Annotated in this window: 66 protein-coding genes, 1 tRNA gene and 3 pseudogenes; 33 read left to right on the top strand and 37 right to left on the bottom strand. The window is 61.8% G+C overall.

What is annotated here, in order from left to right; translation table 11 throughout:
• The 6 genes from EKL94_RS06490 to EKL94_RS06465 form a co-directional block, all read left to right on the top strand.
• Positions 1-758: AMP-binding enzyme (locus EKL94_RS06490; RefSeq protein WP_148105798.1), on the top strand; the 758-nt coding region annotated here is incomplete at its 5' end.
• On the top strand, positions 755-7480 hold the full coding sequence (locus EKL94_RS06485; protein WP_126928452.1) for a non-ribosomal peptide synthetase: 6726 nt from the start codon (positions 755-757) through the stop codon (positions 7478-7480). The genes EKL94_RS06490 and EKL94_RS06485, both read left to right, overlap by 4 nt.
• On the top strand, positions 7470-15242 hold the full coding sequence (locus tag EKL94_RS06480; protein ID WP_126928451.1) for a non-ribosomal peptide synthetase: 7773 nt from the start codon (positions 7470-7472) through the stop codon (positions 15240-15242). Before EKL94_RS06485 ends, EKL94_RS06480 begins: the two co-directional genes overlap by 11 nt.
• Positions 15239-16882 carry a cyclic peptide export ABC transporter gene (locus EKL94_RS06475; protein WP_126928450.1) on the top strand — a complete coding sequence of 548 codons (1644 nt, stop codon included), beginning with the start codon at positions 15239-15241 and terminating at the stop codon, positions 16880-16882. Before EKL94_RS06480 ends, EKL94_RS06475 begins: the two co-directional genes overlap by 4 nt.
• A 65-nt stretch (positions 16883-16947) precedes the next feature.
• Positions 16948-17658 carry a thioesterase II family protein gene (locus EKL94_RS06470; RefSeq protein ID WP_185829999.1) on the top strand — a complete coding sequence of 237 codons (711 nt, stop codon included), beginning with the start codon at positions 16948-16950 and terminating at the stop codon, positions 17656-17658.
• On the top strand, positions 17655-18371 hold the full coding sequence (locus tag EKL94_RS06465) for a 4'-phosphopantetheinyl transferase family protein (RefSeq protein ID WP_126928448.1): 717 nt from the start codon (positions 17655-17657) through the stop codon (positions 18369-18371). Before EKL94_RS06470 ends, EKL94_RS06465 begins: the two co-directional genes overlap by 4 nt.
• A gap of 923 nt (positions 18372-19294) precedes the next feature.
• Here the strand turns inward: EKL94_RS06465 and EKL94_RS06455 are convergent.
• Complete coding sequence (locus EKL94_RS06455; RefSeq protein ID WP_260473395.1) at positions 19295-19861, bottom strand: hypothetical protein; 567 nt, start codon at positions 19859-19861, stop codon at positions 19295-19297.
• A gap of 221 nt (positions 19862-20082) precedes the next feature.
• On the opposite strand from EKL94_RS06455, the gene EKL94_RS06450 reads away from it, so the two are divergent.
• Positions 20083-20634, top strand: a complete 552-nt coding sequence (locus EKL94_RS06450) for a 3'-5' exoribonuclease (RefSeq protein ID WP_126928446.1) — start codon at positions 20083-20085, stop codon at positions 20632-20634.
• A 92-nt stretch (positions 20635-20726) separates the two neighbouring features.
• Positions 20727-20829 (top strand) — tRNA-Ile (locus EKL94_RS06445).
• A 3-nt stretch (positions 20830-20832) separates the two neighbouring features.
• Here the strand turns inward: EKL94_RS06445 and EKL94_RS06440 are convergent.
• Together EKL94_RS06440 and EKL94_RS06435 are read right to left on the bottom strand one after the other, a co-directional pair.
• Entirely contained in the window at positions 20833-21459 is a 627-nt protein-coding gene (locus EKL94_RS06440) for an SEC-C domain-containing protein (RefSeq protein WP_081029745.1), read from the bottom strand.
• A gap of 45 nt (positions 21460-21504) precedes the next feature.
• On the bottom strand, positions 21505-22557 hold the full coding sequence (locus EKL94_RS06435) for a DNA-binding protein (protein ID WP_057681750.1): 1053 nt from the start codon (positions 22555-22557) through the stop codon (positions 21505-21507).
• A gap of 272 nt (positions 22558-22829) precedes the next feature.
• Here EKL94_RS06435 and EKL94_RS06430 point away from each other — a divergent pair, with 272 nt between their 5' ends.
• Both EKL94_RS06430 and EKL94_RS06425 read left to right on the top strand, forming a co-directional pair.
• Positions 22830-24410, top strand: coding sequence for an ATP-dependent nuclease (locus EKL94_RS06430; protein ID WP_126928445.1), 1581 nt, complete (start codon positions 22830-22832; stop codon positions 24408-24410).
• Positions 24388-25485: a UvrD-helicase domain-containing protein gene (locus EKL94_RS06425; protein WP_126928444.1), complete on the top strand. Its 1098-nt coding sequence runs from the start codon at positions 24388-24390 to the stop codon at positions 25483-25485. Before EKL94_RS06430 ends, EKL94_RS06425 begins: the two co-directional genes overlap by 23 nt.
• 15 nt (positions 25486-25500) lie before the next feature.
• On the opposite strand, the gene EKL94_RS06420 is transcribed toward EKL94_RS06425, so the two are convergent.
• From EKL94_RS06420 to EKL94_RS06395, 6 genes are read right to left on the bottom strand one after another with little or no spacing between them, the layout of a single operon-like run.
• Entirely contained in the window at positions 25501-25779 is a 279-nt protein-coding gene (locus tag EKL94_RS06420) for a hypothetical protein (RefSeq protein WP_126928443.1), read from the bottom strand.
• Complete coding sequence (locus EKL94_RS06415; protein ID WP_126928442.1) at positions 25776-28973, bottom strand: efflux RND transporter permease subunit; 3198 nt, start codon at positions 28971-28973, stop codon at positions 25776-25778. Before EKL94_RS06415 ends, EKL94_RS06420 begins: the two co-directional genes overlap by 4 nt.
• A gap of 8 nt (positions 28974-28981) precedes the next feature.
• Positions 28982-29929, bottom strand: coding sequence for an efflux RND transporter periplasmic adaptor subunit (locus tag EKL94_RS06410; RefSeq protein WP_081029748.1), 948 nt, complete (start codon positions 29927-29929; stop codon positions 28982-28984).
• Positions 29926-31206: a TolC family protein gene (locus EKL94_RS06405; protein ID WP_101364858.1), complete on the bottom strand. Its 1281-nt coding sequence runs from the start codon at positions 31204-31206 to the stop codon at positions 29926-29928. Before EKL94_RS06405 ends, EKL94_RS06410 begins: the two co-directional genes overlap by 4 nt.
• A gap of 56 nt (positions 31207-31262) precedes the next feature.
• Positions 31263-31619 (bottom strand): hypothetical protein, encoded by a 357-nt coding sequence (locus EKL94_RS06400; RefSeq protein WP_057681760.1) that lies wholly within the window; start codon positions 31617-31619, stop codon positions 31263-31265.
• On the bottom strand, positions 31616-32233 hold the full coding sequence (locus EKL94_RS06395) for a cation efflux transmembrane domain-containing protein (RefSeq protein WP_057681761.1): 618 nt from the start codon (positions 32231-32233) through the stop codon (positions 31616-31618). The genes EKL94_RS06400 and EKL94_RS06395 overlap by 4 nt, the downstream gene beginning before the upstream one ends.
• 105 nt (positions 32234-32338) lie before the next feature.
• On the opposite strand from EKL94_RS06395, the gene EKL94_RS06390 reads away from it, so the two are divergent.
• From EKL94_RS06390 to EKL94_RS06380, 3 genes are read left to right on the top strand one after another with little or no spacing between them, the layout of a single operon-like run.
• Positions 32339-32752, top strand: coding sequence for a MerR family transcriptional regulator (locus EKL94_RS06390; protein ID WP_014159616.1), 414 nt, complete (start codon positions 32339-32341; stop codon positions 32750-32752).
• The gene (locus EKL94_RS06385; protein ID WP_081029750.1) at positions 32749-34020 is read left to right on the top strand and encodes a site-specific integrase; all 1272 of its coding nucleotides are present in this window, start codon (positions 32749-32751) and stop codon (positions 34018-34020) included. The genes EKL94_RS06390 and EKL94_RS06385 overlap by 4 nt, the downstream gene beginning before the upstream one ends.
• A gap of 23 nt (positions 34021-34043) precedes the next feature.
• Entirely contained in the window at positions 34044-37037 is a 2994-nt protein-coding gene (locus EKL94_RS06380) for a Tn3 family transposase (RefSeq protein ID WP_057681762.1), read from the top strand.
• 51 nt (positions 37038-37088) lie between these two features.
• Here EKL94_RS06380 and EKL94_RS06375 read toward each other — a convergent pair whose 3' ends face one another.
• Positions 37089-37385 carry a DNA-binding protein gene (locus tag EKL94_RS06375; RefSeq protein WP_440086012.1) on the bottom strand — a complete coding sequence of 99 codons (297 nt, stop codon included), beginning with the start codon at positions 37383-37385 and terminating at the stop codon, positions 37089-37091.
• A gap of 103 nt (positions 37386-37488) precedes the next feature.
• Here EKL94_RS06375 and EKL94_RS06370 point away from each other — a divergent pair, with 103 nt between their 5' ends.
• Together EKL94_RS06370 and EKL94_RS06365 are read left to right on the top strand one after the other, a co-directional pair.
• Positions 37489-38577 carry a site-specific integrase gene (locus EKL94_RS06370; protein WP_126928441.1) on the top strand — a complete coding sequence of 363 codons (1089 nt, stop codon included), beginning with the start codon at positions 37489-37491 and terminating at the stop codon, positions 38575-38577.
• A 112-nt stretch (positions 38578-38689) separates the two neighbouring features.
• Complete coding sequence (locus tag EKL94_RS06365) at positions 38690-39472, top strand: hypothetical protein (RefSeq protein ID WP_126928440.1); 783 nt, start codon at positions 38690-38692, stop codon at positions 39470-39472.
• Between the two features lie 157 nt (positions 39473-39629).
• Here EKL94_RS06365 and EKL94_RS06360 read toward each other — a convergent pair whose 3' ends face one another.
• The 6 genes from EKL94_RS06360 to arsH form a co-directional block, all read right to left on the bottom strand.
• Positions 39630-40481, bottom strand: coding sequence for a hypothetical protein (locus EKL94_RS06360; RefSeq protein WP_126928439.1), 852 nt, complete (start codon positions 40479-40481; stop codon positions 39630-39632).
• 61 nt (positions 40482-40542) lie between these two features.
• Entirely contained in the window at positions 40543-41538 is a 996-nt protein-coding gene (locus EKL94_RS06355) for a TIGR02391 family protein (protein WP_126928438.1), read from the bottom strand.
• 497 nt (positions 41539-42035) lie between these two features.
• Complete coding sequence (locus EKL94_RS22835) at positions 42036-42365, bottom strand: hypothetical protein (RefSeq protein WP_369333399.1); 330 nt, start codon at positions 42363-42365, stop codon at positions 42036-42038.
• Between the two features lie 270 nt (positions 42366-42635).
• Positions 42636-42851, bottom strand: a complete 216-nt coding sequence (locus EKL94_RS22830; RefSeq protein ID WP_369333398.1) for a chromate transporter — start codon at positions 42849-42851, stop codon at positions 42636-42638.
• A gap of 207 nt (positions 42852-43058) precedes the next feature.
• A complete protein-coding gene (arsC, locus tag EKL94_RS06345; RefSeq protein ID WP_126928437.1) occupies positions 43059-43478 on the bottom strand; it encodes an arsenate reductase (glutaredoxin) in 420 nt (139 codons plus the stop codon).
• Positions 43475-44215, bottom strand: coding sequence for an arsenical resistance protein ArsH (arsH, locus tag EKL94_RS06340; protein ID WP_126928436.1), 741 nt, complete (start codon positions 44213-44215; stop codon positions 43475-43477). Before arsH ends, arsC begins: the two co-directional genes overlap by 4 nt.
• 41 nt (positions 44216-44256) lie before the next feature.
• On the opposite strand from arsH, the gene EKL94_RS06335 reads away from it, so the two are divergent.
• The 3 genes and pseudogenes from EKL94_RS06335 to arsB all read left to right on the top strand — a co-directional run bounded on the left by EKL94_RS06335 (position 44257) and on the right by arsB (position 46162).
• Positions 44257-44571: an ArsR/SmtB family transcription factor gene (locus EKL94_RS06335; RefSeq protein ID WP_111150507.1), complete on the top strand. Its 315-nt coding sequence runs from the start codon at positions 44257-44259 to the stop codon at positions 44569-44571.
• 24 nt (positions 44572-44595) lie between these two features.
• A pseudogene (locus tag EKL94_RS06330) lies at positions 44596-45083 on the top strand (arsenate reductase ArsC).
• 20 nt (positions 45084-45103) lie between these two features.
• On the top strand, positions 45104-46162 hold the full coding sequence (gene arsB / locus EKL94_RS06325; protein WP_126928435.1) for an ACR3 family arsenite efflux transporter: 1059 nt from the start codon (positions 45104-45106) through the stop codon (positions 46160-46162).
• A gap of 351 nt (positions 46163-46513) precedes the next feature.
• Here arsB and EKL94_RS06320 read toward each other — a convergent pair whose 3' ends face one another.
• Entirely contained in the window at positions 46514-46807 is a 294-nt protein-coding gene (locus EKL94_RS06320; RefSeq protein ID WP_126928434.1) for an ArsR/SmtB family transcription factor, read from the bottom strand.
• Between the two features lie 137 nt (positions 46808-46944).
• Here EKL94_RS06320 and EKL94_RS06315 point away from each other — a divergent pair, with 137 nt between their 5' ends.
• The 5 genes from EKL94_RS06315 to EKL94_RS06295 are packed head-to-tail and all read left to right on the top strand — an operon-like array spanning position 46945 to position 50004.
• Positions 46945-47925 (top strand): MBL fold metallo-hydrolase, encoded by a 981-nt coding sequence (locus EKL94_RS06315; RefSeq protein WP_260473393.1) that lies wholly within the window; start codon positions 46945-46947, stop codon positions 47923-47925.
• A complete protein-coding gene (locus tag EKL94_RS06310; protein ID WP_126928433.1) occupies positions 47922-48362 on the top strand; it encodes a YeeE/YedE family protein in 441 nt (146 codons plus the stop codon). The genes EKL94_RS06315 and EKL94_RS06310 overlap by 4 nt, the downstream gene beginning before the upstream one ends.
• On the top strand, positions 48359-48790 hold the full coding sequence (locus EKL94_RS06305; protein WP_126928432.1) for a DUF6691 family protein: 432 nt from the start codon (positions 48359-48361) through the stop codon (positions 48788-48790). The genes EKL94_RS06310 and EKL94_RS06305 overlap by 4 nt, the downstream gene beginning before the upstream one ends.
• Positions 48787-49224 (top strand): protein tyrosine phosphatase family protein, encoded by a 438-nt coding sequence (locus EKL94_RS06300; RefSeq protein WP_126928431.1) that lies wholly within the window; start codon positions 48787-48789, stop codon positions 49222-49224. Before EKL94_RS06305 ends, EKL94_RS06300 begins: the two co-directional genes overlap by 4 nt.
• Positions 49225-49227: 3 nt before the next feature.
• Complete coding sequence (locus tag EKL94_RS06295) at positions 49228-50004, top strand: sulfite exporter TauE/SafE family protein (protein WP_126928430.1); 777 nt, start codon at positions 49228-49230, stop codon at positions 50002-50004.
• 73 nt (positions 50005-50077) lie between these two features.
• On the opposite strand, the gene EKL94_RS06290 is transcribed toward EKL94_RS06295, so the two are convergent.
• From EKL94_RS06290 to EKL94_RS06280, 3 genes and pseudogenes are all read right to left on the bottom strand, one after another.
• The gene (locus tag EKL94_RS06290) at positions 50078-51349 is read right to left on the bottom strand and encodes a DUF2254 domain-containing protein (RefSeq protein ID WP_126928429.1); all 1272 of its coding nucleotides are present in this window, start codon (positions 51347-51349) and stop codon (positions 50078-50080) included.
• Positions 51350-51471: 122 nt separating this feature from the next.
• Positions 51472-53450: pseudogene (locus EKL94_RS06285) on the bottom strand (BCCT family transporter).
• A 51-nt stretch (positions 53451-53501) separates the two neighbouring features.
• Complete coding sequence (locus EKL94_RS06280) at positions 53502-54599, bottom strand: hypothetical protein (protein WP_126928428.1); 1098 nt, start codon at positions 54597-54599, stop codon at positions 53502-53504.
• 295 nt (positions 54600-54894) lie between these two features.
• Between EKL94_RS06280 and EKL94_RS06275 the strand changes: the two genes are divergently transcribed.
• A complete protein-coding gene (locus EKL94_RS06275) occupies positions 54895-55263 on the top strand; it encodes an H-NS histone family protein (RefSeq protein ID WP_126928427.1) in 369 nt (122 codons plus the stop codon).
• Positions 55264-55512: 249 nt separating this feature from the next.
• Here the strand turns inward: EKL94_RS06275 and dsbG are convergent, their stop codons facing one another.
• The 3 genes from dsbG to dsbD are packed head-to-tail and all read right to left on the bottom strand — an operon-like array spanning position 55513 to position 59060.
• On the bottom strand, positions 55513-56286 hold the full coding sequence (gene dsbG / locus EKL94_RS06270) for a thiol:disulfide interchange protein DsbG (protein ID WP_126928426.1): 774 nt from the start codon (positions 56284-56286) through the stop codon (positions 55513-55515).
• 27 nt (positions 56287-56313) lie between these two features.
• The gene (locus EKL94_RS06265; RefSeq protein ID WP_126928425.1) at positions 56314-57132 is read right to left on the bottom strand and encodes a TlpA disulfide reductase family protein; all 819 of its coding nucleotides are present in this window, start codon (positions 57130-57132) and stop codon (positions 56314-56316) included.
• Positions 57129-59060 (bottom strand): protein-disulfide reductase DsbD, encoded by a 1932-nt coding sequence (gene dsbD, locus EKL94_RS06260; protein WP_126928424.1) that lies wholly within the window; start codon positions 59058-59060, stop codon positions 57129-57131. Before dsbD ends, EKL94_RS06265 begins: the two co-directional genes overlap by 4 nt.
• A gap of 147 nt (positions 59061-59207) precedes the next feature.
• Between dsbD and EKL94_RS06255 the strand changes: the two genes are divergently transcribed.
• The gene (locus EKL94_RS06255) at positions 59208-59876 is read left to right on the top strand and encodes a response regulator (protein WP_126928423.1); all 669 of its coding nucleotides are present in this window, start codon (positions 59208-59210) and stop codon (positions 59874-59876) included.
• Entirely contained in the window at positions 59873-61201 is a 1329-nt protein-coding gene (locus EKL94_RS06250; protein ID WP_126928422.1) for an ATP-binding protein, read from the top strand. Before EKL94_RS06255 ends, EKL94_RS06250 begins: the two co-directional genes overlap by 4 nt.
• A gap of 121 nt (positions 61202-61322) precedes the next feature.
• Here the strand turns inward: EKL94_RS06250 and EKL94_RS06245 are convergent, their stop codons facing one another.
• From EKL94_RS06245 to EKL94_RS06220, 6 genes are all read right to left on the bottom strand, one after another.
• Positions 61323-61640 (bottom strand): DMT family transporter, encoded by a 318-nt coding sequence (locus EKL94_RS06245; protein WP_221767977.1) that lies wholly within the window; start codon positions 61638-61640, stop codon positions 61323-61325.
• Complete coding sequence (locus tag EKL94_RS06240; RefSeq protein WP_126928421.1) at positions 61637-61951, bottom strand: DMT family transporter; 315 nt, start codon at positions 61949-61951, stop codon at positions 61637-61639. Before EKL94_RS06240 ends, EKL94_RS06245 begins: the two co-directional genes overlap by 4 nt.
• The gene (locus EKL94_RS06235) at positions 61951-62535 is read right to left on the bottom strand and encodes a TetR/AcrR family transcriptional regulator (RefSeq protein ID WP_126928420.1); all 585 of its coding nucleotides are present in this window, start codon (positions 62533-62535) and stop codon (positions 61951-61953) included. The genes EKL94_RS06240 and EKL94_RS06235 overlap by 1 nt, the downstream gene beginning before the upstream one ends.
• Before the next feature lie 1925 nt (positions 62536-64460).
• Positions 64461-65471, bottom strand: coding sequence for an ATP-binding protein (locus tag EKL94_RS06230; protein WP_185829998.1), 1011 nt, complete (start codon positions 65469-65471; stop codon positions 64461-64463).
• An 11-nt stretch (positions 65472-65482) separates the two neighbouring features.
• The gene (locus EKL94_RS06225) at positions 65483-67420 is read right to left on the bottom strand and encodes a hypothetical protein (protein ID WP_126928418.1); all 1938 of its coding nucleotides are present in this window, start codon (positions 67418-67420) and stop codon (positions 65483-65485) included.
• The gene (locus tag EKL94_RS06220) at positions 67404-67934 is read right to left on the bottom strand and encodes a hypothetical protein (RefSeq protein WP_126928417.1); all 531 of its coding nucleotides are present in this window, start codon (positions 67932-67934) and stop codon (positions 67404-67406) included. Before EKL94_RS06220 ends, EKL94_RS06225 begins: the two co-directional genes overlap by 17 nt.
• A 531-nt stretch (positions 67935-68465) precedes the next feature.
• Here EKL94_RS06220 and EKL94_RS06215 point away from each other — a divergent pair.
• The gene (locus EKL94_RS06215) at positions 68466-68846 is read left to right on the top strand and encodes a DUF3653 domain-containing protein (protein WP_126928416.1); all 381 of its coding nucleotides are present in this window, start codon (positions 68466-68468) and stop codon (positions 68844-68846) included.
• Positions 68847-69332: 486 nt separating this feature from the next.
• On the opposite strand, the gene EKL94_RS06205 is transcribed toward EKL94_RS06215, so the two are convergent.
• Positions 69333-70700, bottom strand: coding sequence for a zonular occludens toxin domain-containing protein (locus tag EKL94_RS06205; protein WP_260473391.1), 1368 nt, complete (start codon positions 70698-70700; stop codon positions 69333-69335).
• Here EKL94_RS06205 and EKL94_RS06200 point away from each other — a divergent pair.
• The 3 genes and pseudogenes from EKL94_RS06200 to EKL94_RS06190 form a co-directional block, all read left to right on the top strand.
• A pseudogene (locus EKL94_RS06200) lies at positions 70603-70887 on the top strand (integrase core domain-containing protein); the annotation flags it as partial. The gene EKL94_RS06205 and the pseudogene EKL94_RS06200 sit on opposite strands and share 98 nt — an antisense overlap.
• Positions 70888-70972: 85 nt before the next feature.
• Positions 70973-71833 carry a hypothetical protein gene (locus EKL94_RS06195; protein ID WP_126928415.1) on the top strand — a complete coding sequence of 287 codons (861 nt, stop codon included), beginning with the start codon at positions 70973-70975 and terminating at the stop codon, positions 71831-71833.
• A gap of 397 nt (positions 71834-72230) precedes the next feature.
• Positions 72231-73259 carry a hypothetical protein gene (locus EKL94_RS06190; protein ID WP_126928414.1) on the top strand — a complete coding sequence of 343 codons (1029 nt, stop codon included), beginning with the start codon at positions 72231-72233 and terminating at the stop codon, positions 73257-73259.
• Positions 73260-73341: 82 nt separating this feature from the next.
• Here the strand turns inward: EKL94_RS06190 and EKL94_RS06185 are convergent, their stop codons facing one another.
• The 3 genes from EKL94_RS06185 to EKL94_RS06180 are packed head-to-tail and all read right to left on the bottom strand — an operon-like array spanning position 73342 to position 74637.
• The gene (locus tag EKL94_RS06185) at positions 73342-73599 is read right to left on the bottom strand and encodes a hypothetical protein (protein ID WP_126928413.1); all 258 of its coding nucleotides are present in this window, start codon (positions 73597-73599) and stop codon (positions 73342-73344) included.
• The gene (locus EKL94_RS22650; RefSeq protein ID WP_260473390.1) at positions 73596-73730 is read right to left on the bottom strand and encodes a hypothetical protein; all 135 of its coding nucleotides are present in this window, start codon (positions 73728-73730) and stop codon (positions 73596-73598) included. The genes EKL94_RS06185 and EKL94_RS22650 overlap by 4 nt, the downstream gene beginning before the upstream one ends.
• Positions 73731-73740: 10 nt before the next feature.
• A complete protein-coding gene (locus EKL94_RS06180) occupies positions 73741-74637 on the bottom strand; it encodes a LysR family transcriptional regulator (RefSeq protein WP_126928412.1) in 897 nt (298 codons plus the stop codon).
• Positions 74638-74803: 166 nt separating this feature from the next.
• On the opposite strand from EKL94_RS06180, the gene EKL94_RS06175 reads away from it, so the two are divergent.
• The gene (locus EKL94_RS06175; RefSeq protein ID WP_126928411.1) at positions 74804-75253 is read left to right on the top strand and encodes a multidrug/biocide efflux PACE transporter; all 450 of its coding nucleotides are present in this window, start codon (positions 74804-74806) and stop codon (positions 75251-75253) included.
• Between the two features lie 506 nt (positions 75254-75759).
• Here EKL94_RS06175 and EKL94_RS06170 read toward each other — a convergent pair.
• Together EKL94_RS06170 and EKL94_RS06160 are read right to left on the bottom strand one after the other, a co-directional pair.
• The gene (locus EKL94_RS06170; protein WP_126928410.1) at positions 75760-76353 is read right to left on the bottom strand and encodes a hypothetical protein; all 594 of its coding nucleotides are present in this window, start codon (positions 76351-76353) and stop codon (positions 75760-75762) included.
• A 582-nt stretch (positions 76354-76935) separates the two neighbouring features.
• The gene (locus EKL94_RS06160) at positions 76936-77709 is read right to left on the bottom strand and encodes a hypothetical protein (RefSeq protein ID WP_260473389.1); all 774 of its coding nucleotides are present in this window, start codon (positions 77707-77709) and stop codon (positions 76936-76938) included.
• Between the two features lie 188 nt (positions 77710-77897).
• Here EKL94_RS06160 and EKL94_RS06155 point away from each other — a divergent pair, with 188 nt between their 5' ends.
• Entirely contained in the window at positions 77898-78158 is a 261-nt protein-coding gene (locus tag EKL94_RS06155; protein WP_126928409.1) for a hypothetical protein, read from the top strand.
• Between the two features lie 59 nt (positions 78159-78217).
• On the opposite strand, the gene EKL94_RS06150 is transcribed toward EKL94_RS06155, so the two are convergent.
• Positions 78218-79453, bottom strand: coding sequence for an FAD-dependent monooxygenase (locus EKL94_RS06150; protein ID WP_126928408.1), 1236 nt, complete (start codon positions 79451-79453; stop codon positions 78218-78220).
• 136 nt (positions 79454-79589) lie between these two features.
• On the opposite strand from EKL94_RS06150, the gene EKL94_RS06145 reads away from it, so the two are divergent.
• Positions 79590-80507 carry a LysR family transcriptional regulator gene (locus tag EKL94_RS06145; RefSeq protein WP_126928407.1) on the top strand — a complete coding sequence of 306 codons (918 nt, stop codon included), beginning with the start codon at positions 79590-79592 and terminating at the stop codon, positions 80505-80507.
• Positions 80508-80511: 4 nt separating this feature from the next.
• Here the strand turns inward: EKL94_RS06145 and EKL94_RS06140 are convergent, their stop codons facing one another.
• Positions 80512-83163 carry an excinuclease ABC subunit UvrA gene (locus EKL94_RS06140; RefSeq protein ID WP_126928406.1) on the bottom strand — a complete coding sequence of 884 codons (2652 nt, stop codon included), beginning with the start codon at positions 83161-83163 and terminating at the stop codon, positions 80512-80514.
• Positions 83164-83416 lie beyond the last annotated feature (253 nt).

The following is an 83416-nucleotide window of genomic DNA, read 5'->3' as shown; positions in this document are numbered from 1 at the left end:
AGCTGACTGCCGAGCGCTTCCTGCCCGACCCCTACAGCTCCGACCCGTCGGCGCGACTGTATCGCACCGGTGACCTGGGCCGCTGGTTGCCCGGTGGCGAACTGCAGTACGTGGGCCGCAACGACTTCCAGGTGAAGATTCGTGGCTTCCGGATCGAACTGGCCGAAATCGAGGCCCGCCTGCAGGCGTGTGATGGGGTACGCGAAGCGGTGGTGCTTGCACGCGAGGACAGCCCCGGCGACAAACGCCTGGTCGGCTATGTGATCACAGAGCCGGACTCGGATCCCAGTGCTGCAGAGCTCCGCGACCACCTGCTGTTGCACCTGGCCGACTACATGGTTCCTGCCGCGTTTGTGCGCGTCCACCACTGGCCCTTGACCAGCAACGGCAAGCTCGACCGGGCTGCATTGCCGGCGCCCGACGCCAGCGCCGTGGCCGCTCGCGGCTACGAGGCGCCGGTGGGGGAGACAGAACTGGCCATCGCTGCGGTCTGGCAGGAGGTGCTGGGACTGGAGCAGGTGGGACGCCACGACAACTTCTTCGAACTGGGCGGGCACTCGTTGCTGGTGATCACAGTCATCGAGCAACTGCGTCACCGCGGCCTGTACGCTGATGTCAAGAGTGTCTTCACCTCGCCAACACCTTCGACCCTGGCTCATCTTCTCGGTGACAGGGCGAACGGTGCATTCGTGGTGCCGGAAAACCGCATTCCAGATGCAGCCCTGGCGGATGACAACATGGAGGAATTCCTGATATGAGCGCGATGGACCTGCTGGCAGAGCTCGCCGACCTGGGCATCAAGATCGAGGCAGTTGATGGCCGCTTGGCCCTTCGTGCCCCGCCAGGCACATTGACAGAGGCACTGAAACAGTCACTGAGGTTGAACCGGGACGCGCTGATCGCACACTTGACCCAGCATGGCAGCTCCACACGCTTGCGCGATGCATCGCGTATCACGCCCGACATGCTGCCGCTCGTGAGCCTGAGCCAAGAGGAAATCGACGCGGTAGTCGCCGAAGCAGGCGATGGCCATCATTCCGTCCAGGACATCTACGCATTGGGCCCCTTGCAGCAGGGCATGCTATTCCATCATTTGCTGGACCAGGCGGGCGATGCCTACCTGATGCGCTCGGTCATCGCATTCGACAGTCGCGAGCGGCTGGACAGCTTTGTCGCGGCACTTCAGCGCGTGATCGATCGCCATGACATCCTGCGTACGTCCGTGCACTGGACGGGACTGTCGACACCAGTCCAGGTCGTTCACCGCACCGCCACACTAGGGGTCGAGACGCTGACGGTGGCACCGGACGAGGATGTCTTGCCACAGCTGCTGCGCCGGATCGATCCGCGTAGTACTCGCTTGGACCTGCGTGTGGCACCGCTCTTGCGGGCCTACATCGCCCCGGAAGCAGACGGCACTGGCTGGCTCCTGCTGCTGCTGGATCATCACATCATCAGCGATAACTATTCGCTGCAGTTGCTGATCGATGAGGTGGGCGCCTTGATGCGTGATGAAGGAAGCGCGCTGGACGCAAGCCTGCCGTATCGGAACTTCATCGCACACACCTCAGCCCCTCTTGATGCAGGGCATGAGAGGTTCTTCACTGACATGCTGGGCGACGTGGACGAACCGACCGCTCCGTTTGGTGTTCTTGATGTGCACGCACAGAATGAGAACTTCCACGAGGCACGGCGTACCTTGGACCCGGCTCTGGCCCAGCGCACTCGCGCTTGTGCCCGACGCTTGGGTGTGTCCCCAGCTGTCTTGTTTCATGTCGCCTGGGCGCACGTTGTGGCCCGTTGCAGCGGCCGCGACGATGTCGTCTTCGGTACCGTCCTGGCCGGACGCTGGGGAGCATCGGAGGGCTCCAGCCGTGTAATGGGCATGTTTATCAATACGTTGCCCGTGCGTTTCAGGCTGGGTAACCGCAGCACCGGCGCCGTTGTCCAGCAAGCTGCCAGCACACTGGCCGGGTTACTGGAGCACGAACAGGCTCCCCTTCCGATGGCACAGCGCTGCAGCGCTGTCGAGGCACCGCTGCCTCTGTTCACCACGTTGCTCAACTACCGACACACAGCCATCGCCACCGCGGCACGCGGCAGCCCGGAGGAGGCAGATAGCTGGATGGGTGTGGAGCTTGTACACATAGAGGAGCGCAGCAACTATCCGCTCAGTATGTCGGTGGACGACAACGGCGTGGGCTTCTCTTTAAACGCGCAATGTACTGGCAGCATCGTCGCGGACCGCATCGTGGGCTATCTTGACCGGGCCGTGCAGGGGCTGGTCGATACCCTGGAACTGCAGCCTCAGACACCGGTATGCCAGCTGCCAATGCTCCCGCCATCCGAGCAGCGCGGGATGCTGGTGGCATTCAATCCGGAAGCTCCCGAGGTCGACTCGGACACCCTATTGCATTCCCTGTTCGAACAGGCGGCGGATACAGCCCCTGACCGGGTGGCCGTTATCTGCGGCGACGCATCTCTGAGCTACGCCCAGCTGGAGCAGCGCGCCAACCAGGTCGCGCACTACCTGATCGCTGCCGGTATCGCTGCCGATGGGCGTGTTGCCCTGTGCATGGAGCGCAGCGTGGACATGGTGGTCGGCATGCTCGGCATTTTGAAGGCCGGTGCCGGCTATGTCCCTCTGGATCCGGCGTATCCACCGGAACGGCTGGCCTATTTGATCGGTGATTGCGCGCCGCAGGTGGTGCTTACCCAGCGCGCCTTGGTTGGCATGCTGACCGCATTGGGCACGGACACACATCGTGTGGTCACGCTGGACGATGAATGCCCGATCACTGCTGGACAGCCCACGCAGCGCCCGGAAAAGACCGGGCTATCGGCAGATCATCTGGCGTATGTCATCTACACGTCCGGCTCCACCGGTCAGCCCAAGGGCGTGATGGTCCACCATGCAGGTATCGTCGCCTCCACCCGCGCGCGGATCGCCTACTACCCGGCGGATTCTCGGATGCTGCTGGTTCCGTCTTTTGCGTTTGACAGTTCGGTGGCGATGATCTTCTGGGCGCTCTGCTCCGGCGCAACCCTGGTGGTAGCCCGCCATGACGAGGCGCGTGATCCTGCCGCACTTTCCCGACTGGTGAGCGAGCATCGCATCGAGGCCTGGCTGAGCGTTCCCTCGCTCTACGACGCCGTGTTGACCTACTGCAACGGCGAGGGGCTGGAATCACTTCGATCGGTGATCGTGGCTGGCGAGGCCCTGAGTCACCGCGTGGCCACCCGCCATGCCGAGTGCATGCCGGCTTCCGCCCGAATGTACAACGAGTATGGACCCACTGAAGCGTGTGTCTGGTGCACGGTCGACCTGGTCGACAGCCGGCATCCGGGAAAGAGCATCGGCAAGCCGATCGCTGGCGCCCCCATTTACCTGCTTGACCAATGGGGCGCACCAGTGCCATTGGGGGTCCCCGGCGAGATCCACATAGGGGGCGTACAAGTGGCGCGTGGCTACCTCGAACGCCCTGGATTGACTGCTGAGCGCTTCATCCAGGATCCGTTCTCACCTGGACCCGCCGCGAGGATGTACCGTACGGGCGATCTGGGGGCGTGGCAGGCCGACGGTACGATCGATTATCTCGGCCGCAACGATCACCAGGTGAAGGTCCGCGGCTTCCGCATCGAGCTCGGTGAGATTGAAGTTGCACTGCAGGGTTGCCCTGATGTCCGCGAGGCGGTGGTTCTGCTGCGTGAAGATGAGCCCGGCGACAGGCGGCTGGTTGCTTATTTCATCTCCAGCTCCGGCGATCCGGTCAAGGCCGGCGAGCTTCGCGCTGCGCTGGCACGTTCGCTTGCCGAACACATGCTGCCCAGCGCCTTCGTGCAGCTGCCAGCCTGGCCGCTGACCCCCAACGGGAAGCTTGATCGGCAGGCACTGCCGGCGCCTGAGCGTGCGGTGGCCAGTGTGGAGTTTTTTGATGTGCCGCGTGGGGAGATCGAGGTGACGCTGGCACAGCTGTGGCAGCAGTTGTTGCATGTTGCACAAGTTGGGCGCAATGACCACTTCTTCGACCTTGGCGGTCATTCGCTGCTGGCTATCCAGCTGATCTCGCAGCTGCGCCGATTGCTGGACGTTGAGGTCGCGCTGCGTGAGGTGTTCAACCATCCTACGCTGGCCGATCTTGCTCGTTGCATCGCGCAGGCAGGTCGCTCGGTACAACCGCCACTGCTACAGGTTCCGCGAGACCAGGCGTTGCCGTTGTCCTGGTCCCAGCAGCGGCTATGGTTCCTGGATCGGCTCGACCCTGCGGCCGGAGCCGCCTATCACATTCCCACTGCCATCCGCCTGCGCGGCAGCCTGGACCAGCCGGCGCTGCAGGCCGCGCTGGATCGCATCGTGGCCCGTCACGAAGGCCTTCGCACACGCTTCCGCAACGTGGACGGACGCCCGGAGCAGGTCATCGATACGCCAGACTGCGGCTTCAGCCTGGACGTCCACGACCTTTCCACACTGGACGCAGCCGAGCAGGAAGCGGCCGTGCGGGAGCTGACGGCCGCCGAGGCACAGAAGCGCTTTGCGCTATCCGAGGGCGACCTGATCCGTGGGCGCCTGCTACGCCTGTCCGCGCAGGAGCACGTGCTACTGGTGACCCAGCACCATATCGTCTCCGATGGCTGGTCGCTCGGCGTGCTGGTCCACGAGATATCCACCCTATACAGCGCCTACAGCTCAGGAGGGGAAGATCCGCTACCACCGCTACCGCTGCAGTACGCGGACTACGCTACGTGGCAGCGCAGCTGGTTGCAGGGCGAGGTACTGGAACAGCAGCTCGACTTCTGGCGGACCCACCTCTCCGGCGCACCGGCCCTTCTCACGCTGCCGCTGGACCGCCCGCGGCCGGCGACTCAGAGCTATCGAGGTGGCAATCTGCCCCTGCAGATCACCGCCGAGCGTGTGACCGCGCTGCGGCGCCTCTCCCAGCGGCATGGCACAACCTTGTACATGACCTTGCTGGCGGCGTGGTCCATCGTAGTGTCACGGATCAGTGGCCAATCCGATGTGGTGATCGGCAGCTTGGTCGCCAACCGTCAACGTCCGGAGATCGAGCCGCTGATTGGATTCTTCGTCAACACCTTGGCGTTGCGGGCCCGGTTGGATCCGGATCCCACCGTGGCCGAGCTCCTGGCCCAGCTAAAGGCCACCACGCTTGCGGCCTACGCGAATCAGGACGTGCCGTTTGAACAGGTGGTTGAGGCGCTGAAGCCCGCACGGAGTCTGGCGCACAGCCCGGTTTTCCAGGTGATGCTGTCCCTGGACAACACCCCCAGCGGAGGGGAGCTCAGCCTGTCTGGGCTGACCCTGTCTTCTGTCCCCACCCCGCATGTGACGACGCATTTCGATCTGTCACTCTCATTCGTCGAAAGCGGAGGTCAGCTGCTGGGCGGACTGGAGTATGCCAGCGATCTGTTCGACCCCACTACAGTGCAACGATTGATCGACTATCTGCACACTGTGCTGGACAGCATGGTGCGTGATGACCGCCAGCAGGTGAGCGCGCTTGAACTGCTCCCCGGAAACGAGCGGAATAGTCTGCTGTCGTCGTTCTCCCCGATGCCGTACGACCATGGGGCCCAGGAGTTCCTGCATGCACGTTTCCAGGCGCACGCCGAGCAGCATCCGGAAAGGGTAGCCATCGTCTTCGAAGACACGACACTCAGCTACGGCGAGCTCAATGCTCGCGCCAACCAGTTGGCCCACGCGTTACGGGCCCGCGGCATCGGCCCCGAACAGCGGGTGGCACTGTGCATGGACCGTGGGCCCGAGTTGGTGATCGGAATTGTGGGTATCCTTAAATCCGGCGCGGCATATGTCCCGCTGGAGCCGACCACACCGCCCAAGCGCCTTGCGTTCATGCTGGCGGACAGTGCACCGATGGCTGTCGTGACCCAGTCGCATCTGGTGTCGCGATTCCAGGATGCGCCAGCGCTTCCGCTGGTGGTTGTCGATACCCCAGACATGGTGGGCAGTCAATCCCGCCACAACCCGGTCACGGCAGCATTGGAGCCACAGCATCTTGCATATGTGATCTACACCTCTGGATCCACCGGCCAGCCCAAGGGAGTGATGGTCGAACACAGGCACCTGAGCCGTCTGTTCGCTGCCACGCAGGAGAAATTCACCTTTGGTGCCGATGACGTCTGGACACTGTTCCACTCTTTCGCGTTCGATTTCTCGGTATGGGAGGTCTGGGGTGCATTGCTGCACGGCGGTCGTTTGATCGTAGTACCCACGGAGGTCAGTCGCAGCCCCGCAGAGTTCTATGCACTGCTGGTGGATCAGGGCGTCACCGTTCTCAATCAGACACCCAGCGCTTTCCGGCAGTTGATCGCAGCGGAAGCTGAGAGCGCCGCGATGCATCACCTGCGTTACGTCATCTTCGGCGGCGAAGCGCTCGACCTGCCCATGCTGGCACCGTGGATCGCACGCAATGATCCCGATAAGATCCAGTTGATCAACATGTATGGCATCACGGAAATCACCGTACATGCCACGTTCCGTCGCATCCATGGCAGCGACGTAGATGCCGGGCGGGGCAGCGTGATCGGCGCCCCCCTTTCAGACCTGCGGCTGCTGGTTCTGGATTCGCACCAACAGCTGGTGCCGATAGGTGTGACCGGAGAAATTTACGTGGGTGGTAGCGGCGTGGCGCGTGGCTACCTCAACCGCCCGGAACTGACCGCCGAGCGCTTCCTGCCAGATCCTTACAGCAGCGATCCCTCGGCACGACTCTACCGTACTGGCGATCTGGCCAGCTGGCTGCCCGAGGGAGAGCTTCAATACCGAGGTCGCATTGATTTCCAAGTGAAAATTCGCGGATTCCGTATCGAACTGGGTGAGATCGAAGCACGCCTGCTGGCCTGTAACGGCATCCGTGAAGCCGTGGTGCTAGTACGTGAGGAAGCGGACGGTGACAAACGCTTGGTCGCTTACGTCTTGGCCGAGCCCGGCACGGAACTCGCCTCCGCGACGCTGCGCCAGTCCCTCCTGCGCCACCTAGCGGACTACATGGTTCCCGCCGCTTACGTGCGCGTGGAGCAGTGGCCGCTGACGGCCAACGGCAAACTGGATCGGATGGCTCTTCCGATACCCGAAGCAGATGCGCTTGCGAAGCAAGATCATGAAGCGCCAGTCGGCGAGATCGAGCAGGCCATCGCTGCCATCTGGCAGGATGTGCTTGGCGCCGCGCTGGTCGGTCGTCATGACAACTTCTTCGACCTTGGTGGACATTCCCTTTTGGCGGTGCAGCTGTGCGCCCGGATCAGCGACGCGTTCGCCATCGAGTTCAGCGTCCGCACGCTGTTCGAGCGCCCCGTGCTGGCGGCCCTCGCCGATGCGGTAGTGGGCATCCAGATCGCCCAGTTCCAGGACGAGGACGTGGACAAGCTGGGAAGCATGCTTAGTGACCTGTCACAGCAGGACCTTCGCCGGATGCTCGAAGAGGAAGAACAGAATGAGCATTGAAACAGGGTCGGAGGCTGAGCAGCTGAAGCGCGCGGTACTGCTGCGTGAACTGCAGAAGCGACATGCCCGGCGGCAGGTCGTGGCAGTTCCGGCCGTGATCCCTCGCCGATCCGGGCCGCCGCCGCCGTTGTCCTGGGCGCAGCAGCGACTCTGGTTTCTGGATCAGCTAGACCCGGCAGCAGGTGCTGCTTACCACATCGCCTCGGCAACTCGCTTGCAGGGCGTACTCGACCACACGGCGTTGCAGGCGGCCTTGGACCGGATCGTTGCGCGCCATGAGAGCCTGCGTACGCACTTTGAAAGTGTGGACGGGCAACCCAGGCAAATCATCGCAGCAGGCGGCGTCGGCTTTCCGCTCGATCATCACGACCTGTCAGGTATGGCGGTCGAAGAGCAGGAACTCGCGGTACTGGCAATGGGGTCTGCTGAGGCGCAACGGCGGTTCAACTTGGCGCAGGGACCTTTGGTGCGCGGACAGCTGCTGCGCCTGTCCGAAGATGGGCATGTGCTGCTGATAACCCAGCATCACATCGTGTCCGACGGGTGGTCGCTGGGCATTCTGATGCAGGAACTGGGCACCCTCTATGCTGCCTTCAGTGAAGGGCGGGAAGACCCGCTGCCGCCCCTGACGTTGCAGTATGCCGACTATGCGGTGTGGCAGCGCGGTTGGCTACGCGACGGGGCGTTGCAGCGCCAGCTTGACCACTGGCAGACGCACTTGGCTGGCGCGCCGGTCGCGATCGACTTGCCAACCGATAGGCCGCGACCCGCTGTGCAGCGTTACCGGGGCAACAGCCTGCCACTCCGGATCGGTACCACACTGTTGACCGCACTCAAGCACCTGTCCCGCGAGCACGGAACCACGCTGTTCATGACACTGCTCAGTGCATGGTCAATTGTTCTGTCCCGTTTCGGTGGACAGACAGACCTGGTAATCGGCACCCCGATTGCCAACCGCCAGCGCCCCCAGCTTGCCGGGTTGATAGGCTTTTTCGTCAACACCCTTGCCCTACGGGTGCGACTGGACGGGGATCCGACGGTGGCCGAGCTCCTTGCGCAGATCAGGAGCACTGCGCTGGCAGCCTATGCACACCAGGACGTTCCCTTCGAGCAGGTCGTGGACGCCGTCAAGCCGGTCCGCAGCCTCGCGCATAACCCTCTGTTCCAGGTAATGCTGTCACTGGACAACACCCCGGACGGCAGTAATTTCAGTCTTCCGGGGCTTGCGCTGTCGTCATTGCCAATGCCGCAGGTGACCACTCAATTTGAACTGTCGCTGTCCCTTGTGGAACGCGCTGGCGAGCTCTACGGCGGGCTGGATTATGCCTGTGATCTGTTCGAACCGGCGAGCGTCCAGGCCATGGCCGAAGCATTTGAGCATGTCCTGGCGAGCATGGTAACCAATGATCAGCAACGTGTCAGCACGTTGCCCTTGCTGTCCGCTGTGGATCAGCAGGCGTTGGTGCGAGTTCCCGACGCACCAACGCGGTATGTGCAGAACGCTCCTATCCAAGCGGCCTTCGAGGCGCATGCCGCCAGTACTCCGGACGCAGTGGCACTGGTGCACGGCAAGCAGACCCTAAGCTATCGCGAGCTCGACGTCCGCGCCAACCAACTGGCGCACGCACTGCGAGCCCGAGGGGCCGGACCCGAGCAACGCGTGGCATTGTGCATGGATCGCGGCCTGGACCTGGTAGTGGGGGTGCTTGGAATCCTCAAGTCCGGCGCCGCCTACGTACCGATGGACCCTTCGGCTCCGCGCGAACGCTTGGCGTTCATGCTCGCCGACAGTGCGCCGATGGCATTGGTGACCGACTCGGTCGTGGCCGAACAACTCCCCTCATTCTCCCAGGTGCCGTTGCTGCTGCTTGATGAATTGGATGTACTACGCGGTCAGCCGGTGGACAAGCCGTCCATGGCAGGGTTCCACCCTCAACATCTGGCCTATGTGATTTACACATCCGGTTCGACCGGTCAGCCCAAGGGCGTCATGGTCGAGCATGGTCACGTCACACGATTGTTCGAGGCAACGCGTGACGCGTTCCAATTCGGCCCGGACGAAGTGTGGACACTGTTCCATTCCATCGCATTCGACTTCTCGGTGTGGGAACTATGGGGTGCGCTGCTGTACGGCGGGCGCCTTGTGGTGGTGCCGACCGACATCAGCCGCAGCCCTGGTGAGTTCCACGCGCTGCTGGTAGAGCAGGGCGTCACGGTGCTGAACCAAACGCCCAGTGCGTTTCGTCAGCTGATCGCAGCAGAGGCCGGCAGCACGCTGCGCCACCGGCTGCGTCATGTGATTTTTGGCGGCGAGGCGCTTGACCTCTCCATGCTGGCACCTTGGATCCTCCGTAACGACCCTGACCGCACCCGGTTGGTCAACATGTATGGCATTACGGAAATCACAGTGCATGCCACGTTCCGTCGCATCGAACGCGCCGATGTGGAAGCGGGGCGGGGCAGCCTGATTGGAACTCCGTTGCGTGACTTGCGCATCCTCGTGCTCGATGCGCATCAACAGCCAGTGCCAGTCGGTGTCTGCGGAGAGCTGTATGTGGGCGGGGCCGGGGTTGCGCGTGGTTACCTCAACCGCCCGGAACTGACTGACGAACGTTTCCTTCCCGATCCGTATGACAGCGATCCATCGGCACGGCTGTACCGCACCGGCGATCTTGGCCGCAGGCTGCCAGATGGCGATCTTCAGTACTTGGGCCGCAACGATTTCCAGGTAAAGATCCGAGGCTTCCGCATCGAGCTTGGGGAGATCGAAGCCTGCCTGCAGGCCTGCGACGGGGTGCGCGAGGCCGTGGTGCATGCGCGGGAGGACACGCCGGGCGACAAGCGTCTGGTGGGCTATCTGATCGCAGAGGCAGGCGGGAATCCTTCCGCGGCAGCGCTGCGTGAGGCACTGCGCCATCACCTGGCCGAGTACATGATCCCGACTGCATTCGTGCGCGTAGAGGAATGGCCTCTGACGGGCAACGGTAAACTCGACCGCCATGCGCTGCCCGCTCCAGACGCCACCGCCATTGCGACGCACCGATACCAAGCCCCCGTCAACGAGGTGGAGCAGGTCATCGCATCAATCTGGCAGGACGTGCTCGGGATCGAAAGGGTAGGTCGGCATGACAATTTCTTCGAGCTGGGCGGCGACTCCATCCGCACTATCGCCGTGGTCGCCAAGGCCAAGAAACTCGGCCTGTCGCTTAGCGTCGCGCAGGTGTTCCGCAGCGCGAGCGTGGCCCAGTTGGCCAAGGTCACCGTTAGCCAGCGACCAATTTCCGCCGTCGACACCACCACGGATGCAGTACTTGCGGGGGATCCATCGCTCGAAGCACGCTACCCCATGACAATGCTGCAGAAGGGGATGCTGTTCGATGCCCAGGCTCAATCTGATCGCGGCGTCTACCACGACGTTTTCAGCCTGGAGTTGCAGCTCCCGCGCTGGGATGAGCCCCTGATGCGGGAAACGTTGCAGGTCATGGCCCGCCGCCACCCCGTACTGCGCACCGCATTCGTTTTCGATTCGGAGGGCGAGCCGATGCAAACGGTATGGAAGAAAGCCAATGTACCTCTGCAGGTCATGGACCTATCCGGTTTCGACCGCATTGAACAGGACGTGCAGATCCAGAACTTCCTGGAGGCCGAGAAGCGAAACGACTTCGACGAGTCGCAGGCCCCGCTCCTCCGGATTTTCGTCCACTTACGTGGTGGATCGCTGCAATACACGCTCAGCTTCCACCACGCCATTCTCGATGGCTGGAGCGTGTCACTGCTACAGGCCGAGCTTTTCGGTGGGTACCTCGCGCGGCTGGGCGCGCCCGGACCGGGGCTGTTGCTGGCCCCACTAAACACCCATCCAGGGCACGCCGCCGCCGCAGAAAAGCAGGCACTGACCTCGGAGACGCAACGCGCCTTCTGGAGGAAGCACCTCGGCGGGTACACTCCTTGCCCCATGCCAACCGGTATGGGCACGGAGTGGGATGACGTTGCAGACTTCAGCGGCACGCTGAAGGACATGGTCCCCGTCGATCAGCTGAGGGGGCTGCAGGGATTGGCGGATCGCCTGTGCGTACCGGTACGCACGGTGCTGCTGTGTGCTCACATGAGCGTGCTTTCGCTGATCTGCAACACGGACGATGTGATCACGGGACTGGTATGCAATGTTCGCCCGGAAGCCGAGGATGGCGACAAGGTGCTGGGCCTGTTCCTCAACACACTTCCATTGCGCGTCACACGCACGCACAGCAGTTGGGAACAGGCGATCCTGCAGACATTCGAGCGTGAACTCGACGTCATAGAGCATCGCTTCCATCCATATTTCGCCCTTTACGCGGAAAACGGCCGCGTTGCACATTTCGAATCCACATTCAATTACGTACATTTCCATGCGTACGACCAGCTCGCCGGCACTTCAGGTGTAACAATTCTGGGCAACCACAGCCACGAGGCTACCGGCTACCCGCTGTCTGCTACGTTCAGCCAGTCGCAAGATCAGATTGCGTTCCAGCTCAAAGTTGATCCACAGCGCATCGGAGCCCGCCATGCGGCGCGTATCCTCGGCTATTACAAGGCCGCGTTGAGTGGGATGCTTGCGGATCCAGCGGCGCCTGCGTTGTCGGCAAGCCTCATATCAGCCGATGAGCGCGAGGCGGTAGTGCACACGTTCAACGACACGTCCCGGCCCCGAGCGGCATCCGCGTTGATCCACCAGCAGTTCGAGCAGCAGGTCCTGCTGCAGCCGAATGCCGATGCCGTGGAAGAGGGTGGCACTGTGCTCAGCTATAGCGAACTGAACCGACGCGCCAACCAGGTTGCACACGTGCTGGCAGCATTCGGTATTGGACCGGACGACCGTGTAGCGCTGGGCGCCGAACGCAGTATCAGCACAATGGTAGGTCTACTGGGCATCCTCAAGGCGGGCGCCGCCTATGTTCCGGTGGATCCGGCAATGCCCCCTGAGCGCATTCGCCACATTCTGGACGACAGCGGCGCACTTGCGCTGGTAAGCACCTGCGCTCAGGCGCCCTGTTTGCAGGCGGTCGCCGGCGAATTGCCGGTTCTGGGTATTGATGGGCCGCAGGTCACCCACGCGCTCGACACGCCGATATCGGTAGCGGGCCTGAGTGATCGTCATCTGGCCTACGTCATTTATACGTCAGGGTCCACAGGCTTGCCCAAGGGCGTGATGGTGGAGCATCACAGTGTTATCAACCTATGGATGGCGCTTCAGGAGTCCATCTTTGCGCCGTATCCGCCCGGTGCCCGAATCGGCTTGAACGCTTCCGTGGCCTTTGACGCATCACTGAAGTCCATCACACAACTGATGTCGGGCCATTGCGTGATCATGGTGCCTGAAGAGGTGCGTTTCTCCGGCGAGGGCATGCTCGATTTCCTACGGACCGCGCGCCTTGACGTACTGGACGGCACTCCCGTGCAGTTGGCCATGTGGTTCCAGGCTGGCCTTTCAACTGCTCAGCTGTGCGCATCGATGACATTCATAATCGGTGGCGATGCTGTCAGCGCGGAGCTGTGGACCGCAATGCGGGCACTGCCGGGTACGCGCTTCTTCAATGTGTATGGCCCCACCGAATGCACCGTGGACGCCACCATTGCCGACGTTCGTGCAGGTGCGCCTCGCCCGCATATCGGGAAGCCGGTCGCCAACGGCACCATCCAGATCTTGGATGCACATGGTGCGCCGTGCCCGATCGGCGTCTACGGGGAGCTGTTCGTTGGCGGCACCCCGGTCAGTCGAGGCTATCTGCATCGTCCGGCGCTATCGGCGGAACACTTCCTCCCAGATCCGAACAGCCCCCATACTGGCGCCCGCCGCTACCGAACCGGCGATCTGGCACGCTGGTTGCCGGACGGCACGATCGAATACAAGGGGCGCAACGACTTCCAGATCAAGATCCGCGGTTTCCGCGTTGAACTGGGCGAAATTGAGTCTCGGTTGCGCACCATGCCCGGCGTGCGCGACGCCGTGGTTGTCGCCCACGAAGATGCCGGAGAGGGACGGCAACTGTGCGCCTACGTGCTGGGCCACAACGAAGCGATAGGCAGCCCCGCGCACATGCGGGATGCATTGCTGATGAACCTTTCAGACTATATGGTGCCCGCCCTCTATGTGATCCTGCCGCAGTGGCCACTGAATGCAAACGGGAAGCTGGACCGGGCTAGGCTGCCACGTCCGGATGACAGCGCCGTCGCCAGACGCTCCTATACTGCGCCACTCACTGACATGGAGCGAATGCTGGCCGCTATCTGGTGCGAAGTCCTGCTACTCGAGCGTGTGGGCGTTCACGACCCCTTCTTCGCACTCGGTGGTGACTCCATCCGCGCCGTGCAGGTGGTACAGGCGGTCCGCCGCCGTGGCATTGCCCTCACAGTAGTGCAGTTGCTCAGGCACCCCACGATCGCGGCGCTTGCGACGTGCATGTCTCCCCCCGCATCGCCACCGAAACCTGTATCAGCCGTGGCAGCGTTGCCGCGCGGTCGATATCGGCTTTCGTCCATGCAGCAGGTCATGGTCATGGGCTACAGGGAGTCGAGAGATGAGGGGGTATATCACTGCCAGCAGTCGTTCCATGTGCAGGATGAAGACCCGGATCCAGATGCCATGGCGCGAGCGTTGCAGGCATTGATCGCCGCTCACCCTGCCATGCGTACCCGCTTCAGCCAGGACGGCGAGGGCATCTGGCAGACTGTGCTGGATCATATGCCCTTCATACTGGAACGTGATGACCTGTCGCACCTCGATGCCGCGGCACAGGAGGTTGCCGTGCTGCGGGTGCTGCGTGAGGACCGGGTCAACCGTTTCGACGCACTTGGCGGTCAGGCGCTGTACCGCTTTCGGTGGTTCACACGCTCCAGCAACAGCTATGAGTTCATGATTTCAATCCACCATGCGATCTGCGATGGCTGGGGCAACATCGTGTTTCTCGGGCAATTGCTGCAGGCATATGAAGCCTGCCGCCGCGGGGCGTCTTTCGCACTGACCGCTCAAGCCAACGTAGCGGGCGAGCTGGTGGCACTGGAGCAGGATACCGAAGCGCAGGGAAGGGCACGCCGCTACTGGAATGCGGTCGAGCGGACACCTACCCTGCGCGCGCGACGCGGCGACCCGGGCGGCGGATCGCTGGAACCCATCGCGCTGCCCATGGATAACCTGCTCGGTGAGCAGGTCAGGGCATACTGCCGAGAAAACGCGGTTCCCCTCAAGGCGCTGTTCGTGACTGCTTACCACCATCTCATGCGGGCGATGACCGGGCAAAAGCGCACTACGGTTGGCGTGGTCATGAACGGTCGCAGTGAAAAACTGTCTGATCCGCTGGGTGCTGTCGGGCTGTTCTGGAACATGGCTCCCGTGGCCGCAGATGAAGGCGACGACTGCGGACGGCTCGCCAGCCGACTGCAGGAAGTGGAGCAGCACGCCCGTGCCGACCTGAGAGTGATGGTTCCTGAAGCTGACACGTTGTTCTTCGGATCGTTCAATTTCGTCGACTTCCATCACTCACGCCAGCTCGAAGCCCAGCCACGAGGTGTCAATATCAAGCGGATCCATGCGTTCGACCGGTTCCACTATCCGCTCAACCTGACCATGGCAATGAGCCAGGCCGATGCCTCAGGACTGCTCACCCTCAACTGGAGCGCTGCCTACTTCGATAGATCCGAGATCGAGGCACTCGGCGCACAGTACCTGTCAATTGTCAGGGACATTGTGCGGATAGATGGCACAGCCGCAGGAAGTGTGCAATGAAGGCGCTTACCGCTTACTTGTTCCGGCATTCCCGGCTTGGATTCGTTATCGGCGCAGTCACCGGGGTGGTGAGTGGTCTGGCAGGCGCCAGCCTCGCCGTGCTGATCGGGCATGCGATGACCGGGCAGGGCATGTCGGGCGGATGGCCGTATGCACTCGCCTGCCTGGTGTTCCTGCTTTCCAAGACCGTCTGCGATCTATTGCTGATGCGCTCCGCGCAGGCGACAGTGGTGCGCCTGCGCGAGGACCTGAGCAGATCGCTGCTGAAGGTGCCATTCATCAAGCAACAGGCCATTGGCGCTGCGCGACTCAATGCCATCCTGACCAAGGACACCGACGTCATCGTGTCCGCGTCGGCGCTGATTCCACTGGCATTCTCCAACGGCGTACTTATTCTGATCTGCTTGGGCTACATGGCCATCACGTCCGGCGGCTTGTTCGTGGCGATCGCCGTCCTGCTGGGGGTGGCCATGGCGGCTTACGGGCGTGCCGAGCGTGGTCCGCGCCAAAGCCTGCGACGGGTCCGGGAAGAGTTGGATGCGTTGTATGCCCAGTTTGGCACTCTGGTGGCTGGCGCCAAGGAACTGCAGCTCAATGCCCGTCGCGCCGCGTTCGTGGTCGAAGAGGGCGTCTTGCCGGAGGCACGTCAGGTCAGCGCATCCTACATACAGGCAATGACCGGCTATGTGGTCATCTCCAACGCGGGACTGGCAAGCTTCTACGTCATCATCGGCCTGGTGTTGTTCGGCATCCCCGCGCTGTATCCGGACATGCTGCCAGCCGCTGCGGCCGCCACGGTGATCCTGCTCTACCTGATCCGGCCGGTGGGCGAACTGCTGGCAATACTGCCGCCGCTGCGTCAGGCCAGCATCGCTTTTGCCCGGGTGCAGAGTGTGGGTGCTGAACTGGACGACCATGTGCGGCCGCCGTCCTCCGGCGATGCGCCGCTCGTCATCCATGCACCATTGACGCTGCAACTGCGGCAGGTCGAACGCCGTACCGAAGATGGCTCGACGGCCGCCTTCAATGTGGGGCCCATCAACCTGACTGTACGGTCAGGCGAGATACTGTTTCTCACCGGTGGCAATGGAAGCGGCAAGACAACGCTTGCCATGCTGCTGCTTGGCTTGTATGAACCGGACAAGGGGGCTGTGTTCGTGAACGATCAGCAGGTCACCGCTGACAATGTAGCCGCCTATCGCAATCAGTTTTCAGCCGTCTTCGCCGATTTTCAGCTGTTCGAACATGCCGTCGCCCAGGACGATGCGAAGTTCGATCGGGCTGCTGCCGAGCAGTTGCGCATTCTTCAAATGGAGCACAAGGTCCGGGTTACCAATGGTCGCTTCAGTTCCACTCGCCTCTCCAGCGGACAACGGCGGCGCTTGGCGCTGGTATCAGCATTCCTGGAAGATCGTCCCGCCTACCTGTTTGACGAGTGGGCGGCCGATCAAGACCCGGAGTTCAAACGGATCTTCTACACGCAGATTCTCCAGACGCTCAAGGCCGCCGGCAAGGCTGTCATCGTGATCAGTCACGACGAGACCTACTTCCGCTATGCCGACCGGGTGATCCGCATGGAGGACGGCGCCATCGCGGGAGCGCACGCGCGCCAGTTCGCCGAATCCGAGGGGACGAGCTGATGCTGCGAGTGGGTGGACATTCGCCCTGGTTTGCCCGGCCGCCCCAGAAGGGGGCGCCACGCCGCGTGTTCTGCTTTTCCTTTGCTGGCGGAAATGCCAGCACCTACCGCGGCTGGCAGGCACTCGCGGGGGCGCGCGCCGAGATCTGTGCGATACAGCTGCCCGGCCGCGCAGACCGGCTGCTGGAGCAGCCACTGGAGGCCCTGGCCGATGTTGTAGGTGCGGTGGCCCGGGAGATCAACCTGCTGGACCCGGCACCTTTCGTGGTGTTCGGCCACAGCCTTGGTGCTCTGCTGGCGTTTGAGCTGGCGCGCCTGCTCCAGTCCGCGGGACTGCCGCTACCCGAGCACCTGTTCGTCTCCGCCTGTGATGCACCGCAGCGACGGCGCCCCCTGCGACGTGTGCACGACCTGCCGGCCGACGAGCTCAAAAGTGTACTGCAGAGCTATGCAGCTACGCCGCCAGCGGTACTAGCCAATGACGAACTGATGGAACTGGTACTGCCCGCCGTGCGTGCCGACTTCCGCATGGCGTTCGATTACCGATACCGGAAGGCCGACCTGTTGCGGATTCCCGTCACGGTACTGGCCGGGTGCGACGAACATGACCCCGACGCGCTGGAGGTAACGATGTGGCGCGAGGAAACCCAGCGGGGATTTAAGGTGCACTGGTTCAAGGGAGGGCATTTCTTCATACTCGACCATGACCGGGCAATCGTGGAAAGCGTGCTGGGGGACTGGTCGGCGATGGCACAGTCCCATGCGGTGTCCAAGTGACCCTGCAAACAGATGAGGTGCATTGCTGGTGCTGGCCGCTGGACGACATGCACCAGGCATGCGAACTTGGGTCGCTGCTGTCGGCTGAAGAGCAGCATCGCGCTGCCCGCTTTCACGCGCTCCGCGACAGGGTGGCCTACACCGTCGCGCACGGGCAGCTGCGCAGAATCATCGGAGATTGTCTGCAGCTGCCCCCCGCAGCGCTTCGCTTCGAGCGCGGGCGTCACGGGAAGCCCTGTCTGGTCGGAGACCACCCGGTCCGGTTCAACCTGTCACACGCCACCTCGCATGCCGTGCTGGCCGTTGCCTCCACTGAAGTAGGGGCGGACATTGAATGCATCGCCAGCATCACTGACCCGGGCGCGATGCGTGATTACATCTGTTCGGAGCAGGAGCGGGCCGACCTCCAACGCACGCCCGAATCGCATGCTGCCAGCGCGCTGGCCCGGCTTTGGGTGCGCAAGGAGGCATGGTTGAAGGCCCGTGGCGTAGGCCTGCTGGAGGATCCCAGCAACCAGCACGTAGGCGGAGTCGAGTGGGGTGGCCAATGGCAACCACTTGGCGGTGATGGGGCCGGTGCTGTGTGGTGGGGTGCAGACGTGTCAGCGCCAATCGGGCATATGGCGTCGGTCGTCGTCCAGGGCCGGGCACAAGCGGTGCCGCGGCTGATTACCCATGCAGGCGGTTGTTCGGTGGGTCTGCACGGACCATGATCTCTCGGACTGGGATTTCTCACGCTTCCAGAGCGGAGGCGCGTTCTCGGCGTGCGTTATCACTGAATCTGACGATCATTCCGCCGCCGACGCCCTGGTGGGCAAGGGCGAGCGTCCAGCCGTCGAGCGGATCCGGACTCACCTGAGGACAGGCTGGCGGAACACCGTGAGTAGCTGAAGAGCTGACACAAGTACGTTCTGAGCGTGATCCTGGGCTTCGGAGAGCTGATCGAACTGAAGCAGCGGAACAGCAACTTGACGTCCGGCTTCACGAGGCCCTAGAGACCGCGAAATCTGAGCGGGAAGACTGGACCGAGTTCGTCATATCTGCCGAGCATTGGTGCTCAGCTCAGGGGTCTGAACATAATATACATTATGCGAAATGATGTATCGGGCGACCGCAGCCTTTGCAGGCTCCGCGTGGCAATGGCTGGGCCTCTGGCTCGGCTCTTGCTGACGAAGCAGGTAAATCTGTTACCAAGCGCCAGGTAAAAGTGTTACGCGTTCGAACGCAGCGCCTTTGGAACATGAGCCTTTGCTCATCATCCTACGATCCTATTCCGGCCTGGCATGCCTGGTGCGTCAAGCCAAGATGCAGCCATGCTGCCCGCGCTTGGGCGGGCTCAAGCTGAGGATTCTTTCGAAAGAACTTCAAATGCAGCCATCGCGCCCGCACTTGCACTCCCAAGCGTCAGGTACCATGGCATAGACGCTAAGGCTCAACTTCCGAGACTCCCTCAATGAACGACACTGATCGAGAGATCATGCTGGTTGCCATGGTAATCGTCGGATTTGCGGTCTCATTTGTCTGTTGGGCTGCCTGGCTAGCTCGCAGAACGCGACTTGCGCGGAGTCAGCGGACTGGCCTCCGGCACAAATGAAGCCGGCCCGTTCTTTCGTGTGCCCTGGAGGGCGGCACAGCGCTATTGTTTTGAGCGTCTGCGAGCCGCAGGCGGACGAACTTCTTTGGATCGCTTGAGCGCCACTTCCAGCTGAGCTGGCAAATTTCGAAGCCCTGAAAGTTGCCCCTCAAGCGCGTCACATTTGCCGCGCAGGACATCGGCAGACTGACTGGCCGTGGCGGCCGCTGATTGGGCGGCCTGGATGTCCTGACGCAGCTGCTTCTCAAGGGCCCTGTGTTGTTCGGATGCCTTGCTTTGCTGCACCTGGAGTTCCTTCACCTCCTGGCGGGCTCGATCCACGTCGCCGAGCGCTCGATTCTCGACAGATCTGACGTACTCGGTCCAGTCCTCCCGCTCAGATTTCGCCGTCTCTAGGGCCTCGTGAAGCCGGACGTCGAGTTGCTGTTTCGCTGTCTCGGTTCGGTCGGCTCTTCGACGCTCGAGGTCGCGCTGCTCTGCAAGTTCAGAGATCTGTAGCTGAAGCTGGTCGACCAGGTGCTGTAGCTCTGAAGCTTGGGTAGTTGCAATTCTCTCCCCGGTGATTGCAACGTCACGCTCTGCACGCATTTGCGCCAGCTCTTCAGCCACAAGTCGGGAACTGGCCTCCAGCGCATCACGCTCGGAAGCTAGGGCCCGCTCGGACGACGCAAGCTCTCGACGGGCGGACTCCTGGGCATGCTTGAGGGTTGGCAGGGAATCGTTACGAACACGGCCAGATCTTCGCTAACCGATTGATGGATCGCTGAATTCTACCCTCGGCCGCACGTCCAGGCTCGGCCCTCCCCGGGAAGCTGTGGCACCATTCAATCATGGCCACCACGTACTACTTCTTGGGCACCGAGTGGGCCGATGTAACGGGCAGCGAGCTGGTGAGTCTGGCGCTGGTGAACGAAGGTGGAGACCGCCTTTTCTACGCTGAGCGAGCCAGCCTGCCCGAGGCTCCCACCGACTTCGTTCGTCAAAGCGTCTACCCGCTGCTAGACCGCGGCGACGCAGCCCTGCCGGATGCCGCCCTGACGACCGAGCTGCGCGCCTTCCTCAGCGAGGCCGACGCGCCGGCGGTGATGGCGGATTTCCCGAACGACCTTCAGCTGCTGCGGTATGCCTTGGATGGGTTTGAGCTCCCTGATGCCCAGGTTGCTGCGTGCGGCCCCCGGCCGGCCCCGGTCATGACGCGCATGTCCAAGGAAGGCCTTCCGGGATTGCTGGTGGAAGATTGGTTCGCGGCCCATCCGGAACATAGGGCCAGGCGCCACCATGCCTTGGTGGACGCGCAGGCCTTGCGGATGGCTTGGCTGGTGGCCACCGACCGCATCCCTGCTCCGGCGTGGGCCCACTCCTATCGCCGCGCCCGGGGATAGCGGCATGGCGTCCATCCCCGGTATGCTTGCCCCATGAACCGCCTGTGCCAGCTCGACCCTCGAATACCGGCGTGATCGCATCGATCGATCACGCCCCTGTTGCTCATGTTGGTCAGAGCGCCGGCCTTATACCCCGGTGAGAGCACGCGCCAGATAAGCGCGTACACGTCGGTTCGATTCCGACCAGGGGCACCACCGTCAACGACGGAAGAATGCTTCTACTTGCGCGCCATGACAGCGCTTGTACTTGCTGCCGCTGCCGCACAGGCACGGTGCATGCTCGCGCAATCCCGCACCGAGTGACTGGCCCAGAAAGTCTCTGGCCTGCAGAAGAGGCTGGATTTCATTGGCGGGCACGCTGACCTCGCCATACTGGGATGATCGCTCGCCGCGGTTCATCACCTGGACAATCGCTTCGGACATCTGGATGAAGTGCTTGATCAGCAGGTCATCGCGTAATGGCATGCGGACGTTGTCGATGGCCAGGCCCTCGTAGCGTCTTCGCGGATCCGGCACAAAGAGAATGCGTGTCTCACCTTCAGGCTTTGGCGTGATGTCGACCATTTCCCCTGCGGGACTGACCCACACGGCATGGAATTCTGCCTCAACCAGCACGTGCGGCCATTCCCACAGCTGCCACCCGCACAGCATCTGACCACCGTCGCGCGCGACCTTGGCCTGCACGTTGGGAAAGCACTCGTGCACGATCGCGTCGGCTTCCGGCTGTACATCAAGATAGACCGGCTCTGCGCCGCGCACGACGGATTCGGTCAGGCGCCGCACGGCACGGGTGATTTCCGGGGGTGTGGTGGTTATTCCGCTCATGCCAAAGCTCCTTGTGATCGTTGCGCCGGGTGTTCTCTTCGCAGGCTATGGCGCCGGCGTCTCTTCCGATGAGATCCGCTTGGCGCCTTTGCCGCCGGCACTGGCCGGCTGTAGCTGGGCCAACAGCGGCTCCAAGGTGCTCAGGCGCACGGTTGCGCGCAGCGTTTCCGCCTCGGCCTGCTCGCGTCGTTCGCGCTCCTGGGCCAGCTCGGTTCTGGCTTGTGCGAGGTCTTGCCGAGCGGTGTCCAAACTCTGAGCGTCTTGGCCCCAGCGCACCTGCACCGCCTGGTGTTCGGCCGCCGTCAGGCGCAGCGTATCGAGCTCGCCCTGTTGCGTCTGGATGGTCTGACGCAGCTGCGCCACCTCCTTTTCCAGTCGAGTATGACGCTCCAGCCACTGGCCGTTTTCCCGGTTGAGCTGCACAAGATCATGGTTCTTGGCGGTCAATGCCTCGTTGGCCTGGCGCAGGCCGACCTGTAGTTCCTGCACTTGGTGCTCGTGCCGGCGTTGCTCCTGCTCGCGCTGGTCTTTGACCGATGTGCGGTAGTGCTCAAGGGCTTCCCTGGCATGCTCATGCTTCTGCTCCAGGGAGCGCGCGTGGCTTTCGTGCTCTGCCAGCCGCGCCGTGAGGCCGGCAATGCGCTCCTCCAGCTGGGCCAGTTCGGTGGTGCGGCTGGCCACTTCGCCCCTGGCCACTTCACTCGCCTGGCGTTCTGTCTGTAGCAGCGTCTCGGTGCGCTGAAGCTGCGCGCTGAGATTGCCGGTGTCCTGCCGGGCCTGCTCCAAGGCTTGGGTGCGCTCGTGCAGCTCGGCCTGGAACCGCTCTTGCGCTTGAGCGACCACGGTTTCGGCCTCGGCGTGCAGCCGCTCGGCCAGACGAGCCACCAGGTCCTGCAGGGCGTCGCTGACGGCAATCTTGGCGCCTACGCCTTGCCCGTCCTCCTCTTCCAGCTCCTTCAGGTAGCGGTGGATGGTGGTTTTGGACCCCGTGTTGCCCAGCGCCACGCGGACGGCGTCTACCGAGGGGTTCTTGCCTTCGGCCCGGAGGCTGTCCCGGGCACGTTGCACATCGCTTTTGTACAAGCCAGACCGAGCCATGCGTCCTCTCCGGTTATTTCGTAATGTATTACATACCATGTAATTACGTACTACTCAACGCCAAAGAAGGCCGAGCCAGCGACCCAAACATCAAGCGGGATAATATTGAATTATCCCGCGTAACAGGCGTTTCGGCCATTTCCAGCCGCCAAAACAGTACGAAACCGCCCAAGGGCGGCGATCGCTGGGTAGTATGGCCCAGAGCGGAAGGAAGCCAGCCAGGGCGTAGGCAGGCTCCGCCACCGAGCCCGTTGGCCATCAAAGGACTGTGCATGCCGATCGAACGTATCGTCATCGACAACTTCAAGTCGTTTCGCCATCTGGACCTGCCCCTCAACGCCCACATGAACCTGGTGGTGGGCGACAACGAGGTCGGCAAGTCCACCCTGCTGGAGGCCATCCACGCGGTGGTCACCGGCCAGCTGCATGGGCGCAATCTCGCCTACGAGCTCACGCCCTACCTGTTCCACCAGCCCACGGTGCAGGAGTACTTGGGAGCGCTTGCCGCGGGTACGCCGGCATCGCCACCGCGGATCTCCATCGAAGCGTATCTGGGAGGCGACGCTGCGCTGGCGTCGCTGCGCGGTACCAACAACTCGCTGCGGCTGGATACCGCCGGCATCCGGCTGCTGGTCGAACTCAACGACGATTACCGCGAGGAGTTCAACGCCTACCTGCAGCAGCACCAGGGTGCGGTCAGCCTGCCGGTGGAGTACTACACGGTGCGCTGGTATTCCTTCGCCAACAATGGCGTCACCGCTCGCAGTATTCCGTTCGACTCGACCATCATCGACACGCACGGCATCAAGACGCTGTCCGGTGCCGATCGCTATATCGCCGGCATCATCGAACAGGCCCTGACGCCTGCGCAGCGCGTCTCGCTGTCGTTGAGCTTCCGCCGCATGCGGCAGAGCTTTTCCGAAGAAGCGGATGTAGCGGCAATCAATGCCTACCTCACCGAGCACACCGGGGACATCAGCCACCGGGCACTGACGGTGGGTGTGGACACATCGCCGCGCTCAACGTGGGAAACCAGCTTGTCACCTTACCTGGATGAGCTCCCCTTCACCCAGGCCGGCAAGGGCGAGCAAAGCGCGGTGAAGATGAAACTAGCGATGCACGCGGCCGGCGCGGCCCACGTGCTGCTGATCGAGGAGCCGGAGAACCATCTGTCCTTCTCCAGCATGACCCAGCTGATCGACAAGATTGCGGCCCTCTCCACCGCCCAGCAGGTGATCATCGCCACCCACAGCAGCTTCGTGTTGAACAAGCTGGGCGTGGACAACGTGATCCTGTTCAGCGCGCAGGGCCAGATGAAGTTGGACCAGCTGCCGAGCGATACGCACGACTATTTCATGAAGCTGCCAGGCCACGACACGCTGCGGTTGATCCTGGCCAAGCAGGCGATCCTGGTGGAAGGCCCGTCTGATGAGCTGATCGTGCAGCGTGCCTACAGCGACCACCACGGCGTGGCGCCGATGGCCCATGGCGTGGACATCATCTCGGTCAAGTCGCTGGCATTCAAACGCTTCTTGCAGATTGCGGATCGGCTGAAAATTCAGGCCAAGGTGATCACCGACAACGATGGCGACATCGCGGTTGTACAGGAACGCTATGCCGAGCACCTCACCGCGATCTACTACGATTCCGATGAAAGCGCCCCATCGCTGGAAGAGCAGCTGATCAAAGCCAATTCGCTGGCTGAGCTCAACACCGTGCTGGGCAAGACCTTCGCCGATGAGGTGGCGCTGCTCAAGTACATGAAAGGCCATAAGACCGATACGGCCCTGGCGATCTTCAACAGCCCTCACTCGATCAGGTTCCCGGACTATGTCCAGCGTGCCATCGCCTAACCGGGTACTGCTCTCAGCGGCAGGCTCGGGCAAGACCACGCTGCTGGTCCGGCAGGCCTTGGAGCGACCTGGGCGTCGCATCGCGATTGTCACCTACACGCTGGAAAACCTGGAAGAGATCCGGCGCTCGTTTGAGGTCCACGCCGGCGCGGTCCCCGCGCATGTCACCTTGCACAGCTGGTATGGCTTTCTGCTGCGCGAGTGCATCCGCCCGTACCAGGCGGCACTGTGCCCTGAGCCTCGCATCGAGACCATCCTGTTCGTAGACGGTGTCACCAACAACCGGGCCCCGCGCACCCAGGTGGCGCGCCACTACCTGGCAGGTAACCGGATGTATTCGGACCGGGCCGCCGACTTTGCTGTGCGCTGCGATGAGCTGACCCAAGGTCAGGTCATCGCACGCCTGGCGGCCATGTACGACGAGCTCTACATCGACGAAGTTCAGGACCTGGCCGGCTTTGATCTGGATCTGGTCGAGCGGCTGTTGAAGAGCGATATCGCCATCACGTTGGTGGGTGATACGCGCCAGGCGACGTATGCCACCAACTATGCGCTAAGGCACAGCCAGTATCGCGGGCCCAATCTGGCAGCGCTGTTTCAGATCTGGGAGTCGGACGGCTTATGCCAGCTGGATCACCGCCTCATCAGTCTGCGCTGCGTCCAGGCCCTGTGCGATATGGCTGACACGCTCTATCCGCAGATGCCCCGCACCCAATCAGGCAATGGCGAGGTCACCGGACACGATGGCATCTACCTTGTCGCCCCCGGCGACGTTGCTGCGTACATGCAGGAGTTTGCCCCCACCGTGCTCCGGCATGACCGGCGCCAGGAGTGCGACGGACTACCGGCAGTGAACTTTGGGCAGTGCAAGGGCCGCACCTACAGTCGAGTCCTCATCTTTCCGAACGGGCCGTTGACGCAGTACCTGCGCACGGCCGATCCAGCGCGTATCACCGCGCCACCGAAGTACTACGTGGCCTTCACTCGGGCGCGGCAAAGCGTGGCTTTTGTGTATGCCGGCCCATGTGCGCTGCCGGGTCATCAGGTCTATGCGCCTGCTAGCGCAGACGCATAGAGCCAGTGGCTGCGATCACATCTTCTTCAAGGGTGCCGCGGTGGGCGGCGGCGGCACCGGGCCCGGGTCGTTGAAGCACAGCATGACCTGATCGATGCCGAATTGATCGGCCAGGACCTGGGCAATCACAGCATGCACCAGGTCCAGGTCGACTGCGGGCGCCGCGACAGTGATGGTGGCCGCGATCGCACGGCCATGCTCACCGGCGGGGACCAGACGCAAGTCGTCCACCGCTTTCACCCCGGGGTCGGTAAACATCGCCGCACGGACCTGTTCCAGGTTGATCTCGCTCATGGTGTCGAAGACTCCAAAGCAGTGCTACCGGCGCGGGGCGCTCGGTCGCGATGCAGCCAACGGTAGAGCACCGGCAGCACCAACAAGGTCAATGCGGTGGATGAGACGATACCGCCGATGACGACAGTGGCCAGCGGTCGCTGCACTTCCGAACCAGCACCAACATTCAAGGCCATGGGCAGGAAGCCCAGCGAGGCTACCAAGGCGGTCATCAGCACCGGCCGCAGGCGTCCAAGGGCGCCGTCGCGTACCGCCTGGTCCAGCGGATCACCCTGTTCGCGCAAGCGGCGAATGAACGCGATCATGACCAGGCCGTTGAGTACGGCCACGCCCGACAGTGCGATGAACCCCACGCCGGCCGAGATCGACAGCGGAATCCCGCGCAGAGCCAGTGCCAGCACACCGCCGGTCAGCGCCAGTGGCACACCACTGAACACGATGGTCGCATCCTTGGCCGAACCGAAGGCCATGAACAGCAGTGCGAAGATCAACGCCAACGTCACCGGAACGACAACGCCGAGGCGTTGGGTGGCCGAGATCAGCTGCTCAAAGGTGCCGCCGTAATCGATCCAGTAGCCCTCTGGAAGCGTGACATCCTGGCCGATGCGCGTGCGCAACTCGCCGACGAACCCGCCCAGATCGCGTTCGCGCACGTTGGCAGTGATCACCACCCGCCGCTTGCCGTTCTCGCGATTGATCTGATTGGGCCCGCGCTCCACCTGGATCTTCGCCAGTTCCCGCAGGGGCACCGTACGAGGCCCGCCATTGGCACCGGCGGCCAGACGGCTGGACTCATCGACGCTGGTGCTTGCCGGCAGCGGAATGGGCAGATCTGCCAGCACGGCCGGGTCTTGGCGCTGCGATTCGGGCAGGCGCACGACCAGGTCGAAGCGACGGTCGCCTTCGATCAATTGGCCGGCGACACTGCCCCCAATGGCGGTGGCCACCGTTTCCTGCACATCGCCCGGGTTCAGGCCATACCGTGCCAATGCCGCCGGATCTGGCGTGATGGTCAACAGAGGCAGGCCCGAGACCTGTTCGGCCTTGACGTCTTCGGCGCCGGGCACGCTACGCATGACCCGCTCGACCCGACTGGCCAGGCGCGTCAGCTGGTCCAGATTGTCGCCGTAGACCTTGACCGCCACGTCCGAACGGACGCCGGAGATCAGCTCGTTGGTGCGCATCTGGATGGGCTGGGTGAACTCGTAGTTGCTACCCGGGATTTCCTTGGCCGCCTCCTCCAGCTCTTCCACCAACTCGGCCTTGGGCTTGCGCGGATCGGGCCACTGGTCGCGGGGCTTGAGCATCAGGAAGGTGTCGGCCATCGATGGCGGCATCGGGTCGGTGGCCACCTCTGCGGTGCCGATCTTGGAGAAGATATTGGCCACCTCCGGGAACTGGGCCAAGCGCTTCTCCAGCGTTTCCTGCATGGCCACCGACTGCTCCAGGCTGGTGCCGGGAATACGCATGGGCTGCAAGGTGATGTCGCCCTCATCCAGGCTCGGCACGAACTCCGAGCCCAAGCGGGTGGCCAGTACGCCACAGCCCACCACCAGCACGGCTGCGCCGGCCAGCACCACCACGCGCCGACGCAGGGCCCAATCCAGCAGCGGCGTATAGCGGGCCCGCGACCAGCGCATCAGGCGATTGTCGTGCTCGGCCACGCGGCCGCGCAGGAAGGTGGCGATCGCTGCCGGCACAAAGGTCAGCGACAACACCATGGCACCGGTCAGGGCCAGTACCACCGTGATCGCCATCGGGTGGAACATTTTTCCTTCCACCCCGGACAGCGCGAAGATCGGCAGGTAGACTGCGGCGATGATGCCCAAGCCAAACAGGCTGGGACGGATCACCTCCGCCGTGGCCGAGGCGGTCAGGTCATAGCGCTCTTCATCGTTGAGCTGGCGGCCCAGCGTGTGCTGCGCCTCCCCGAACCGGCGCAGACAGTTCTCGATGATGATCACCGCCCCGTCCACGATCAGGCCGAAGTCCAGCGCGCCCAGGCTCATCAGGTTGCCCGACACGCCGCCACGCACCATGCCTATGATGGTGAACAGCATCGCCAACGGGATCACCGCCGCGGTGATCAACGAGGCGCGCACATTGCCCAGCAGCAGGAACAGCACCACCACCACCAGCAGCGCGCCCTCGATCAGGTTCTTGGACACCGTGCCGATGGTGCGGTCCACCAGCGCGGTGCGGTCATAGACGGCCTTGGCATGCACGCCAGCAGGCAAGCTGGCGTTGGCGGCGTCCAGCTTGGCCGCGGCCGCCTGGGAGACCTCCCGGCTGTTGGCGCCAAACAGCATGAAGGCGGTGCCGACCACGACCTCATGGCCGTTCTGGGTGGCCGCGCCCGTGCGCAGCTCCTTGCCTTCGCCCACGCCGGCGACATCGCGAACGCGGATGGGCACGCCATCGCGGCGGTCCAGCACGATGTTGCCGATCGCCTCCACATTGGCCAGCTGGCCGGGAACGCGCACGAGGAACTGCTGTCCATTGCGCTCGATGTAACCGGCGCCAATGTTCTGGTTGTTGCGCATCACCGCCGCGACCACGTCGTTCAACGTGAAGCCCAGCGCCACCAACTGGGCCGGATCGGGAGTGATGTGGATCTGCCGCTCGAAGCCGCCGATGGTGTTGACCTCGGTAACGCCGGGCGTAGTGCGCAGCTGCGGCCGGATCACCCAGTCCTGCAGGGTGCGCAGGTCAGTGGCCGTGTACGGGGTGCCGTCGGGCTTGCGAGCGTTGGGCTCGGCCTCCACGGTGTACATGAAGATCTCGCCCAGCCCGGTGGAGATGGGTCCCATTTCCGGGTCCAACCCTTCGGGCAGCTGGGAGGCGATCTGCTGCAGGCGCTCGGCCACCTGCTGGCGGGCAAAGTACAGGTCGGTGCCGTCCTTGAAGACGACGGTGACCTGCGAAAGCCCGTAGCGCGACAGCGAGCGGCTGTAGTCCAGTTTGGGCAGGCCGGCCATCGCCGTTTCGATGGCGAAGGTGACCCGTTGCTCGGCCTCCAGCGGCGAGTAGCCAGGGGCCTGGGTGTTGATCTGGACCTGGACATTGGTGATGTCCGGCGTGGCGTCGATGGAGAGGTGACGGTAGCTCCACACGCCCAGCGCAACCAGCGCAGCGGTGAGCACCAGCGTCAACCAGCGGTGGCGGATGGACAGCCCAATGAGGCGTTCGAGCATGGCGGGCCTCATTCCTCTTCCACGGTGGACTTTTCGATGTCGGCCTTGATCAGGAAGCTCTGAGCCACCACCACCTGTTCACCGGCCTTGAGCCCTTCCAGCACTTCGGCGCGTTCGGCGTCGCGGCGCCCCAGCTTCACCGGCCGGGTGTGGTAGGTCTCGCCCTGCTGCACGTAGACCACGTCCTGGTCCTCTGCGGTCTGCAGCGCAGTGATCGGCACCACCAGCGCCGCCGATTGGCGATCCACCGTGACCCGCGCCTTGACCGCCGAACCCGGCCGCCACAGGCCATCGGTGTTGGCCACGGTGGCGCGCGCAATGGTGCTTTGGCTGGCGGTGGCGGTGCCGGGCAGGACGCGCTCCAGCGTGGTTTGCGCCGTGACGTCATCGCTCAAGCGGGTGACCGTCACCGGTACGCCGGCACCGATGTGCTGGGCGTCGGCGCCGAAGATGTGCAGGTCCACCCACAGCGAGGACAGGTCGGCGACCTCGAACAGCGGCGCGCCCTCAGCGGCTGCCATGCCCACAGCGGCCGTACGCGCCATGACCACGCCACTGATCGGCGCGGTGACGGTGTAGGTAGTCAGGCTCAGGTTGCTCTCCACGGTGGCCAGTGCCTGGCCGGCACGCACCTGATCACCCACGCCCGCTCGCACAGAACGGACCGGTCCGGGGAAGCGTGCAGTGACCTGCGCGATGCGCCCATCGATCGGGGTCAGCAGCCCTTGCACCTCATGCTCGTCAGCAATCTCACCTGGACCCGCCGGCGCGACCTGGATACCCGCCGCCTGCGCAGCTTTGGCGGCAATCTTGGTTTCCAGCGGCGCTTCCTCGTGCTCGCCGTGCTCTTCGCCCTCAGCGGCGGCGCCGCCCTCGGAGGCTTCGTTGGGGGTCGACGCGTTGCAGGCGGCCAGCATCAGGGCCATGCCCAGTGCGGTCCAGGAAAAGCGATTCATGGGGTCTCTCCGGTGGAAGCGGCCGCCGGCGGCGTGACAAGCGCCTGGCCGGTCAGTCGTTGAATTTCGATCAGGGCGCGCTGCGCATCGAGCGCCACGTCCAGCTGCTGCTGGGCCATGGCCGTGCGTTCGGACTGCAACTGGGCCCATTCCAGGTAGCTGATCGCGCCGGCTCGATAGGCGCGCTCGGCGGCCTGCTCAGCCCGGGCCAGCTTCGGCAGCACGTCGCCTTGCAGCCGTGCCACTTCGGCCTGCGCCACGGTGTAGCGGCCATGGGCCTCGACCAAGGTGGAATACAGCGACAGGCCCTTGGCCTCGCGCTCGATCGTCAGGACTTCCAGCTCGGCTTCGCCGGCGCGGATTTCCGGCTGCGCGCGGCTACGGCTGCCCAGCGGCATGGACAGGCTGGCCACCAACGCGGTGTCGTCGGACTCCTGCAGGCGGCGCACACCGAGCTGCCAGGACAGGTCCGACGAGGCCGCCGAACGCGCCAGCTGCAGTCGTGCCTGCGCGATCCGACGGGCGTCGGCAAACTGCGCCAGTTCCGGAGTCCGCTCCAGCTCCTCGGCCAACGTCTGCATGGACGCGATCGCCGGCAAGACCCTGGGATCGGCCGCGGCCACCTCGAAGCTGGGAGCACGTTCGCCCCACAGTGCGGCCAGATGCTGACGAGCGGCGATTCGCTGCTGATCGGCCCGATCACGGGTCAGCTCGGCCCGCGCCAGCGCTGCCTGCGCGGTGAGTACCACCGATTCGGGCGAAGCACCGGCCTGCAGGCGCTGCCGGGCGGCCGCCACGGTCCGCTGGCGCTGGCCGACATCCACGTCCGCCAGCCGGCGTTGACGGTCGGCGCCAACGACGGCCAGATAGCGCTGCGCCGTCTCGGCGAGCAGGTCCAGCCGGCCGGTCTCCCGGTGCACGGCCAGCGCATCAATCCGGCTTTGGGCCAGGGTTCGGCGCGCATCGAGCTTGCCGCCGCGCTCCAGGACCGAGCTCAGGCTCAAGGTCAGCTCGGCGCTGTCCAGACCACGGGCCACGCCCGTGCCCAATGCATTTTCGACCTCGGCACCGACCGTCCACGGTGGGCGCTGCATGGCCTGATCGCGCTCGGCAGCGAGCACGGTGGCCCGCGCATCGACCAGGCGCAGCTCGGGGTGGGTTTGGGCCACACGCGCGAACGCGTCGTCCAAAGTCATCAATTCGGCCGCCGCCGCCGGCGTCGTCACCGCGCCGCCCAACAGCAGCCATGCGGCTATAGCCGCCAATCGCACATGCATGGAAGTACTCCGAAGGTTCTCGATATCGACAGGGCGCCGGCGCATGCCAGCCGACCTCACCCTGCGATCGGCGGTCGGAACGGCGCGATCAGGTGCGCGGGCGGATACCGGGGCGTATCGGCGTCCAGCGCGTGCAAATACCGGCCGATGTCCGCCACGGCCAGCAGGATCTCAGGGGCCGGCGCGGCTTGGCTGCAACACAGCACCAGCTGCTGAAGCCGATGCAGGGCGACGTCTACGCCACGCTCGGCAGCTGGTGGCGCCACTGCCGGGCCACGGTCGGCAGCGGCCAGATGGGTCTGGGCATGCAGCTCGCCGACCAGTGCCAGCACCGGCTGCGCCACCAGGCCCACGGCCAAGTGCGCCAGCAGGAGCCAGCGCAGGCCAGAACCCAGCCGGCCAAGCCTGGTCATGCAGCCGTCTTGCGCGCGTCGGCACGTGCCCGGCGGGCATCACCCAAGATCTCGAAGGCTTCCTTGATCACATACAGGCCGATCAGGGCGCCGATCACGAAATCTGGGTACGGGCTGGCCAGCCACCACACCAGGAGGCCCGCCAGGATTACGCCAACATTGGCGACCACATCAGCCCGGGTGAACAGCCAGGTCGCCCGCAGATGCACCTCGCCGGACTTCAGCGGCGCCAGCATGCGCAGTACCGTCACGTTTACCACCAGCGACAGCAGGGCGGTGCCAATCATCCAGCCGCTGACCGGCTCGGCACCGAACATTACGCGGCGGCCGACCTCGACCAACACGCCCACACCCAGCACAAGCAGCACGCTGCCGCTGACCCACGCGGCATTGGCCTTGAAGCGCGCCGTGCGCCCGATAGCGACCAAGCCAATGGCATAGGCGGTGGCATCGGACAGCATGTCCAGAGCGTCGGCCAGTAGGCCAGTGGAATGAGCAACCCAGCCGGCGATGCCGCCGATCACGGCCATCGCCGCGTTCAACGCCAGGGCGATCCAGAGGACGCGCCGCTCCTGCGCGTTCTTAGCCTCGTGGTGGCAGCCGCAATCACTCATCGGAACATCTCCATTCGCAGGGAAGCCGGGCCCGGGCGGGCCGCTGGCATGACACAGCCGGTGAGGGTAAAGTCCGTAGCTACTACGGAGTCAAGCGTACTACGAATGAAAATCAGTGAGGCTGCCGACGCCAGCGGGTGCCATCTGGAGACCATCCGCTATTACGAGCGGATCGGCCTATTGCCGCGCCCTGGGCGCTCAGGCAATGGGTACCGGGTCTATGGCCCGGCCGACATCGAGCGGCTGCGCTTCATTGCGCGTGGCCGGGATCTGGGTTTCAGTCTGGAAGAGGTCCGCAGCCTGCTGCAGCTGGCCGGCGATGAGGAGCTTTCGTGCGGGGACGTGGATCGGCTGGCCCGCAGCCATCTGACCGACGTGCGGGCGCGCATGGCTGACCTTCAGCGCATGGCCAGCGAGCTGGAACGGGTGATTGCCAGTTGCCACGGCGGTCAGCGGGCAGAATGCACCATCCTGTCAACGCTGCGACAGCCGGCCTCGGTGGAGGCCACGCGCCAGTGACCGAACTGGACCGCTACCTCGATGCGGCCACGCGCCAGAACACGGTGCGCAGCTATGCGTCGGCGCTGCGGCACTTTGAGGTTGAGTGGCAAGGCCACCTCCCAGCCACACCTGACAGCGTGGCGCGGTACCTGGCCGCCTATGCGCAGACCTTGGCCACCAGCACCCTTCGCCACCGGCTGGCCGCCATTGCCTCCTGGCACCGCGACCACGGCTTTGTCGACCCGACCCGGTCGCCGCTGGTGCGCAAGGTGCTCAAAGGCATCAAAACCCTGCACCCGGGCCAGGTCAAGCAAGCCGCGCCGCTCCAGATTCGGCGGCTGGTCGAACTCGATGACTGGTTGGCTGCAGCGATCGCTGCGGCACAGGCGCGGGGCGACGGAGCGGCGGCGCTGCGCCACCAACGGGACCGAGCGTTGGTGCTGCTCGGATTCTGGCGTGGCTTCCGCGGCGATGAACTGCTGCGTCTGGACGTGGCCCATCTCACGCTGGTGCCGGGACAGGGGATGACCTGCTTCCTTCCGCGCAGCAAGGGCGATCGGCAGGCGGCCGGCGTCACCTACAAGGTGCCGGCGTTGTCGCGATTGTGTCCGGTGGAGGCGACCCAGGTGTGGCTGCAGGCGGCCGGCCTGCAAGAAGGGCCGGTATTTCGGGCGGTCAGCCAATGGGGCCAGGTGAGCGCCGAAGGCCTGCATCCCAACAGCTTGGTGCGCCTGCTGCGTGAGTTGCTGGCCAGTGCTGGTTTTGCCGATGCTGGGCTCCACAGCAGCCATTCGCTGCGCCGCGGCTTTGCCAGCTGGGCCAACGACCAAGGCTGGGACATGAAGGCGCTGATGGAGTACGTGGGCTGGCGCGATGTGCAGTCGGCCATGCGTTATCTGGACGGGCGTGACCCGTTCGCCCGGGATCGCATTGAAGCGAGCCTGCCCAGCCCAACCTCGCCAGCTCCGACGATGGCGCTGCCGGCGCCCGAGGGAAAATCTGCCCTGCAGCTGCGCCTGCGCATGGTGCTGACCCCGTTTGCCCGCGCCGGCCGCGGCGCGGCCAAGGCCCGGGGGCGAATCGAAGAGATCTGCTTGGCCCCGTTCCAGGCTGTGCGGCTGAACACCGCCAGCAGCGAGTACCGGTTGACAGCTCCCACCGATCCCGACCGGGATCTGGATGAAATCCTGGCCACGTTGCTCGATGACATGCACCGCATGGCCGATACGCACCAGTGTTTCCTGGAAGCGTCTCTCAATACAGACGATGGCCGGCACTGGGATTGATCCCCTCATAACCTTCGGATCCAATGGCTACCCTTCACGAGACCGCCTACCCGCGACTGAAGCCTGATCCCACCGCCAAGGAACTGGAGGAGATCTACACTCCGACCGCCGCTGAGATTGCATTCGCCAAGCAGCTGACCACCCAGCCGGGACCGCAGCTGGCGGTACTGATTCATCTCAAGCTCTTCCAGCGCCTGGGTTACTTCACGGTGTTGGCCGAAGTGCCCGAGCGGATCCGGAAGCACATCGCCAAGGCCGCCCGACTCGGGCGCGTATTGGACACCGACCAGCTCGAACGCTACGACGCCTCCGGCAGCCAGCGCCGGCATATGCCGCAGCTTCGGAAGTTCATTGGGGTACGTCCCTTGGACAAATCAGGCTTGGCCTGGCTGGACACGGTGGCCACCGGAGCAGCCCAGACCAAGCACACCATCCCGGACATCGTGAACGTCCTGCTCGAAGAGCTGGTGCACCACCGCTACGAACTGCCAGGCTTCCGCACCCTGGAGCTGGCCGCCATTGGCGCGCGTGAGAGGGTCAATCTGGGGTACTACCGCAGCATCAGTCACGCGCTGACGCCCGCAACGCGCACGCTCATTGACGAATTGCTGCGCGCACCGGAAGGCTCCAGATTTACTGGCTGGCACTCACTCAAGCGCGAGCCTGGCCGGCCGACCAACAAGGAAGTTCGTTTTTATCTGCAGCACATCCGCATGCTGCAGCAGCTGGCCGACCAGCTGCCTCCCATCGATGTGCCGGTGCCCAAGCTCAAGCAATTCCGTGCAATGGCTCGGGCCTATGACGCCAGCGAGCTGGCCGAATTGGCTCCGGACAAGCGCTATGCGCTGGCCACCATCTTCATTCGCGCCCAGCATGCCAAGACGCTGGATGATGCAGCCGAGTTGTTCATCAAGCAGGTGCGCGGGCTGGAGAACACGGCCCAGCAGAAGCTGCTGGCCTACCAGCTCGAACATGCCAAGCGGGCCGACTTCCTCATCGGCCAGCTCAAGGAAATCCTGCAGGCCTATCAGCTCGACGGCAGCGATAGTCAGCGCGTGGATGCCATCGACAACAGCCTGGAAGCGGAAGTATCGACCTTGCTGGCCGAATGCGAAGAACATATGGCCTATGCAGGGAAAAACTACCTGCCTTTCATGCTGCAGCCCTACGGCGCGGTCAGGCCGCTGCTGTTCAATGGGCTGGAGCTGATGAATCTACGGGCAACCAGCCACGACGCCGGCATGGAGCCGTTGATCGCGGCCGTGCTGTCACTGCGCAACCAACGGCGTGAGTTGATCGAGGTTGCTTCCCTCGGCCTGGACCCGGAGAAGGATTTTGACTGGATGTCCAAGCTCTGGCGTCAGCACGTGTTTGGCAAGCGGGCCAGCGCGGCAGGCGCCGGCTGGATGCACCGTAAGTACTTCGAGCTGGCCGTGCTGGTGCAGGTCAAAGACGAGCTGAAGTCCGGAGATCTCTTCATTCCCAGCAGCGAACGGTTTGATGACTACCGCGAGCAGCTGGTCGATGAAGCCACCTTGGCCCAGGAGCTGGAAGCCTATGGTCAGGTGTCAGGCCTGCCCACCGACGCCGAGTCGTTCGTGGCAGGGTTACGCGCACAATTGACCTCCCTGGCCGACGAGGTCGACGCGCGTTTCCCGGAGAACGTGCATGCGGACATCCTGGAGGGGCGCCTGGTGCTGCGGAAGGGGCAACGCGCCGAAGTCTCCAGCGCGATTACCACCGTGGATCGCCTCATCGCCGAACGGCTCCCGGAATCCAGCATCGTCGATGTCCTGATCGACGCCAGCCGATGGCTGGATCTGCACCGATTCTTCCGTCCGATCGCCGGCACCGAGAGCCAGGTTGAAGATCTCCCTCGACGGGTGATCACCACGCTGTTTTGCTATGGCTGCAACCTGGGGCCGACGCAGACGGCGCGGTCGATCAAGGGCTTCAGCCGGCGCCAGGTTGCTTGGCTGAACCTGAAATACGTGACCGAGGATGTGCTTGAGAAGGCCATCGTGGAGGTCATCAATACCTACAACAAATTCGACCTGCCGGGCTATTGGGGCAGCGGGAAGAGCGCCTCCGCAGATGGCACCAAATGGAGCGTCTACGAGGACAACCTGTTGTCGGAGTACCACATCCGCTACGGCGGCTACGGCGGCATTGGCTACTACCACGTGTCCGACAAATACGTGGCACTGTTCAGCCACTTCATTCCCTGTGGCGTGCACGAGGGCATCTACATCCTCGACGGCCTGCTGGCCAACACTTCCGACATCCAGCCTGAGATCGTCCATGGCGACACGCAGGCCCAAAGCTACCCGGTCTTCGGTTTGGCCCACATGCTGGGCATCCAGCTGATGCCCAGGATACGAAACATCAAGGATCTGACATTCTTCCGGCCCGAACCTGGCAGAACCTATAAGAACATCCAGGCATTGTTCGGAGACAGCATCGACTGGCAACTGATCGCGACCCATCTCCACGACATGCTGCGGGTCGTGATCTCAATCCGTTTGGGGAAGATCACCGCGTCCTCGATCCTGCGCCGGCTGGGCACCTACAGCCGGAAGAACAAGCTGTACTTCGCCTTCCGGGAACTTGGCAAGGCCGTCCGAACGCTGTTCTTGCTGCGCTACATCGATGACAACGAGATTCGGAAAACGATCCATGCTGCGACCAACAAGAGCGAGGAGTACAACGGCTTCGTAAAATGGGTGTTCTTTGGCAGCCAGGGGATCATTGCTGAGAACGTCCAACACGAGCAGCGCAAGATCATCAAGTACAGCCAGCTGGTCGCCAACATGATCATCCTCCACAACGTAGAAGGCATGAGCCGGACCTTGGCTGAGATGCGGAAGGAGGGGATTGAACTGACGCCCGAGATCCTGGCCGGCCTGTCGCCTTATCGGACCAGCCACATCAATCGCTTCGGCGATTACCACTTGGATCTTGAAAGGGAAGTAGCGCCGCTGAGCTATACCGCCAAAGTCCTTGAGCACGCCCCATAGATGGGGAGATCCGCTACCGGGACAAGGTGATTATCATTGCGTTTCAATCGCTTAGGTGGCTTTTGGCCCTGTACGTAACGATTCCCTGCCGACCCTCTGCTTCAGCGCCAACTCCCACCATTGCCCGGCGAGTTCTACCAACATCGCTGGCGCATCTTCCAGATCCGGACGCGCTGGCTGCAGGCGCGTGCCAAGTCGATTCCACCATGTTTCCAGCCAGCGGGTCACCGTGTTCGGCGAGCCTGTCCCCAAGTGAGCCCGGATCCGCTCTACGGTTGGGCGTTCGCCCTTGGCGACCAACTCGTCAGCGGCGGTATGGACGTCAGTTTCGGTGATGCCGCGGGCCATGCGAAGTCTCCTGTACTGGCACCCTACTCTGCTGATAACGTACTCGCGATAAGTGATGATTATCGCGGGTATCTGCTCCGATTCGTAGTATACATTACATAGTATGAAAGATAATTCTACTATTCCTGTGCTCGCGGCGACTGCCACCAGCTTGGTGCTGCCCGAACAACTGGCCCAGCAGGCTGCCGATGCGGTCCGCGAGTTGCTGGCCGAAGCCGCGGCCGAGAACACTACCCGCAGCTACAGCAGCGCTCTGCGCTACTGGGCCGGCTGGCATGCGGCGCGCTACGGCATCGAGTTGGCCTTGCCGGTACCCGAAGCCACCGTGCTGCAGTTCGTGGTCGACCACGTACAGCGCCGGTCGGCTGACGGCGAATTGGCCTGGGAACTGCCTCCGGCCGTCGATCAGGCCTTGGTGGCGGCCGGCCTGAAAGCCAAACTTGGGCCTTGGACGCTGGCTACCGTGCGGCATCGCGTTGCTGTGCTATCCACCGCACACCGGCTCAAGCAAGCCACCAATCCCTGCGAGCAGCCGGCGATCCGCACCGTGCTCAGTCGCGCCGCGCGGGCCGCGGTCAAGCGCGGCGAGCGCCCACGCAAAAAGACTGCGATTACCCTGGCCGAGCTGGAGGCCATGTTGGCCACCTGCGACAACAGCCTGGACGGAATTCGGGATCGCGCCTTACTCTGCTTCGGGTTCGCTAGTGGCGGCCGCCGGCGCAGCGAGATCGCCGCGGCCGACCTTCGCGACCTGCGCCGGATTGGCGAGGCGGGCTATATCTACCGGCTGGAGCACAGCAAGACCCAGCAGGCTGGGGTTACGGCCACCTCGACCCCGGATAAGCCGGTGCTCGATAGGGCCGCCCTCGCCCTCCAGGACTGGTTGGAGGTCTCAGGCGTCACCGAGGGGGCCATCTTCAGGCGGCTGTGGAAGCAGCGCGTCGGCCCTGCCCTGTCCCCTGCTGCGGTGGGTGAGATCGTGCAGCGGCGGGCGCGCCTGGCTGGTCTGGAGGGGGAGTTTGGCGGGCATAGCCTCAGGTCCGGGTTCGTGACCGAAGCCAGCCGCCAGGGCGTGGCGCTGCCCGCGATCATGCAGCTGACCGAGCACCGATCGATATCGAGTGTTGTCGGATACTTCCAGGCTGGCGGCGCGGCAACAAATCCCGCTGCACGTCTATTGGAAGATGACTAGTGAGGGTGGAGGGGGTGTCTGAGTTTAGAGCTATCCCCAGCTTCCGTACGCCTTCATAAAGCTAGCCTCAACTCTACAATAGCGTGGCGGAAGACCCCAGCAAAGGCACCTTATGAGCATTGAGCAGAGCAAAGCGAGTGGATCGCGGCAATCTTCGGCGGAATGGATGGCCGCTCGTTTTGCGTCGTTAGCCGGGGGTCTTGCTGTCATATATGCCTACTCCTATCTACTGGGATACGCATATCTGACATTTTACTTTACCGATCTCCGCGCGGTGTGGGCGGTGGATCTATTCGATATAACGACCATTGCCCAGACTCCGGCAGTCGTGGCCGCATTGCTTGCCACAACTCTTGCCAGCCTAGTGCTCCACGGAGACCCCTTGCCGGTTCCACCCATAAGGGTGGCGGGAGCACTGGCGCTATTAGCCATAGCAACGTATGCAATCCACCTGGCGGTCAGCAAGTGGATGAATGAATATACCTCTTACTGGAGCTTCTGCGCCTTTGTTCTGGCCTTGATATCCGCGCTAATGGGAGGACTCATATATCTCAGAAAGCTGAGGGATTCGCTCGGTCGCAAGTTAGGCGCATGGACGTTTGTACTCTCCATGGGCGCACTCGCGCTAGTTGCTACACCCGCCGCAGCAAATATTAGAACTCGAGCCATCATAGATTCGCGAGCCCAGTCCCTCGCCATCGTCCATTTTGAGAACTCGCAAGATCAGACCTGGCGGCTACTGAGAGCAATTAGCGGGTCTCATTTGCTGCTTATTCGTGCTGCCAATGGTGATAATTTTGACTTCCGAATTGTAGAGTCGGTACAAGTAACTTCCATTGGCCGTGGGCAGCCCAAAGGGAAGAGCGCTAGCAAAAGTCATCCACATAAACAATGAGTCGATCACTTGCTCACCCCTACCCTCGTGGTCTCGATGTCCTTCACCGGCTTGGCTTGCGACAGTCGCTCCGCAATAGCTTCGCAATCCCTGAAGAGAGCCTGCCGACCCAAAGCCACATGACCGGTGCCTCCGCAGTACTCCATTTGTCCGCGGATTACACGCCATCATGCTCCGTCCACCTTTCGATTGAATCCAGAAATCGTCCAATCCCATCATTGCTCTTCGAGAAGCAGGCGGCGACCGGCATCTCAACCCCCGATTGAGCAATACGTCGACGCAGCGCGTCGACGCGCCGCTGCCATGCCTTGTCAAGCAAAACCAAGTCGCAGTGGTCCACGGCATCCACGGCGTGCATCAGGTCCAGCGCATCGTTGTTGGAGATGGATGCGTTGGTGTCTAGCACCAACTCCCGCAGTAGATCGCCCATAATGACCTGCCGGCGGGTTCGTCCATCGTTTGGCCGCGACGCTTTAGCTTTGCGTCGGTAGGCTTCTACCCGCCGGTGATGGAACAGCGACGCCACTAGCTGAGAGGCAATGCCGTCCAACGTAGCCGTCATCTCCTCCCGACGCTCTTGGACCAGCTGGAACATTCCCTGAAACGTTTCTGCGAAGGCCTGCTCTCTAGCCCAGCGGCGCGAAAAGTAGTCCATGTGACGCTCGTCGGCGCGGGGCAGTGAGCGCCTGGCCAAATCCGTCTCGCCCGGCATTCCCATCCTCACGCTTGGCTCGGATATGAAGAGCTGTATATGGGGAACCACTTGGGCGAGTAACCTCTCGGCGCACTGTACGTGGCGGGGGTCCTTGAAACGGGCGAACTCTCCCATGGAGAGAGAGGCCAAGAGCCAAGTGCCACCGCTTGACTTCAACGCCTGGGCGAAGCGCGCCGACAGCTTGTCGCTGTCCGCGATCTCGCGAATGGCGAAGGTGTCCAAGTAGACGGCTGGTCGTTCAAGCCGTTGGGTCCACACCACGTCATCGCCGTCGAAGTAGAACGAAATGGCCACAGCCTATTCTCTCATTGTTTACATGATGGCTTTCTTCGTCGCCCTGCTGGCTGTTCGGTTGTTAGGGAGAATCTGCGACTCGTTCCGCCTGCTCTATGACTGCCAAAAGATAGTCAATCCAACCAAGTATCTGCAGTGTACGCTCGGCAGGAAGGCTGCCCAAGAGTTTGTGCTGAACCTGGTTCCGGATGAAGCCAAAGGTGCCCATAAAGAGAAGTTGCGCGGCCTCTTGCTCCGACGGCACGGAGCTAACCCGCAACTTAGCCTTCTGAGCATTAAATGCAAGAGTGACCAGTTGCTTGCCAGTGCTCCCATCGGTACATCCCGTCACTGCTCGAAGGCGGCTTTCCAGAATGCGTGATGCTTCTGAGACGACTGTATCATTGCGCTCGGATTGGCCCGCTTCCTGGAACTGGTTGAACAGGTCCAAGCACCGCCTCCTCAGCTCATGATCCAGAATTTCGATGGAGCCGACGAGCACCGGGCGTGGCCTCGACGCGGTAAGGAGGGCGATTTCTTCATTAGGCTGCGGCGGGGTCACCGCTTCCTCGGCTCCGGGTGCTTCGCCGTACTCCGCAAGTAGTTGAACAGGAGACGCGTTCTTAAACACACCAGAGGAAGAGAAGAGCTCTTCTTTCCTGGATATTTCACGGTCCAATGCCGAAAGAGTCGAAGTCGTTACATTGGGCCGACTGGCCAGCCTGTTTCTTTTCGTCTTTAGCTTTGCAAGGTAAAGAAGGCTGACCGCCTTGATGAAGCGGACAGTACCATGGCTCATGGAGATGTCTACATGGTAGGAATCGCCGCTCTCTTCCGATTTGCTCTTGATCCATTGCCTAAGACGGTTTGCTCGCTCCTTATCACGCCCAAGACCAAGTTCTCTGCGCGTATCGTCTGTGATCAAGCTCGCGAGATCCGGGTCCTCCGCAAGCTCGCGCGACTCATCGCCAAGTAGTGATACATAGAAGTCAATAGCGCGCAGCACAAATTCGATTGTTTCACGCTCAAACATGATCCAGTTGTAAACATGTCCGTCGTGGTTCTCGGCAATTACCATATGTCACCGCCGCCTGAGTTAAGCCGTGCCGAGAATGGGATTCGGCTTGAAGAATAGTCAGCTAGAAATTGCTTCAGCACCTGAGATCCTTTGGTACGCTGCACCCTTGATGCGGTTCAATTTTATGGAGGGGCGGGCTCGACTAGCAAGCTGACGTTTGCTGGGATGACTTGACCGGTGCTCGCAGTATCAGCTGTCTGCTCTGGGCCGAAAACGGGCATACCCTACCCTCGATAAATCTTCCTAATCCTAGAACTGAACTGCAGCATCCCAGTCCCATTCGCTTGGCAATGAACCCTGTCGGCGAGAAGCAGATGTTCGGTTGCGCTGCCGAATCGGTCCTGACCGCCTAGCGGCGCTACTATCACGCTATCGCCTAGCCCGCTATGTCGGCCAACAGCACCACCACGATCGGCGGTGAGCGCGCGACGACCAGTAGCCCAAATGCAAGCAGCGCGATCGCGACATCCCATCGGCATTGATCGCACTCGTCCACATCAGCTCGTACAACGTCGCCAGCAGGATGCCGACCACTCCGGCATTGACGCCTGCAACGAAGCTTGGAGATCCTTGTGGTGGCGCAGGGACTCCCAGAACGGCAGCCCGCACCCCACCCCGCGAGCGCAAGAAGGGTTGGTAGGAAAGTGGCCAGCAACAGCATAAAGCCGCCTGTCCAGCCACGTAGCGGCCCTCGGCGACAGCCTCAGGAAAGCCGCAAAGGAGAAGAGACGGCCCGGCACCGCCTGCGCCGCACCGTACCCGGCGAGCAGACCCGCGGTGCTCACCATGCCGCTTTGGACAACCGCAGTCTGCAGCAACGGCAGCACGACATGGCCGCCACCGAAGACCTGGGCGCCAGCGTGGTACACACCCTCCAGCAGCACGGCCAAGGAAGGTGCCGCTAGCCACCGCCGACAAGGGCAGCAGAACGAGCGGCAGCGCCAGTAGCACCAGTGCCACCATGCCGGTTCTTCGCGAGACGGGATAGCCGCCGGCTGTTTGGCCGGACGCGGGCACGATCTTCAGCATCCAGCGACCGAGCAGTCCGCCGACGATGATCGCCACGATCTGGCCGCTGACCGATGGCATGGACAAGGTCAACACAGCTGCAGAAAAGCCATCCCAGCCCGGTGAGGGTCCGGGCAGAGGGATCGGGCCATTCTCCACACTGCTTGGGCCACCACGGCAACTGCCACGATCTTCAGGCCCTGCAGCCAGCCGGATTCAACGATGTCCTGGCATTTGGCAACGCCCAAAGCGAACAGGATCATCAGCACGGCCGACGGCAGCGTAAAGCCAGCCCAAGCGGCCAACAGGCGAGGCCAGCCAATGGCGGCGTACGACGAACTCGAGGCGGAAGTAGCTCAGGTGGGCGATCGGGCCGCCAACGACGCCGGCCCCAGTCGCAGGAATACAAGGAAGACGCGCCACGCGCTGTCGCTTGTTGTCGGATCGAGCGTCGACATGGGGCATGACCTCCTGTGGTTCTCAACGGCGGCGAGCCCAGCCCGGCAACAGGATCACGGCGTCGAGCTTTCGGCGCGCGCGATCACCAACTCTCCATCTTCCTTTCGGAACGGTCTGGGCAGCGGCGGCAGGATCTCTAGCACCACTTCAGAAGGCCGGCACAGACGAGTGCCCCTATCGGTTTGTACGAGAGGACGATTGATGAGTATCGGGTGCGCCAGCATCGCATCTAGCAGCGCTTCGTCGCTCAGTGCTGCGTCGCCTAGCCCGAGCTCGTCATACGGCGTTCCCTTCTGCCGGATGACATCGCGCACGGTCAGCCCCGCCGTCGTAATGAGCTCGACTAGGCGCGCACGGCTGGGCGGGTGGCTCAGGTAGTCGATCACTTCAGGCTCGATACCGGCGAAGCGGATCAGCGCCAAAGTGTTGCGCGAGGTGCCGCACTTGGGGTTGTGATAGATGACGGCGTTCACGCACTTTCCTTTTGGTTCGAAACGGTCTCCACCACGCCTGCGGCAGCGGCCAGCGCCGCCGCATCTACGGCGCCCTTGCGCTCGCTGTAGCGGTCCACCAAGTAGTCACTACGCCCGCGCACCAGAAGGGTGAACTTGATCAGTTCCTCCATCACGTCCACCACGCGATCGTAGTACGCCGAAGGCTTCATTCGACCGTCGTCATCGAACTCCTGCCAGGCCTTGGCCACCGAGGATTGGTTCGGAATCGTGACCATGCGCATCCAACGGCCGAGTACGCGCAGCGCGTTGACAACGTTGAATGACTGCGAGCCGCCGCAGACCTGCATCACTGCCAGCGTGCGACCCTGCGTAGGGCGAACGCTGCCCTCTTCGAGCGGCAGCCAGTCGATCTGGTTCTTGAATACCGCAGTCAGGGTGCCGTGGCGTTCCGGGCTGATCCACACGTGGCCTTCCGACCACAGCGAAGCCTGGCGCAACTCCTGCACCTTGGGGTGAGTGGCCGGCGCCGAGTCAAGCATCGGTAGCTCATGTGGATCAAAGAGGCGGGTTTCCGCCCCCAGCCGCTCCAACAGCCGCTGCGCCTCAAGCGCTAGCTTGCGGCTGAACGACTGCGGCCGCAGCGATCCGTACAGGATCAGGATGCGTGGCCGGTGTGGCTGGGCGGCCGGATCGTTGAGCTTGGCGGCCGAGGGGATGTCCAAGGCACCCGGGACCACGTTGGGGATCTGCTGCACGGAGGGTTGTCCCGTCATTTTTATTCGATTATTCTAGAATCATGGAACATAAGAGCGCAACCCACGCCTTGGCAGCTTTGGGTCATGCCACCCGCCTGTCGATCTTCCGCCTTCTGGTTCAGGCTGGCAGCGCCGGCAAGCTGGCCGGCGACATTGCCCAAGCCCTCTCTTTGCCTGGCGCCACGCTCTCCTTCCACCTGAAGGAACTGCTGGCTGCGGGACTGATCAGCGCCGAGCAGCGTGGTCGGACCATCTGCTACCGGGCCGAGTTCGTGGCGATGAACGAGCTCGTGGCCTACCTCACTGAAAACTGCTGTGCCGACGAACAGGCCTGTGAACGCCCCGCAGGCTGCTGACCCCATATCCCAGAGATCGCCAAAATGACCAGTCGTGTTCTGTTTCTTTGTACCGGGAATTCCGCGCGCAGCGTGTTGGCCGAATCGACCCTGAAAAAGTGGAGCGAAGGCCGCTATCAGTCCTTCAGTGCAGGCAGCCGGCCGGTCGGGTCAGTCCGTTCGCCATTGCTCAGTTGCAGCGCGAGGGCTTCCCGGTGGAGGGCCTGCGCAGCAAGTCCTGGGATGAATTTGCCGAAGCGAGTGCTGCTGCCATGGATCTGATTGTCACCGTGTGCGACAGCGCGGCCGCCGAAGCGTGCCCGGTTGTGTCTGGCGATTTCGTGCGCGTGCACTGGGGCTTCTTCGACTCGGCCGGAGTGGAAGACTCGAATTCACAGAAGGCTGAAGCATTCGATCGAGCGCATCAGATCATCAAGGCCCGCCTGAAAGCTTTCCTGGAGATTCCTGACGGGGCATGGGATGACCGTGAAGCCCTCAAGGCCCAGCTTGATCCGATTGCGCAGATCAACTGACCGTCCTCCCGGAAACCCCCATGACTACTGATACCTCCCGCCTGTCCTTCCTGGACCGGTATCTCACGCTCTGGATCTTCGCCGCTATGGCGCTCGGCGTCGGCCTGGGCGCGTTGTTCGAGGGCGTGCCCAGCGCGTTGAACAGTCTTTCCGTAGGGTCGACCAACATTCCGATCGCGATCGGCTTAATTCTGATGATGTATCCGCCGCTGGCCAAGGTGAAGTACGAGGAACTGCCCACGGTTTTTGCCGACAAGCGCGTGCTGATGCTCTCGCTGCTACAGAACTGGATCGTGGGCCCGTTCCTGATGTTCGGCCTGGCGGTGCTGTTCCTGCGCGACTACCCAGAGTACATGACCGGCCTGATCCTGATCGGCTTGGCGCGCTGCATCGCCATGGTGCTGGTGTGGAACCAGCTCGCCCGCGGTGACGGCCAATACGTGGCCGGCTTGGTAGCATTCAACTCGATCTTCCAGATCGCGCTGTTCAGCGTCTACGCGTGGTTCTTCCTTTCTTGGTTGCCGCCGCTGTTCGGCCTGCAGGGCAGCGTCATCGATGTCAGTGTCTGGACCATCGCAGAAGCGGTTTTGATCTACCTCGGCATCCCGTTCTTGTCCGGCTTCCTCACCAGTCGATGGCTGAAGGCGCGCAAGGGTGTGCAGTGGTATGAAGAGAAGTTCCTGCCTACCATCAGCCCGATAACGCTCGCCGCACTGCTGTTCACCATCGTGGCGATGTTCAGTCTCAAAGGCGGTGACGTGCTGCGGATTCCCATGGATGCGGTGCGCATCGCGATCCCGCTGACGCTGTACTTCATCATCCAGTTCGTCATCAGCTTCTTCATGGGCAAGCTGATCGCCAAAGATTATCCGCGCACCACTGCGATCGCGTTCACCGCGGCAGGCAACAACTTCGAACTGGCCATCGCGGTAGCTATCGCGGCTTTCGGCCTGGCCTCGCCGGTCGCCTTCGCCGCCATCATCGGCCCGCTGGTGGAAGTGCCGGTACTGATCCTGCTGGTGCATGTGGCCTTGGGGCTGGGCAAGCGCTACTTTCCTGCTGGTGCAGGGAGCCGCTGAGCGATGAGCACCACCCGACACATTCCATTGCTGATCCTAGGCTCCGGCCCGGCCGGCTGGGCCGCAGTCACCTACGCCGCCTGGGTGTGGCGGCGCGAGAGAGCGTAGATGGACTGCGTCGACATGGCGGGGAACAGATGTGGTCAGTCGGGTCTTTCGGCTGGCTACTTCCTGCGTCAGCACCACAGGTACGTTTGAAGGACGTCCGCCCTACCCTTGATAAACAACCCTAATCCACGGCTGACCTTGAGCCTGCAGCGGCCCATGACTTAGAGACAGACTACGCCAATGGTCTAAGTGCCCAGGGTCAGCGAAGCTAGCCTGCCCTCATTTCGGATGCCTTAGGTCACTTTAAGTCGATGCATCGTCCGCGCAGAAGATCCGATGCATCGCACCCAGCAAAGCTGCAACGCGTGGGTCTGCCATGCGGTAGATGATCGACCGCGATTCCCGTCGGGTCGCAACCAGCTTTCGTTGACGGAGTTCGGCCAGCTGCTGTGAGAGTGCCGGCTGCCGAATGCCGGTCGCTTCCTCGAGTCCGCCCACCGTCATTTCACCTTGTGCGAGCTGGCATAGCAGCAATAGGCGCGAAGGTGTGGCCATGAAGCGCAGCAGCTCGGCTACTTCAGGCACGCGCTCCTTCATCGTGGCTAGATCTGACGGGCTGAACGGAGGGCTGGTCACGTGCGCTGGCAACTTGCGAGTCGTAATTGTGGTGGGAAGGCACCATGGGCCTTGACTCAATCTACCATGGACTCCATAGTTACATATATTACGAAACTATGTATACGTTAAATCAGCCAATTTATCGGGAGCCAGCCTTGAACTCATCCTCAGTCGTAGACTCCCCCTTGGAGCAGGCTGTCCGCCTCGTCAACGATGCGCGTGCCGGCCTGCTCCCCTCGCCTCATGTAAAGACCTTCTTCGATCCTGCCACTTTCACTGCCAGTCACGTTGTACGCGATCCATCTTCGTCAGCGTGCGCCATCGTCGACAGCGTCCTTGACTTCGACATGGCCGCAGGCCGCACCTCCACCGCCTCCGCGGCGGCGGTGGTGGACTACGTGCGGGCCGAGCGCCTGCAGGTGCAATGGCTGCTGGAAACCCATGCGCATGCCGACCACCTCTCCGCGGCGCCATGGCTGCAGGGCCAGTTGGGAGGTACGCTGGCCATCGGCGAGCGAATCACCACCGTCCAGGAAACCTTCGGCAAGGTCTTCAATGCCGGTACTGCATTCAAGCGGGATGGCAGCCAGTTCGGTCGCCTGTTCGCCGATGGTGCCTCCTTCCGTATCGGCAACCTCCAGGCGATGTCGCTGCACGTGCCGGGCCACACCCCTGCATGTCTGGCGTACGTGATCGGCGACGCCGTGTTTCCTGGAGACACGCTGTTCATGCCGGACTACGGTACCGCCCGCTGCGATTTTCCAGGCGGCTCGGCCCGCCAGTTGTATCGCTCGATCCAGCGCCTGCTGTCCCTGCCCGACGCTGCCCGCGTATTCCTGTGCCACGACTACAAAGCCACCGGCCGAGACTATTTCGCATGGGAAACAACCATCGGTGCTGAGAAGACAACCAACCTTCATGTGCACGAGGGTGTGACCGAAGCCATGTTCGTGGAAATGCGGGAAGCGCGTGATGTCACGCTCCCGATGCCGCGACTGATCCTGCCTTCCGTGCAGGTCAACATGTGCGCAGGCCATCTGCCCGAACCCGAGGAGAACGGCGTGCGCTACCTCAAGCTGCCGATGGACCTGCTATGACGCTCTCTCATTTGGCTTGGTATTGGCCGCTCATTGGTGGCGCCCTGATCGGTACAGCAGCCGGCGCCTATCTGGTCCTCCTCGGCCGGGTTGCCGGCGTCTCGGGCCTGCTTGCCAAGACACTGGGCATGCCGGGTGACGGCGGACGCGGGACTGCCGCCCTGTTCCTGGCAGGACTTGCCCTGGCGTCGGGCTTCGCCTTGGCGGTCAGGCCCATACCACTGCCGGTGCTCTCCGCAAATGGAACAGTGGTGCTGGTGGTCGCTGGACTGCTGGTGGGTTACGGAACGCGCCTTGGCGCCGGGTGTACCAGCGGGCACGGTGTCTGCGGCTTGGGCCGGGCATCGCCCCGGTCGGTGGTGGCTACCTGCGTGTTCATGCTCATGGGCATAGCCACGGCAACACTGGTGCGGATTGCGACCGGGGGCACGGCATGATTCGCCTGGCCGCGTTCCCATGCGGCGCACTGTTTGGGCTCGGGCTGATCGTTTCGGATATGGCCAACCCAGCTCGCGTGCTTGCTTTCCTCAATGTGAGCGGCGCTTGGGATCCTTCTCTGGCACTGGTCATGGTGGGTGCACTGATCCCTTCCGCCGCAGCTTACCTATGGATGCGCGCCCGCAGAACGCCGCTGCTTGCCGCATCGCTGCACATTCCCACCCATCGGATCATTGATCGGCGTCTGGTCATCGGTGCGGCGATATTCGGCCTGGGTTGGGGACTGGCCGGAGTGTGTCCCGGCCCAGCGATCGCTTTGCTGGGAACCGGCCAGCCCTTCGCGATCATCTTCGCCACGGCAATGATCGCTGGCGTACTCCTGCATGGCCTCATTCACCGCCCTGCTGCAACTACGGGAAAACCATGAATCTCAAGCCACTCTCCGCCAGCCTCAAGGTGTCCGGACAGCTCCTGCCAAAGGACATTGAAAGCCTGAAGGAGCAGGGTGTTGCGAGTGTAATCTGCAACCGCCCCGACAATGAACAGCCGGAGCAGCCCAGTCACCACGCGCTGCACGATGCCTGCCACCAGGCGGGCATGCAGTTTGCCTATCTACCTGTGGTGTCTGGGGTCATCTCCGATGATCAGGTGCACACCTTTGCAAAGTTGATGGAAGCGCTGCCACGCCCTGTTGCCGCGTACTGCAGAACCGGCACCCGTGTTGCGATGCTTTGGGCGCTGTCGGAAGTCGTTCACAATGGCGCGGCGTTTGCCCACGTCCTGTCTGTTGCTTCGGATGCAGGCTATGACCTTTCTTCCATCGCAACACGGCTGCAGCAAGGTCCGGCATCCAGCGACTGATATATGGAAGCGCTGTCTCCGCTGCAGTTGGTGCTGGGCGGCTTGTCTGGCGTCCTGGTCGGCTTCGTCCTGGGGGTGGTCGGTGCAGGCGGATCCATCTTGGCGGTACCACTGATGCTTTACGTGGTCGGAGTGGAAGATCCGCATGTGGCTATCGGCACCAGCGCCCTAGCAGTGGCGGTCAATGCGGTGTCGAATCTGGTGATGCATGCCCGTAGAGGTAACGTTCGCTGGCCTTGTGCCTTGGTCTTCGCCCTGGCGGGGGGCGCGGGCGCATACCTGGGTTCCAGCTTGGGCAAGGCGTTCGACGGCAGGAGGCTATTGGCGCTGTTTGCTGTGGTCATGGTCGTTGTCGGCGTCGCCATGCTTCGCAGGCGCAACACGCTTGGCTTCGCGGACGCTCGGCTTGGTAGACGCAACGCGCCCGCACTGATTGGGCTGGGCGCCACCGCCGGCGGGCTTTCCGGCTTTTTTGGTATTGGCGGAGGGTTCCTCATCGTGCCCGCACTGGTGGCCGCGACGGGGATGCCGATGATCGCCGCAGTCGGAAGCTCGCTCGTCGCCGTTGCCGCATTCGGCATGACCACCGCACTGAACTACGCGCAAGCAGGTCTGGTCAACTGGACGCTCGCGGCAGTGTTCGTCGTTGCCGGCATGGCTGGCGGTACTGCAGGAGCAGCAACTTCGACGAAGCTGGCCAGCTATCGTGGAGCTCTGAACACGGTATTTGCAGTACTGATCTTCATTACTGCCGCATACATGCTGTGGAAGGTGAGCTGACCGGATGTGTGCCAGACCCGCTGCCGAGCACTGATAGTCAGCGCAGCGCTTCAAAGGCAATGATCAAAAGACACTACAAACGTTGGTCCACATCTTGCAGACTCAAATCAGATGCGCTGGCTCGAAGCGCTTTGCGATCAGCTTCGAAATCCATGGCCAACAGGCTACGCTTCAACGCGATGCGGGCATGCGCCTGTGACGCGACTCTTGTCGCTTCATTCGAGGACCCCGCCAACGCTGCGAAGGCCTTCTGCAGCCGGATGTTGACTTCCAAGGACGCGGCTGCATCCCTGGCAATCGGCGTGAACGCGTCCTCGAACATGTCGCGGACGTCGAGACACTGCACGTGCACGCGCGGATACAGCACCTCAACTGAAGCAGAGTCCCCTGCATGGCTGGACCATGCACACAGCAGCCTGACACAGGTTCCGATGACATCGATACAGGTGCCGGGGTCGTTCACCGCAGGTGACATTGCGCGCTGGGCAATTTCCGCAAGCACGACCAGCCCGAACCGTGGGTCATTCTCAATGGAGCGCGCGTCACTAAAGGAAATGGCTGAGATAACTTCACTCTGCACTTCCGGAAGTGGATTTCCCTCGACGGCTATCAAGGGACGGGCTGGGGTTGCGAACGTACCCGGCTGGCAGAGCAGATGAACGCGTAGATCATGTTCCTGCGCAATGGCGTTGATCCGCCCGACGTCCACATGTTCAACGTAAGCAACCTGATCTCCGACCAGATGCACCGCCCCTTCCCCTACCGGAACCGCACTGACTCCACCGAGCCGCGGCTCCCTGGTCCGACGCTTCATTGCCGCTTTGGTCGCGCGCTCCACAAGATCGATGGTTTCGCCAACGCGGCCAAAGCGCGAGAGCTGCTCAATGGCCCTAAGCAACGTCACAGTGATGACGATGATGACCGCGATGGTTGCGCCGAACAATACAAGCCGGCCGCTGTCCCCGTAAATTCCCGTGCTGAGTGCGATGAGGCCTACGATCGAGAACAGGAAGGCACCAATGAAGGTAGCCAGCGCACCCTGCGCCCGGGTGTCTTCGATCAGTAGCCGGGCCGCACGCGGGGTGGCGCTGCTGGACGCGGACCCGTATGCCGAGACCATGGTGGACAGCGAGAAGGTGGTGACCGTCAGCATCGACGCGGCAAGGATACCAAGGATGTTGCCGACGGAGTCAGCGCCTATCCTTGCAGCCAGGCCGGTGGGAATGAGGAACTTAAGGAACGCACCGGCCAGGGCCGTGATGATGCCCAGGGCGCCATACAGGGTCGAGCGGAACCACATCCGCTTGGTAACTTTGCTGGCTGCAAGCCTCAATCTGGTGAGCATGGGCTGTTTCCTGGGCCGTTCGACCATCAATAGCACGGTCGGGCGCCGAGGCCACGTCAACGCAGGGGCTTGCCCGGCCCAAGGTAGATGCCGCCATTTGGGCGGCATCTGTTGTGCGGATTCTACGAGCGCACTTTGTCCAGGAACTGACGGTGGCGCTCGTACTGATCGAGCACATCGTGGATGAGTTGAACCTTCGTCCACCCCATGATGTCGTAGTCCTGCCCGCCCTCCCGCAGGTAGACCTCCGCACGGTAATGACGGGTGCCCTCGCTGACCGGCCGACGGGGATCCTGCAGGGCGAACGTCGGCGGCTCATAGGGCTGCGGCCGTACTGAGTAGAAGAAGTCCATCTCCTCGCCATGGCCAACCTGCAGCCACGCACGACCGTCCTCCCCCTTGGAGACCTGCACTGGCAGATCCTGCTTGCGCAGCTCAGCCGCAACCTCTTCCAGCGCAGGAATGACGCGCTGGTCGATGAATCCAGTCACTTCGATCTTCAGCGGGTTGTGTGCCAGCAGGCGCAAGCGTGCTCGCCAATCCTCACTGGTGCCGGGCAGGATCCGTGCCTCGCGCAGGATCGAGCGCTTGGTGGCATCCAGGTGCATGGCCTTCAGCAGTCCCCAGCACATCAGGATCATGACGATCGTAAACGGCAATGCGCTGGCGATGGTTGCCGCCTGCAGGGATTCCAGCCCGCCAGCGACCAGCAAAGCGATGGCCAGGCCGCCGACCAGGAGCGCCCAGAAGATCCGCTGCCAGACCGGCGACTCTTCCTCGCCCTTGGACGTGAGCATATCGATCACCAGGGCGCCGGAGTCTGCCGACGTCACGAAGAACAGGGCCACCAGGATGACCGCCAGCGAAGACGTGAGCATGGTGAGGGGAAGATGCTCGAGGAACTCAAACAGCGCCATGGAGCTGTCCGTCGAGACCGTCTGCACCAGTTGCTGGATACCCTCCACCCTGACCATGTGCAGCGCGGTGTTGCCGTAGATGGTCATCCACAGGAACGTGAAGCCGAGCGGCACGAGCAGCACCCCCACCACGAATTCACGAACGGTGCGTCCACGTGAGATGCGCGCGATGAACATGCCGACGAAGGGCGACCAGGCAATCCACCAGCCCCAGTAGAACAGCGTCCAGCCACCCAGCCAGCCGGTGGGTTCGTAGGCATAGAGGTTGAAGGTCATCGAGAACAGCTGGGAAACGTACATGCCGGTGTTCTGCACCAGTGCCTGCATCAGGTGCACGGTCGGTCCACAGACCAGCACGAACGCCAGCAGCGCCGCTGCCAAGATCATGTTCAGCTCGGACAACCTTCGAACGCCGCTGTCCAGGCCGGCCACGACCGAGCCGGTGGCCACTAGGGTGATGACGGTGATCAGGCCAACCTGAACCAGCGTACTGACATCCAGGCCGAACAGGTAGTTCAGGCCGGCATTGATCTGCATGACACCCAGGCCCAGCGACGTTGCCAAGCCAAAGATGGTGCCCAGGGCAGCAAACGTGTCTACGTATGTCCCAGCGGGCCGTGGATACGATCGCCGATGAGCGGATACAGCGCGGACCGGACACGCAGCGGGAGATTGTGCCGGTAGGCAAAGTACGCCAGCGACAGGGCCACCACCGCATAGATCGCCCATGCGTGGATGCCCCAGTGGAAGAAGGTGATGCGCATGGCCTGACGGGCAGCGGCGGCCGACTCTGGAGAACCGACCGGTGGCGTGGCGTAGTGCATGATGGGCTCGGCAACGCCGAAGAACATCAGACCGATGCCCATGCCGGCAGCGAACAACATGGCAAACCAGGAGCCGTAGCTGTAGTCCGGCGTACTGTGGTCAGGGCCGAGCTTGATGCGGCCGTAACTGCTTATGGCGATGCCGACGACGAAGACCAGGAAGCCGGCCACTGCGAGAATGGTGAACCAGCCTGCATCATTGGCAGCCCATGACTTGGCCGCGGTGAACCACCGCGTGGCCGTATCGGGCGCGATGGCAGCAAGCGCCAGCAGTGCGATGACGATGGCTGCCGTGGGAATGAACACCTGCGGAAGGATCCGCTGGCGAACGGGGGGATGTTGCGGAGCCGTGCTCTGCATGGATACCTCCGTGTTGTTGGGTGAAAATGCCTATGGCTTGCGTGAGGCCGATCAGAAGTAGAAGCCGATGTTTAAATTCAGCCGTGAATGCCAGCGGGAAGGGCCTGTTTCGTCGATGCCGATACCATCACCACCGGCAAACCACATGTTGCGGCCAGCGATCCAGTCGACATAGGTGAGCATGATTCCCTTCTGCAGGCTGCAGCCGGTCACGTTCTGCCACGAGTCACGAAGGCCCGCACGGTGCCCGACCGGGCGGGTCATGCTGAGGTTGTTGTAGCAGGTGACATCATCCAGCCAGCCCTTCTGGCCGAACGAATAGGCCGCGTTGACGCTTGGCACATCCGCCTGTGCGGCAATTTCGAAGGGGGATTGGAACGCCGACATCGCGATGCGATCGCCGGGCACGTCATACCGGTACCGCGCCCACTGCAACTGCGCGGTCCAACCATCGCGCTTCCACTGTGCATGAAGGGCCGCGCCCTGATGACCGTGGTGGCGTCGTGTCTGAGTGTTCTGAACCTTGCCAGCAAACGCCGATACGCCCAGCAATAGTTCGCCGCCGGCCCAGCCGCGTGCGTTCTCCAAGCGTGCATGCATCCGTTGTCGCTCGCGATACGGCAACGCTTCGGTCTGCGCTACATCAAAGGAGTAGCGATCGTAGCGAGCCCCCGACCCGTATTCGTCTCCGGAGAACCAGCCGAGATGCCAGGTCGTGCTGCCGCTACGGTGAATCACTACAAGGCCCGGATCGTAATCATCCTCAATGCCCAAGTAGTAGCCGGAGCCAAACCAGAAGCTCTGCGAAACGGTGGGAAGCAGCCCGAAGGGAACCTGCTGGATACCTGCCTTCAGCTGGGTGGCGTCGGAGAACTGCCAGCCTACGTAGACGTGATGCACGGCGTCGAAGCCATCGTACCAACGGTACTGGGCGGAGAATGAGAACGGCCCGGCTCCAGCGTCGAGGTCTGCGCGCAACAATTCGAGCTGCAAGCGGCTGGTCGGCCCGTAGTCGAGCCAGCCATAGTTGAACCTGACGGCGCCTCCTGGATCAAAGTATGGATCTGTATGGAGGCCATCCTCAGAAGCATCTGCAGCCAGCGTAGTTCCCGCCAGCGTGGCAGCGATAATGAAGGGAATTGATCTCACGGTTGTGCGCCTTGCCTCCCTGATTTGCCACGGAAAGCTCTTGATTCTAACGTCGATTCACCTAATGCCTCAAACAGGCGATCTCAAAGCGCTCCTGGCGATAGGCGAAGCAAGCACTGACCACGTCCTCTTCAATCGACATGCCCATATGCCAAGTGAAGAGCATGTGCAGCACGAGCAGCTAATACACACCATGGGAGCAGCTTATCCTGTGAATAGGCAATTCACAGTACCGTCGGGGTGACACACAGTGTCATTTGAGAATAGGCTTGGAACTCAACGTTGGGAGGAATACATGACCATCGATATTTGCGGTCTTTCGGCCAAGGAACTTCGCTCCCTGATTGCTCAAGCGGAGAAGCAGCAGTTGAAAATGTTGACACGCCCTAAGGCCACTGCAATGCGAGCCAAGATCAACAAGTACGTCAAGGATCATGGCTACACGATAGAAGAGCTCTACGGCACTTCAGTGATCGCGCCCTCCGAAGCCGCCAGGAAGCGAGCCAATCGGAGGCCCGCCAGATCGACAGTGCCCAAGACCGCTCCCAAATATCGTAATCCCGCCGTGCGCGGCCAGACGTGGTCCGGTCGCGGGAGGCAACCGCGATGGATAGCCGAGCTGGTAGCGAATGGAAGATCACTGAGTGATCTTCTGATCAAGTAGTCAGCACCGGGCAGCTGCTCAGCGGCACTGCAGCCAATGCTCCCAGCCACTAGACATGAGATCGAAATGAATGCTGCGCGCGGAATGCTGCGCACAATTGATGATCAAAGACTGGAGCTATTCGCAGTAGATGTGACAGCTCTACGAGGAGCGAGCGTTCCCTCGCCCCTCAAAAGTGAATCCGGCAGGCAACCCTGAAGTGTCCGCCTCTGGCCAGAAGCGGACTTCTGTTGCGTCCTTGCCAATGAACTAACGCGAACCAAGTACTTCAGGCAATTTTTCTGGGCGTGGCATTCCGTTGTACTTCTTGAGCGCGCCATCCTCATCGCGAACGACGATGCCGGGGGTTCCACGGAAGCCCAGCGCAGTCATCAGCATCTGGTTCTCATCTAGGGCCTTCCTTACATCGGCCGGAATGCTCTTGGCCGGCGTGATCCCGCCGCGATCGAACTTGTTTTCGTTCTCCCGGAATGCTGCGGATCGATCGGGAGCACCTAGAATCGCCGCGGCCTTGTTCGGACTGTCCTCTCTGATGACCCCAACCAGCACGTGCCGCAGTTGAACCTTGCCGGCATCCACCCAAGGGCGAGCAGCTTTCCAGAAGAGGTGGCAGTAGGGGCAGTTGGCGTCGGCAAACGCGTAAATGACGCGCGGCGCACTCGCCTTCCCGTCTAGAACCCAGGTGGATGATTCCAATTCAGCCCAAACGCGATCCGCTGTCGGTTTGGCCACCAGTTGCTGTAGTTTTGCACTGTCGATCCTATTGCCATTTGCATCCAGACGCGTGCCGACGATCACATTCCCGTCATTCATGAGGTATGCCGCAATCGGCTCGTCGCCTGCGGCCGCAGCAAAGGCGCGCATCCCCCCTCCTGCATCGAACTCTTTCATGATGGTGAGACCTTGCTGCTCCAATGCCCTCACGGCAGGCGGGTTCTCCGAATTCTGTGCCTGACTGCAACCACTAACCAGCAAGAAACAGATTGCCAAGGGAAGGCGATACTCATTTTGGTTCTGAGACATGAATCAATTGCTCCATACTTTTGTTGGCTACTGCGAGTCTTGCGCAAAGCGGCGCATTATCGTGTTCTTCAGGCTCGCCATCGTCAGCTCACCGAGGTGTGAATCCACCAAGCGCCCATCGCTATCGAAGAAGAGCGTCGTAGGCAGTGCTCTCGCCCCCATCACGTGCATCGCGGTGGATGTTGGGTCACGCAAGACATGGTCAAACGAGAGGCCCTCTCGCTCAAGGAAGGCTCGAATTTCTGGCGCGTGCTCGCCTTGATTGACCATGACGAAGGCGACCTCCGGGAAGTCCGCTTGCGCCCGTTCCAACATCGGCATCTCCCGACGACAGGGAGGGCACCAGGTTGCCCATAGATTCACTACGACAGGTCGGCCCGCATACGAGCTCAAGGCAACTTGACGTTCATCAAGCGTCGTCAGCTGAATATCTGGCAGAGGAGGCGCAGAACTCTGCAGCAGCGCGATCACTCCGCCCGCGGTGAACCAGGCAACGACTCCGGCCATCACGCCAGCCGCTACTGGCAGTCGCAGCGGGCGTGCCGATCGTGTGCGCCAAACGACAAAAAGCAGGGCAGCCAGTACGCCTACCCACAGCGAGTAGCCGCCATCGCCGATCGCGATCATCGACCATGGAGACTGGACGTACTCCTTCCACCAAAACGCAATGTATCCAAGCCGAGCAGCCAACAGTCCTACGAGAACGGCATCGAACAGCAGGCTTCCCGCAATCTTGCGGGGTGAGCCGGGCGACCTGGAGGCCAGTATGCGCGCCGCCAGCCAGGCAACCAGCACAGAGATGGCGACGATCACTATGTCAACGGAGAACGGACCGATGCTGATCATGGTGCCCCCGCCGCATCAAGCCGGTCCAGGAAGCTGCCCGCATCTATCTCGCCTACCACGCGCTGCGCCCTGCGCTCCTTGCCATCAGGATCGATCAGGATCAGCGTGGGCGGCCCTTGGACCTGCCAATGCTTGAGTAGTGACTGATCTTCGGCATCGTTGCGAGTCACATCTGGACGAATGATCTGCATGCGTGCCAACCGCGCAGCCACATCCGGATTCCCAAACACCTTGCGCTCGATCACATGGCAACTGATGCACCAGTCGGCGTAGAAATCGATCAGGGTCCACTGACCACGTTCGACCGCATCCGTTAAGCGTGCATCTACATCGTCCACCGTTTTAGCCTGAACGTAGTCAATTTTCTGGGTCGTTGCTGCAGCGACTGAAGCGTGTGTACGCAAATGCGCCAACGGCTGCCATGCCGACTCGCCACCGGATGCACCTCCCAAGAGCATGAGGACAGACCAGAGCCCCCCAAGGGCCGCACCGGTGCGAAGCGTCCATGCCAATCGCGGCCTTTCCGGTACTGCACGCCCCCAGGCGAGCAGACCGATAGCAACCGAAAGTGCCCATGCGCCCCAGAGGACCAAGCTTGCGGCATCAGGCAGGAATCGGGTCAGCATCATGATCGCCATGCCGACCATCACGTAGCCGAACGCAACGCGCACCCTGTCCATCCATGCTCCAGGCTTGGGCAGGACTCTGGCGCCGAACACCGCAATGGCCAGGAGTGGCAGCCCCATGCCGATGCCAAGGGCGAACAGCACAAGCCCGCCATAGAACGCGCTGCCGGTCTGGCCTATGTATAGCAGCGCGCCAGCCAGAGGCGCGGTCATGCAGGGGCCAACAAGTAGCGCCGAGAGGAAGCCCAGTGCAACAGCGCTCGTGATACTCCCGCCGGACCGTCCCTGCCCTGCTGCATTGAGACGATTGGCCAGTGCAGAAGGTAGGCGCAGCTCGAACAGGCCGAACAGCGAGCTTGCCAAGACAAGAAACAACAGAGCGAAAGCCCCAAGGAGCCAAGGGGATTGCAGTGTCGCCTGGATGTTGGCGCCAGCCAGTCCCGCCGCAACCCCCACTGCCGCATAGGTTCCGGCCATCGCCAGGACATATGAGAGAGAGAGCAACAGCGCACGCCGTGTGTTCGCCTGGCTCCCAACGACCATGGTGGATACGATAGGAATCATCGGCAGCGTGCAGGGCGTGAACGCCAGTAGCAATCCGAAGCCAAAGAACAGCGCTATTCCGGCCACTGGCCCGAGTGTCGCGAGCTTCTGAGCAGCAGACTGATCTTCAGCCATTTCCGTAGCGGCACTGGCGCCGATTGCCCCCGAAGATGACCTCTCTTTTTCTCTCCCAGCTGCACCTGCTGGCGGCAACGTGGCAGCCGGGCCATTGCTGGCGGACAATGTGGCTCGTCGGCTGGAAATCTCTGACGCGGGCGCTGTGTGTGCTTTGCTTGCGGGCGCCGAAGGTACTTCCTTGAGCTCCGGAAGCGTTACTTGCATGGTTTGCGGTGGGTAGCAGACACCGGCTTCTGCACAGCCTTGCCAGTGCAACGTCAATACGCCGGACTCCAACGCCGGCCACTTCAAGCGAAAGGCGTCACCCGTATAGATTTCTGTGTCGCCGAAGAATTCATCATGTTTCGGCTGCCCGGCAGGAAGGTTCAAGCCTATCTCTTGACCTCTTACGTCAACCAACTTGATCGAGTGGCGATACACATAGTAGTCATCTGCGACATGCCCTTGCACCGAGTACAAGCGGCCGTCCTGTTGCACAGGCTGCAGTCGGAAGACTTCTGCAGCGTCCAGGAAAGTCTGCTCGTTACTACCCCATGATGAAAAGAGGCCGTTCGCCCACGTGCTGCCAATCGCGAAGCAGAACAGTAGAACGGCCGCAGCTAAACGACGATAGAAAGCCAAACCCACGCACTCCAATTTGGGGTATGTGGAGCATGCATCCACTCGATTAAGTGAGAATAAAGCAGCGTAAAGGACTGCCGGGCAGCTGACACAATGCTGGCTTCTCGCCTAACATCACTACTCGATCGAAGCAAGGCGAGGCGGGGCATGCGAGTGCTACTGGTTGAGGATGACGAGCTGATTGGCAAAGGCATTGTGGCTGGCTTGCGTGTGCATAGCATTGCTGTGCATCACGTTGGGACGGCAAAAGACGCTGAAGTCATTCAACAGGAAGAAATTTTTGATGCCTTGATACTCGACCTCGGTCTTCCCGATCGAGATGGCATGGACCTGCTCAGCAGCATGCGGTCTTTTGAGTCAAATCTCCCGGTACTGATCCTCACCGCACGTGACGCAATCGAGCATAGGCTTAAGGGCCTGCATGGAGGCGCGGACGACTATTTGGTCAAACCATTCGATCTGCGTGAACTTGCGGCCAGGCTGTACGCGCTGGTCAGGCGCGCGCAGGGCCGAGCAGCTCAGGTGATCGTGGCGGGCCCCTTGCGTCTGGAGCCGGAGAGCGGATTGGCTTGGCTGCGCGGCGAACCTGTCGCCTTGTCTCGGCGGGAAATTGATCTTTTGACGCACCTGGCCAGTCTTGAGGGGCGCTGGGTCCCCCCCGATCTTCTGAATGAGCGCTTCTACGGGCTCAATGAAGATGTCAGCAGCAATGCACTCAATGTGCATATCCACAACATCCGGCGCAAGCTTGGTACCGACGCGATCGAGACGGCAAGAGGGTTGGGCTACCGACTGGGATGGAGGCCCACATCATGAGTCTGCGGCTTCGGGCAGTCATGATTACTGGGGTTTCGCTGATCCTTCTTTGGGTATCTGCCGCCGGCTGGATGATGCGCGACATCCACTCCAAGCTCGACCGGACCCTTGACGGCCGCCTCGCCATGTCGGCGCGCATGGTGTCGGGACTTCTTGAGCGAGCGGCACTGGCGCCGAGTCCAGGAAACTCAAGCTTCGCCGATGTGGTGCGCTTCAGTGGCGAGGAAGGCATCGCATGCGAAATCAGGTCCATGCGCGGACAGCTGCTGACTCGAACCACGACAGGCCCCCATTCGGATCTCGAATCATTGCCCCTTGGCTTTAGCACCCGAGAGGTGCTTGAGCAGAAGTGGAGAATCTACGTTCTTCACGCCAATGGCTATCAGATCATGACAGCCGATCGCGTTGATCGACGGGACGCGCTGACCAACGAGTTGCTGGGGGCTGCTGGAGTGCCGTTTCTGATTGCCTTTCTCGGCGGACTGGCCGCGCTATGGATAGGCATTGGACGGGGGCTGGTCCCGCTGAAAGTACTGTCCCAGCAATTGCGTGACAAGCATGCGGACGATACGTCTCCAATTGCCGTGAGAGATTCCCCCTCGGAGCTGCGTCCGGTGCTGGACGCAATGAATGGCCTGCTGAAGCGCTTGGCACAGGCACTGTCCAGCCAGCGGGCATTTACCGATGCCGCCGCGCACGAGCTGCGGACACCACTCACTGTGATAGATACGCATCTGCAGGTGGCTCGACTCAGCGAGGGTGAGGACGTGATGCTCTCGCTTGCCAGTGCACAGGAAGGAGTGAAGCGCCTGGAACGGACGCTGCATCAAATGATGATGCTTGCGCGCGCAGAGGCCTCGATCATCGAAGGGGACGAGTGCCTCTCGATTGTTGAGGTCGTCAACAGTGTCGCCCTGCAGAACAGCGACATCTCCCGAGATCGCATCACGTTGATCATGGAAGGGGGGGATGCAGGCAGCACCGTTCCTAGATCGATGCTTGAAATCGCGGTTCGAAACCTGGTGGACAATGCTCTGCGCTACTCGCTACCAGGCAGCGCGGTCGAAATCCGAGTGAGCTTCAACAGTTCTGGGCGATATTGCTCCGTGTGCGTTGCCGACCGTGGCCCTGGCCTGACTTCAGAGCAAACCAAGCAAATCGGACAACGATTCTGGCGTGGAGACCAGGGGCGACAACGCGGTGATGGCGCGGGCCTGGGCATCTCAATTGTCCGCATCATCGTTGAGCGCTTCGGGGGGCGACTGGATATGAGGCCAAGAGAGAATGGCGGATTGGTCGCGGAGCTCATTGTTCCATTGCCATAGCCACGGGCGAGCTTCCCTACCGCCGCGTGGGTTGTGGACGATTCTGAATTCCTTCGACTGAGCTCAACGGCATCCGACCTTCCTGAAAGAAGGTCGAATTTCGATCAGTGCCTTATAGGTTTCAGCCTGCGAGCTTCATGACAGTCAACGCGCTCACCATCAGGGCGAGGTAGCCAATCTTTCTCAATGAGGCTTTCTCGTCCCAGAAGGCCATCCCTACGACGACTGTACCCAGGACGCCGATGCCTGTGTACGCAGCGTAGGCGATGGATATGTCGATTGTATTCATTGCCAGGTACAGCAGATAGAGCGAGCTGGACATGCCCAGTGCATGCAGCGGGATTCCCCTGAGGTATCGACCTGCCGACACTTCCCGTATGCCGACAACGACCCCGACTTCCAGCAAGCCTGCGAGCAGAAGATAGATCCAGCCAATCATTCTTTGACCTCGCGCTTGATCTGGACAATGCAGAACAGGACAACGGCGATAGCCACCGCAGCTACCGCGCTGAAGGGCTTTCCGAACCACACGGTATCCAGAATGTAGGTTCCGATGGTGCCGAACGTCACGAAGAACACGTAGGAGGTTGAGGCCCCCAGACGCTTGGTTGCCATTACCAGGAAGAGGAAGCTACCAACGATACACACCAGGGTGACAACCCACTCCGCCAGGCTGCTTGCGCATTTGAGTCCAATTGCCCACGCGACTTCGAGGCCACTTGCGATGACTAGATAAAGCCATTTAGTCACTATCGACCGCTCCGGATCATCGATCCATTCTCCGAAAGATCCGCAATTTCAGAGAAAATGGATGCCCAGTCATTGTCATTAAGCGAAGAGAGTCCAAAATAGCGAAGAACAAACGCGCCCTCTGTGGCCAGATATGCAAGGCGCATCCGCTTCCCCTCTGGGGTGCGGACATCCAACGCCAGTAGCCGCTTGTCATGCCAACTCCGCAGCCATGAAGTGAACTGACGCTCATCCATGAGGGCGATGATCTGACACGCTGCCCGGGTATTTAGTTCGTGCTCATCATCTGTAATCGCGATGTGATGGCGAATAAGCTCCTCGGCCGTCAACGTGTTAGCAGCAGTGCCAGCCATAGCCTGAAGGCGCTGATCGTATTGGACAGCCCAGCGATCGAGCATGGCCTGGATCAGCCCATGACGATTGCCGAAACATGACTGCACACCACCCTTGCTGATGCCGGCTGCTTTCGCTAAGGCGTCAATCGATAGCGCGGCCGCGCCTTGCTCGCCGACTATCTGCTCTGCCATGTCCAGGACGTGGTCCCGATCGATTGTTCTTGTCTTTCCCATTTCAGCATAATTCAATACATACGGCCGTATTGAAATATGAGGGGCACCGCATGTCAAGTCTCGGCTGGGCTATCGGAGTGTTCAAGAAACAGATCGCCTGGTTGGTCTCCGTCTTTCAGTGTCGGCAATCGGCTAAGTGAATTGGGGTGAGCGACCACCCCAAAGGAGAACGAGCCCTGCAGCCTTTGCTAGGAGACTGAAGTTTGCTGCGGGTTCTAAGGGGCTATTCCATACCCGTTCTTTCTCCTGCTGAGCCTGCGCTCCTAGTCAGATGCGCAGGCCGCCCACCCCCGATAACGCACGCTTATCGATGAGACAGACAACAGATGGGTTCAGGGACGCTGACGTCGGGCCATTCAGATTGGACAGTGCGCGACGTCGGCCGAGCATCCGGTGCTGCCGCGGATTGCCGAGCATGCCCTGGCCTGCGACGGAGTTGCCCTGTCCGAGGTTGGTGCTTCTGCCATCCTGATAGTCCTTCTACGCTGTCGTAATGCCGTGTAGAAGCAGCGTCCGTCAAGGTAGCTGTTCATTGTTCGTTCTATGGGTTGCGCGGCGCTTTCAAAGCGGGATGTCAGGGATAGCGGGACCGCGGCGTCGCCGTCGCTTAGCGAGCCTGGCAAGACTCCTACGCCGGTCTTGCCCCATGGCTATGACCAATTCGTGATCTTCCTTTTGAACGAGCCCCTTATCGCAGAGGCCAAGATCTTCCCAGCCGCCCAGACGCAGGTGCGTGGGGCAGCTCCAGGTCGCACCAGGCTGATGCAGTGCCCAGTGCGAGGAGTAACTGAAAGGGTCGCACAGCATGGGCTGTCTGTTGGTGCGATCAACCCGCGATTGTATCCGTGCAAGATTTGCCACCCATGCCTCAAATGAGCTGATGAAACTGGCTGCGGCTGCGTGGAGGTCGGGCAGCCATATAGGAACCTCAGAGCCTGAATGCACCTTCATTACCAATGCTCGGGAGACAACTAAGAGCTCTTCGCGCCGCTGGAGCAGCCATAGTGCGTACGCCTGTCCAGCGCAGCATAAATGCGGTTTAAGCGTAGCGGGAGACCAGGAGTTGAACCGGGCGCGCCCCCCGCCCACGGACCTCATAGCATGAACGCGGCAGCGAGAGTGCCCCTTAAGATAAGTGCGTCTTATCTGACGTGCGACGCATCTGAGCAGGTCTTGGTAGGGCTTGATCGCCGCTCTGCCATCGTCAGACGGAAGTGGTTGCACTAGAGGGGTTGCCTGAAACGACCGGAAGGAGGCCGGCGTCGGTGCCAGCGCGTTCCGCACTATGGACTTCGGGTATTGAATGAGTGCGTACCAATACGTGCCAGCATGGCTATCAGCTTGATCACCGTCCCAGCATATCGATGTGTGCCCACTGCATGCTCTTTGGTATCTGAGGAGAGATACGTTGGCATCTTTAAGCCATTGATGCAGTTCATCGAGTACGCGAGCGTACGAGACACGCTCACCAGTCTTCAAGGATCCAGGTATCGGATACTTCAGCAGTGTGTCGCCACAGACATTGCATGTGAATCCATGCACTAGAGATCCTTTTGTGTCCAGTGCCACTGAACAGTTGGGGCAGCCCGTCTGCAAGCGCTCGAGATGCAGGATGCAACGCACAAATCTCTTATCCTGTTGGTACTGATAGTGGCGCCCAGACTGAACGCAGGCTGGACAGTAACGAAGTTCTTCGTCTGTCAACCATCGGCATCTTTCATTAAGAGCCGACTGAACATCAACGAGCTGCTCCGCCTCATCGACGAACTCATCGTCGTTAGCGTCGCATTCTGCGAGATGTGCTTTCGATCGCGCGAGCGGCACTCGCCAGTCTCGGCGCACTGGCATCCACTTCAGATCAATGCAGTTGAGCCACTCCAATGTTTGGATGATGGTCCACGAGGAACAGTAGGCATCGATCAGGCTTCGGCTCCAAGCGATCATGGCGAGCTCTGTGTGCGACGCCTCCCCATCGCTGTAGCGGCCAGCGCCGCAGGAGTCCTAGACCGGTAGCCGGAATCAAGGATCGCGCGCTCCCAGACCTCCCGCGAAATCGTCATTCCTTCGGTATCACTGCCCTCCCCGTCCTGGCCGACCAACATCAGTGCTTCGGCCACCCACTGCATGCTGATTCCCTCTTGATCAACGGCGCCTGCAGACTGAGACCGAAATGCGTCGTACAGATCCGTGGCGCAACTGGCTAAGCGAAACCCAGTGGCGTGGGCGTTGGGCCACAGGTACTGCGTGTACGACCAGCCCGAACCGCGAGGATACTCGGTCTCGTCATCACACGACTTGAGAACGACGCGCAAGTCGGCCGGATCTTGCAGGCTTCTGAATTCAACCAACTCCGCCATGAACCTGATGGTCAGATCTGGCATTTCGGCCATGAACTGTTGGTGCATCGTGCAAAGCTGGCTTTGTCCGAACAGGACGACCGTCACCTTGACCTCATGCGTGTTTAGCCAGTTGACGATACGCTTCAACCAGCCTAGATCCTTGGCGTGCAAGTTCTGTGCTTCGTCAACTACCAAGAAGAGGTGCCTTCCAGCTACTGACAGTGCATAGAGAGCTCGCATCAGTTGGTCACGCTTTCCTGCAAGGGAGCGAAGTACGCGGGGCTCGTAGTCGATCACGGAGAGAAGGTCTTCGATTAATGCGCCTTCCGCCGCCGCGTCCTTTGAAGAGGGCTCATAGATAACGAACGCCGATCCCGGGTACTGGACAGGGGCCAGCTTCTGCAGCGCGTAGATGCACGAAGACTTCCCGCACAACGGATGAGCCCAGAACGCGATTGAGGAGCGAAATCGCTGCGCTCGGTCGAAGACCAGGCGCGCTACTTCTTTGACTGGGGCGGTGGGAAGGACGGCCGACGCCATGAGTAGGGGATGCCGCTCCCGTAAAGATGGGTAGGTCGCTTGGATGGCAGCGATGCTCTCGTGGGTATCCATTGTTAGTCTCATCATTTTCCAATGACGGAAAAATCAATGCTTCTAGATTTTCGGACACGCGATGCCAGCGTCTGTGTGTCAACAGACTTTGCGGCGGCCCTCAAAGTCATATCCGGTGCGTATCCTTTCCTCCCCTCCTCCGCCAGGACAGTCGCAGCCTTTGTGGCTCGGGGTGCGCTTGCGCACGCATCCAGGGCCTTCTGAGCCAGCACTTGAAGCTCCGAGCCGACGATGTCGGCCAAGGGTTCATCCCGAGCGCTCATGATCTTGGACCTGAGCAATCGCCGCATCTCTAGGGAGTGCGGGTGGCGCCACCGCGAGCTCAGTGGCTCGAGCCTGCCGAGATCCCTGCCATCACTTGTATATGCATGAATGTGGGAGATGTCGTAGGGATCTGCTTGAAGTGTTATCGCTTGTGCGATTAGATCCCAGCGTGCAGCCAGGATGGGCGATCCGTACTCTACGCCAGCGTAGGAGATCCGAGGCGGCCTACCCTTCTTCTGAGAGCCCCTAACGATGGCGGAGGACACATCCACTCTGAGCGAAGGTGTCATCTTAGACCTGGGCGGCCCCAATGGCGCCAGGCACCCGGAGCCAGGGGCATAGTATTCGAGCAATTGGTCAGCGGGACTGCTGCCATAGTTGGCCTCCGTAGGCGTTGAGTTCCAACGCGCAACAGCCTTTGCCGTGTCCTTCATCAGCTTCTCAAGGGTCACCTGATTCCTGACGGCCTTACACTCCGGTTGGTTGCGCAGGGTATCCTTGGGGGTGTTCCCCGTGGTCGATGGCGACTGATGAAAAACGGCCGATGCCAACCACCCAAACACTCGCTCAACAAGTGCTCGACGCTTGGGCCGCCTAATCGCACCGAAGGAAATGGCGGCGCCAGTCTCTCCCCTCACCCTGTCACCTACGTTGTCCGACAGGTGCGCGAGTGCGTTGTCGACGAAAAGGCTTCCAAAGCCAAAGCGCAATTCTGAAGGATCGACCTCCTCTGAAAGCGTTCCTGCAAGTGCAATTCGCAGCTGGTCTGAGAGGCACTGTCCAGAAGATGCATGATCGATGCACCTGAGGAAGTCGGAGCTAGCAATCGTTCGACGGACTACCACGTCCCAGCCGAGAATGAAGCTCGTGAACCTATCAACGATGACGATGAGCGTCATGCGATGACTGGGAACGTATTTGATTCCCTTTGGAGTGCTCACACCCACTGCAAAGATGATGTCGGCCGTATGCTCATCAGCTTCTACTATCTCAAAAGGGGCCGAGGCTTTAGGAGTATCCGACTGCTCCCATGGCCTCCTTGAACGCTGCCTGCACTCCTCGCCGTACTGCAGGGATGCGACGCGTTCGTGGTTTGCAGTGAAGAATTGCTTCAGGTACGCACAAATGGCTTCCCTGCCGCGCCGGGTGACACAGAACGGCCATTCACTCCTGCGAAGTCCGGCATGACGACAGAGCTCAAGGAAGATCTGATGAGCCTTCTTGGGGGTAACACGCCCTTGCTTAGCTCCCTCTGGGGTGATGCCAGTGGCGAGGTAATTGTCCAGTGCGGACTGCACATCGGGTTGCGAGTCAAACAGCGCTGATAGGGCACCCGTATAGCCACCGAATGACTGGCCTGGCATCGCGTTCACGGGCTTAGAGCGTGTAGGCTTCTGCTTGCGAAATCCCTTAATGAGGCCGACCCACCCCGCAATACGGCCATCATCCATGACAGCGACGCATCGATTCAGGTACCGCAATACCTCAGTACGCTCGATCCCGAGCCGAGAAGCTATCTCGGCAGTTCGGTAGCCACCTAAGTACGCAATCAGTGCCTTCTTTCTTCGCTCAAACAGCGCTAGATCAGCCGGGTCCAGCTGACTGGTTTCACAGGCCGGCCACTCGCTATAGTCTGCAAGGTCTGCCGGGAGCGTTCTCCGGTTGAACTTAAGGTTCTGGGCCATGTCCGCACCTGAAGAGCCTTGTGTGCACAGACCATGGGTGGGCATCCATGTCCGAGCCTATGGTTCGAGTGCGCAGCGCTAGTACCGTCGCTCCTACCAGCACCGCAGGATGCCGCTGATTAAGAGTTCGAATGACTTCTCTTAGGGTCGCCTTGCCGCGTCGTCGGACCATCGATTCAACTTCTTTTGCCAGAAAAGTGAGATCCGAACCGCGGCAGCGGTGAAAAGCAGAGATGGCTGCTTGCCAGTTGCGGATCCTCATCTTGGCCTGACCCAGATCACGCGTGCTGAAAATGGTGAGTGATTTGCCGAGCTTGGCACTCAGTGCTTCGATATCTCGTCGGGCCCGCTCCGATCCGTCGTCGATCATCCGTGCCTGAATAGAGCCATCCGTTAGTGTAGTCAGCGCATCGAGGCTGATCGGTCCGCTGTCTAGAAGGACCTGTGTCAGCGGCTCACGATACTCTGCGTCACGGACGTTTGGGTCGCCTTCACAGTGGAAGAAGAGCTTCATTCTCAGGTCACCACTAAGCGTCACCGGACACTCAGCTGTCGGAGACTGCAGTGTCCAAAGGTTTGCTGAGTTGCTTGTCCGAGCCTGCCGCACACCTAGACGGCGTTGCCTAGCCTTGGTCGTAACACTCATTCCCGTGCTCCAAATGGACTTCCCTGCGAGGGAGGGGCAACGGTCTAGGCATCCACAGGATCTATTCGGGCTTGATCGCTTCGTGGGCGACCTGGGCCTGGGCAGTTGCCGGCGGCGGCGTCAGATGTCGCTGGCGTGCTGCATCACGCTACTCCCGAGCGGCTTGGGGCGCAACCGGTGACCGAACCCTGTCAGACTCCCCGCCGAACTAGTAACAGAAATACCTGTAGTCAATGGATAAGTAACACATATACCTCAAGGTGCTCGCCTATTCATTTTTTTAGGAGTTGGAGCTGCACCTTTGTAGACTGTTGAAATGCAAAGACTGCGAGGTAACAGGATTAGCTGCTCCATCACTTGCCTGCGCCCTGAGTCCCCGGCCAAGGATGAGATCGCGGCATGATTGAGTTCGACCCGCACCAACGTATCGACCTAACCGGCCCTTGGGCCGGTTTTTCTTTCCTGGGTGATCGCCTGATCACCCCCGAAGGCCGCGAACTGCTGCCGGAAGATCTGGCCTGGCTGTCGCTCACCGCCTGCCAAGCCCAAGAATGGCGCCGGATGATGGAAGCTGCCCGCTCGGCACCGTCGATCGACAGTTCCAGAAATGGGCGCAATCGGAACGCCGGCATTCGCCATCATCCTGCCACTGTCGTCAATCTGCGGGACGTTGTGAGCCAGCGCAAACAGCGTTCGGCGGTGGCGATGGCTGGCCCTGACGCCGAGCCTCCCGCAGCGGTCCTGCCGGTACCGGGGCCGAAACGTCGCCAGCGCGTGTGAGGCGCTTACGTCGGGGCGCTGCCCCTACACCCCGATTCATTGCTCGCGGCAGCGCAGCCATTCGCCCTTGGCGTTTCGCAACTGTTCCCAGCCGTTGCTCAGGCGACGCATTGCAGTGCCCCCCATGCAGGCAGCGCCCAACTGCTTTGCCTCAGCACTCCCGTAGGCAGGCATGCGGACAATCTCGCTCGATGGCGTTGGTATGCCTTGGCGACGCGCCTCGCTCTGGATCAAGGATCGTTCAATGTCGGCGCAATAGAGCCGAATGCGCGGATCGAGGTGCTGCTGGCATTTCAGCGGTTCAGCGCCAAGATTGCTAGCCTTCGGTGTTGGCGGCGTGTACCTGGGCGCTGGCTGCGGGCCGGTGGCCGAGCGTAGCTGTTGCGCATGCGTAGGTGCCGACAGCAGCAGTAGAGCCAAAACTAGGCCAGATCGAACGTCCATTTCGCCCCCAAGGTTCGGGGGCATGGTATCCCATTGCGGAAATCAGAAGCTCGCCGGATATGGTGGCGTCTCTGGGAACGTGCCCATTGGGCGCTTCCCAACTGCAATCAGAGTGCTCCCATTCGCCGCGGCGGTGGTCGGCTGTGTCTCGCTCACGCTCGTCACAGGCGACCCCGCCGCAGCCCTTATGCGCTCGGTAGTCGAATCGGATTGTTCGCCGAAGGGATCCACGGGCCAAGTGGTCGCGATGATCTCATGGCCTTTCGCTGACAGCAGCACACCAAACTCTGTCCGTTTTACGGACCAGCCCAGCGCCCACAGCTGCTCCGTAGTGAATCTGTCGAGCACCTGCCCTCCCCCCGATGCGCGGAACTCCACGATATCCCGGTGCCCGTACCAACCAGCGTGCCGTGCCCTGGCATTGGCCGCCATGTCGAGGATGTACTGCACACCTGCGGGCAGCTTCTCCTTCGACTTAGGGGCATCCACCACCTTCGTGACCACACTGGCCGGCTGGGCGCCGGGCGCTTGTGCGATTGTCAGAATCGCTGCCTTCTGCGACGCGACGGCGTTTTTCATCTTGTCGGCCGTACCGGTCGAATCACTGCCCGAAAGGAAGAACCTCCCAAGCACGAAGACGCCGACGATCAGCGCCAGCCCCATCAAGATTGAGGGTGCACGCAGTGTTTTCCACAGCGTTCGAGTGTTGCCCTTGTAGACCTCATTGCTCTCGATTCCGGGCTGAACGCCGTGGTAGAGCTCCCATATGGCAGGATCATACTTCCGGGTCTCGGTGCCGACCGTCTCATACTTGCCGGTGCCGGTGGCGGCGTAGAACCTGACCGAGTAACGCTGATCCGATCCCAACGCATCGAGCTTGGTGTACGTGTTCTTCTTCGCCATGCGGCGAATGATCAAGCGGTGCAGGTCTTTGCAGTCCTGCGAAATGATGACCATGTCCAGGCTGATGTGGCCGTGCTTGGCGAAGAAGTTGGCGGCGCGGTCCGGCAGATTGGCCCGGTTCGTGGGCCAGTACTCATGTGCCTCGTCGATAACGATCAGGGCGTGTTTCTCGATGTGTGGGAATGAAATCGCACCATCGTTGTCGGTGTCGCACACACACCATTCAACCACCTCCTTATCGCCCATGACGTGCACCAGATCGCGCACTTCGTCCTCAGGCATCCCAAGGTGCGCCGCGATCTTGTCCAGGCTCTCCCCTACCCCGTTGAGGCGCACGTATACGTGCCGCTTAGCACGCAGCGCGGGCAGGATGTGGTGCAGCACTGCTTCGTAACTCTTGCCGCTGCGCGGCAAGGTGATGGTGAGCTGGGCACACGCACGTGGTGTGCAGCTTCGCCTGATCCAGCCGGGCAAGCCGAACCAGAATGCCTGCGTGGAATCGTTCAACGGTCGCCTGCGCGAGGAATGCCTCAGCGAGCACTGGTTCCCAGCGCTGCTACGCGCCCGCACCGAGATCGAGCGATGGCGTCGGGAATACAACGAGGAACGCCCCAAGGACGCCATCGGCGGTATGACACCGGCCGCATACGCCAAACATCTGGCCAACATGGATATCATCAACCCCGGACTCTAAACCCGACCACTACTCACTGCGGGGGGACGTCGCTTGCATGTCTCAAGGTGCCGGCGATGCCTGGTGGCGAACAACTGGAGAATTTATGGATTACCTCGTTGGTGCCGTATCGGGAGCCGCAAGCGGATCAGCCTTGGTTTGGCTGCTTAAGGGATGGATCTCAGAGAGACTAAAACAGTCAATCCAGAATGAGTATGCGCAGACCCTTGAGAGCTACAAGACCGAACTAAACTCGAAGATAGAACGTATCCGGCATGATCATCAGGTCGCACAGCTACGAACTTCACTGTTCTTCGATCACCAAAGAAGCGCTTTCGCCGCATTGATCTCCAAGATCGGGCAAGCCAACAAGGAGTGGGGGGATCTCTACGACGAGGGTGAAGGCCTGCTGCATCCGGTGCCTTCGAGGACGCAGGACCAGTTTGAATCGCTGTTGTCGGAGCATCAGCTGTTCTTGGATGAGGATTGTTTGATGGCGTTGTCCCTGGTCACCAATATCTACGAGCAATCCTTGCCGTGGGATGACGGGAGTGGCGATGAGCCTCGTCAACGGGAGTGTAGTCAGCTGTTGGCGGATATTGGATACCTACTCCCGCGGATCGCCTCAATATTTCGCGAGAAAATTGGCGTCACTTCGAACCCGCTGCACCTAACTGAAGTCGCAGTATTCTCAGCGATGGAGCTAGTGAACGGCTATAACTTTGAGGACGCCGGCGTGCCCCCTGAAGGTCCGCTGTCGACCGTAAGAATTAGAGACGCCGCAGACAAGGTTTCGATCGGATTCGAGAACATCGACGAGCTACTGAAGTTGCTAAGAACTTTTGACAAGCACCTGAGCAAGGACAACGGATGGATTCACAAGGCTCAGCTGCGAGTGAAGCAGACGCTGGACGCTCTCGAGCGAAGCTTGGCAAGGCCGTCCATAATTGAAAATGCGAGACGTTGATCGCCGGCTGTGATTTGTGTAGAGCCCGCGACATGCTCATTTCTGCTCTGCGCCTAGCACTCCCCAGCGCTGACCCTGCTCGCTTCGGCGAGGCCCGCCTGCTCGGTTGCGTGGGCCGGATCGCTTGGGGGAGGGGTGGCCAGGACGCGGTCACCTGGCGCTTGATGGCTGCGCCAGGGCCGCTTCCGCAAAGCTTGCGCGGCAACTCGGTGCGCCCCCCTGCCCTTTCTCCTCTTGAAAGTGTGACGCAGCTGTGAAAACGTGGCCTTGAGGGCCTTCGATTACGTGTCACGCGCACGCGCCGATGCTCTCAAAAGGACTCAATACGGCCAAGGGGTGGCCATGAATCAAATTTTCCACCCTTGGTCGGCCAACTGGCTCAATCAGGGGGAAGCCAATGACGATTTTGCAGCAGATCCATACCTGGTCCAAGCAACTACCTGCTTGGCAACAGGATGGTATTGCGCCGCCCCCTGAACTTGCCGATGTGTCGATCTTCGATTCGTATTGCGCTCGCGCGTACATTGACAACCAAGGGGACTTTGCTTATGCCCCTTACGGGTTGGACATCTTGGAAGGACTTGTAGGGGCATGCGGTCAACTTAAGTCGCGAGCAGTGCAGGAGAAGGCGGCCTATGCTCCAAGCGACGCTGCCTACGCCGCACTGTCCATCGGAGCAACGCGTGTTGCTCAGGCCTTGCGCGGGGTTCCAAGCACTACGACGACTAAGGACGTGGAAAGCCTAGCCCACTTCGACGCAGCCGCGATTGAACGGCTAGCATTGCTTAATAGAACCTTGACGGAAGCGGACCCGAAGCAGACGGCTACCACTCTCCGTCAACGGGCGGGTCGATTTGATGTGCTGCAGCGACGCATCCGCGCGGTCATGGCGGAGCTCAGTGCAGAGAAGGTTGTGGCATTTGAACAAGCGGTGGCCCGATCCAATGCAGCCAAAGCTGCTGCTGAGCTGGCTGCGACTCAGTTCGTCGCAGTGCCAGACCAGCTGCCTGGCACCGGAAATGACCAGTGGAAAGCTCTCTTTGAGGCAGCGCGAGCATTCGTCCGGGATGGCGATGCGACGCTTGATATGGCGAACCTTGGCCCAGAGGGCTCTTGCCCGCTCTGCCAGAACAAGCTAGGACAGGAGGGGGCAGCTCGACTTCTGCGCTTTGACGCCTTCATCCAAGCCGCAGCGGAAAAGGCGGCGGTCAATGCTCGTGCCGAGGCTGCGGTGCTCTACAGGCAGCTCCAGGAGGCCAACCTTGATCTGCACTACACCCAGCCGCTCGCCGAAGAGTTGACTGCTGCCAATTCGGAAATCGGCGGGGCTTGCACTCAGCTTGAGGCGACGCTCACCGCCAGGCGAGCTGCGGTTACCGATGCCGGCGGCGGCCGGATTGAGACCGCCACCCGCAGCATGTCGTGAAGATGGGTGGCGATCGGCTGTCAGTCGATGCAATGCCCGAACAGAGCGGGCATCTTCGAACGCGAGAGTTGAGCGCGGCGCGCTACTCCAGGTTTGGCCTGTTCACGTAGTCGATCAGCCGCTCAAGCGCGTGCCCGTACGCGGAGGGCTCCGACTCGGCATCGAAGCCCTTTTCGCACAATTCGGCCGCAATCACTTCGATGATCGCTTTGCGGTCGTCCGACGTAACGTGACCACCTGCCAATCGCTCTGCAAGCAGAGGTGCAGCATGTCGAGCGGCAAGAACCTTCTCGGCCAAGGACAACATCTGCTGCTCGTTTTTCGCAGAACGTCTGGTCATCGAACCCCCGCCGCGTTTTTTACCCAGGTGGTAATCACCTTGCCTTGGTCATTGACGATCACCACGGCATCTTTCCCCGTCATCATGACCTGTTGCCCGTCGGTGAGGTCCACGTCGAGCAGGTGCTGCACCCGGTGCGGCCTACTTTGCCGCCCGCTGGCGCCCGGCTTTGCCACTGAGCCAGGTCTGCTTGAGAAAATCCCGCAGGGCCTGGAAGCGCGGGGTGTCATACAGCGACCGGTGCGTCCACAGCCACACTTCCTTGCTCAGTGCCGGCGCATCGCGCACGCGTATCAACCCGCCCACATGCTGGGCAACCGCGCATTCTATGACGCCCAGCCCAGCTCCTGAGGTGACCCCATCGAGCACCCCAACTGAATAGTTGCAGCGAAGCCAGGGACGGTTGGCACCGGGCAGTGAACGCATCCAGCGCTCCACCTCAAATTCCACGCGCGGCTCATCGAGGCCCACGAATTCCAGCTCATGCCATGCCTGGCTGGCAATCTCTGCCTGCCGCCGCGAAGCGTAGGCCTGATTGGCATACAGCGCATAGTCCATCTGCCCCACGCGGTCACCGCGCAGATCACCCGTGTCGGGCGGGCCGTAGCGCAGCAGGGCATCGGCCTCGCGACGGGCCAGGTTGTAAGGCTCGCGCGAGGTGAGCACCTCCACATCCAGCGAAGGGTGCTGGCGGTTCAAACCGGGTAGCAGCGTAATCAGCATGAAGCTGGCCCACTCATCGGCGTTGATGCGCACTGTGCCCACCAATTCCCGGGGCGTATCAACCTGGCGAGCGATCTCGTCGGCGGCCTCCTCCATCTGCTCCGCCAGTGCAAACACGCGTTGCCCCAGTTCCGTTGGAACGCAGCCGGCTGACGTGCGCTCTACCACCTTGCCACCCAGTCGCTCCTCCAGCGCATCCAGCCGGCGCGATAGCGTGGCCGTGCTCATGCGGGCCGCCTTCGCCGCCTCGCGCAGGGTGCCGCCGCGGATCACGGCCAACAGCACGATCAAGTTGTCCCAGGGAAAGTGTTTCATGGATGAAACGGCCGCCTGCGCTATTGGGTGTTTTGGTTCATTTTTGAAGCTTATATCATGGCGCCCGGGCACATTACGAGCGTGGATCGCCGCTCTGCCCCACCCCCTCTCGATTCGCTCTTACGTCCGCTCGGCACTGCCGTCGGTGAATATCAGGTACTGCAGCATGAATTCCAAAAAGACCCTCTGGGACCGACTCCTCCACGCCGTCCTCTTCGAAGCCATTGCCCTGTGCCTGTGCGCTCCGGTGATGTCTTACTTCCTGGGCAAATCGCTGTTTGAAACCGGTGTGCTGACCGTCGCCCTGGCCACGTGCGCGATGCTCTGGAACATGATCTATAACGCGCTGTTCGAGCGGGTTGAGAAGAAGATCGGGTTCAAGCGCACCGTGCCGGTGCGGATTGCGCATGCGGTGGGGTTTGAAGGCGGCCTGGTGGTGGTTGTGGTGCTGCTTGCCGCGTGGTGGCTGTCCATCTCCTACTGGGACGCGTTCCTGCTGGAGTTGGGCCTGATTGCATTCTTCCTGCCTTACACCTATGTCTACAACCTGGTGTATGACAAGGTGAGAGAGCGGCTGCTGCAGCGGAATTTTGCAGATCGGGCAAAGCAGGCTTGAGTTGACGCCGCGCAGGTGCACTTCAGTCGCCCTGCTCTGGCCAATGGTGCGTGATGCAGCCTCCGGGATCCGGATTGCGAAAATTCATGGTGTGCCTGCTGTGTGTGAGCGGCTGCTGTCAGGACGCGGAAGTGCGTGGCAAGGCTCCGCATTGGGCGCACAGCGCCCAATCGGACTGGGCTGAGACGCGTCTGTTTGGTTTCCGCTCGCCGTATCAGGCTGTGGCGCTGGGCCAGACGCGACAATGGCGGGGAAGCGATCGCGAGCGCTATGCTTGTTCCGTGTAGGACGAAGGCCGGCACATCTGGACCCGTGGAATCTGCGCCTTTGTCGGATTTGCATGGCAATGGCTGGGCTTTTGATTCGGCCATTGCCTCCGGCTTGGTTCCTTCTCTAATGAGGAACAAACATCATGATCCATCGGCCGTCCCAGGATTTGCACAGCGGCCTAGCTCGGGCCCCAAGCTGGAAATATACTCACTCCCGGGGGCCAACAGCCCGAACGTTCAACCTAGCTTCCGCAGCGCAAGCTCCACGGAGTTCATGGCGAGGTTGTGGGCATCGTGAAGCTTGGGGCCGTACTCAGCAAGCTGCTTCCTTAGTTTGACCATCCGATTATCAAACTCTTGAACGCCTTCAAGTGCAAGGCGCTCACAACGATCAACTAATGCATTGTTGAGCTTGAATCCGTCGATCAGTGCTCTCAACTGTACGTAGGCAACGACAACGGCTTCGGCGGCCTCGGGAGAAACCCGTCCAATCGAGCCGGCATTGGCTGAGTAGAGCGCGAAGTACTCACTACTTATCGGGTAGTGGGCCAAAATGGCGCTTCTAGCCGCATCGGGTGGGGACATAATATGCCCAACTGCCAGGATGTGCTGATCCCTGACTGATTTCAACTCCATTCTAACGGCAGATTTTAGATTCGCGATTTGCTGTGCATCCGCATCTTCCCTCGCCTTTTGCTCGGCGCGCAGCTGTCTATCTACTGCCCTGCTCGCTGCGAGCGCCGAAATTAAGCCACCGGCAAGTGTCTGTACAAAGGCTGCCTCGCTCAGCTTGTCTCCGACCTCAAATAGTGCCGCTATCCAATAGTTCACTGGTTTCGCCCTCGCCCTCGCCCTCGCGTTGGAGCGGAGCTTACCGCTGTGCTCTTGAGACCGGCAAGACGTACTGCAAATTGGTGCCGCTTGATACTTGTGGTGCTGCCGGGTGGCCACGGTGCTTTGCCTGGCGGTGGTGGTTACGGCACAGATTCAGTGGCCGGCGCCGCCGATGCCTGAGCAGCTCGCATTCCAGAGCATCTCCGACGATCGCTTTTCACTGCTCCGCCGACAGGTAAGACAGTTTGTGGAGGCTCGGCCACGACAGGGGTTGCAGTTCGTCGAACAGCGTCAAGGCGCCGCCTTGCAGATTCACTGCAGGGGTGTTCCGGTGTTGTGTCTGGAGAGGCGCTCGCACCATCTACTTTTGCAGGCATCACTGGACGCCGGGCAGCGGGCGCCCGACGTCGTGCAGTTGCGGGCGCTTCTTCAGTGACAAATGGAGCCATTGGACTGCTTGGAGCAGGTGTTGGCTGGTGTGCCGGAGCCTGTTTTGACGGATCGGGTGCTGCGGATTCTTGCTCGCGGGGTGCCTGATGGGGCTCGGTGTGGCACGGACTAGTCGAGCATGCCTCGACTCTACAAAGGCGCTGACTGCGAGGGCTCGGGTTCGTGGATGGACCCTTCCAGCAAAGCAACGTAGGTGTCCAGCCTGGTGCGCAGGCTGATCAGCATCCAACCCGCAAGGTAGAGCAGCACCAGCATGTAGATCAGGAACGCGCCTACCATGCCTACATCGAAGGCTCCTGCCCAATCGCCCCATTTCCATCCGCGGAACTGCAGGTACAGCGCAATCAGCAGCGGGAACGGTCCAAGGCGCTGTAGCCCGCCGTACATCAATCCCATACGCTCGATCATGCTGTTGCGAAGGTGGCTGACATACTTGAGACGACGCTCGCGCTCGATCCTGGGGAAGCTGCGCAGCTCTGTGACCACCGCGTGCCAGCGGGAAAACTCGAAATCCATTTCCTTCGAATGCGACAGTCGCGGTTGAGTGAACTGGCGGATGCCCCGCGCGGCCGCGAGAAAGCCGCCCACTAAGAAGCCACCGATCTCCACTACCAGGCATATCCTGACCACCAGCAGCGTAGCAGTCAGCGGAAGCCACCGGTCCGGAAGTTGGCTGCAGAGAATGCCAATGACTGCGGCCGCAACACCAATGCGGAACGACCACGTCTCCACCTTGCCCGCCTTCGGGTAGATGCTGTGCTCAACCAGGGCCTGTACCCGTTGGTAAAGCCAATGAAAAGTCAGCTCCTGAGAATCGGTCTTTGCCAGCGGATCAATTCCGCCCCCTGCCTGCATGTTCATTGCATCCCCTGCCCCGCCGGCGCGGATGCCGGTCGCGCCCATCGTAGCTGAGGTTGGCGGCCCACGGCTTATGGATCCACTGTTCGATCGCCGATCCCCAGGCCCAGGGAATGCTCGCCACTGTCGCTTTGGTCTCCGCGTTTCCGTCTTCAGGAGAGGGGCGGCTTCCTCGGTGAAACGTTCTTGGCCGGGTGTGCCAAACGGACTTTTGCCAGCAAAGGAGTGTAGATATGAAGCGCAGTGTCATAATTCGCTGGCCTACGATTTTGGTTCTTTCAGTTGCAGTGGTCGCGTGCGCTTCCCCGCCTCGCCCAGCTCCCGCGCCGAGCGAGGCTGTGCCATTGAATGATGGCAATGCGGAACAGCTCACCAAGCGTCTTCTTCCGCAACTGCCGCCGCCGGGGACTGAAGTGCCTCCGGCCGAGAAGATCATTCGTGAGGCTCCCAACAAGAAGGACCTCATCGTCATTCCGAGGCAGGACCCTGCCTGACACATCATCGAGCGATTGATGGGCCAATCGGCGGCTGATCCTTTCACCGCAGCACATCGTCACAGGCGATACATGCTGCCCGCGCTGTTCGCCGCCTCCCGTTCAATGCGCTCGGCCATCGGCAATCCCTGCGACCACCCCGCAGCCATCGCCAGCGCATCACGCACCTGGTCGGACGCCTTGGTACGTTCATTGCGGATACGGCAGGTTTCCGGGTCTTTTGCAAAGAGCCCGCGCGCGAACATACGACCCTGCTCGGCCAACTTCGTGGTCTTGGGTGTACGGAGGGCGGCGAAGCGCGGCAGCGCATCATCCAGGCAACTCTCTGCACCCTCCAGGCAACTCTCTGCACCCTCCAGGCATCGCGCCAGGTGCCAGGCATCCTCCAGCGCCTGGCAGGCCCCCTGCCCCGACGTCGGCAACGGCGCATGCGCTGCGTCACCGATGAGCAGCACGTTTGCGCGGCTCCACGTGTGCAGTGGCTCAAGGTCGTGCACGGCAATCCGCTGGACGGAGTGCGCCGGTGTGGCCTCGATCAAACGCGCGACAGGCTCGGGCCACCCTGCGAACAGATCCCTCACCTCGTCGCGCATGTCTGCTGCAGGCGTTGTCGTGGGCAGTGGCCGCGCCTGGGCGGCCGCCCAGTACACCAGGTCTGTTCGGATCGCGACGCAACCAAAGCGATCGCCGGCACCCCAGTAATCCTGGATCCCAACCTCGCTCACCAGTGCCCTGCCCTGCGCGACCCCGATCCAGTTCACGAAGCCTTGGTAGATGGGCCTACTGTCGCCTGCGACGAACCTGCGTGCCACCGAGTCCATTCGCCCATCCGCACCCAGAACCAGGTCCGGACGGACGCACTGCCCGTTGTCGAATCGCGCGATGGCCTTGCCGTTGTCCTCCTGCTCAATCGCTACCGCACGATGCCCGAACATCACCTGGATTCCCGTTCGCGTCACGTGGTCCAGCAGCACCGCCTGCAGGTCCCGGCGCAGGATCGTATGGGTCGGGTATCCCATCATCTGGTCCAGCAGCGTGATGTTCAGGCCGCCCAGCGGGTCACCCACTGCATCCTTGCGGTGTACTGATGTCGGCCGGCCGCCGACTGCGCCGATGTCCTCCAGCAGTCCGAGTTCCTGCAGTACGAAGCCGGCGTTGGGCCAGAGTGTGACGCCGGCTCCCATGGTCGACGGTCCGGCCCGACGTTCGTAGACACGGCAGCTGTGCCCTTGCCTGTGGAGGGCAAGGGCCGCGCTCAGGCCTGCGATTCCACCGCCCAGTATTCCAATCTCCATTCCGATGCAGTCCTTCCGATTTGTCCGGACACGCTATTGCAGGGCATCCATGGGACGGGCGTGCAGTCTGGACTCTGCCAAACTTGCCAACTAGCATGCAGAACTGGGTCTTATTCGTACCCGTAGCGGGATAATCGTGCGCAGCAGCTTCGACCTGAACACCGTCCGTGTCTTCGTGGCCGTGGTAGACGAGCAGAGTTTTTCCGGTGCGGCGCGCCTGCTGGCGCTGCCTGCTTCCAACGTCAGTCGCCACGTTGCTTCGCTGGAGCGTAGGCTGGGAGTTCGGCTGCTGGAACGCAGCACCCGCCACCTGCGCATGACCGAAGCTGGCAGGTTGCTGTACGCACGCTCCAAGCCCCTGCTCGATGCCCTGCTCTCAACCGAAGAAGAGCTGGGCGCGGTGCAGCGCGAGCTGAAGGGGCTGCTGAGGATGAGCATGCCGAACGAGGCGCCCAGGCTGCTCGCCCCCATCCTCGCCGAGTTCTGCAGCCTCCATCCCGGCATTGAACTGGAGTGCGACACGCGGCTGAGCGGCCCGGAAGCGCTGCGGGACGACATGGATCTCGCCCTTTTCTTCCATCGGGGGCCGCAGGATGACAGTGCCTTCATCACCCGCGAACTGGCGACATTGCCCAGCATCGTGGTGGCCGCGCCGGCTTTGCTGGCCAGGACCGGAATGCCGCGCGAGGTGCGCGAACTCAAGTCCTTGCCCTGCATCACCACGGTCAGTGCATTGAAAGGACAACCCTGGCAGTTTGTCGACCCCTCGGGGAACATCGTAAAGGTGCCGGTGCGCAGCCGCTATCGAGTGAACAGCGGAGAGCTTGCGGTAGCGGGTGCACGCCAAGGCCTGGGCTTCGCCATCGTTGCGGCTTATCCATGCCAGCAGGACCTTGCCGAGGGCCGGCTGCAGAAAGTGCAGTTGGATCTGAGCCCGGCGCCGCTACAACTGCTCGGCGCCTACAGTCACCGGCACTCGGTCACCGCGCGGGTGCGGGCGTTGCTGGAATTCATCCAGGCCCGGCTGCAGGGGGTCGGAGAGATGTCCGGGTAATGCCTCAGCCGCCCTGCCTCAGCTCCTTCGCAAGGAACGGCGCCGTCCTGCTGCCCTTGGCGCGAGCCACCTGCTGCGGCGTGCCCTTCGCCACGATGGTGCCACCCGCACCCCCTGCGCCCGGCCCGACATCAATCACCCAGTCTGCCTGTGTGACAGAACGCATGTCGTGTTCGATCATCACCACGGTGTTGCCCGCTTCCACCAGCCGCTGCAGCTGCACCAGCAACCTGTCCGCGTCCGATGCATGAAGGCCGGTGGTGGGTTCATCCAGCACATACAGCGTGCGTCCGCGCTGGCTGCGCTGCAGCTCGGTCGCCAGCTTGATGCGCTGTGCCTCGCCGCCTGAAAGTTCCGTAGCCGGCTGGCCCAGCCGCAGGTAGCCCAGACCTATTTCCTGCAGCAACTGCAGCGGGCGGGCAATGGCGTCTTCTTCGGCGAAGAACGCCTGCGCCTGGTCGACCGTCATCTGCAGGACCTCGGCGATGTTGCGTCCGTTCCACAACACCTTCAGCGTGGCCTCGTTGTAACGGGCGCCATGGCAGGTGGGGCATGGCGCGTAGACGCTGGGCATGAACAGCAGTTCGACACTGACGAAGCCCTCGCCTTCGCAGGTCTCGCACCGGCCCTTGGCCACGTTGAACGAGAAGCGGCCCGCATCGAAACGACGGCGGCGTGCGTCGGGCGTTGCGGCGAACAGCTTGCGCACGTGATCGAACAGGCCGGTATAGGTGGCCAGGTTGGAGCGTGGCGTGCGGCCGATGGGCTTCTGGTCCACCTGCACCACGCGTTGAATGGCGTCCACATCTCCGGCCAGTTGGCCCCGCGTGGCTTCAATCACGGTCGGCCCGTCCGTGGGCGCGCTGTCGGCACTGTCCTCTACGGTTTCGTGACCCAGGTGCAGCAGCATCAGCTCGGGCAGTGCCTGCGCCATCAGGCTGGACTTGCCCGATCCGGAAATGCCGGTCACTGCCGTCAGCAGCCCCAGCGGCACCTGTGCGTCCACGCCCTGCAGGTTGTGGCGATGAATGCCCTTCAGTTCCAGCCAGCTGTTGGCACGGCGCTGTTGGCTGGCAGGTGCAGGCACCTGGTCGAACAGATACTGCGCCGTGCGCGATTCCTGGACCTGGCGCAGGCCGTCGGGCTCGCCACTGTAGAGAACGCGCCCACCGTGTTCCCCTGCCTGCGGTCCCACATCCACCAGCCATTGCGCGCGGCGCATCAGCTCCAGATCGTGTTCAACAACGAACACCGAATTACCGCCGTCGCGCAGCCGCTCCAGTGCGTCGTACAGCGCCTGGCTGTCAGCTGGATGCAGGCCGGCCGAGGGTTCGTCGAGCACGTACAGCACGCCAAACAGCAACGAGCTGAGCTGGGTGGCCAGCCGCAGGCGCTGCAGCTCGCCGGCCGACAGCGTGGGCGTGGCGCGATCCAGCGAGAGATAGCCCAGGCCCAGCTCGCGCAGTTGCCGTACCCGCGCCATGACCCCGCCCGCCAGCCGCTGTGCAGCCAGGCGTTTTTCCTCAGACATGGCAGAGGTCAGTCGCACGTCAGGGGCTCCCTCGTGGGTCGCACGGCCACTCGCGGCCCGCCGGGCGCGATCGCGGGGTGTCGCGCTCCTGCTGGTACGTGCGCCCTTGCTGTGTGCGCCGAAATCACCCTGCGCGATGGGCTCCAGCAGGTCCGCCAGCTGGTCCAGCGGCAGCCGCATGAACTCACCGATATCCACACCGGCAAAGGTGACCGACAGCGCCTCCGGCTTCAGGCGCTTTCCGTGGCACGCCGGGCACAGCTTGCCTTCCATGTAGCGGGACACCCGCTTGCGCATCAGCGCGCTCTGGGTATTGGCAAAGGTGTGCAGCACGTAGCGGCGCGCGCCGGTATACGTGCCCATGTAGCTGGGTTCCTGCCTCCGCTTGAGCGCGGCACGGGTTTCGGCAGGTGTGAAACCGGCATAGACCGGCACACTGGGTGCTTCCTCGGTGAACAGGATCCAGTCGCGGTCCTTCTTCGGCAGCTTCTTCCACGGGATGTCGATGTCGTAGCCCAGCGTGACCAGGATGTCGCGCAGGTTCTGGCCGTGCCATGCCGGCGGCCAGGACGCGATGGCGCGTTCGCGGATGCTCAGTGACGGGTCCGGAACCATCAGCGCTTCGGTCACTTCGTAGACGTGTCCCAGGCCGTGGCAGGTGCTGCAGGCGCCCTGCGGCGTGTTGGGCGAAAAGTCCTCGGCATACAGCATGGGCTGATTGGCTGGGTAGGCCCCTGCGCGCGAGTACATCATGCGCACCAGGCTGGACAGCGTGGTCACGCTACCCACCGATGAGCGCGCATTGCTGGCGCCGCGTTGCTGCTGCAGGGCCACTGCTGGCGGCAGCCCGTCGATGGCATCGACCTCGGGCACGCCCGCCTGGTCGATCAGGCGGCGCGCATAGGGTGCAACAGACTCGAAGTAGCGCCGCTGCGCCTCGGCGAAGACCGTACCGAAGGCCAGCGACGACTTGCCGGAACCGGACACCCCGGAGAACACCACCAGTGCATTGCGCGGAATGGAGACGTCGACATTCTTGAGGTTGTGCTCGCACGCACCGCGGACCTCAACGCAACCGCTGGCAGCGGCAGCACATGACGACTCGCCAAAGGGGGTGTTGGACATCGTTACGATCCTGCAGGCAGTGAGTGGCGCGCGCCAGAGCGCGCCCAGTGGCCCATTCTCGCTGCTGGGACGTGAATTCGGCGAGGGCGGGCACGATGACAGCCGGCATGATCCCGCCCGCCCTCGCCGAATTCACGGCCCACCCGTTGTCCAACCACAACCCCCTGGCCCCCCCACCGGGATCCACCGGCGTCCGCCGTCTTCGGCCGCACCAACAAACAACCGCCAATGCCCTCCGACACCGCCGCTTTGT

Origin of the sequence: Stenotrophomonas maltophilia (genome assembly GCF_003970865.1) — a bacterium.
In the GTDB taxonomy this organism is placed as follows: Bacteria; Pseudomonadota; Gammaproteobacteria; order Xanthomonadales; family Xanthomonadaceae; genus Stenotrophomonas; species Stenotrophomonas maltophilia_AR.
The sequence above is the reverse complement of the archived record's forward strand: the minus strand, read 5'-3'. Positions and strand labels throughout refer to the sequence as shown.

Excerpts from the sequence above, each read along its gene's own strand:
- EKL94_RS06485 (WP_126928452.1), top strand. The coding sequence starts at position 755 with ATGAGCGCGATGGACCTGCTGGCAGAGCTCGCCGACCTGGGCATCAAG.
- EKL94_RS06480 (WP_126928451.1), top strand. The coding sequence starts at position 7,470 with ATGAGCATTGAAACAGGGTCGGAGGCTGAGCAGCTGAAGCGCGCGGTA.
- EKL94_RS06475 (WP_126928450.1), top strand. The coding sequence starts at position 15,239 with ATGAAGGCGCTTACCGCTTACTTGTTCCGGCATTCCCGGCTTGGATTC.
- EKL94_RS06450 (WP_126928446.1), top strand. The coding sequence starts at position 20,083 with ATGGCCACCACGTACTACTTCTTGGGCACCGAGTGGGCCGATGTAACG.
- EKL94_RS06440 (WP_081029745.1), bottom strand. The coding sequence starts at position 21,459 with ATGAGCGGAATAACCACCACACCCCCGGAAATCACCCGTGCCGTGCGG.
- EKL94_RS06435 (WP_057681750.1), bottom strand. The coding sequence starts at position 22,557 with ATGGCTCGGTCTGGCTTGTACAAAAGCGATGTGCAACGTGCCCGGGAC.
- EKL94_RS06430 (WP_126928445.1), top strand. The coding sequence starts at position 22,830 with ATGCCGATCGAACGTATCGTCATCGACAACTTCAAGTCGTTTCGCCAT.
- EKL94_RS06425 (WP_126928444.1), top strand. The coding sequence starts at position 24,388 with ATGTCCAGCGTGCCATCGCCTAACCGGGTACTGCTCTCAGCGGCAGGC.
- EKL94_RS06420 (WP_126928443.1), bottom strand. The coding sequence starts at position 25,779 with ATGAGCGAGATCAACCTGGAACAGGTCCGTGCGGCGATGTTTACCGAC.
- EKL94_RS06415 (WP_126928442.1), bottom strand. The coding sequence starts at position 28,973 with ATGCTCGAACGCCTCATTGGGCTGTCCATCCGCCACCGCTGGTTGACG.
- EKL94_RS06410 (WP_081029748.1), bottom strand. The coding sequence starts at position 29,929 with ATGAATCGCTTTTCCTGGACCGCACTGGGCATGGCCCTGATGCTGGCC.
- EKL94_RS06405 (WP_101364858.1), bottom strand. The coding sequence starts at position 31,206 with ATGCATGTGCGATTGGCGGCTATAGCCGCATGGCTGCTGTTGGGCGGC.
- EKL94_RS06400 (WP_057681760.1), bottom strand. The coding sequence starts at position 31,619 with ATGACCAGGCTTGGCCGGCTGGGTTCTGGCCTGCGCTGGCTCCTGCTG.
- EKL94_RS06395 (WP_057681761.1), bottom strand. The coding sequence starts at position 32,233 with ATGAGTGATTGCGGCTGCCACCACGAGGCTAAGAACGCGCAGGAGCGG.
- EKL94_RS06390 (WP_014159616.1), top strand. The coding sequence starts at position 32,339 with ATGAAAATCAGTGAGGCTGCCGACGCCAGCGGGTGCCATCTGGAGACC.
- EKL94_RS06380 (WP_057681762.1), top strand. The coding sequence starts at position 34,044 with ATGGCTACCCTTCACGAGACCGCCTACCCGCGACTGAAGCCTGATCCC.
- EKL94_RS06375 (WP_440086012.1), bottom strand. The coding sequence starts at position 37,385 with ATGGCCCGCGGCATCACCGAAACTGACGTCCATACCGCCGCTGACGAG.
- EKL94_RS06370 (WP_126928441.1), top strand. The coding sequence starts at position 37,489 with ATGAAAGATAATTCTACTATTCCTGTGCTCGCGGCGACTGCCACCAGC.
- EKL94_RS06365 (WP_126928440.1), top strand. The coding sequence starts at position 38,690 with ATGAGCATTGAGCAGAGCAAAGCGAGTGGATCGCGGCAATCTTCGGCG.
- EKL94_RS06355 (WP_126928438.1), bottom strand. The coding sequence starts at position 41,538 with ATGGTAATTGCCGAGAACCACGACGGACATGTTTACAACTGGATCATG.
- EKL94_RS06335 (WP_111150507.1), top strand. The coding sequence starts at position 44,257 with ATGGAACATAAGAGCGCAACCCACGCCTTGGCAGCTTTGGGTCATGCC.
- arsB (WP_126928435.1), top strand. The coding sequence starts at position 45,104 with ATGACTACTGATACCTCCCGCCTGTCCTTCCTGGACCGGTATCTCACG.
- EKL94_RS06320 (WP_126928434.1), bottom strand. The coding sequence starts at position 46,807 with ATGAAGGAGCGCGTGCCTGAAGTAGCCGAGCTGCTGCGCTTCATGGCC.
- EKL94_RS06315 (WP_260473393.1), top strand. The coding sequence starts at position 46,945 with ATGTATACGTTAAATCAGCCAATTTATCGGGAGCCAGCCTTGAACTCA.
- EKL94_RS06310 (WP_126928433.1), top strand. The coding sequence starts at position 47,922 with ATGACGCTCTCTCATTTGGCTTGGTATTGGCCGCTCATTGGTGGCGCC.
- EKL94_RS06305 (WP_126928432.1), top strand. The coding sequence starts at position 48,359 with ATGATTCGCCTGGCCGCGTTCCCATGCGGCGCACTGTTTGGGCTCGGG.
- EKL94_RS06300 (WP_126928431.1), top strand. The coding sequence starts at position 48,787 with ATGAATCTCAAGCCACTCTCCGCCAGCCTCAAGGTGTCCGGACAGCTC.
- EKL94_RS06295 (WP_126928430.1), top strand. The coding sequence starts at position 49,228 with ATGGAAGCGCTGTCTCCGCTGCAGTTGGTGCTGGGCGGCTTGTCTGGC.
- EKL94_RS06290 (WP_126928429.1), bottom strand. The coding sequence starts at position 51,349 with ATGCTCACCAGATTGAGGCTTGCAGCCAGCAAAGTTACCAAGCGGATG.
- EKL94_RS06275 (WP_126928427.1), top strand. The coding sequence starts at position 54,895 with ATGACCATCGATATTTGCGGTCTTTCGGCCAAGGAACTTCGCTCCCTG.
- dsbG (WP_126928426.1), bottom strand. The coding sequence starts at position 56,286 with ATGTCTCAGAACCAAAATGAGTATCGCCTTCCCTTGGCAATCTGTTTC.
- EKL94_RS06265 (WP_126928425.1), bottom strand. The coding sequence starts at position 57,132 with ATGATCAGCATCGGTCCGTTCTCCGTTGACATAGTGATCGTCGCCATC.
- EKL94_RS06255 (WP_126928423.1), top strand. The coding sequence starts at position 59,208 with ATGCGAGTGCTACTGGTTGAGGATGACGAGCTGATTGGCAAAGGCATT.
- EKL94_RS06250 (WP_126928422.1), top strand. The coding sequence starts at position 59,873 with ATGAGTCTGCGGCTTCGGGCAGTCATGATTACTGGGGTTTCGCTGATC.
- EKL94_RS06245 (WP_221767977.1), bottom strand. The coding sequence starts at position 61,640 with ATGATTGGCTGGATCTATCTTCTGCTCGCAGGCTTGCTGGAAGTCGGG.
- EKL94_RS06230 (WP_185829998.1), bottom strand. The coding sequence starts at position 65,471 with ATGGATACCCACGAGAGCATCGCTGCCATCCAAGCGACCTACCCATCT.
- EKL94_RS06225 (WP_126928418.1), bottom strand. The coding sequence starts at position 67,420 with ATGGCCCAGAACCTTAAGTTCAACCGGAGAACGCTCCCGGCAGACCTT.
- EKL94_RS06220 (WP_126928417.1), bottom strand. The coding sequence starts at position 67,934 with ATGAAGCTCTTCTTCCACTGTGAAGGCGACCCAAACGTCCGTGACGCA.
- EKL94_RS06215 (WP_126928416.1), top strand. The coding sequence starts at position 68,466 with ATGATTGAGTTCGACCCGCACCAACGTATCGACCTAACCGGCCCTTGG.
- EKL94_RS06195 (WP_126928415.1), top strand. The coding sequence starts at position 70,973 with ATGGATTACCTCGTTGGTGCCGTATCGGGAGCCGCAAGCGGATCAGCC.
- EKL94_RS06190 (WP_126928414.1), top strand. The coding sequence starts at position 72,231 with ATGACGATTTTGCAGCAGATCCATACCTGGTCCAAGCAACTACCTGCT.
- EKL94_RS06185 (WP_126928413.1), bottom strand. The coding sequence starts at position 73,599 with ATGACCAGACGTTCTGCGAAAAACGAGCAGCAGATGTTGTCCTTGGCC.
- EKL94_RS06180 (WP_126928412.1), bottom strand. The coding sequence starts at position 74,637 with ATGAAACACTTTCCCTGGGACAACTTGATCGTGCTGTTGGCCGTGATC.
- EKL94_RS06175 (WP_126928411.1), top strand. The coding sequence starts at position 74,804 with ATGAATTCCAAAAAGACCCTCTGGGACCGACTCCTCCACGCCGTCCTC.
- EKL94_RS06160 (WP_260473389.1), bottom strand. The coding sequence starts at position 77,709 with ATGGGCGCGACCGGCATCCGCGCCGGCGGGGCAGGGGATGCAATGAAC.
- EKL94_RS06155 (WP_126928409.1), top strand. The coding sequence starts at position 77,898 with ATGAAGCGCAGTGTCATAATTCGCTGGCCTACGATTTTGGTTCTTTCA.
- EKL94_RS06150 (WP_126928408.1), bottom strand. The coding sequence starts at position 79,453 with ATGGAGATTGGAATACTGGGCGGTGGAATCGCAGGCCTGAGCGCGGCC.
- EKL94_RS06140 (WP_126928406.1), bottom strand. The coding sequence starts at position 83,163 with ATGTCCAACACCCCCTTTGGCGAGTCGTCATGTGCTGCCGCTGCCAGC.